Genomic DNA, 115,343 nt, shown 5'->3' with positions numbered 1-115,343 from the left:
GGGCCGGGTGGTCCGCGGCGACGATCATCAGTCGGCCCGAGTCGTTGACGAGGGGGCGCCGGGGGCGGCGTGCGGCGGCTTCGGCGATGGCCTCGGGGTGGTGGGTGCGGGTGTGGACTAGGTGGGGGATGTCCACGTTCCGCGCGCTCATCGGACCGCTCCCGTCATGAGCGCGTGCTCGACCTCTTCGGGGGTCGGCATCGCGGAGGAGCACTCCAGGCGGGACGCGACGATGGCGCCTGCGGCGTTCGCGTGGCGCATGATGCGCTCCAGGTCCCAGTCGGCGAGCAGGCCGTGGCACAGGGAGCCGCCGAAGGCGTCGCCGGCGCCGAGGCCGTTGAGGACGTTCACCGGGAGGGGCGGGACCTCGGCGGAGGCGCCGTCGCGGTGGACGGCGAGGACGCCCTTGGGACCCTGCTTGACCACGGCGAGTTCCACGCCCGCGTCCAGCAGGGCGCGGGCGGCGGTGTGCGGTTCGCGCTCCCCCGTAACGATCTCGACCTCGTCGATATTGCCGACGGCGACGGTGGCGTGACGCAGCGCCTCGGCATAGAACGGGCGGGCAGCGGCTGGGTCCTTCCAGGCCGTGTCTTTCCAGAGCGTGGGCCGCCAGTCGAGGTCGAAGACCGTCGTACCGGACTTGGCGCGGTGGGCCAGCGCCGCGAGGGTCGCCGTGCGGCTGGGCTCCTCGCTCAGGCCCGTACCCGTCACCCAGAAGACGCGGGCCTCGCGGATGGCGTCCAGGTCGAGTTCGCGCGCGTCGATCTCCAGGTCGGGGGCCTTGGGCTGCCGGTAGAAATAGAGCGGGAAGTCGTCCGGCGGGAAGATTTCGCAGAAGGTGACGGGCGTCGGCAGGCCGGGGACCGGCGTGACCCAGCGGTCGTCGACGCCGAAGCCGCGCAGCGCCTCGTGAAGATACTCGCCGAAGGGGTCGTCACCCGTCCGTGTGATCACCGCCGTACGCCGTCCAAGCCGGGCCGCGGCCACCGCGACGTTCGTCGCCGAACCGCCGAGGTACTTCCCGAAGGACGTCACCCGCGCCAGCGGGACCCCTGTCTGCAACGGATACAGGTCCACACCGATCCGCCCCATGGTGATCAGGTCGTACGCCATCGAGTTCCCTTCGCCATCGGCTGCCCCCAGGTGTAGTCCCGCGCGGGAGCCCTGTCAACGTTTTGTCCAGACATTCGGACCAGGCCCTTGACACCCCTCCGGGGCCGCCGGAAGCTGACGCGCATGACGTCGTTGCCACCTCAGTCATCGCCCGGGCCGTCGCCGCAGCCGACGCCTCCTTCCTCACTGTCCCGCATCCGGATCGGATCGGCTCCCGACTCCTGGGGCGTGTGGTTCCCCGACGATCCCCAGCAGGTCCCGTGGCAGCGCTTCCTCGACGAGGTCTCCGCGTCGGGGTACGAGTGGATCGAGCTGGGCCCGTACGGCTATCTGCCCACCGACCCGGCCGTCCTCAAGGAGGAGACCGAGCGGCGCGGGCTGACGGTCTCGGCCGGCACGGTCTTCACCGGGCTGCACCGGGGCCCCGAGGTGTGGGAGTCCACCTGGGCGCATGTCTCGGACATCGCGGCACTCACCCAGGCGATGGGCGCCGAGCACCTCGTCGTCATCCCGGCCTTCTGGCGGGACGACAAGACGGGCGCGGTACTGGAGGACAGCACGCTGACGCCGGCGCAGTGGCGCCAGCTGACCACCCAGACCGAGCGGCTCGCCCATGAGGTGCGCGAGCGGTACGGGCTGAGCATCGTCGTCCACCCGCACGCCGACACGCACATCGACAGCGAGGAGAACGTCACGCGCTTCCTCGACGCGACCGACTCCTCGCTCGTGTCGCTGTGCCTGGACACCGGCCACTACGCGTACTGCGGCGGCGACAGCGTCAAGCTCATCGAGACGTACGGCGAACGCATCGGCTATCTCCACCTCAAGCAGGTGGACCCGCTGGTCCTGGCCGAAGTGCGCGCGAACGAGGTGCCGTTCGGGCCGGCGGTGGCGCGCGGGGTGATGTGCGAACCGCCGTCCGGCGTACCGGCCCTCGAGCCCGTACTCGCTGCCGCGCAGCGGCTCGGCGTCGATCTCTTCGCCATCGTCGAGCAGGACATGTATCCCTGCCCGCCGGACAAGCCACTGCCGATCGCGCAACGGACACGGGCGTTCCTGCGGTCCTGCGGGGCGTAGTCGCAGCGGTCGTGGGCCCGCCTCATGCGGCACCCTGCGGTAGTGGTGTCGCTTGGCCGGCGATGCGTCACTCGTGTCACAAAAATCGCCTTCCTGTCACACATGTCGCGTGTACGCGGGTCTTGGGTCACACCCGGTCGACAGGCGCTGCCGTGTGCTCACTCTGTGTCGTTCACCGGGCACAGGCTTTGTGATCGCCAGCGCAGCGCTCGGCTCCCCCGACGGCCGCCCCCGGCCGCCGCCGCGGTGCGCGCAGGGAGGTGCAGCTCATGACCGACCGAAGGCTCTGGTCGTACAAGGAGATCGCTGCGCACATCAAGGTGCAGCCGGACACCGTCCGGTCGTACCGGAAGCACGGGCTGCTTCCTCCGCCCGACCATGTGGAGGCCGGAAAGCCCTACTGGTACGCGGACACCGTCCGGGCCTGGGTCGCCTCCCGGCCGGGGAACCGGAGCCGCCGGGACGACTGACCCGCTCCCTGTTCTCGCCCCCTCCGCCCCTACCCGTCCCGTACCTGGGGGGCTCCGCCCCCCAGCCCCCCGGATCGCGCTTCGCGCTCGCTGAGGCCGAACCGGTCGTGGAAGCGGCGCAGCGGCCCCGGTGCCCACCAGGTGGCCCGGTGGCGAGTTCCTCGCGGAACCGGCGGACGCCTCGCGTCCCCCGGCAGGAGGCGCGAGGCCGACGTCACGCGCCGCGCGGGTCTGTCTGGGCATCTACAAGGCCGGCCTGAGCTGGTCCTCTCCCACGAGGGAGCCGAGCGCGAGGCGTACGTCCAGGAGCTGAAGAACGTCCTGTTCCGCTACCTCGGACCCGTGATCGACGCCGGCACGGTCATCCCGGGCCGTTGATCGACGCCGGCACACGGTCACCCCGGGCCGGTGATCCACGCCGACACAGCCGTCAACCCGGCGGACCTCCCACACCGCCGACCGCCCCGGACTCCGGCGAGCGGCGCCGCTGACCCACGATCAGCGAGCCCAGTCCGCGACATAGCGCTCAGATAACTTAAAGTTCGGACAAAACGCCCGATACTCAGGCTGGCGTTATACCCCCTAGGGGTATAAGGTGGTGAGCGGCAAGGGGAAACCTGGGACCCCAGGACTCCCTCCCGCATCCGTACGTCACGCCGCACCTGCCTCGACGAGGAGAAACGCCATGACCGCCCAGACCGAAGCCCCGGGTTCCGTCACCGCCGTCTACAAGGTGAGCGGCATGAGCTGCGGGCACTGCGAAGGCTCGGTCAGCAGCGAGATCGCCGAGATCGCCGGCGTCAGCTCGGTGAAGGCCGTCGCCTCGACGGGCGAGGTCACCGTCGTCTCCGCCGTTCCGCTCGACCAGGACGCGGTGCGCGCCGCGGTCGACGAGGCGGGTTTCGAGCTCGTCGGCCAGGCCTGAAGCGCGGCTCTCCGCAAGCCCTGGACCACCGCTCTCCACAAACCTGGAGCACAGCCCCGCACCCCGCAGCTCACCTCACCGGGCCGTACCGACCAGCTGATACTGGCTCCGTACGGCCCGGTCCGTTCCCTGGAGTACGGACGTGACCAGCACCACCGCTGAGACAGCCCCCGCCGAAGCGCCCATAGCCGCGCTCTCGGAAGTCGAACTCACGATCGGCGGAATGACCTGCGCCTCCTGCGCGGCCCGCGTCGAGAAGAAGCTCAACCGCCTGGACGGCGTCACCGCCACGGTCAACTTCGCCACGGAGAAGGCGAAGGTCGCCTACCCCTTGGGGGTTCAGGTCTCCGATCTGATCGCCACCGTGGTGAAGACGGGATACACGGCCGAGGAACCTCCGCCGCCCACACCTCCCCAGGAGGAACCGCCCACCGAGAGCTCCGCCGAAGGCCCCGCTGAGGACCCCGAGCTGGTGTCTCTGCGGCAGCGGCTGACCGTCTCCGTCCTCCTCGCCGTCCCCGTGATCCTGCTGTCGATGATCCCGGCCCTCCAGTTCGACAACTGGCAGTGGCTCGCGCTGACGCTCGCCGCCCCCGTCGTCGTCTGGGGCGGGCTGCCCTTCCACAGGGCCGCGCTGACGAACGCGCGGCACGGCGCCGCCACCATGGACACGCTGGTCTCGGTCGGCACGCTCTCGGCGTTCGGCTGGTCCCTGTGGGCGCTGTTCTGGGGGGACGCCGGGATGCCCGGCATGCGCGACGAATTCAGGCTCACCGTCGAGCGCATGGACGGCGCGTCGACGATCTACCTCGAAGTCGCCGCCGGCGTCATCGCGTTCATCCTGCTCGGCCGCTATCTGGAGGCCCGCTCCAAGCGGCGCGCGGGTGCGGCGCTGCGGGCGCTGATGGAACTGGGCGCCAAGGACGTGACCGTACTGCGGGACGGCGGTGAGGTCCGCATCCCCGTCGCGCGTCTCGCGGTCGGCGACCGTTTCGTCGTACGGCCCGGCGAGAAGATCGCCACCGACGGGACGGTGCTGGAAGGTTCCTCCGCCGTCGACGCCTCCATGCTGACGGGCGAGTCGGTGCCGGTGGATGTCACGGCGGGCTCCTCGGTCACCGGCGCGACCGTGAACGCCGGGGGGCGGCTCGTCGTCGAGGCGACCCGGGTCGGCGCCGACACCCAACTCGCGCGGATGGCGCGGCTCGTCGAGGACGCGCAGAACGGCAAGGCCGAGGTGCAGCGCCTGGCCGACCGGATCTCCGGGATCTTCGTGCCCATCGTCCTGCTGATCGCGCTCGGCACGTTCGCGGTCTGGCTCGCGGTCGCCGGCGGCTCCGCCGCCGCCTTCACCGCGGCCGTCGCGGTGCTGATCATCGCCTGCCCGTGCGCGCTGGGCCTGGCCACACCGACCGCCCTGATGGTCGGCACGGGGCGCGGCGCCCAGCTCGGCATCCTCATCAAGGGCCCGGAGGTCCTGGAGTCCACACGCCGCGTCGACACCGTCGTCCTGGACAAGACCGGCACGGTCACGACGGGACGGATGAAACTTCAAGAGGTGTACGTCGCCGACGGCGCCGCCGAGAAGGACGTCCTGCGGCTCGCCGGCGCCCTGGAACACGCCTCCGAGCATCCGATTGCCCAGGCGATCGCGGCAGGCGCTCAGGAACGCGCCGGGGCGCTTTGGGAAGTGGAAGACTTCGAGAACGTTCCGGGGCTCGGCGTACGCGGCCGCGTGGCGGGCCACGACGTCACCGTGGGGCGGCTTCTTCATGGCGCCCTTCCGGACGAGCTGGCCCGCGCCAAGGACGAGGCCGAGGGGCGTACGGCCGTCGTGGTCACCCGGGACGGTGTGGCACTCGGTGTCGTGACCGTCGCCGACGCGATCAAGGAGACCAGCGCCGAGGCCGTACGCGCGCTGCGCGCCCTGGGGCTCACCCCGGTCCTGCTCACCGGCGACAACCGGGCGGTCGCCCAGGCCGTGGCGCGGGCCGTCGGCATCGACTCCGGGAATGTGGTCGCGGAGGTGCTGCCCGAGGACAAGGTGGCCGTCGTCAAGCGGCTGCAGGGCGAGGGCCGGACCGTCGCGATGGTCGGGGACGGGGTCAATGACGCGGCGGCCCTGGCAACCGCCGACCTGGGCCTGGCGATGGGTACGGGCACGGACGCGGCGATCGAGGCGAGCGATCTGACGCTGGTACGGGGGGATCTGCGGGTCGCCGCGGACGCGATCCGGCTGTCGCGGCGGACGCTCACGACCATCAAGGGCAACCTGGTGTGGGCGTTCGGATACAACGTGGCGGCGCTGCCGCTCGCCGCCGCCGGGCTCCTCAACCCCATGATCGCGGGCGCCGCGATGGCCTTCTCGTCGGTGTTCGTGGTGACGAACAGCCTTCGGCTCAGGACATTCTCATGACGCTGGGGCAGGAGTCCCCCTAGAGTCCAACGGCGGGCTCACATAAGCTCTTCACAAGGCTCGCGCATCTCCCTTACGCCAGGGCCCCCTTTGCCGTATCGGGGCTCTTGCGCATCTTCGGGACATATGCAAGAGACGCAGATCACAGTGATGTGAACGTAACCATCGAAGGGGTTCGTCGGTCTAAGTTGGCGATGTCAGAAGCGTCTTGGGGGGCGTGACTGACATCTGGGGATGTCTTGGGGGACGTTCCCGGAAATTGCGGTGCCGGGGCACGTACACCGGGGAGCTTTGAGCGGCCCTCCCGTCGTGCGCGTCCCGGCAGAGCGCAGTGCAGCAGTGCAGAGAGTTTTGCTCGTTCAGCTCACCGCTGGCCTGCGGCCAGCTCGCAGCGATTCAGGCGCTGTCCTCAGACGCCCGGCCGGATCCCGTGGGGGGAATCCGCACCGGGACAAGGAAAGCGCCCTGACTGTCGGCCCGTGGGGGGACCGGTGGCAGGGCGCTTTCCGTATTTTTGTGCTGGTGTACGGGGCTCGTTACTTTTGTGCTGGTGTACGGGGCTCGTTCTGTGCCGGCGTACGGGGCTCGCCAAGCCTCAGGTACGAAGCTCAGCGGGCCTTGCGTACGGGGCTCAGCGCGACTCGACCGGGACGAAGTCGCGCAGGACCTCACCCGTGTAGATCTGGCGCGGGCGGCCGATGCGGGAGCCGGGCTCCTTGATCATCTCGTGCCACTGGGCGATCCAGCCCGGGAGGCGGCCGAGGGCGAAGAGGACCGTGAACATCTCGGTCGGGAAGCCCATGGCGCGGTAGATCAGGCCGGTGTAGAAGTCGACGTTCGGGTACAGGCTGCGCGAGACGAAGTAGTCGTCGGAGAGCGCGTGCTCCTCCAGCTTGAGCGCGATGTCCAGCAGCTCGTCGGACTTGCCGAGCGCGGAGAGGACGTCGTGCGCGGCCGCCTTGATGATCTTCGCCCGGGGGTCGAAGTTCTTGTAGACGCGGTGGCCGAAGCCCATCAGGCGGACGCCGTCCTCCTTGTTCTTCACCTTGCGGATGAAGGAGTCGACGTCGCCGCCGGAGGCCTGGATGCCCTCCAGCATCTCCAGGACGGACTGGTTGGCGCCGCCGTGCAGCGGGCCCCAGAGGGCGGAGATACCGGCGGAGATCGAGGCGAACATGTTCGCCTGCGAGGAGCCGACCAGGCGGACCGTCGAGGTCGAACAGTTCTGCTCGTGGTCCGCGTGCAGGATCAGGAGCTTGTCGAGCGCGGCGACGACGACCGGGTCCAGCTCGTACTCCTGGGCGGGGACCGAGAAGGTCATGCGCAGGAAGTTCTCGACGTACCCGAGGTCGTTGCGCGGGTAGACGAAGGGGTGGCCGATCGACTTCTTGTAGGCGTACGCCGCGATCGTCGGAAGCTTGGCGAGAAGGCGGATCGTGGAGAGGTGACGCTGCTTCTCGTCGAACGGGTTGTGGCTGTCCTGGTAGAACGTCGACAGGGCGCTGACCACCGACGACAGCATCGCCATCGGGTGGGCGTCGCGGGGGAAGCCCTGGAAGAAGCGCTTGACGTCCTCGTGCAGCAGGGTGTGCTGCGTGATCTCGCCCTTGAAGGCGGAGAGCTCGTCGACGTTCGGCAGTTCGCCGTTGATCAGGAGGTACGCCACCTCAAGGAAGGTGGAGCGCTCGGCCAGCTGCTCGATCGGGTAGCCGCGGTACCGGAGGATGCCCTGCTCACCGTCGAGGTAGGTGATAGCGGATTTATAGGCGGCAGTGTTGCCGTACCCGCTGTCCAGAGTCACCAGCCCGGTCTGGGCGCGCAGCTTCCCGATGTCGAAGCCCTTGTCGCCTACGGTGCTGTCGATCACCGGGTAGGTGTACTCGCCATCGCCGTACCGCAGTACTACAGAGTTGTCGCTCACGTCATCCCTCACCGACGTTGTGCCTCTTCTTTGAGGTGCCCTGACTGTCTCTACCATCCCCCATTTGGCCCTGGAGAGTGCACTCGGGGTCGACCATTGGGCCCGTTGGCGGCACTGAGTGCCGCCAGGCTGCTCATCCTGCCCCCCTTCGCCCTGGATCCGGAAGTGCTGTGTGACCTTTGCGACTCATTTGATCGATCATTTTTTGTGATGCCGGGGGTCGGGCCCCCTGGCCCAGGCGACTTGGCGGCGCCGGGGCGGGGCGGCGGCGCCACGTGAACCACCCGATCGTGGCCGCCGATCGAGCCGGCCGACGGCCGTTCCGTCAGGCAGACCGGGCCGGGGTGTCGGCAGTGGTCTCCGCCGTCGGGCGGGAGCCGGAGAGGCGGAAGTCCAGGGCCGTGCACCGCCTGCCCGCCGACACCGTGCGCACCGCCTGGCCGATGGCCTTGCGGGAGCCCACGAGGACGACCAGCTTCTTGGCGCGGGTGACGGCCGTATAGAGCAGATTGCGCTGGAGCATCATCCACGCGCCCGTGGTGACGGGGATCACCACCGCCGAGTATTCGCTGCCCTGGGAGCGGTGGATGGTCACCGCGTACGCGTGGGCCAGCTCGTCGAGTTCGTCGAAGTCGTACGGCACCTCCTCGTCCTCGTCCGTCAGGACCGTCAGGCGCTGTTCGACGGGATCGAGCGAGGTGACGACGCCCACGGTGCCGTTGAAGACGCCGTTCTCGCCCTTCTCGTAATTGTTGCGAATCTGGGTGACCTTGTCGCCGACGCGGAAGACGCGGCCGCCGAAGCGCTTCTCGGCGAGGTCCGGGCGGCCGGGCGTGATCGCCTGCTGGAGCAGGCCGTTGAGGTTGCCGGCGCCTGCCGGGCCCCGGTGCATGGGTGCCAGGACCTGGACGTCCCGGCGCGGGTCGAGCCCGAACTTGGCCGGGATCCGCCGCGCCGCCACGTCCACCGTGAGCCGTCCCGCCTCCTCGGTGTCGTCCTCGACGAAGAGGAAGAAGTCCTTCATGCCGTCGGTGACGGGGTGCTGCCCGGAGTTGATCCGGTGCGCGTTCGTCACCACCCCCGACTGCTGGGCCTGGCGGAAGACCTGGGTCAGGCGGACGGAGGGGATGGGGCCCCCGTCGGCGAGCAGGTCTCTGAGGACCTCGCCCGCGCCGACGCTGGGGAGCTGGTCGACGTCTCCCACGAAGAGGAGGTGGGCGCCCGGGGGCACCGCCTTCACCAGCTTGTTGGCGAGGAGGAGGTCGAGCATGGAGGCCTCGTCCACGACCACCAGGTCGGCGTCCAGCGGACGGTCCTTGTCGTACGCCGCGTCGCCGCCCGGCTTGAGCTCCAGGAGCCGGTGCACGGTGGAGGCCTCGGCGCCGGTCAGCTCGGCGAGGCGCTTGGCCGCGCGGCCCGTGGGGGCGGCCAGGACGACCTTCGCCCGCTTCGCGCGCGCCAGTTCCACGATCGAGCGGACCGTGAACGACTTGCCGCAGCCGGGGCCGCCGGTGAGCACGGCGACCTTCTGGGTGAGCGCGAGCCGGACGGCCTCCTCCTGCGCCGCCGCCAGCTCCGCGCCCGTACGCCCCTTCAGCCACGCCAGCGCCTTGTCCCAGGCCACGTCGCGGAAGCCGGGCATCCGGTCCTCGCCGGTGCGCAGGAGACGCAACAGCTGGGCGGATAGGGAGAGTTCGGCGCGGTGGAAGGGGACGAGGTAGATCGCGGTCACGGGGGCAGCGCCACCGTCGGGGCCGGGCACCTTCTCCCGGACGACACCGGGCTCGGAGCCGTCCTCGCCGGGCTCCGCCAGCTCCGCGAGGCACTCGATGACCAGACCGGTGTCAACCTGCAGCAGCTTCACCGCGTCCGCGATCAGCCGCTCCTCCGGGAGAAAGCAGTGGCCCTGGTCGGCCGACTGCGAAAGGGCGTACTGAAGACCGGCCTTGACGCGCTCCGGGCTGTCGTGCGGGATGCCGACGGACTGGGCGATCTTGTCGGCGGTGAGGAAGCCGATGCCCCAGACGTCGGCCGCGAGGCGGTAGGGCTGGTTCTTGACCACGGAGATCGAAGCGTCGCCGTACTTCTTGTAGATGCGGACCGCGATGGACGTCGACACCTCGACCGTCTGGAGGAAGAGCATGACCTCCTTGATCGCCTTCTGCTCCTCCCAGGCGTCGGCGATCTTCTTGGTGCGCTTGGGGCCGAGGCCCGGGACCTCGATGAGCCGCTTGGGCTCCTCCTCGATGATCTGCAGGGTGTCCAGGCCGAAGTGCTGGGTGATGCGGTCGGCGAAGACCGGGCCGATGCCCTTGACCAGGCCGGAGCCGAGATAGCGGCGGATGCCCTGGACGGTGGCCGGCAGGACGGTCGTGTAGTTCTCGACGGTGAACTGCTTGCCGTACTGCGGGTGGGAGCCCCAGCGGCCCTCCATGCGCAGGGACTCGCCGACCTGGGCGCCGAGCAGCGCACCCACGACCGTGAGCAGGTCACCGCCTCCTCGTCCGGTGTCGACGCGGGCGACCGTGTAGCCGTTCTCCTCGTTGGCGTACGTGATCCGCTCCAGGACCCCTTCCACCACCGCCAGGTTCACCTGCCGGTTGCCTGCCTGATTGGACATGATCCGACGCTACAGGCCAGGTCCGACATCGCGGCCGGCCGGTGGACAACCTCGTCACGCCACCGAGCGGGCAGGGCCGTGACCCGCGTGCGAAAATGGGCGCTGGATCACACTTCGGTGTCCGAGGCCCGCCCATAACAGCATGGGGGAGCGGCCGTGGCGCCCGGCGTCCCCTCCCGCTGATCCCCTCGACACGCTGGGAGGCTCTCCGTGAGCGAACGTCTGCATACATGGCCGGCGCTGGTCTACAAGGACCTGGCGCCCATGATCGACTACGTGAACCGCGTGGTTCAGGTCGCGGGCAAGTACACCCTCGACGAGCCCTTCGAAGTCGGCTGGGGAAACATCGTCCTCGAAGTCACCCCCCGGGGGCTCAGTACGCCGACATTCCGGCAGGGAGGCGTGACCTTCGTGGTCCACTACCGCCTGCTCGACGGTGACGTGGTCATCGAGTCCGACAGCGGTTCGCGGACCCTGCCCTTGTCCAAGGGGTCGGTCGCCGCGTTCTTCGCGTCGTTCTGCGCCGCGGCGGCCGAGCTCGGCGTACACCGGCCGCACAGCTCGTTGATCTGCGAGATTCCGGATGCCCCGCCGACCTTCAGGGACGATCAGGTCGAACGTACGTGGGACGGCGATGCGGCCCGGCTGATGTGGACCGCGCTGGACCTCGCCGCCGACGGGCTAGAGGCGTGGCAGGCACCCTTCCTGGGACACCGTCCCCGGGTCGGTGTGATGTGGGGCGGGTTCGACCTGTCCGCGACGCGGTGGCGGGCGCAGCCCACCACGCCGCCGCCCCACGCTCCGCCGTTCCAGCAGAACGCCCAGCTCGACGCGTATGTGTCGGTGGGATTCTCCTTCGGGGACGCCAAGGCTCCGAACGCCGGCATGTACGCCTACATCTGGCCCCAGCCGGACGGACTCGAGGGCCGGTCCTGGGGTGTCGAGGGCGCGGCCTGGCATCCCGACGCCGGTCTGGTTCAGCTGCCGTGGGACAAACTCAGGGAGACACCGGACCCGCACCAGGCGATCGTCGCGTTCGGTGACGCCGTCTACGAAGCCGCTGTCGAGACGGCGGGCTGGCCGTCCGATCTCGTCGGGCCCCGTGTCGACGGCTGGTACATGAGCAGGACACCGCCCGAGCTCGTCGAGCACTAGCAACCAGCACGAACACCGTTGATCCACAAGGTTGATGCCGCGGGCGTGAGGCGCGGCCACCGCCGCCCCTCTCGCTCTCTCCGGATTCCCTTCCCGTTCCTTCCTCACCCGCTCCCTACGATGTTCCGTGGGCCAGAAGAAGCCATGCGGTACGCGGTGGGGGCGTGTGAGCATGCTCGTCACCTTCTCGGTCGTGAACGGCCGGGCTTGTGTACTCGGTCGTTCACACCTTGTCGCGCTCCCGACTGCCCCCTACGACGGGGCGGTCACGGGTCGCATCTCCCGCCGTCGGCTATGCCAGGAGCGGGACGGGCATGGTGACGGATGCCCACGCCGAGCGCGCGCGGTCGCGCACGTTGACCCCGGCGACGTGGTCGGCGGGCCCAGAGAGGCCGCATCGACGACAGGAAAAATGGTCCCGATCGGGCCGGTTGGCCTTCTCGGTGTGCCCGCAGCGCGGACAGCGCTGCGAGGTGTAAGCCGCATCCACCTCCAGAAACGGCACCCCGGCCTGTCTGGCTTTATAGGCGAGGTGCTGCCCGAGCTGGTGGAAGGGCCAGGAGGAGAGGGTGCCCCGCTGGTCGCGTCGAAGCCGTACCCGCTCACGGATACCGTCCAGCTGCCCGACGGCGATCCCGCGACCGGTGCGTTGCGCAACGGACACAATCTCCTTGCTGATCCGGTGGTTCACATGCGTGGCATGGCGCTGTTCCTTCTTCGCGCGGCGGGCCGCGCGGCGGGTGGCCGAGCGGGTCTGTTTCTTCTGCAGCTCCGCGCGCTTGCGAGCACACCAGTGCGCCAGCAGCGCTGCGGGCACTCTGCGCCAGGCCCACGAAGGACGCGTGCGGCGGCAGCCGGCGGTGACACGCTTCGAGGGGGCCCGGTCCGTCGACCAGGCCCCCTCGGGTTCCCCCCTCCACCGTCAGAACCCCCGCGATCCCCCCAGATCCCCCTCCAGAAGTTCTGACACCCAGTACGACCCACCGCCCGCCGAAAGGGTTGCACGGTCCCCCGGGACTTTTTCCGGGACCACTTCCTCATCCCGTCACGGGAGCACCTGTGCGCATCCCCTCACGGGATCACGTGTGCGATGAAACGCTCCGCGGTCTCCGCCAGGACCTCCCGGCCGTCCCGGGCCCACAGCCCGTCGTTGAACAGCTCGACCTCGATGGGACCGGTGTACCCGGCGGCCTCGACGTACCCCTTCCACTCCCGCAGGTCGAGCGCGCCGTCCCCGATCTGCCCGCGCCCGTTGAGGACACCCTCCGGCAACGGGGTGACCCAGTCGGCGAGTTGGAAGGCGTGGATACGGCCGCCGGAGCCCGCGCGGGCGATCTGCTCCGGTGCGGTGTCGTCCCACCAGATGTGGTACGTGTCCACCGTGACGCCGACCTGATGCGCGGGGAAGCGTTCCGCGAGGTCGAGGGCCTGGGCGAGGGTGGAGACCACACAGCGGTCGGCCGCGTACATGGGGTGCAGCGGCTCGATGGCCAGGCGTACGCCGCGGGATTCCGCGTACGGGCCCAACTCCCCCAGCGCGTCGGCTATCCGCTCCCGCGCGCCGCGCAGGTCCCTGGAGCCCGCCGGGAGGCCGCCCGACACCAGCACCAACGTGTCCGTGCCCAGCGTCGCCGCCTCGTCGACCGCCCGGCGGTTGTCGGCGAGGGCCTTGGCGCGCGCGGCCGGGTCGATCGCCGTGAAGAAGCCGCCGCGGCACAGCGTCGTCACCGTCAGGCCCGCGGCGCGGACCAGCTTGGCCGTCGCCTCCACGCCGTACGCCTGGACCGGCTCGCGCCACAGGCCCACGTTGCCGATGCTCAACGCGCCGCAGGTCTCTGCGAGTTCGGGCAGCGACAACTGCCTGACCGTCATCTGGTTGATGGAGAAGCGGGACAGTGAAGCGTTCACTGGCCCACCCCGTACATCGCGAGCAGGTTCTTCATCCGTTCCTCCGCGAGTTCGGGATCCGGGAACAGGCCCAGGCCGTCGGCCAGTTCGTAGGCGCGGGCGAAGTGCGGGAGCGAGCGGGCCGACTGCAGGCCGCCCACCATCGTGAAGTGTGTCTGGTGGCCCGCGAGCCAGGCCAGGAAGACGACGCCCGTCTTGTAGAAGCGGGTGGGGGTCTGGAAGAGGTGGCGGGACAACTCGACCGTGGGGTCGAGGAGTTCGCGGAAGCCCTTCGCATCGCCCGTGTCCAGGACCCGTACCGCCTCCGCCGCCAGCGGGCCCAGCGGGTCGAAGACGCCGAGCAGCGCGTGGCTGAAGCCCTGCTCGTCACCCGCGATCAGCTCGGGGTAGTGGAAGTCGTCGCCCGTGTAGCAGCGGACGCCGTCTGTGAGGCGGCGGCGGATGCCGGTCTCGCGCCGGGCGTCCAGCAGCGACACCTTGATGCCGTCCACTTTGCCGGGGTGGGCGGCGATGACCTCCAGGAAGGTGTCCGTCGCCGCGTCCAGGTCGCTCGACCCCCAGTAGCCCTCCAGCGCCGGGTCGAACATCGGGCCGAGCCAGTGCAGGATCACGGGCTCGGCGGACTGCCGGAGCAGATGGCCGTACACCTCCAGGTAGTCCTGGGGGCGCCTGGCGGCCGCGGCCAGCGCGCGCGAGGCCATCAGGATCGCCTGGGCACCCGACTCCTCGACGACGGCCAGCTGCTCCTCGTACGCCGTGCGGATCTCCTCCAGGCGGGCCGGGCCGGCGAGCTGGTCCGTGCCGACGCCGCAGGCGATACGGCCGCCGACCGCCTCGGCCTCCGCCGCGGACCGGCGGATCAGCTCCGCCGCGCCCGCCCAGTCCAGACCCATGCCCCGCTGGGCGGTGTCCATCGCCTCGGCGACACCCAGCCCGTGCGACCACAGGTGGCGGCGGAAGGCGAGGGTCGCGTCCCAGTCGACGGCGGCGGGCGCGTCGGGGGACACGTCCGCGTACGGGTCGGCGACCACGTGCGCGGCCGCGAAGACCGTACGGGAGGTGAAGGGGGCGCCGGCTGCGAAGGCGAGGGGCTCGGTGCGCGGCTCGTAGGACCGCACACGGCCGCGCGCGTCCGGGAGTTGGAGGGTCACAGCGCGATCTCCGGTAGGTCGAGACGGCGGCCCTGCGCCGCGGACTTCAGGCCCAGTTCGGCGAGCTGGACGCCGCGGGCGCCGGCCAGCAGGTCCCAGTGGTAGGGCGCGCCGGCGTAGACGTGCCGCAGGAACAGCTCCCACTGGGCCTTGAAGGCGTTGCCGAAGTCCGCGTTGTCCGGGACCTCCTGCCACTGGTCGCGGAAGGAGTACGCCGCCGGGAAGTCCGGGTCCCAGACCGGCTTCGGGGTCGCGGACCGGTGCTGGACGCGGCAGGTGCGCAGGCCGGCCACGGCCGAGCCCTCCGTGCCGTCCACCTGGAACTCCACCAGCTCGTCGCGGTTCACGCGCACCGCCCACGACGAGTTGATCTGGGCGATCGCGCCCCCTGCGAGCTCGAAGACGCCGTACGCGGCGTCGTCGGCCGTGGCGTCGTACGGCTTGCCCCGCTCGTCCCAGCGCTGCGGGATGTGGGTGGCGGTGAGCGCCTGGACGGAGGTGACGCGGCCGAACAGTTCGTGCAGGACGTACTCCCAGTGCGGGAACATGTCGAGGACGATGCCGCCGCCGTCCTCGGCGCGGTAGTTCCAGGAGGGGCGCTGGGCCGGCTGCCAGTCGCCCTCGAAGACCCAGTAGCCGAACTCCCCGCGGATGGACAGGATCCGGCCGAAGAAGCCGCCGTCGACGAGGCGCTTGAGCTTGCGCAGGCCGGGGAGGAAGAGCTTGTCCTGGACGACGCCGTGCCGCACCCCCTTCTCGGCCGCCAGGCGGGCCAGTTCCAGGGCGCCGTCCAGGCTCGTCGCCGTCGGCTTCTCGGTGTAGATGTGCTTGCCCGCCGCGATGGCCTTCTTGATCGCCTCCTCGCGGGCCGAGGTGACCTGCGCGTCGAAGTAGATGCCGACGGCCGGGTCGGCCAGGACGGCGTCCAGGTCGGTCGACCAGTGCTCCAGGCCGTGCTGCTCGGCGAGCGCCCTCAGGGCGTGTCCGCGGCGGCCGACGAGCACGGGTTCGGGCCACAGCACGGTGCCGTCGCCCAGGTCGAGGCCGCCCTCGTCGCGCAGGGCGAGGATCGAGCGGACGAGGTGCGGGCGGTGGCCCATGCGTCCCGTCACGCCGTTCATGGCGATACGCACCGTCTCGCGTGTCACGTCATTCCCTCCGTACGCGGGGTGCGCGCCGCGTGTGCTCCACCGGGCTCTGGCTCCACTGGCGAGCGTGACGGCAAGCGCTTTCTATGCGCAAGAAACTAGCCTCTGATCAGCTGTCGGACAAGACCGTGACGATGACGAGTTGTTCGAGGGGGCGAACAACGGGGGCTGATGGCCGTATGGTCTGCACGGGCGTGGCGCGGGCCTGCGGGGGCGGGGCCCCTGGGGAGATGGTCCGTGCGAGGTACGACGAGGTGCGACGAGATGCGTGACCGTGACCGGAGGACGACGAGATGACCGTGACCCTGGCGGACGTGGCGGCGCGTGCCCAGGTCTCGCCCGCGACGGTGTCGCGCGTGCTGAACGGGAACTACCCCGTGGCCGCCTCCACCCGTGAGCGGGTGCTGCGGGCCGTGGACGAGTTGGACTACGTCCTGAACGGCCCGGCGAGCTCACTTGCCGCGGCGACGTCCGACCTAGTCGGCATCCTCGTCAACGACATCGCCGACCCGTTCTTCGGAATCATGGCGGCCGCGATCCAGTCGGAGATCGGCGGCCCCGGGGGCCGCGCGGGCGGGGAACGGCTCGGAGTCGTGTGCAACACCGGCGGCTCCCCGGAGCGCGAACTCACCTACCTCACGCTCCTCCAGCGCCAGCGCGCCGCCGCGGTCGTCCTCACCGGAGGCGCCGTCGAGGACAACGCGCACGCCTCTGCCGTCGCCGCGAAGCTGCGCAAGCTGGCCGAGGCGGGGACCCGGGTCGTCCTGTGCGGGCGCCCGCCCGCGCCCGAGGCCGCCGAGGCGATCGCGCTCACCTTCGACAACCGCGGCGGCGGACGGCAGCTCACCGAGCACCTGATCGGGCTCGGGCACCGGCGGCTCGGTTACATCGCGGGGCCCGAGGAGCGGACGACGACGCGGCACCGTCTGGAAGGCCACCGCGCCGCACTGGCCGCGCACGGGATCGACGACGATCCGCGGTGGACGGTGCACGGCCGCTACGACCGCCGTTCCGGCTACGAGACCACGCTCGAACTCCTGCGCCGCGACCCGTCGTTGACGGCCGTCGTCGCCGCGAACGACACGGTGGCACTCGGCGCGTGCGCCGCCCTGCGGGACTCCGGGCTGCGCATCCCCGACGACGTGTCCGTAGCCGGGTTCGACGACCTGCCCTTCAGCATCGACGCGGTGCCTGCCCTCACCACCGTGCGGCTCCCTCTCTCCGAGGCAGGCGCCCGCGCCGGGCGGATCGCCATGGGTCGCGAAGAGCCGCCGCCGGGTGGGATCGCCACGGTGCGGGGGGAGTTGATGGTGCGGGGGTCCACGGGGGCGCCGCGGGTGTGAACCCGCCGTCGCCCGAACGGCAACCGGCCGGCGGCGTCGGTGCGGGGGCCGCCCTTCACGGCGCCGGTGTGCCGCGCACGTTCGAGCCCGCCTCCGCGACCCCCGCCACCCCCCTCGCCGTTGCCCCGCCCCCGTCGCCCCCGCCGCCGCGGGCGGGCAGGGGTGCGTCCACCGGTCAGCCACGAGGGATAGGCGGGGCGCGAAGGTCCGCTCTATCCTCGGAGGAGCGATATCTCTGACTGCGTCAACCATCCGGGGCCATCATGACCGTCCAGGACATCCGCTCCTTCAACCGCTTCTATACGAACATGATCGGCGCGCTCGACTACGGCCGGCACCTCTACGCCCCCTACACCCTCACCGAGTCCCGCGTGCTCTATGAGCTCGCGCACTCCCCGCGTACGGACGCGGTGGACCTGCGCACCGAACTCTCCCTGGACTCGGGGTACTTGAGCCGCATCCTCAACAAGTTCGAGCAGGACGGTCTGGTCGAGCGGGGCCCGTCCGAGAAGGACCCGCGCCGCCGCCGGATCACGCTCACCGCGCGGGGCCGGGACGCCGCCGACCTGCTCGACGAGCGTGCGCGGGACACCGTGGGTTCGCTGCTCGCCTCCGTGGCCCCCGCCGAGCGGAAGCGGCTCGCGGAGGCGATGCACACGGTGCGGACGATCCTCAGTGAGCGCCGGTCCCCGCGCCCCGAGGACGTCGTGCTGCGCGAGCCCGGCCCCGGTGACCTCGGCTGGATCGTGCAGCGCAACGCCGCGCTGTACGCGGCCGAGTACGGGTGGAACACCGACTACGAGGGCCTGGTCGCGAGGATCGTCGCCGACTTCGCCGAGGATCACGATCCGCATCTGGAGCGGGTGTGGATCGCCGAGCTCGACGGGCGGCCCGTGGGATCCGTGATGTGCGTACGGGACGATGTCCCCGGCACCGCCCGGCTCCGTCTGCTCCTCGTCGAGCCGGACGCGCGCGGGCTGGGCATCGGCGACCGGCTGGTCGCCTCCGTCGTCGACTTCGCGCGCGGCGTCGGCTATCGGGAACTCGTCCTGTGGACCAACGACGTCCTGACCGCCGCCCGCCGCATCTACCAGCGCCATGGCTTCGTCCTCGTCTCCGAGAAACCGCACCGCTCGTTCGGCGCGGACCTCGTCGGCCAGGACTGGCGCGTGGACCTGCACGGCGCACGGGAGGACTGACGAAGCCGGCCTTCACGGCCGTGCGGACGGGCTCGGAGACCCGTCGCTCGCCGACGTGCGCGGCCAACTGCGGGTCTCCGCCACCGAGTTGATCAGGCGGCCAGCCGGGCCGCGTCGGCGCGGTTACGGGCGCGGAGCGGGCCCAGGCCCCAGAGCAGGACGAACCAGGCCAGCGCGGCGCCCCCGCCGACGACGGCCGCGAAGGCGCCGAGCGCCAGTTCCAGGATCAGCATGAGCGCCGAGCTGATGGCCAGCGCCAGGAAGGTCAGGCCCGCGACCAGACAGCGGTGGGCGGAGGTGACGAGTTCGCCCTTCAGGCGGTGCCCACACATGAAGCGGTGCAGGGCGGCGGGCGCCAGCAGCGTGCCGGCCGCCCCGATCGAGCAGGCGAGCGACACACAGTAGACGCACCGCTCGAGGAACGTGCTCCCGGTGAACGCCGGAGTCACCCCGAGGTAGAGCAGCGACGCGAAGAGGATCTGGATCCCGCACTGGGCGATGCGCACCTCCTGGAGGATCTCCGCGTACGCCCGGTCGAGCCGCTGCACCCGGGACTCCTGGTGCGCGGGCAGGGCCGGGACGTCGAGCAGAGGGCGGTGCTGGGTGTTCTCCATGGGGTTCTCGATGGGGTTCACGACGGTGTTCGCCATGGGATTCGCCATGGGGTTCGCCTCCTGACGGATCGAATACACAGGGGAAGGGAACAGGGGGAAGTACACGAGGGAGGAAGGGAGCTGAGGGGAGGGGAGGAGAGGAGAGGTGGGGGGAGGGGAGGGGAGTTGGGGGTACCGGGTCAACGTACTGAGGCGGTCACTGCCCGGCGCTGGTCAGCCGCACAGCGTGCGGGGCCATCGGTTGTGCAGGGGGCGTTCCCTTTTCGTTCGTCTGGAATTCACCTTCACCCAGTGACCCGAGGCACAGCCGCTCCGTCAGACGCGTCACGTCGGTTTCACGGCGTTCACGCATTCGACATGCTTCGCTACCCTCCGGGCCTATGCCCGCCGATTCCCAGGCCGTGCTCACGGCCGCAGCCAGGCGCGTACTCGACCAACTCCCCGAACTCACCCGGCGGATCGTCGGACTGATCGTGGCCCGGGAGGCCATGTACCAGTCCGCGGGCGCCGTACCGCAGGACGTGCTCAGCCAGTCCGTGGGGAACAACGCCCGGCAGATCCTCGAAGCGCTGGCCGGCACCAAGCGGCCGGCGGACGAGGAACTGGCGGTCGCCCGCACCACGGGCCGCCGCCGGGCACAGCAGGGCGTCCCGCTCGAAGCCGTCCTGCGCGCCTACCGGCTGGCGACCCAGCCGATCCTGAACGCCCTGCTGGCCGAGATCCGCGGCACACCGTACGAGGGGCTGGCCGCCTTCCTCGAAGTGACCAGCGCCGTCATGAAGGTGATGGACCGTCACTCGGAGGCCGTCGTGGCCGGCTACCGGCAGACGGAGGCCGAACTGCGGGCGCGCGACGCACAGCGCCAACAGGCCACGTTCGACGCACTGCTGGAGGGGCGGGGCGGTGACCCCGAGACCGCCGCCGAGGCACTGTCCGTGCTCGGCCTGCCGTCCCCGGGGCCGTACGCGTTCGTCGTCGCGCCCTTCGACATCGCCGCCCACCACACCTTCAGCGCCGCCCAGGACGCGTGCGCGGCCTACTCGTACAGCGCGGCCTGGCGCATCCGGGGGGACCGTGAGATCGGCCTGCTGGCCCTGGGCAACGCTCCGGTGTCCCGGCTGATCGCCGCGCTGCGCCGCAACCCGGTCGGCCGGGTCGGCGTCTCGGGCCCCTTCGAGGCGCTGCACGAGGTGCCGGAGGCCCACCGCATGGCGGAGATCGCGCTGCGGACCCTGCCGCGGCAGAGCGCCGAGGTGGCGTGGATCGAGGAGCGGCTCCCGGAGGCGCTGGTCATCTCCAGTCCGGGGCTGGCGACCCGGCTGGCCCGGCAGGCGCTCGGACCGCTGCTCGACCTCCCGGCGGAGGAACGGGACGTCCTGCTGCAGACGCTGGCCGTCTGGTACCACAACGGCCGCTCCGCGGCGCGCTCCGCGGAGCTGCTGTTCTGCCACCGGAACACCATCCTCAACCGCCTTCGGCGCATCGAGAGCCTGAGCGGGCGGTCCCTGGAGGACCACAGGTTCCTGCTCACCTGCTATCTCGGGCTGCTCACCCTCCAGCACCTGCCCGAGGCGCGGCCGGAGTGGGCCGCTCTGATCAACCGCGTGCCAACTCCGTGATTCTCGCTGGGAGTTGGTACAACCGATGTCGCCGGACCCTGTGCGCCTGCCCAGCGCGCACCCCGTACGCTCCGCCTACCTTCCGAACACACCCCTCGAAACCCCCCTGTGAATCCCCGGGAATCCCCGCAATTCTCGCAATTCCCGGAATCCACCAGGCCTCGTACGGCCCCCGGAAGGTGAACATGAACATGAGCGTGCTGTCCGCGTCCCGACGAACCGAAGGCGGGAGCCGGGCCCTGGTGATCGGCGCCGGGGTCAGCGGGCTGACCACGGCACTGTGTCTGCGGCGCAGGGGCCTCGCGGTCACCGTCGTCGCCGACAAACTCTCCCCCGACATCGTCTCCGCCGTCGCCGGCGCCCTGTGGGAGTGGCCGCCGGCCGTGTGCGGACACCACCAGGACACGATCTCCCTGAAGCGCTCCAAGGAGTGGTGCATGGTCTCCTACCGCGCCTTCACGGAGCTGAGCGGGGACCCGGCCACCGGAGTACGCCTCCGCCCCGCCGTCTCCTATTTCCGCCGCCCCGTGGCCGAAGTCCCGCGCGAACTGGCCAAGATGCGGGAGCTGAGCCACCTGCCGGGCTTCCGCCACGACGCCGCCCTGATCACCGAGAACCGCCTGGGGGAGGGCGCGAAGGCAGTCGACGCCTACACCCATCTCGCACCGGTGATCGACACCGAGGCGTACATGGACTGGCTGCTGGCCCGGGTGCTCACCGCCGGGGCCACCCTCGTCCAGGGCATGATCGACTCCGGGTTGGTGACACACGAACAGGACCTGCTGCGCCGGTACGACGCCGACGTCATCGTCAACTGCGCCGGCCTGGGGGCGATGTTCCTGTCCCCCGACGCCTCGATGTACCCACTGCGCGGCGCCCTCTTCCACGTACGCAACGACGACCGCATGTTCCCCCGCATCACCACCGCGCACCTGATGGCCCACGACGACGCGCACCCCGGCCAGAACATGGTCTTCGTCGTCCCGCGCAACGACACCACGCTCGTGCTCGGCGGACTCGTCGAGGAGGGCGAGTGGTCCATCGACCTGGCCTACCGCCACGAGCCGGTACGGGCGATGGTCCGCCGCTGCTCGGAGTTCCTCCCGATGCTCCGCGACGCCATCCCTCTCCCCGACCCGGTACGCGTCGGAGTCCGCCCGGCACGCAAGGGGAACGTCCGCCTGGAGACCGAGTTCGGCACCCGGATCGTGCACAACTACGGCCACGGCGGCTCCGGTTTCACCCTCTCCTGGGGCTGCGCCGAGGAGGCCGCGGAACTCGCGGCCCGGATCGCCTGACCCGGTACCCACCACTGACACGAGGAGGACGCTGTGCTGAGCACCATGCAGGACGTACCCCTGCTGATCTCGAGGATCCTGACCCACGGGTCGACGGTCCACGGCACATCGCAGGTGACCACCTGGACGGGCGAGGGCCGGCCGCGGCATCGCTCGTACGCGGAGATCGGCGACCGCGCGGGCCAGTTGGCGCATTCGCTGCGCGACGATCTGGGGGTGACGGGCGACGAGCGGGTCGCGACGCTGATGTGGAACAACGCCGAGCATGTCGAGGCGTACTACGCGATCCCGTCCATGGGCGCGGTCCTGCACACCCTCAACCTCCGTCTGCCCTCGGAGCAGTTGACCTTCATCGTCAACCATGCCGCCGATCGTGTGGTCGTCGTCAACGGTTCGCTGCTTCCGCTGCTGGCGCCGCTCCTGCCCCATCTGCCGACCGTCGAGCATGTGGTCGTGTCGGGGCCCGGTGACCGTTCGCTGCTCGACGGCACGTCCGTGCGGGTGCACGAGTACGAGGAGCTGCTCGCCGGGAAGCCGACGACGTACGACTGGCCGGAGCTCGACGAGCGGCAGGCCGCGGCCATGTGCTACACCTCCGGGACGACCGGCGACCCCAAGGGCGTGGTGTACAGCCACCGCTCCGTCTACCTGCACTCCATGCAGGAGAACATGGCCCAGTCCATGGGGCTCACCGACATGGACACGTCCCTCGTCGTGGTGCCGCAGTTCCACGTCAACGCCTGGGGGCTGCCCTACGCCGGGTTCATGACCGGCGCCGGTCTGCTCATGCCGGACCGTTTTCTGCAGCCCGCGCCGATCGCCGAGATGATCGAGAGCGAGCGGCCCACGCACGCCGCCGCGGTCCCCACCATCTGGCAGGGCCTGCTCGCCGAGCTGCACGCCAAGCCCCGTGACGTCTCCTCCCTCACCCAGGTCACCATCGGCGGCTCGGCCTGCCCGCCCTCACTCATGGCCGCCTTCGACGAGCTGGGCATGCGGGTCTGCCACGCCTGGGGCATGACCGAGACCTCACCGCTCGGCACCATCGCCCGGCCGCCGGCCCACGCGGTGGGCACGGACGAGGAGTTCGCCTACCGGCTCACCCAGGGCCGCTTCCCCGCCGGCGTCGAGGCCCGCCTCACCGGCCCCAGCGGCGAACGCCTCCCCTGGGACGGCAAATCCGCCGGCGAACTGGAGGTCCGCGGCCCCTGGATCGCCGGCGCCTACTACGGCGGCCAGGGCACCGAACCACTGCGCCCCGCCGACAAGTTCAGTGAAGACGGCTGGCTCAAGACCGGTGACGTCGGCACCATCAGCCCCGACGGCTTCCTCACCCTCACCGACCGCGCCAAGGACGTCATCAAGTCGGGCGGCGAATGGATCTCCTCCGTCGACCTGGAGAACGCCCTCATGTCCCACCCCGACGTCGCCGAAGCCGCCGTCGTCGCCGTCCCCGACGACAAGTGGGGCGAACGCCCCCTGGCCACCGTCGTCCTCAAACAGGGCGCCACCGCCGACTTCGCCACCCTGCGCACCTTCCTCGCCGAAGAAGGCCGGATCGCCAAGTGGCAGCTCCCCGAACGCTGGACGATCATCCACTCCGTCCCCAAGACCAGCGTCGGCAAGTTCGACAAGAAGGAACTCCGCAGGCAGTACGCCGAAGGCGCACTGGACGTCACCCTGTTCTGACGCGCTCTCGGTCATGCCCTCCTCATGCCGGCTCACTGACCTGTTCCCTCGATGGAACGCCCGCCTTGTCGGCCTTCTTCGACGGCGCCAGTGACGTCAGCGCCACCCCTCCCACCAGCAGGGCTGCCGCTCCCCAGCGCAGAGGGCTGATCGGCTCGCATCCAACCCCATCCGGCACCCCCGCCCCAACTTCCGGATCCGGGGAACCCGGCCCCCTCCCCCTTCGTCCAATCCGCAAGCTGCCGGATGAGTCTCCGCAGTGCGGTGTCGGCCTCGCTGCTGGCTGCGATCGCTGACCACCCTCTCCGCCGCCTGCGGCCGGCAGCATGCCGTCACCGGCGCGCCCCCCTCCAACTGCGCCGGTGACGGCCCCGACCCGGGTTACTGTGCACACCCTTGACTGGAAGAAACTTCCTGGATATTCGTGACTCCTCGGAAGTTTCCTTCACCAGGGAAGGAGCGCACGTGCGCGACTCCAGCACGGGAAACACAGGAAACACCGCCAGACCGGACAGACCGGCGACACCGACATCACCGGTGACTTCGCCGACTCCGTCCCGGCGTACGGTTCTCGCCGCCACCGCGGGCGTCACCGCCGCACTCGCCACCGGCACCTCCGCGTACGCCGAAGGCACCCGTCCCCACGACGACAACAAACTCCGCGCCCTCATCTCCCGTATGACGCTGGAGGAGAAGGTCGGCCAGCTCTTCGTGATGCGCGTGTACGGCCACTCCGCCACCGCGCCCGACCAGGCCGACATCGACGCCAACCTCAAGGAGATCGGCGTCCGCACGGCCGCCGAGCTGATCGCCAAGTACCGGGTCGGCGGGATCATCTACTTCGCCTGGGCGCACAACACCCGGAACCCCCATCAGACAGCGGATCTCTCCAACGGGATCCAGAAGGCGTCCCTCGACCAGCCGCGCGGGCTGCCCGTTCTCGTCTCCACCGACCAGGAGCACGGGATAGTGGCACGCGTGGGCAAGCCCGCGACGCTGTTCCCGGGCGCGATGGCCATCGGCGCGGGCGGTTCGCGGTCCGACGCCCGCACCCTCGGCCGTATCGCCGGTGCCGAACTGCGCGCCATCGGCATCCGCCAGGACTACTCCCCCGTCGCCGACGTGAACGTCAACCCGGCCAACCCGGTCATCGGCGTACGCTCCTTCGGCGCCGACCCGGACGCGGTGGCCGGTCTGGTCGCGGCCGAGGTGAAGGGGTATCAGGGATCCGGCGTCGCGGCCACCGCCAAGCACTTCCCCGGCCACGGCGACACCGCCGTCGACAGCCACTACGGCTTCCCCGTCATCACCCACAGCCGCGAACTGTGGTCGGAGCTCGACGCCACGCCCTTCCGGGCCGCCATCCGCGCCGGCATCGACTCGATCATGACCGCGCACATCATGGTCCCGGCACTCGACCCGGCCGGCGACCCGGCCACCCTCTCGCGCCCGATCCTCACCGGCATCCTGCGCGAGGAACTCGGTTACGACGGTGTCGTGGTGACGGACTCGCTCGGTATGGAGGGCGTACGGACGAAGTACGGCGACGACCGCGTCCCCGTCCTCGCGCTCAAGGCAGGTGTCGACCAGCTCCTCAACCCGCCCTCCCTGGACATCGCGTGGAACGCGGTCCTGAACGCCGTACGCGGCGGTGAGCTGACCGAGGCCCGCCTCGACGAGTCGATCCTGCGTGTCCTGCGCCTCAAGTCCAAGCTCGGGCTGCTGACCGACCCGTACGTCACCGACGACGGCGTCGACCGCGCGGTCGGCACCCCGGCGCACCTCCGGGCGGCCGACCGGATCGCGGAGGGCACGACGACCCTGCTGGTCAACAAGGAGGGCCTGCTTCCGCTGTCCCGCCGGCGCACCCCGAAGCTGCTGGTCGTGGGCGCCGACCCCGCCTCCCCCTCACTCTCCGACGGGCCGCCCACCACCGTCCTCGCCGCCGCCCTCACCGAACTCGGCTTCACCGCCACCGCCCTGTCCACCGGCATCACGCCCTCGGCGGCGACGATCGCCAAGGCGGTCGCGGCGGCTGAGGACGCGGACGCCGTCGTCGTCGGGACGTACAACGTGTCGGCGACCAGTTCCCAGAAGACCCTCGTCGAGCAACTCGTCGCCACCGGCGTCCCGGTGGTCGCGATCGCCATCAGGAACCCGTACGACGTCGCCCGGTTCCCCGGCGTGGGTGCCTACGTGGCCTCGTACTCCTGGACGGACGTGGAACTGCGCGCCGCCGCCCGGGTGATCGCCGGCCGGGTGAACCCGCGCGGCACACTGCCGGTGCCGGTGCAACGGGCGGACGACCCGGCGCAGGTGCTGTATCCGATCGGGTACGGCTTGACGTACTAGACGTACGCCATCGGAGACGGACTGACGTACGAGACGTACGTCGCACACCTCGCGCACCGCCCCCAATCGGCGCAAAGGACCCCACATGTCTGGCGTGTGCCCGCTGCGGCGGGTCACGCTGGGCGGGGGTATCGGGGGGAGCCATGCGAGGCAGTGCGTTGTGTGGGCGTTCCGTTGGGGCGGTGTGCGTGCTGGTGCTGGCCCTGGCCGTGCTCTGCGGATGCCAGCGCTGGTCCGGATCCGACTCCGGCGACGACGCGGCCGGCCCGACGCCGTCCTCGACGCGGCCCTCCGGATACGGGGCGGTGTTCCTCGCCGTCGAGGAGTGCAGCTCCTTCGGGACGACCAGCTTCACGGAGGTGTCCTGCTCCAGTGAACGGGCGGCGGCGCGGGTGATCGCCCGCTACGACGGCAAGGTGGCGGACGGCCCGTCCTGCCCCGCGACCACGGACTTCGTCCTGCACATCAGCCAGACCGCGCCCGCCTCCGACGAGGACGGCGACGGCGCGGTCCCCCAGGGCTACGCCTGTATGCGGGGGCTCCAGGCCCCGCACCCCGGCGACCCGGGCGGCGGCGGGGGCCCGCGCACCATCGTCGGCGACTGCGTCTACAGCGCGGGCGGCGGCCAGGTCCGCGAGACGGCCTGCGACGGCGAGGGCAGGAAACCCCCGGAGTACCGCGTGACGTCGGCCGTGACCGACCGCGCCAAGTGCCCGGCGGTCACGGCTCTTTACGTCCAGCTGGGCGGAAGCAAGCCGGTGGGCTGCGCCCGCCCGGTGTAGCCGGGGGCGGACGCAGCCGGTGCGTTGTTACGGGCGCAGCGTCATCTCGCGCTGCACGTCGTGCCGGTCGAGCTTGGCGTCGTAGCGAGCCAGCGGCTTCGCGGCCGACGGATCGGACTGGACCGCCGCCGACGCGACGCCCGCCCACTCCAGGATGCGGGCGGTGGCGAGGGCCTTCTCGTCGGCGACGAGACCGGCGACGTTGGCGCCGTGGTTCAGGCCCGGTGCCGTGAAGACATACGAGTCACGCGCACCCGCCCCGAGGCGGAAGGGCTCGGCCCCCCACGGGTCGTTCTCGCCGTAGACGTAGAGCATGTGGTTGGCGTGGTGGCGCACCCAGGTGTCCACGTCGCGCATCGCCCACGGCTGGAACTCCATCGGGATGGAGCGCGGCACGAAGTTCCGGGGCGGCTGGTAGCTGTACCGGATGTACATCTTCTCGATGTGCGGGAAGTGGATCGTCGGCGCGCCGAGCTGCGTACCCGCCTGGTAGTAGTACGGCGTGTACGTCGTCAGGCCCTGGTCGGTGTAGGCCGAGAAACCGGAGATGCCGTCCACCGACGCCCAGATCTCGTCGTCGGTCGCGTGCGCCGCGTCCGCCGGGATCGCGTCGCAGTCCGACAGCAGGCTGTACTGCCAGAAGCCCCAGACGTAGTCCAGCACGACCGCCTCGTACGCCTTGTCCAGGCTGCCGATCGTGTCGAATGTGAAGCCGTTCTCGGCGGCGAACGCCTCGTACTTCTTCTCCAGCGGCTCCCGGCGCACCAGCGCCTCGCGCTGTACGGCGTTCAGCTTGTCGCGGCACTCCTTGGTGCCGACCTTCGCGAAGAAGCGGTCGTAGGCCGAGTCCTCCTTGTTCACCACGTCGTTGGGGGCGACGTACGCGACGACGCCGTCCATGTCACGCGGGTAGAAACGCTCGTAGTACGTGGCGGTCATGCCGCCCTTGGAGCCGCCCGTGGAGATCCACTTCTTGCCGTAGATCTGCTTGAGGGCCTTGAAGATGCGGTGCTGGTCGCTGGCCGCCTGCCAGATGTCGAGGTTGGACCAGTCGGCCGGGTCGGGCCGGGACGGAGTGAAGAAGCGGTACTCCATCGAGACCTGGTTGCCGTCCACGATCTGGGTCGGCTCGCGGCGGCTGGGGTTCACGGAGACGTTGTAGCCGCCGGTGTAGAAGACCGTCGGGCGTGCGGTGTCCTTGTGCAGCACGGTGATCCGCTGCTGGAACGTGCCCTTCGACGGGTGCCGGTGGTCGACCGGCTGGGTGTAGTTGAGGACGAAGAACCGGTAGCCGGTGTACGGCTTCTCCTCGATCAGGCTCATGCCCGGTATCGCCAGGAGCCGGTCCTTGATGTCCTCGGTGGTCGTTCCGTTGGTGTCGGTGGCCTCCGGCTGGGCGGCGGTGGCCGCCCCGGCCGTGCTCATCGTGCCTATGAGCACGGTGAGCGCCAGCAGCCATCTGAGCGCCTTGCGCATGCACCCTCCCCTGGGAATACGCAGATGTCCGCCGGAAGCTATCGGAGCAACTCACAGGTACACCAGGGGAGATGGGCTGTTTTTACCCGGGGGAGACTCCCGGACCCCCGTCCCGTGCGAAAGCGGTGACTCAGCAGAGGATCCAGCCGGAGTCCACCGAGCCCGATCCGACCGAACCCTTGACGCGGACGCAGCGGCGGCCCGCGTGCACGGTCACCGGGCCCGCGTGATGCTCGAAGTTCCCCCGGTCGACCACCGGCCGGCTGCCGCGCGCCTGCACGCTCACCGACATCGGCTTGCGGGACCCCTGCCGCTTGGGGAAGGTGACGGCGCAGACGTAACCGCCGCGCTTGTAGACCTGCACGGACCCGGTCGAGAAGGGCAGCGTACGGACCTTGCGTCCCGAACAGTACGAGGTGGCCGCCTCCGCGCTGCCGGGGCTCACGAGCGCGAGCAGCCCGGACGCGGTCAGCACGGCCACGCCGAGCGCCAGCCGTCGGCGTATCGCACCACTGTTCACTGTCGTCCCTCCCGCAGCAATCAGCGTACGCGTGTACGGACGCGGGACGTACGGCGGATGGTTGCTCTCGCCGCCGATCCGCCTACTGGCGTCAGGAAGTGGAGCCCGCGGGCGTCAGGCAGTGGAGCCGACCGGCTCCTCCGGCTCCGGCGCCCCCACGAACGTCCGCCACAACTCGGCGTACTGGCCGTCGAGTCGCAGGAGCTCGTCGTGCGTGCCGTCCTCCGCCACCCGCCCGTTGGCCATGACCACGACGCGGTCCGCGCGGGCGGCCGTCGTCAGCCGGTGGGCGACGATCAAGGTGGTGCGCGCGTAAGCGCTCGTTGAGGGGTGGTGGTCGGGCGACGGGCGGGCCGTACGCCGTCCGGCGAGGCGGTCCGTCGCCTGGTTGACCAGCGCCTCCGTGGCCAGGTCGAGGGCAGCCGTGGCCTCGTCGAGGAGCAGGACGTCCGGGTCGACGAGTTCCGCGCGGGCGAGGGCGATCAGCTGGCGCTGGCCCGCGGAGAGGTTGCGGCCGCGCTCGGCGACCTCGTGGAGGTAGCCGCCGTCGAGCGTGGCGATCATGTCGTGCGCGCCGACCGCGCGGGCCGCGGCCTCCACCTCGGCGTCGGTGGCGTCGGGGCGGCCGTAGGCGATGGCGTCACGGACCGTGCCCTGGAAGAGGTATGCCTCCTGGGGGACGACGCCGAGCCGGTGCCGGTACGAGGTCAGCTCCAGCGACCGCAGATCCGCTCCGTCGGCCGTGACGCGCCCGCCGGTCGGGTCGTAGAACCGGGCCACCAGCTTCACCAGGGTCGACTTGCCCGCGCCGGTCTCGCCGACGAAGGCGACGGTCTGCCCGGCGGGTATGCGCAACGACACGCCGCTGAGGGCCTCTTCCGCCTCGTCCGAGGAGCCGTACGCGAAGTCGACGTCCTCGAAGGCGATCTCGCCCCGCAACGACAGGACCTTCAGCGGTTCGTCGGCCGCCTTCGTCGACGTCGGCTCCCGGAGCAGCTCCTGGATGCGGCCCAGCGAGACCGTCGCCTGCTGGTACCCGTCGAAGACCTGCGAGAGCTGCTGCACGGGCGCGAAGAACAGGTCGATGTAGAGGAGGTAGGCGACGAGCGCGCCGGCCGTCAGCGTCCCGGCCTCGATCCGGTGGGCCCCGACCATCAGGACGGCCGCCGCCGCGACCGACGCCAGCAGCTGTACGAACGGGAAGTACACCGATATCAGCCACTGCCCGTGAATACGCGCCTTGCGGTAGCTGTCGCTGCCCTCCGCGAACCGCCGCCCGCCCGAGCGCTCGCGCCGGAAGGCCTGCAGGATCCGCAGCCCGGAGACCGACTCCTGGAGGTCGGCGTTGACCACCGACACCCGCTCACGGGCGAGTTCGTACGCCTTCACGCTCGCCCGGCGGAAGAAGAACGTTCCGATGATCAGCGGCGGCAGCGACACGAAGACGACCAGCGCCAGCTGTATGTCGATCACCAGCAGCGCGGCCATGATGCCGAAGAAGGTGACGACGGAGACGAAGGCGGTGACCAGACCCGTCTGGAGGAAGGTCGAGAGCGCGTCGACGTCGGTCGTCATCCGGGTCATGATCCGGCCCGTCAACTCCCGCTCGTAGTAGTCGAGTCCGAGGCGCTGCAACTGCGCGAAGATCTTCAGCCGCAGCGAGTACAGGACCCGCTCCCCCGTGCGTCCCGTCATCCGCGTCTCGCCGATCTGCGCCGCCCACTGGACGAGCACCGTGATCAGCGCGAGCGCTGCCGCGGCCCACACCGCGCCGAGCGCGAGCCGGGTGACGCCGCTGTCGATGCCGTGCCGGATCAGCACGGGCAGCAGCAGGCTCATGCCCGCGTCGACGGCGACGAGCCCCAGGCTGACCAGGAGGGGCAGCCCGAAACCGTGCAGCAGCCGCCGCAGTCCGTACGATTCCTCGGGCGTGACGGCGCGTCCCTCGTCGATGGCGGGGGTGTCGGTGGCCGCGGGCAACGCCTTGACCTGGGCGAGGAGTTCGGGGGTGGCCGGCATGCCGTCGAGCGCGTTGCCCTTCGGCTCGCGGTCGCCGGTCCACAGGCGGGGAGTGACCCCGCGCTCGGCGTCGAACTCGGCGTCCAGCTCCGCCCGTACGGAGGTGTCCTCCCGCGGCGCGGCGGGCTGGGCGTGTCCCGGGGAGACGCCGCCCAGCTCGTCCGGGTCGGTGAGCAGCCGGCGGTAGAGCGGGGATCGCTCCTGGAGTTCCTCGTGGGTGCCGATGTCGGCGAGCCGGCCGCCGTCGAGGACGGCGATGCGGTCGGCGAGGTTGAGGGTGGAGCGCCGGTGGGCGATGAGGAGGGTCGTGCGGCCCTCCATGACCTCGGCGAGGGCCTCGTGGATCTCGTGCTCGACGCGGGCGTCGACGGCGGAGGTGGCGTCGTCGAGGACGAGCAGACGCGGGTCGGTGAGGATCGCGCGGGCGAGCGCGACGCGCTGCCGCTGGCCGCCGGAGAGGGTGAGGCCGTGCTCGCCGACCTTGGTGGCGTAGCCGTCGGGCATCTCGGCGATGAACCGGTCGGCCTGGGCGGCGCGGGCGGCGGTCTCGATCTGCTCGTCGGTCGCGTCCGGGCGGCCGTACGCGATGTTGGCGCGCACGGTGTCGGAGAAGAGGAAGGAGTCCTCGGGGACCAGCCCGATCGCGGCGCGCAGCGACTCCTGCGTCAGCTCGCGGACGTCGTGGCCGCCGATGAGGACGGCGCCGTGCGTGACGTCGTAGAAGCGCGGGAGGAGGAGGGAGACGGTGGACTTGCCGGACCCGGAGGAACCGACGACGGCGAGGGTCTCGCCGGACCGGATCTCGAAGCTCAGTCCGTCGAGCACCGGCCGCCCGTCCTCGTATGCGAACGACACGTCGTCGAACTCGACCGTGGCGGGCGCGTCGGCGGGCAGCGTCTTCGTCCCGTCCTGGATGGACGGCTCGGTGTCGATGAGTTCGAGGACGCGCTCGGCACCGGCGCGGGCCTGCTGCGCGACCGTGAGCACGACGGCGAGCATGCGTACGGGCCCGACGAGCTGGGCGAGGTACGCGGAGAACGCGACGAACGTACCGAGCGTGATCTGCCCGCGCACGGCCAGCCAGCCGCCCAGCGCGAGCATCGCGACCTGGCCGAGGGCGGGCACGGCCTGGAGGGCCGGGGTGTACGTGGCGTTGAGGCGGACGGAGCGCATCCGCCCGGCGAAGAGCCGCCGCCCGACCTCGCGCAGCTTCCCGGTCTCCTGCTCCTCCTGCCCGAAGCCCTTCACCACGCGTACGCCGCTCACGGCGCCGTCGACGACGCCCGCGACGGCGGCGGCTTGCGCCTGCGCGTACCAGGTGGCGGGGTGCAGCTTGGTGCGGCTGCGCTTGGCGATGAACCAGAGGGCGGGGGCGACCGCGAGCGCGACCAGGGTGAGCGGCAGGGACAGCGAGGCCATGATCCCGAGGGAGATCAGGAAGAGGAGCACGTTCCCGATGGTCATCGGGAGCATGAAGAGCAGGCCCTGGATCAGCTGGAGGTCACTGGTGGCCCGCCCGACGACCTGCCCGGTGGACAGCTCGTCCTGGCGCCGACCGTCGAGCCGGGTGATCGTCTCGTACATCTCGGTCCGCAGATCGTGCTGGACGTCGAGGGCGAGGCGGCCGCCGTAGTAGCGGCGGATGTAGGTGAGGGCGTAGACGACGACAGCCGCGCCTATGAGCATGCCCGCCCAGGGGGCCATGGGGCGGCTGTGGTCATCGATGACGTCGTCGATGATCACCTTTGTGACCAGCGGGACCAGCGCCAGGACGGCCATGCCGGCCAGCGAGGAGCCGAGTGCCAGGACGACGTCCTTCGGATACCGCCACGCGTACCCGGCGAGCCGCCGTGCCCAGCCGGGCTTCTCCCCCTGTTGCGCTGCCACGCCGGTGCCTTCCTTAGATCCTTGTCCGCCGGAACACACCAACGCTCAACGAACCGGATTTCATCCCTCCGCAACAAAGGGGGCACCCACGGTCGCCGTGCGTCACGCACGGGGTCAGACCACGAGGTCCTTGTGGATGGCCCTGGCCACGCCCTGGATGGTGGCGATGCCGTAGTCCATGGTGCTGTTCCCATGCGTGAGCACGGAGATCATGTAGTCGTGGCCGCCGCCGTTGAACGTGCCGACGCTGTGCACGCGCCAGCCGTATGTGGACCGCGAGAGCCAGCCGTTCTTGACGTGCACGGCCACGGACGAGGGCGCCCCCGCCGGCGTACCCCAGCGCTGCGAGGAGACGACCTTGCCCATCAGCTTGAGGGTGTACGCGCGGGAGTTGTCGCTCAGGACGGAGTTCCTGGCCGTGACGAGGGCAAGCAGCTTCTGCTCGTCCTGGACGGTGATCCGGGTGAGCCCCCAGTAGCCGTTGGCGCCCGGCACGGTCTGGGTCATCCCGGCGGCGGTGAGGAAGCCCTTGATCTTCGTCACGCCCAGCTGCTTCCACAGCGTGCTGGTGGAGGCGTTGTCCGACTTGGTGATCATGGCGGTGGCGAGTTCGGCCTCGCGCGCCGTCAAGTAGCGGTTGTGCTTCTTGGCGTCCCACAGCAGCGTGGCGAGCACCGTCACCTTCACGACGCTGGCCGAGTCGAAGGCGGTGCTGCTCCGCAGGGTGCATCGGGTGTTGGTGCTGCGGTCGTAGAGGCCGACCGCGATCGTGCCCTTGCGGTTCGCGAGCGCCGCGGTGATGTCCTTCTGCAGCTTGGTGGCCAGGCCCGCCTGGTTCGACGTACAGCTGACCGTCGGCGTGGTGGCCGCGGCGGCGGGCGCCGCGGCCACGACGATCGGCACGATCACTCCAGCACCGAGGCTCGCTGCGAGCACACGGGTACCCCGGGCTATCCGGTGAGTCATAGAGGCTTCCCATCCCCTGGAACCGATGTGAACACGCCACGCAGGCGCGTTCGCACCGGTTGACTCGCGGAACTGGCCGAAAGTTGTACGGGTGCCGTTCCCGTGCCACCGCTCCCCACGCTCCACACGCCTCAACGCGCGCCCACAGCAGGCGACTTGCCGGTTTCCGACACGGGATGGACATGCCGCGTTCATTCCCAGAAACGCATGTGCATGCCACGCTCCCGAATGTCCCGCTCATTCAATCCGCGTAGATCGGACACCTCCATGCCCGCGACGCTGACACGCCGCCGCTGGAAGCCCCTGGCGCTCGCCACGTCGGCTGTCCTGGTCGGCCTCACTCTCCCCGCGCTGACCGCGACCCCGGCCGGCGCCACGACCACGGCGTACGACGACACGTACTACGCCGACGCGATCGGCAAGACCGGCCCGAGCCTCAAGTCCTCGCTGCACACGATCATCAGCGACCAGACGACGATCTCGTACTCGGCCGTCTGGACCGCGCTGAAGGTGACGGACCAGGACCCGAACAACAGCAACAACGTGAAGCTGCTGTACTCGGGCATCTCCCGCAGCAAGTCGCTGAACGGCGGCGCCACCGGCAACTGGAACCGCGAGCACGTGTGGGCCCAGTCCCACGGCGACTTCGGCACCTCGGCCGGCCCCGGCACGGACCTCCACCACCTGCGCCCCGAGGACGTCCAGGTCAACAGCATCCGCGGCAACAAGGACTTCGACAACGGCGGCAGCTCGTTCACCAACAGCGGCGGCAGCCTCACCGACTCGAACTCCTTCGAGCCGCGCGACGCCGTCAAGGGCGACGTGGCCCGCATGATCCTCTACATGGCCGTGCGCTACGAGGGCGGCGACAGCTGGCCCGACCTGGAGCCGAACGACGCGGTCACCAACGGCAGCGTCCCCTACCACGGCCGCCTCTCGGTCCTGAAGCAGTGGAACGACGAGGACCCGCCGGACGCCTTCGAGGAGAACCGCAACCAGGTCATCTACGACACCTACCAGCACAACCGCAACCCGTTCATCGACCACCCGGAGTGGGTCGAGTCGATCTGGTAACCGGTGCCGCGAGCTGAACACCCCCTGTTCTACGGGGTGTTCAGCTCAATCCCGCGAGTTCAGCCCTCCCGCAACGCGAACCACAGCTCCATCCGCACGTCAGGGTCGTCGAGGTCCATCCCCAGCAACGCCGCGCACCGCGCGATGCGTTGGCGGACGGTGTTGCGGTGGACGGACAGGGCCACCGCCGTGCGGTCCCAGCTGCCGTGCAGGGAGAGCCACGTGCGGAGGGTCTCGGTGAGGGCGGGGGTGGCGGAGACCGGGGCGAGGAGCGCGTGGGCGTGGGCCTCGGCGTCGGCCGGGGGGACGAGGTCCGCGAGGGCGGGGCGCTCGCCGTGGCGGACGAGTGCGGTGCGGGTCGCGCGGGCGCGGGCCAGGGCGCGGGCCGCCTGTGTGTCGGCCGCCGCCCACTCGTGCGGGCCGACGGGCGCGCTGACCCCGCAGGTCCAGCCCGGCTGCGCGGCGGGCTCGCGGTCGCCGGGGACGAGGACGCGTACGACGTCGTCGCCCGCGTCGACCAGCGCGGACCCCAGCGCCGCCCCCAGCGCGGACGCGGAGACGGCGTCCGGCGCGGGGCCGTCCCCGGCGGGCCGCGCGTGCACGACGACCCACCGTTCCCCGCCCAGCAACGGCGCGACCGACTCCGGCTCGGCTCCCAGCAGCAACCGCACCAGGGCCGCCGACCGCGCCGCCCCGCTCACGCTCTGGTGCTCCCCGGTGAGGAGGGAGAGCAGTACAGCGGCGACGGAGGCGATGGTGTGATCCCCGGGTTCCCGACGCGGCGCCGCGACCCCGAGGACGAAGCCCTGCCCGGCGCCCAGCGCGTACGCCGCGAGGTACACCCCACCCACGGTGTCGGTCGCGGAGGAGGGCACGGCCCCCTTCCCCTCCCCGGGCCGCACAACAGCGGCCAGCTCGGCGAGGGACTGCGTGACCGGGAGCGCGCTGTCGGCCCCTGACACCCTCCCCGCCCCCGCCAGCTCCACCCCGTCCGGTCCGTACAGCACCGCCCAGCCCCCCACCCGCTGGGCCAGCTGTCGCAGCACGGCCGGTACCGGGTCAGGGCGCGCCGCCGCGGCCGCCAGGCTCTGCTGGGCCTCCGTCACCCGTCGCAGTTCGGCCAGCCGGGCCTGCGCCATCAGCTGCCAGACCGCCCGCGCGATGCCCGAGAACGTGGTCTGGGGCGGGACCTCCAGCAGCGGAAGGCCGTACGCGTCGCACGCCGCCACCAGCGCCCGGGGAACCGTGTCGTGCACCGGGGCAAGGCCGAAGCCGAGCGCCGCGCCGCCCGCCGCCACGATCCGGGAGACGTAGTCGTCGAAGTAGGTACCGGAGCCGGCGGCCTCCGGGATGTGGACCCCGGCCGTCAGCAGCAGCTCGCCGCCGAGCAGATACGGGTACGGGTCCGCCATCTCCGACGTGTGCACCCAGAAGATCACCGTCGCCTCGTCCACCGGGCCCGCGATCTGGCGCAGGGCCAGGTCATCGCGGGCCAGGAGCGCCGACAGCGGCACCGCGGGCGTGGGGGGTACGGCAGGTGCAGAAGGTGGCTGTGCGTCCGACATGGTGGACGGTTCCTCCATCCGGTCAAGCGGCAGTGGATGAAACGTACACTTCAGTGTCGCTTGCCGGCCACCTAGTGTCATGACCGCCGGCAGCCGCGGGTACGGGCGGATGTCCCCGCGATCAGCCACCGGCCAGTCCCCCACCACTCCCCATAGACCTGCACGACACGCCACCGAGCGCGCGGAGGAGATCCATGGCCGTCGACTACATAGTGATCGTCGTCTATTTGGCCGGCATGCTGGTCATGGGCTGGTGGGGCATGCGCCGCGCCAGGTCCAAGAGTGAGTTCCTCGTGGCTGGGCGGCGGCTCGGGCCCTCCATGTACTCCGGGACGATGGCGGCGATCGTCCTCGGCGGCGCGTCCACCATCGGCGGCGTCGGGCTCGGGTACCAGTACGGGCTGTCCGGGGCCTGGATGGTCTTCACCATCGGCCTCGGCCTCCTCGCCCTCTCCATCTTCTTCTCCGCCCGCATCGCCCGCCTGAAGGTCTACACCGTCTCCGAGATGCTGGACCTGCGGTACGGCGGGCGGGCGGGCGTCATCTCCGGCGTGGTCATGTGGGCGTACACCCTCATGCTCGCGGTCACCTCGACCATCGCCTACGCCACGATCTTCGACGTCCTCTTCGACATGAACCGGACGCTCGCGATCGTCCTCGGCGGCTCGATCGTCGTCGCCTACTCGACGCTCGGCGGCATGTGGTCGATCACCATCACCGACATGGTGCAGTTCGTCGTGAAGACCATCGGCGTGCTCCTTCTCCTTCTCCCCATCGCCGTCGTCAAGGCCGGCGGGTTCAGCGAGATGAAGGCCAAGCTGCCCACCGAGTACTTCGACCCGCTGGGCATCGGCGGCGAGACGATCTTCACGTACGTGCTGATCTATACGTTCGGCATGCTCATCGGGCAGGACATCTGGCAGCGCGTCTTCACCGCGCGCAGCGACAAGACCGCCAAGTGGGGCGGCACCGTCGCGGGCACCTACTGCCTGGTGTACGCCCTCGCGGGCGCCGTCATCGGTACCGCGGCCAAGGTCCTCTACCCGAAGCTGCCCAGTGCGGACGCTGCCTTCGCGACCATCGTCAAGGACGAACTCCCGGTCGGCGTACGGGGACTGGTGCTCGCCGCGGCCCTGGCGGCCGTCATGTCCACCTCCTCCGGCGCACTCATCGCCTGCGCCACCGTCGCGAACAACGACATCTGGTCGCGGTTGCGCGGAGTCGTGAAGCGCGACGGCGAGGAGCATGACGAGGTCAAGGGCAACCGCACCTTCATCCTCATCATGGGCATCGCGGTGATCGGTACGGCGATCGCGCTCAACGACGTCGTCCAGGCGCTGACCGTCGCGTACAACCTGCTCGTCGGCGGCCTGCTCGTGCCGATCCTCGGCGGACTGCTGTGGAAGCGCGGCACGGGGCAGGGCGCGCTCGCCTCCGTCGTCGTCGGCGGTGTCGCGGTCATCGGCCTGATGGCGACGTACGGCATCCTCGCCAACGAGCCCATCTACTACGGCCTGTTGTCCTCCCTGGTCACCTATGTCGTCGTCTCCCTGGCGACCAAGCCGACCGACGCGGCCGTACTCGCCGCCTGGCGCGATCGTCTCGCCGGACGGACTCCCGAACTCGCGTCCGAACCGGTCCCGGCTCACCAGTAGAGTCGGAGCGCGAGCAGTACATACGCGACGAAGCGCAGGAAAGAAGGCAAGGAAAGAAATGAGCAGCAACGAGATGCCCCGCGGGCCCGTCGACTCCTCCCGGATTCCGCGGTACGCAGGTCCCGCGACCTTCGCCCGGCTGCCGCGCCTCGACGAGGTCGGCACCGCCGATGTCGCCGTGGTCGGCGTGCCGTTCGACTCCGGCGTCTCGTACCGGCCGGGCGCCCGCTTCGGCGGCAACGCGATCCGCGAGGCGTCCCGGCTGCTGCGCCCCTACAACCCGGCGCAGGACGCCTCCCCGTTCGCCCTCGCGCAGGTCGCGGACGCCGGTGACATAGCGGCGAACCCGTTCAACATCAACGAGGCCGTGGAGACGGTGGAGGCCGCCGCGGACGAGCTGCTGGGGACGGGCGCCCGGCTGATGACGCTGGGCGGCGACCACACCATCGCCCTCCCGCTTCTGCGCTCCGTCGCGAAGAAGCACGGGCCGGTGGCCCTCCTCCACTTCGACGCGCACCTCGACACCTGGGACACGTACTTCGGCGCGGAGTACACGCACGGCACGCCGTTCCGCCGGGCGGTCGAGGAGGGAATCCTGGACACGGAGGCCCTCTCGCACGTCGGCACCCGCGGCCCGCTGTACGGCAAGCAGGACCTCACCGACGACGAGAAGATGGGCTTCGGCATCGTCACGTCCGCCGACATCTACCGTCGCGGCGCGGACGAGGTCGCCGACCAGCTGCGCCAGCGCATCGGCGACCGCCCGCTGTACATCTCCATCGACATCGACTGCCTCGACCCGGCGCACGCGCCCGGCACCGGCACCCCCGAGGCGGGCGGCATGACCTCCCGCGAACTCCTGGAGATCCTGCGGGGGCTGGCGTCCTGCAACCTGGTCTCGGCCGACGTCGTGGAGGTCGCCCCGGCCTACGACCACGCCGAGATCACGGCGGTGGCGGCGTCCCACACGGCTTACGAGCTGACGACCATCATGTCCCGCCAGATTGCAGAGGCCCGCGCGAAGTGACGCACGACCACGACCTGGTACTCCGTCCGTCCGCCGCGCAGACGGAGGCCGCGCTGAACCCTCCCCCCGGCCGCAACGGCGGAGACCTGGTCGTGGAGACCCTCTCCGGTCTCGGTGCGACGACCGTCTTCGGCCTGCCGGGCCAGCACGCGCTGGGCATGTTCGACGCCCTGCGCCGGTCTTCGCTCCGGTACATCGGCCTGCGCGTCGAGAACAACGCCGGGTTCGCGGCGGACGCTTACGGCCGGATCACCGGTGAGGCGGCTCCGCTGCTGCTGTCGACGGGGCCGGGCGCGCTGACGTCGCTGGCGGCGTTGCAGGAGGCGGCATCGGCCTCCGCGCCCGTCCTGGCGATCAGCAGCCAGATCCCGACGGCGGGTCTGGGCGGCGGCCGGCATGGCTACCTGCACGAACTCCCGGACCAGTCGGCCTCGTTCAGGGGCGTGGTGAAGTCGGTTCACACGGTCCGTACGCAGTCGCAGATCCCCTCGGCGATCGCCGAGGCGTGGAAGTCGGCGCTGACGGCTCCGCACGGCCCGGTGTGGGTGGAGATCCCGCAGGACGTCCTCCTCGCCGCAACGCACCTGCCGGTGGTCACGGCGATGGACGCGACGCCGGAGGACGTGGTCCCGCGCCCCGAACTGACGGCGGTGGCCGCAGACTTGCTGTCCCACGCCGAGCGCCCGGCGATCATCGCGGGCGGAGGCGTCGTACGAGCGGACGCGTCGGGCAAGCTGCGGCAGCTCGCGGAGAAGCTTCAGGCACCGGTCGTGACGACCTTCGGCGGCAAGGGCGCGTTCCCGTGGACGCACCCCCTCTCCCTCCAGTCCTGGCTGGAGGACCGCCACACCACGGACTTCCTGGAGGACGCGGACGTACTCCTGGTCGTCGGCTCGGGCCTCGGCGAACTCTCCTCGAACTACCACACGTTCAAGCCCCGCGGCCGTGTGATCCAGATCGAGGCCGACCTCGGCAAGCTGGAGTCCAACCACCCGGCACTCGGCATCCACGCGGACGCGCGCCTGGCCCTGCAGGCGCTGCTGGAGACGGTGTCGGAGCGGGCGGACGACACGGCACCGGACCGCGTACGAACGCTGCTCGCGAAGGTCGCCGATTGCATCGCTTCTCAGGAACTCGCCCTGGAACAGGACGTGTTGGCGTCGGTACGCCGGGCGCTCCCGTCCTCGTCCCCGTCCTTCTGGGATATGACGATCCTCGCCTACTGGGCGTGGTCCGCCTTCGACCCACGCGGGGCGAACACCATGCACTCGGCCCAGGGCGCGGGCGGCCTCGGCTACGGCTTCCCGGCGGCGCTGGGCGCGGCGGCGGCCGACCCGACGCGACCGGTGCTGGCGGTCTCGGGCGACGGAGGAGCCCTGTACTCCATCGCCGAACTGGCGACGGCCAGGCAGTACGGCCTGAACGTCACCTGGCTCATCGTCGACGACGGCGGCTACGGCATCCTCCGCGAGTACATGACGGACGCCTTCGGCCAGTCGACGGCGACGGAACTGTCCCGCCCGGACTACGTGGCCCTGGCCGAGTCCTTCGGCGTCCCGGGCATCCACACGTCTCCCGAGACCTTGGAGGAGGACCTCGCCAGGGCCCTGGCCACGCCCGGCCCCTCGGTGGTCGTACTCCCCGCCGTCCTGCGGATGTTCGCGCCGACGCATCTGGGCTGAGGGGAAAGCCGCGGACGCCCCGCCGACTTGGGGCCGTCCGCGGCGCGCGGCGGTCACGGGGAACCCGGAGGCCACTCGGGCAACGTAACTCCGAGTGACGCGTATCCCAGCGCTCGGGACATCGGCCCGGCTTGCGCGGCGCACCGGCACAATGGGAGGCATGCCGATACCCGGGACTCCCAGCCGCGCCGAGCTTGTCGACCATCTCGTACGGACCCGTATCGCGGGCGATGTCGCCACGCCCCGCGAGAACAACCTCTCCCACTACCGCAAGCTCGCGAACGGCGACCGCCACTTCTGGCTCGGCCTGGAGCTCGGTGACCGCTGGACCGACGAGCAGGACGTCCTCGCGGTGATGGCGGAGCGGTGCGGTGTGAGCGACGACCCGGAGTACCGGTACGGGCAGGACACCATCGACCCGGAACTGACCGTGGACGCCCTGGACCGGGCCGCGGCGCGGCTGCGCAAGGCGGCGGCCGGGAAGCAGCGGGTGCTGTTCGCGACCGGTCACCCCGGTGGGCTGCTCGACGTGCATCGCGCCACGGCGGCCGCCCTGCGTGCCGCCGGCTGCGAGATCGTCGTCATCCCGGACGGGCTGCAGACCGACGAGGGGTACGTCATGCAGTTCGCCGACGTCGCCGTGCTGGAGCATGGTGCCACCCTCTGGCACACCCATTCGGGTGAGCCGATGCGTGCGATCCTCGCCGGCCTCGAGCGTGAGGGGCGCCCGCTTCCCGACCTGGTCTTCGCCGACCACGGGTGGGCAGGGCGCGCCGGCCAGCAGGGCATCGACTCCATCGGGTATGCCGACTGCAACGACCCCGCCCTGTTCCTCGCCGAGGCCGACGGCACCGTCCAGGTGACCATTCCGCTCGACGACCACGTCACGAGCCCGCGGTTCTACGACCCGATGACGGCCTATCTGCTGTCCGCGGCGGACCTGGCCTAGGGTGCGGCCGTCGATCCCGGGGCCGGCTCCGCGCGGGCGGCCCCCGGATCACCCACCGGGTCTCACGGCCACGGGTTCAGCCCTTCCTGCCGCCGTTGCGCATACCCCGGCGTCGGGTCCAGGTACACCCGGGTCACCGCCGGGTACGCGGCCCGCAGCCGCTGTTCGGCCTGTTCGCAGGCCCACTCGACCTGCGCCGCGGTCGACACGTCCCTGAAGTCGATCTTCGCCGCGACCAGCGCCTTGTGCGGGCCCTGCACCAGCGTCGTCAGCTGCAGTACGGCCTCCACGTGCTCCACGGCCAGCAGTTCGGCCCGGATCCCGTCCCGCGTGGGCTTGGGGAGGGGACGGCCGATGAGCAGGTCCGCGTTGGCGCGGCCGAGGACCCAGGCGACGTACAGGAGCAGGAGGCCGATGCACAGCGCGGCGATGCCGTCCCAGACGCCCGAGCCGGTGAGCTGGCCGGCCAGCAGGCCGCCCGCGGCGAGCAGCAGGCCCACCAGCGCGGCCGAGTCCTCCATGACGACGGCCTTGAGCGCGGTGTCGGGGGTGCGGCGGAGATAGCGCTCGAGAGGTGCACCGGTGCGCTTCGCTTCCTCTCGCGCCTGGCGCATGCCGGTCCTCAGGGAGTAGCCCTCCAGGACGAAGGCGACGGCGAGCACGATGTACGAGATGAGGGGGTTGCCGAGTTCCTCGCCCATGACCAGGGTGTGGATACCGTCGTACAGGGAGAACACCGCGCCGCCCACGAACGTCGCCACCGCCGCCAGCATCGCCCAGATGTAGCGTTCCGGGCCGTAGCCCAGCGGATGGTCCTCGTCCGCCGGTTTGTCGCTGCGCTTGAGCGCGGTGAGCAGCAGTACCTCGGTGACGGTGTCGGCGACGGAGTGCGCGGCCTCGGACAGCATCGCGCTGGACCCGCTGATGACGCCGGCGACCGCCTTGGCGACCGCGATGCCGAGATTGGCGACGGCGGCGACGATCACCGTGAAGATGCTCCCGCCGCCGCCGTCCTGCGCGTTTTCGGTCATGCCTCAGTCTTACCGAGGGGCGCGGACCACGCCTTCCTGGATCACCGAGATGGCGAGCCGTCCGTCCTGCGTGTAGATGCGGGCCTGGCCGAGGCCGCGGCCGCCGTACGCGGACGGCGACTCCTGGTCGTACAGCAGCCATTCGTCGGCCCGGAACGGGCGGTGGAACCACATCGCGTGGTCCAGGGAGGCCCCGACGACGTCGCCGACGGCCCAGCCGCCGCGGCCGTGCGCGAGCAGGACGGAGTCGAGGAGCGTCATGTCGGAGACGTAGGTGGCGAGCACGACGTGCAGGAGGGGGTCGTCGGAGAGTTTGCCGTTGGTGCGGAACCACACCTGGGAGTGCGGTTCGCGCGGCTCGCCGAACCTGCCGTACGGCGGCTCGTCGACGTACCGCAGGTCGACGGCCTCGCGGGCCTCCAGGAACTTGTCCACGACGTGGTGGTCGAGGTGGTCGTACCCGCTCAACCGCTCCTCGGACGTGGGCAGCGTGGCCGGGTCCGGGGAGGCCGGCATCGGGACCTGGTGGTCGAAGCCTTCCTCGTACTTCTGGAAGGACGCGGACAGGGCGAAGATCGGCTGCCCGTGCTGGACCGCGACGACGCGGCGGGTGGTGAAGGAACGGCCGTCGTTCATGCGGTCGACGGTGTAGACGATGGGCGCGCCGGGGTCGCCGATGCGCAGGAAGTACGCGTGGAGGGAATGGGCGAGACGGTCCTCGGGAACCGTCCGCCCAGCGGCGACGAGCGCCTGGGCCGCGACCTGTCCGCCGAAGACGCGTGGGACGACGGCGGACCGGGACTGGCCGCGGAAGATGTTCTCCTCGATCTGCTCAAGGTCGAGCAGATCGAGGAGACCTTGAAGTGCCTTACTCATGGGATGAGTCTCCCAGCCTCGTGTTACGCCAGGCCGCCGAATGTTACCCACGAGTAGACATCTGGTTGAAAATCACACGACGGGGCGACGTCGTCCGACGTCCTACAGGCCCATGTCCTTGGCGATGATCGACTTCATGATCTCGCTGGTGCCGCCGTAGATGCGGTTGACGCGGTTGTCCGCGTACAGGCGGGCGATCGGGTACTCGTTCATGAAGCCGTAGCCGCCGTGCAGCTGGAGGCAGCGGTCGATGACGCGGTGCGCGACCTCGGTGCAGAACAGCTTGGCGCTGGCGGCCTCGGCGGGCGTCAGCTCGCCCTTGTCCAGGGCCTCCAGGGCGCGGTCGGCGACGGCCTGCGCGGCGTCCACCTCGGCCTGGCAGGCGGCCAGCTCGAACTTGGTGTTCTGGAAGTGGGCGACCGGCTTGCCGAAGACGGTGCGCTCCTGCACGTACTCCTTGGCGAACCGGACGGCCGCCGCGGCCTGCGCGTACGCGCCGAAGGCGATGCCCCAGCGCTCGGAGGCCAGGTTGTGGCCGAGGTAGGAGAAGCCCTTGTTCTCCTCGCCGAGGAGGTCCTCGACCGGGACCTTGACGTCGACGAACGCCAGCTCGGCGGTGTCGGAGGTCTTCAGGCCGAGCTTGTCCAGCTTGCGGCCGACGGAGTAGCCCTCGGACCTGGTGTCCACGGCGAAGAGGGAGATGCCGAAGCGGCGGTCCTCGGCGGTGGGCGCGGAGGTGCGGGCGCAGACGATCACGCGGTCGGCGTGGACGCCACCCGTGATGAAGGTCTTGGCGCCGTTGAGGACATAGTGCGTGCCGTCCTCGGAGAGCTTGGCGGTGGTCTTCATGCCCGCGAGGTCGGAGCCGGTGCCCGGCTCGGTCATCGCGAGGGCCCACATCTCCTCACCGGAGACGAACTTCGGCAGGAACCGCTTCTTCTGCTCGTCGCTGGCGAGCATCTTGATGTACGGCAGGCCGAGCAGCACGTGCACGCCGGAGCCGCCGAAGTGGACGCCCGCGCGGGCGGTCTCCTCGTACATCACGGCTTCGAACTTGTACGAGTCGATGCCGGCGCCGCCGAACTCCTCGTCGACGCGGATGCCGAAGACACCGAGCTCGGCGAGCTTGTAGTAGAAGTCGCGCGGCGCTTGGCCGGCGGCGAACCACTCGTCGTAGACGGGAACGACCTCGGCCTCGATGAAGGCCCGCAGGGTCTCCCGGAACGCCTCGTGGTCCTCGTTGAACACAGTACGGCGCACTACCGCCACCGCCCCTTCCCTGCGGCTGATCCGCCGCCGCTCTCGCGTACCTGGTTGCTCGCCGCCCGGGTTCCTCAATTGATGGTTGCGGACCCATGGCTAAGCGCTTGCTCAGGTATCACGTTACCGGCCGGTCACTACGGCCGTCCAGAGGCATCAGGCCGGCGAGACGCTCATCACTCCCCAGCCGCCGCGAAAGCCCCCCGCGCCATCCGGTGCAGGAGCGCGGCGGTCCCCGCACGCCCCGGCAGCGAGCCCGGCCGCCCCAGGTGCGGCGTCGAGTTCAGCAGCCCGAAGACCGAGTGCACGGCGGAGCGGGCGGTGGGCTCCGCCAGCCCCGGATACACCTCGCGCACGACCTCCACCCACAGCTCGACGTACTGCCGCTGGAGCTGCCGTACGAGCTTGCGGTCACTGTCCCGGAGGCGGTCCAGCTCGCGGTCGTGCAGGGTGATCAGGGGGCGGTCGTCGAGTGCGAAGTCGATGTGCCCCTCGATGAGCGAGTCGAGGAGCGTCTCGGGGTTCCCGTCGGCCTCCGCCACCCGGCGCTTGCCGCCCGTGAGCAGTTGCCCGCTGATCCCCACCAGTAGCTCGGCGAGCATCGCGTCCTTGCCGGCGAAGTGCCGGTAGAGACCGGGGCCGCTGATGCCGACGGCCGCTCCTATCTCATCCACTCCAACGCCGTGGAAGCCGCGCTCGGCGAAGAGCCGGGCGGCTTCCTTGAGGATCTGCTCGCGACGGGTGGGGGCGTCGGTTCTCGTGGCCATGGAAGCAATTCTAGACAGGGAGGTTAGCGGTCGTTAACCTGAAGGAAATGCGTTAACGCTCATTAACTGGTGGACCACTGGGTGAGGGGACCGCAGGATGCACGAGGCACCGGAGCTGACGAGCGCGGCAGACCCCGCGTCGGAGGCCTGGCGGGCCAACGAGGCGGCGCACCGCGCGCTGGGCGAGGAGCTGCGCCGCAAGCTGGCCACGGCCCGGCTCGGCGGCGGCGAGAAGGCCCGCGCCCGGCACACCGCGCGCGGCAAGCTGCTGCCGAGGGACCGTGTGGACACGCTCCTCGATCCCGGCTCGCCCTTCCTGGAGCTGGCGCCCCTCGCGGCCGACGGGATGTACGACGGGCAGGCACCGGCCGCCGGAGTGATCGCCGGGATCGGGCGGGTCAGCGGCCGCGAGTGCGTGATCGTCGCCAATGACGCCACCGTCAAGGGCGGCACGTACTACCCGATGACGGTGAAGAAGCACCTGCGCGCCCAGGAAGTGGCCCTCGAGAACCGCCTCCCCTGTGTGTACCTGGTCGACTCGGGCGGGGCCTTCCTGCCCATGCAGGACGAGGTCTTCCCCGACCGCGAGCACTTCGGGCGGATCTTCTACAACCAGGCGCGGATGTCGGGCGCCGGCATCCCGCAGATCGCGGCCGTGCTCGGTTCCTGCACGGCGGGCGGCGCGTATGTCCCGGCGATGAGCGACGAGGCCGTGATCGTGCGCAATCAGGGCACGATCTTCCTCGGCGGGCCGCCGCTGGTGAAGGCCGCCACAGGTGAGGTCGTGACCGCCGAGGAGCTGGGCGGCGGCGAGGTCCACGCGCGCGTGTCGGGCGTCACCGACCACCTCGCGGAGGACGACGCGCACGCGCTGCGGATCGTCCGGAACATCGCGGCCACGCTCCCCGCGCGCGGCCCGCTCCCCTGGTCCATGGAGCCGTCCGCCGAGCCGAAGGTGGACCCGTACGGGCTGTACGGCGCGGTGCCGGTCGACTCCCGCACCCCCTATGACGTACGCGAGGTCATCGCGCGCGTGGTCGACGGTTCGCGGTTCGCCGAGTTCAAGGCGGAGTTCGGGCAGACGCTGGTGACGGGCTTCGCCCGGATCCACGGCCACCCGGTCGGGATCGTCGCCAACAACGGCATCCTGTTCTCCGAATCGGCCCAGAAGGGCGCCCACTTCATCGAGCTGTGCGACCAGCGCGGCATCCCGCTGCTGTTCCTGCAGAACATCTCGGGGTTCATGGTGGGCCGCCAGTACGAGGCCGGGGGCATCGCCAAGCACGGCGCCAAGATGGTGACAGCGGTCGCCTGCACGAGGGTCCCGAAGCTGACGGTCGTGATCGGCGGCTCGTACGGCGCGGGCAACTACTCGATGTGCGGCCGGGCGTACGGACCGCGCTTCCTGTGGATGTGGCCCAACGCCAAGATCTCCGTGATGGGCGGCGAGCAGGCCGCGTCGGTCCTCGCGACCGTCAAGCGCGACCAGTTGGAGGCGCGCGGGGAATCCTGGCCCGCCGAGGACGAGGAAGCCTTCAAGGACCCGATCCGTGCGCAGTACGAGCGCCAGGGGAACGCCTACTACGCGACGGCCCGGCTCTGGGACGACGGTGTGATCGACCCGATGGAGACCCGGCAGGTGCTGGGACTCGCCTTGACCGCGTGCGCCAACGCCCCGCTGGGTGACCCCCAGTTCGGCGTCTTCCGGATGTGAGGGTGGGAATGTTCGAGACAGTCCTTGTGGCCAACCGGGGCGAGATCGCCGTACGGGTCATCCGCACCCTGCGGTCGCTCGGCGTGCGCTCGGTGGCCGTCTTCTCCGACGCGGACGCCGACGCCCGGCACGTCCGCGAGGCGGACACGGCGGTACGGATCGGTCCGGCGCCGGCGGCCGAGAGCTATCTGTCCGTGGAGCGGCTCCTTGAGGCGGCGGCGCGGACGGGCGCGCAGGCCGTGCACCCCGGGTACGGCTTCCTCGCGGAGAACGCGTCCTTCGCGCGCGCGTGCGCCGACGCGGGGCTGGTCTTCATCGGACCGCCCGCGGAGGCGATCGACCTCATGGGCGACAAGATCCGCGCCAAGGAGACGGTGAAGGCGGCCGGGGTGCCGGTCGTTCCCGGCTCGTCCGGCAGCGGCCTGACGGACGCGGAGCTGGCCGACGCCGCCCGCGAGATCGGCATGCCGGTGCTGCTGAAGCCCAGCGCGGGCGGCGGCGGCAAGGGCATGCGACTGGTGCGGGACGCCTCGATACTGGCCGACGAGATCGCCGCCGCCCGCCGCGAGGCCCGCGCCTCCTTCGGCGACGACACCCTGCTCGTCGAGTGCTGGATCGACCGCCCCCGCCACATCGAGATCCAGGTCCTGGCGGACGGCCACGGCACGGTCGTGCACCTGGGCGAACGCGAGTGCTCCCTCCAGCGCCGCCACCAGAAGATCATCGAGGAGGCGCCGAGCGTGCTCCTCGACGCCGGCACCCGCGCCGCGATGGGCGAGGCGGCGGTCCAGGCGGCCCGCTCCTGCGGCTACGAGGGCGCGGGCACGGTGGAGTTCATCGTGCCGGGCGGTGACCCGTCGTCGTACTACTTCATGGAGATGAACACCCGCCTCCAGGTCGAGCACCCGGTCACCGAGCTGATCACGGGTCTCGACCTGGTGGAGTGGCAGCTGCGGGTGGCGGCGGGCGAGCATCTGCCGTACGAGCAGCGGGACATCACGCTCACCGGGCACGCGGTGGAGGCGCGCATCTGCGCGGAGACCGTGTCCATTAAAGCGGGCGCGCGCGGGTTCCTCCCGTCCGGCGGGACGGTGCTCGCACTGCACGAGCCCCAGGGCGACGGCGTCCGCACCGACTCGGGGCTGAGCGAGGGCACGGAGGTCGGTTCGCTGTACGACCCGATGCTGTCCAAGGTCATCGCGTACGGGCCCGACCGCGCGACCGCGCTGCGCAAGCTCCGGGCGGCCCTCGCGGAGACGGTGACGCTGGGGGTGCCCACGAACGCGGGGTTCCTGCGGCGGCTGCTGGCCCATCCGGCCGTGGAGGCGGGGGACTTGGACACGGGACTGGTGGAGCGGGAGGCCGACGCGCTGGTCCCGGACGGCGTACCGGACGAGGTGTACGCGGCGGCAGCGATGCTGCGCCACGCCGCCCTCCGCCCGAAGGGCTCCTCCATCTGGGTCGATCCGTTCTCCGTACCGGACGGCTGGCGCCTGGGCGGCGAACCCGCCTGGACACCCCACCACCTGCAGGTGCCGGGGCACGATCCGGTGACCGTCCGCGTGCGCGGCACGGCGGGCGGCGGCGTCGAGCTGCTGCGTGACGGCCAGGAGACTCCGCTCCAGGGGGCAGCGGGCCCGGACGCCGGAGCGAAGACCCGGTTCACGTTCCGGCTCGACGGTGTCGCCCACACCTTCGCCGCCCTGCCGGCAGGCACATGGCTGGGCCGCGACGGCGACGCCTGGCACGTGCGCGACCACGACCCCGTGGCCGCGTCCCTCGGCGGCGCCGCCCATGCCGGGGCCGACTCGCTCACCGCACCCATGCCCGGCACGGTGACCGTCGTGAAGGTCGCCGTGGGCGACGACGTGACCGCCGGGCAGAGCCTGCTGGTGGTCGAGGCGATGAAGATGGAGCACGTCATCTCCGCGCCGCACGCCGGGACCGTCAGCGAGCTGGATGTCACGCCGGGCACGACGGTCGCCATGGACCAGGTGCTGGCCGTGATCGCACCGCACGAGGAGGCGGAATGACCGTTCAGGGACTGCCCATGGTCGTACCGGCCTCGGATCTGCCCCAGCGGGTGAGGATCTACGAGGTCGGCGCGCGCGACGGGCTGCAGAACGAGAAGGCGACCGTGCCGACCGAGGTCAAGGCGGAGTTCATCCGGCGCCTGGCCGACGCGGGCCTGACCACCGTCGAGGCCACCAGCTTCGTCCGCCCGGAGTGGGTGCCCCAACTGGCGGACGCGGAGGACCTGTTCCCGCGCGTACGGGACCTGAAGGGCGTGCATCTGCCCGTGCTCGTACCGAACGGGCGGGGTCTCGACCGCGCGCTCGCCCTCGGCGCCACGCACATCGCCGTCTTCGCCAGCGCGACCGAGTCCTTCGCCAAGGCCAACCTCAACCGGACGGTGGACGAGTCGCTGGCCGTGTTCGAGCCCGTCGTGGCCCGCGCCAAGGACAAGGGCCAGCAGGTGCGCGGCTACGTCTCCATGGCCTTCGGCGACCCCTGGGAGGGCGACGTCCCCATCCACCAGGTCGTCCGCGTCTGCACGGCGCTGCGGGACATGGGCTGCGACGAGCTGAGCCTCGGCGACACCATCGGGGTGGCCACCCCGGGCCATGTGCTCGAACTCCTCTCCATGCTCAATGAGGAGGGCGTGCCGACGAACGTCATCGGTGTGCACTTCCACGACACCTACGGCCAGGCGCTCGCCAACACCTACGCGGCGCTGGAACACGGCGTCACGACCATCGACGCCTCCGCCGGCGGCCTCGGCGGCTGCCCGTACGCGAAGTCCGCGACCGGCAACCTCGCCACCGAGGACCTCGTCTGGATGCTCCAGGGCCTCGGTATCGACACCGGGGTCGACCTCGGCCGTCTCACCGCCACCAGCGTGTGGATGGCCGAACAACTGGGCCGGCCCAGCCCGTCCCGCACCGTCCGAGCCCTCTCCCACAAGGAGCAGTGATCAACGATGGACCACCGTCTGTCCCCCGAGCTGGAAGAACTCCGCCGTACCGTCGAGGAGTTCGCGCACGACGTCGTGGCGCCGAAGATCGGCGACTTCTACGAGCGGCACGAGTTCCCGTACGAGATCGTGCGGGAGATGGGCCGCATGGGCCTGTTCGGCCTGCCGTTCCCGGAGGAGTACGGCGGCATGGGCGGCGACTATCTGGCGCTGGGCATCGCACTGGAGGAGCTGGCCCGGGTCGACTCGTCGGTGGCGATCACCCTGGAGGCCGGCGTCTCCCTGGGGGCGATGCCGATCCACCTCTTCGGCACGGAGGCCCAGAGGCGGGAGTGGCTCCCCCGCCTGTGCTCCGGCGAGATCCTGGGCGCCTTCGGCCTGACCGAGCCGGACGGCGGCTCGGACGCGGGCGCGACCCGTACGACGGCCCGGCTGGACGCGTCGACGAACGAATGGGTGATCAACGGCACCAAGTGCTTCATCACCAACTCGGGCACGGACATCACGGAACTGGTGACGGTCACGGCGGTCACGGGCCGGGCGGCCGACGGCAAGCCGCAGATCTCCTCGATCATCGTCCCCTCGGGCACACCGGGCTTCACGGTCGCCGCCCCGTACTCGAAGGTCGGCTGGAACGCGTCGGACACCCGTGAGCTGTCCTTCTCCGACGTGCGCGTACCCGCCACGAACCTGCTCGGCGAGGAGGGTCGCGGCTATGCGCAGTTCCTGCGCATCCTGGACGAGGGCCGCATCGCCATCGCGGCGCTCGCGACGGGCCTGGCGCAGGGCTGCGTGGACGAGTCGGTGAAGTACGCGAAGGAGCGGCACGCCTTCGGCCGCCCGATCGGCGCGAACCAGGCCATCCAGTTCAAGATCGCCGACATGGAGATGAAGGCCCACACGGCCCGCCTCGCCTGGCGCGACGCGGCCTCCCGCCTGGTCACCGGCGAACCCTTCAAGAAGGAAGCGGCCCTGGCGAAGCTCTACTCGTCGACGATCGCGGTCGACAACGCCCGCGACGCCACCCAGGTCCACGGCGGCTACGGCTTCATGAACGAGTACCCGGTGGCCCGCATGTGGCGCGACTCCAAGATCCTGGAGATCGGGGAGGGCACGAGCGAGGTGCAGCGGATGCTGATCGCCCGGGAGTTGGGGCTGACGGGCTGACGAGCCGGACGCCGACCGAGGCCTCCACCCGGACCGCCGTGGTGACCTCCACCCCGACCGCCGTGGTGGAGGCCTCGGTGAGGCAGTACACGGCCTGACCGGCTCAAGCGGTCAGCCACGCGCAAGTGAAGGCGTGAAGGCGAAATAGAGAGACATAGTCACCTGGTCCGGCGCCGGCAGGAGCCTGGTGCGACGACCGGGGGTTCCTATGGTCGTCTAGGGTGTTCACATGTTGCTACGACGCATCTCCATATCCGTCGGGCCCAGCAGACTCAACGGCCTGTCGACGAAGGCCGCTGAGCTTCCGCATGCCGGCGGAGGGTGCCGGTGAACAGGCCGCTGAGGGCCGCAGCGATCTTCTGTGGGCTCCTGATGCTCGCCCTGCTGCTGCGTGCGAACTGGCTGCAGTTCGTCAAGGCCCCGGAACTCGCGACGGATCAGGAGAACCGACGGGTTCAGATCGAGCAGTTCGCCACGCCCCGTGGGGACATCATCGTCGGTGGCCGGGCCGTCACCGGATCCACCGAAACGTCGGGCACGGACCTCAAGTTCAAGCGCACCTACCTCAACGGGCCCATGTACGCGCCCGTCACGGGATACGCGTCGCAGGCGCAGGGCATGACGCTGCTGGAGCGGACGTACGACGGGATCCTGACGGGACAGGACGACCGGCTGGCCTTCCAGCGGTTCGCCGACGTCGTCACCGGCGACGGCCGGCGCGCCGGTTCGGTGGTCACGACCATCGAACCGAAGGCGCAGAAGGCCGCCTACGACGGGCTGACCGATCTGAAGGGCGCGCGGGGGGCCGTGGTCGCCCTGGACCCGCAGACCGGGAAGGTGCTGGCCTTGGTGTCGGCGCCCTCCTACAACCCGTCGGTATTCGCGGGCAGTACGTTCAAGGAGTCCGACAAGTTCGTCGCGCTCGGCAAGGACAAGAGCAAGCCGCTGGCCAACCGCGCCCTGCGGGAGACCTACCCTCCCGGCTCCACGTTCAAGATCCTCACCGCGGCGGCGTCGCTGGAGCACGGCGTCGTCACCGACGTCGACGCCCGCTCGGACGCCGTCTCCCCCTACCCCCTGCCGCAGTCCACGAACAAGATCGGCAGCCAGGCGGGCGACGCCGTGTGCAACAAGGCGTCGATGAAGACCGCGATGCAGTACTCGTGCAACAACGTCTTCCTCGACGCCGCGGCCAAACTGGGCCAGGACAAGCTGCGCGAGACGGCCGAGAAGTTCGGCTTCAACAAGGACGTCTACTCCGAGGAGTTCGGCGACCTGCTCGCCACCAAGAGCCTCTACCCGGAGAACCTCGACAAGCCGGGTACCGCGCTCACCGGTATGGGACAGGGCAGCCTCACCAGTACACCGATGCAGATGGCCATGGTCACCGCGGCCCTGGCCAACGACGGCAAGCTGATGCAGCCGTACATCGTCGACGAGGTCCGCGGCCCGGACCTCGGCACCCTGGAGAAGACCCAGCCCGCGGTGATGAGCCAGGCGGTCTCCCCCGAAACCGCTCAAAAGGTCCAGCAGATGATGGAGTTCACCGCCAAGGAGGGCAGCGCCCAGCGCGCGCAGATCGACGGCATCACGGTCGGCGGCAAGACCGGCACCGCCCAGCGTGGTGCCAACGTGGCCGACGAGGTGCCGTACGGCTGGTTCGTCTCCTACGGAAAGAACCCGGACGGCGCCTCCGTCGCGGTGGCCGTCTTCATCGACCCGACCGACATGGACATCTCCCGGGAGGACATCTCCGGAGGCCGTCTCGGAGCACCCATCGCACGCAGCGTCATGCAGGCGGTCCTGCAACGCTGAAGCACGCAACACCCGCGGGACACCATGCCGCCGGCCCAGCGTCTTTGGGCCGGCGGCATGACTGTGCGGCGCGCGAGAGAGGAGACGGGCCCCACCGGACCCAGCCCTCGAAGCGGGCGGCGCGCGGGGCACCCTCTGGACATCAGCTGAGGTTAGGCTAACCTACCTTCGAACATTGTCCGGCGGGCGCTCCGCCCCGTTCGAAAGCAGCCCTCTCATGCCCAACGCCCGTGCCACCCACCCCACCCGCCGCGGCATCCTCGCCGCGGGCGGCGCCCTCGGCCTCGGAGCCGTGCTCGCGGCCTGCGGCGGCGAAGACAAGAACAGCGGTGGCTCGGACGCGACGAACGCCGCCGCGAAGTCCGGCCCCTGGACCTTCAAGGACGACCGCGGTACGACGGTGAAGACGGACAAGGTCCCGGCGAACATCGTCGCGTTCAGCGGTGCCGCCGCCGCGCTCTACGACTACGGCATCGAGGTCAAGGGCGTCTTCGGCCCGACCGAGACCAAGGACGGCAAGGCCGATGTCCAGGCCGGCGACATGGACATCAGCAAGGTGACGATCCTCGGCAACGAGTGGGGCCAGTTCAACATCGAGAAGTACGCGGGCCTCGCCCCCGACGTGCTGATCTCGACGATGTACGACGACGCGGGCACCCTCTGGTACGTCCCCGAGGAGTCCAAGGCCAAGATCCTGAAGCTCGCCCCGAGCGTCGGCATCTCCGTCTACGACGTGCAGATGCCCAAGTCGCTGGAGCGCATGCTGGCGCTCGCCGAGTCGCTCGGCGCCGATGTGAAGTCCGCGAAGACCGTCGAGGCGAAGAAGAATTTCGAGGCTGCCGCCGGGCGGCTGCGCAAGGCCGCCAAGGCCCGCCCCGAGATCAAGGTCCTCGCCGGTTCGGCGAGCCAGGACATCTTCTACGTCTCCGGCTCGAACCTCTCCATCGACCTGGAGTACTTCAAGGCGCTCGGCGTGAACATCGTCGAGCCGTCGGCCAAGGCCCTCAAGGCCAGCGGCGGCTGGTTCGAGAACCTGAGCTGGGAGAACGTCGACCAGTACCCGGCGGACATCATCATCATGGACGACCGCACCTCGACCATCCAGCCGGCCGACATCACCGAGGCCACCTGGAAGAAGCTGCCCGCCGTCAAGGCCGGCCAGGTCATCGCGCGCACGCCCGAGCCGATCCTGTCCTACGACAAGTGCACCCCGATCCTCGACAACCTCGCCGAGGCCATCGAGAACGCCAAGAAGGTCGCCTGACACCCCCTGCCGTGATCCCCTGACGATGACTCAGGAGCACTTATGACGACGGCCGTAGCCGCCCCGTTCCGTTTCTTCTCCCTCCAGGTCGTACGGACGAGGCGGCTCGGCCCGTCTCTGGCCCGGGTGACCTTCGCCGGGCCCGACCTGAGCGCGTTCCACTCCGACGGACGCGACCAGAGCCTCTCCCTGTTCCTGCCGCACCCGGGCCAGAGGGAGCCGGCCGTCCCTATCGAACTGGGCGACGGCTGGTGGCAGGCCTGGCGCGAACTCCCGGACGATGTACGGGCGGTGATGCGCTCGTACACCCTGCGTGCGCTGCGGCGGAACGCCCAGGGCCTGACCGACGAGATCGACATCGACTTCGTGCTGCACGGCGTCGAGCCGGGCGCCGCGACGCCCGCGGGCCCCGCGTCCCTGTGGGCGTCCCGGGCGACCCCGGGCGACCGTGTCGTCCTGCTCGGCCCGGCGGTCGAGGACAACCGGGCGATCCGTTTCCGTCCGCCCGAGGACACCGACCTCATCGTGATCTGGGGCGACGACACCGCCGTACCCGCCGCCTCCGCCATCCTCGAATCGCTGCCCGTGAACGTCCGCGTCCGCGCCTGGCTCGAGGTCCATCACGCCGGTGACATCCAGGACTTGGCGACCCCGGCCGACGCCGAGATCACCTGGCTCGTACGGGACGAGGGGTCCCCCATGGCCCTCGATGCCGTACGGGCCGCCCAACTCCCGCCCGCCGAAGCGCCGTACGCCTGGATCGCGGGCGAGTCCGGCCAGGTGAAGGAGTTGCGCCGGCATCTCGTGCGCGAGCGCGGGATCGACCGCAGGAGGGTCACCTTCGTGGGCTACTGGCGGCGCGGGCTGACGGAGGAACAACTGCGCGAGCAGGGCGAATAGTTCGAGTGATTCGAAGGCCAGGAGCGCCTCCGCATCGATCCGACAGAGGCGTAGGTCACTGAAGACACACGCTGGGCGAGGTCGAGATCAAACTTAGGCTAGGCTAACCTAAGTCACACATCGCGACTCCGCCCTCTCTCGTCCCGCTCGGACTCTCCCGCACGGAGGACCCCCACATGCGCTCGCACCTGCTCAATGACACGACCGCGGAGCGGTACCGCCGCTTCGTGACCGAAGGAGTCGAGCGGGTGGCGGCCAAACTCGCCACCACCAAGGGCCCGTTCACGGGTGTCACGGTCGACGCCCTCACTCCCCGCATCGAGCAGATCGACCTGGACCGCCCGCTGCACGACACGACCGCGGTCCTCGACGAACTGGAGGAGGTCTACCTCCGGGACGCGGTCTACTTCCACCATCCGCGCTACCTCGCCCACCTCAACTGCCCGGTCGTCATCCCGGCCGTGCTCGGCGAGGCCGTCCTCTCGGCCGTCAACTCCTCCCTGGACACCTGGGACCAGTCGGCGGGCGGCACCCTCATCGAGCGCAAGCTCATCGACTGGACGAACGAGCGCGTCGGCCTCGGCCCGACCGCCGACGGCGTGTTCACCAGCGGCGGCAGCCAGTCCAACCTCCAGGCGCTGCTCCTTGCCCGCGAGGAGGCCAAGCCGGGGCGGGCAGACTGGGAGACCACCGCGCGGGACACCGGGGACAGCCTCGCCAGACTGCGTATCTTCGCCTCCGAGGTCAGCCACTTCAGCGTCAAGAAGTCGGCCAAACTCCTCGGCCTGAGCGCGGACTCCGTCGTCTCGGTCCCCGTCGACCACGACCAGCGCATCCAGACGGTCACGCTCGCCCACGAGCTGGAACGCTGCCGCCGCGACGGCCTCGTCCCCATGGCCGTCGTCGCCACCGCGGGCACCACCGACTTCGGCTCCATCGACCCGCTGCCCGAAATCGCCGAGCTGTGTGCCCAGTACGACACCTGGATGCACGTCGACGCGGCCTACGGCTGCGGACTCCTCGCCTCCCTCAAGTACCGCGACCGCATCGACGGCATCGAGCGCGCCGACTCCGTCACCGTCGACTACCACAAGTCCTTCTTCCAGCCGGTGAGTTCGTCCGCCGTGCTGGTCCGCGACGCCTCCACCCTGCGCCACGCCACCTACCACGCGGAGTACCTCAACCCGCGCCGCATGGTGCAGGAACGCATCCCCAACCAGGTCGACAAGTCCCTGCAGACCACCCGCCGCTTCGACGCCCTCAAGCTGTGGATGACGCTGCGCACGATGGGCGCCGACGGAATCGGCGAACTCTTCGACGCGGTCTGCGAGCTGGCGGAGGCAGGCTGGCAGCGCCTCGCGGCCGACCCGCGCTTCGACGTCGTCGTACGGCCCTCGCTGTCCACCCTCGTCTTCCGCTACATCCCGGCCGCCGTCACCGACCCGGCCGAGATCGACCGCGCCAACCTGTACGCCCGCAAGGCTCTGTTCGCCTCCGGTGACGCCGTAGTGGCGGGCACCAAGGCCGGCGGCAGGCACTACCTGAAGTTCACCCTGCTCAACCCCGAGACCACGGTGGACGACATCACCGCCGTACTCGATCTGATCGCCGGCCATGCCGAGCAGTACCTGGGAGACTCCCTTGACCGCGCTTCCTGAAGCCATGGATAAGACGTACGACTTCGTAGGGATCGGTCTCGGCCCCTTCAACCTCGGCCTCGCCTGCCTCACCGAGCCGATCGCCGAACTGGACGGCGTCTTCCTGGACTCGAAGCCCCACTTCGCGTGGCACGCGGGGATGTTCCTCGACGGCGCCCACCTCCAGACCCCGTTCATGTCGGACCTGGTCACCTTCGCCGACCCCACGTCCCCGTACTCCTTCCTCAACTACCTCAAGGACCAGGGGCGGTTGTACTCGTTCTACATCCGCGAGAACTTCTATCCGCTGCGCGTCGAGTACGACGACTACTGCCGCTGGGCCGCGGACAAGCTGAGCAACGTCCGCTTCAGCACGACGGTGACGGACGTGACGTACGAGGACGACGTGTACGTCGTACGGACCGGGGCCGGCGAGAGCTTCCGAGCCCGTCACCTGGTCCTCGGCACGGGCACCCCGCCCTACATCCCCGAGGCCTGCTCGGGCCTGGGCGGCGACTTCATCCACAACTCCCGTTACCTGCAGCACAAAGAGGAGCTGCGGAAGAAGGAGTCGATCACGCTGGTCGGCAGCGGCCAGTCCGCCGCCGAGATCTACTACGACCTGCTCAGCGAGATCGACGTCAACGGCTACCAGCTGAACTGGGTCACGCGCTCCCCGCGGTTCTTCCCCCTCGAGTACACCAAGCTCACGCTGGAGATGACCTCCCCGGAGTACATCGACTACTTCCACGCGCTGCCGGAGAAGACCCGCCACCGCCTCACGGCCGAGCAGAAGGGCCTGTTCAAGGGCATCGACGGCGACCTGATCAACGAGATCTTCGACCTGCTGTACCAGAAGAACCTCGGCGGCCCGGTCCCCACCCGGCTCCTCACCAACTCCTCGCTGAACAGCGCGCGGTACGACAACGGCACGTACACCCTGTCCTTCCGGCAGGAGGAGCAGGAGAAGGACTACGAGGTCGAGTCGCAAGGCCTGATCCTGGCCACCGGCTACAAGTACGCCGAGCCGGAGTTCCTGAAGCCCGTACGCGACCGGCTGCGCTACGACTCCCACGGCAGCTTCGACGTCGCCCGCAACTACGCGATCGACGTCACCGGGCGGGGCGTCTTCCTGCAGAACGCCGGCGTCCACACGCACAGCATCACCAGCCCCGACCTGGGCATGGGCGCGTACCGCAACAGCTACATCATCCGTGAGCTGCTCGGCACCGAGTACTACCCGGTCGAGAAGACGATCGCGTTCCAGGAGTTCGCCGTTTGACATTTCCCCGCCCCTCAGGGTGCGGGGACTCCCATGGCTCGCACCATGGACTTTCCTGCTTCATCGCCCGCTGCCCATCCGGAGGGTCTCCGTTGAGGACTTACGCGGCCTCCACAGGCCGACACCGCCTGCCCGGCGGCCACACTGTTCTGTGCGGCGTTGTGGTCCCGGTCATGCTGGGTGCCGCAGCCCTCACATGTCCACATTCGGATTCCGAGGGGCAGCGCGTCGCGAAGCAGGCCACACGCCGAGCACGTCTTGCTGGTCGGAAGGAATCGGTCAACAACCACCAATTCGCGCCCGTACCACGCGCACTTGTACTCCATCCGCGCAAGGAGCCACCCATGACCACCGGCCCACAGGTGGGCACCTTCACCTTCCGCCCCCTCGACCCGCTGAAGGACGCCGAGCTGCTGCACGCCTGGGTCACCCACCCCAAGGCCGCCTTCTGGATGATGCAGGACGCCAAGCTCGAGGACGTCGAGCGCGCCTATATGGAGATCGCCGCCGCCGAGCACCACCACGCCCTCCTCGGACTGCACGACGGCGAGCCCGCCTTCCTCATGGAGAAGTACGACCCGGCCCAGCGCGAACTGGTCGGCCTGTACGAGCCCCGGCCGGGCGATGTCGGCATGCACTTCCTGGTCGCGCCGGCCGACACCCCCGTGCACGGCTTTACCCGGGCCGTGATCACCGCCGTGATGGCCCACCTCTTCGAGGACCCCGCCACCGCACGCGTCGTCGTCGAACCGGACGTCGGCAACAAGGCGGTGCACGCCCTGAACGAAGCCGTCGGGTTCGTGCCCGAGCGGGAGATACAGAAGCCGGAGAAGACGGCGTTGCTGAGTTTCTGCACGCGGGAGCAGTTCCGGAAGGCGGTGGCGGCATGAGTCTCGCCGACTCCGTCGCCCACCTCTCCCCCGAGCGCTGGGCCCACGCCAACCGCCTCCTCGTCCGCAAGGCACTCGCCGAGTTCGCCCACGAGCGGCTGATCACGCCGGAGCGTCTCCCGGACAGCCGTTACGAGGTACGCAGTGACGACGGGCTGACCCGCTACCGGTTCACCGCCACCCTTCGTGCCCTCGACCACTGGCAGATCGACGCCGAGTCGGTCACCCGGCACCGCGACGGCGGTGAACTCCCGGTCGCCGCCCTCGACTTCTTCATCGAACTGAAGGAATCGCTCGGCCTGAGCGGCGACATCCTGCCGGTCTATCTGGAGGAGATCTCCTCCACCCTCTCGGGCACCTGCTTCAAGCTCACCAAGCCGCAGATCCCGTCCGCCGAACTCGCGAAGAGTGGCTTCCAGGCGATCGAGACCGGCATGACCGAGGGCCACCCCTGCTTCGTCGCCAACAACGGGCGGCTGGGCTTCGGGGTGCACGAGTACCTCGCGTACGCCCCCGAGACCGCGAGCCCGGTCCGGCTGGTGTGGCTGGCCGCGCACCGCTCGCGGGCGGCGTTCACGGCGGGCGTCGGCATCGAGTACGAGGCCTTCCTGCGGGACGAGCTGGGCGATGAGACAGTGAACCGTTTCTCTGTCATCCTGCGCGAGCAGGACCTCGACCCGGACGACTATCTCCTCATCCCCGTCCACCCCTGGCAGTGGTGGAACAAGCTGTCCGTGACCTTCGCGGCCGAGGTCGCCCAGCGGCACCTGGTCTGCCTGGGCGAGGGCGACGACGAGTATCTGGCCCAGCAGTCCATCCGGACCTTCTTCAACCGGTCGAACCCCGGGAAGCACTATGTGAAGACGGCCCTGTCCGTCCTCAACATGGGTTTCATGCGGGGGCTTTCGGCCGCGTACATGGAGGCGACCCCGGCGATCAACGACTGGCTGGCCCAGCTCATCGACAACGACCCGGTGCTGAGGTCGACCGGTCTGTCGATCATCCGTGAGCGGGCGGCGGTCGGCTACCGGCACCTGGAGTACGAGGCGGCGACGGACCGCTACTCGCCGTACCGCAAGATGCTCGCCGCGCTGTGGCGCGAGAGCCCGGTGCCGTCGCTCCTGGAGGGCGAGTCGCTCGCGACCATGGCCTCCCTCGTCCATGTCGACCACGAGGGCGCGTCCTTCGCGGGCGCGCTGATCGAACAGTCGGGCCTCGCCCCGAAGGAGTGGCTGCGCTACTACCTGCGGGCGTACTTCACCCCGCTGCTGCACAGCTTCTACGCCTACGACCTGGTCTTCATGCCGCACGGCGAGAACGTGATCCTCATCCTCAAGGACGGCGTCGTACAGCGCGCGATCTACAAGGACATAGCCGAGGAGATCGCGGTCATGGACCCGGACGCGGTGCTGCCGCCGGCGGTCGAACGGCTGCGCGTGGACGTGCCGGAGGACACGAAGCTTCTGTCGGTCTTCACGGACGTCTTCGACTGCTTCTTCCGCTTCCTGGCCGCGAACCTCGCCGCCGAGGGCGTCCTGGAGGAGGACGACTTCTGGCGGACGGTCGCCGATGTCGTACGCGAGTACCAGGCGGCCACGCCCGAACTCGCGGACAAGTTCAAGCAGTACGACATGTTCGCCCCCGAGTTCGCGCTGTCCTGCCTCAACCGGCTCCAGTTGCGCAACAACAAGCAGATGGTGGACCTCGCCGACCCGGCCGGGGCCCTCCAATTGGTCGGCAACCTGAAGAACCCCATCGCGGGTCTCTGAACCGGGCGGGGCTCAGGAGACGGTCCTCCTGAGCCCCGCCTCTGTCCCTACGCGGTCGGCCAGGGCACCTGCGGCGACCGGTAGTACCCGATCCCCAGCGCGTCCCACCGCGGCCCTTGCGCCGCGAGCCGCACCTTGTACGTGTCCCAGTCGTGCGTCGAGGCCGGCGACCAGCCCAGCTCGGCGACGCCCGGCAGCCTCGGGAAGGCCATGTACTCGATGTCGGCGGAGGTCACGATGGTCTCCGTCCACAGAGGGGCTTCCACGCCCCGGACGGCCGAACCCGGGGCGCCGGGGAGGTAGTTGCCGGGATCCCAGTCGTACGACCGCTTCACTTCCACCAGCCCCGCCCAGTCGAGGCCCAGCGGGGTGTCGGCCGTGTACTTCATGTCGAGGTAGATCCGGTCGGCGGGCGACAGTACCAGCCCCGTCCCGTTCTGCGCGGCCTTCGCGACCCGCGCCTTCTCCTCGGCGCTCGTGCCGTCGAGCCCCCAGTACTGCGCGAGGGCGCCCTTCGCCGGGGTCGCACTGGTCAGCTGATGCCAACCGATCACCGTCTTCCCGTACTTGGCGACGACCGGCTGGACCCGGTCCATGAACGCCACGTAGTCGGCGTGGCTGGTGGAGTGGGCCTCATCTCCGCCGATGTGGAGGTAGCGGCCCGGGGTGAGCGCGGCCAGTTCCCGGATCACATCGTCCACGAAGTCGTACGTGATGTCCTTGGAGACGCACAGCGAGCTGAACCCGACGTTCGTGCCGGTGTAGAGCGGCGGCGCCACCCCGTCGCAGTTCAGTTCGGCGTACGAGGCGAGGGCCGCGTTGGTGTGCCCCGGCATGTCGATCTCGGGGACGACCTCCAGATAGCGCGAGGCGGCGTACCGGACGATCTCCTGGTAGTCCGCCTTGGTGTAGTAGCCGCCGTCGCCGCCGCCCACCTGCGTGGAGCCGCCGTACGTCGCCAGCCGCGGCCAGGAGTCGATGGCGATGCGCCAGCCCTGGTCGTCGCTGAGGTGCAGATGCAGCTTGTTGACCTTGTAGAGGACCAACTCGTCTATATAGCGCTTGACTTGGCCGACGGTGAAGAAGTGCCGGGAGACGTCGAGCATCGCGCCGCGGTAGCCGTAGCGCGGGGTGTCCTTGATGGTGCCGCCCGCGACGAGCCAGGGTCCGGGCTGTACGGAGTCCTTCTCGACGGCGGCGGGCAGCAGCTGGCGGAAGGTCTGGACGCCGTGGAAGAGCCCGGCGGGCTTGCCGGCCGTGATGGTGACACCGTCCCGGCCGCTGTCCAGACGGTAACCCTCGTCGCCCAACCCCTTCGCGCCGAGGCGGAGTTGGATGGATCCCGGACCGCCCTGGGTGCCGACCGGGAGCCGGTAGCCGGTGGAGGGCCGCAGGATGTCCGCGAGGTACTCGCCCACCCGGCGGGCCTCGCGCGAGTCGTCGACACGTATGCGGGTGTCACCGGTGACGCGGTACGCGGAGCCGCTCGCGTGGACCGAGGCCGGGGCCGGGACCACCTGCCCCAGAGGGGTCGCGGTCCGGTCGGCCGCGGAGGGTGCCGCGCCGACGACAGAGATACCGGCAGCCGCCACAAGCAGCAGCGTACCGAGAAGGCGGGGCGTTCTGTGCTGTCTCACATGCGCTCCCTTCGAATGGGTATAGACCACTCTCCCGCACACCCGGTGAAACAATCCCCCTCATGGCGGAAATCATCCAGCGGGACGGCACGTGGACCTTCGACGGCGACGCACTGCGGCTGACACCGGGACGCGACAAGAACGTCGGCCTTCTCCGCAGAAGCCTGGGTGAACTCACCGTCCCGCTGGCCGCGTTGGCGGGCGTCTCCTTCGAGCAGGGCAAGAAGACCGGGCGGCTCAGGCTGCGGCTGCGCGACGGCGCCGACCCGCTGCTCCAGGCGACCGGCGGCAAGCTCGCCGAGCCGCACGACCCGTACCAGCTCACCGTCGAGTCCGACCGCTACGGCGTCGCCGAGTACTTCGTGGACGAGGTCCGCAACGCCCTGCTGCTCGACCAGGTGCCCTCCGACCCGGTCGACGCCTACCTCCTGCCCGGCCCCTCCGTGCCGCTGTCCGCCTCCGCCGGTGACGGCACGGCAAGCTTCGACGGCGAGCACGTACGCCTGGAGTGGAACTGGAAGACGGAGGAAGCGAAGGCCGCCGCGGGCGCCCGCTCACTCGCCCTGACCGACATCACGGCCGTCGAATGGCATCCCGCGGTCGGCCTGGAGAACGGCTGCCTGCGCTTCACCGTGCGCGGCGCGGCGACCAAGGCCCCGCCGATGTACGACCCCAACTCCGTTGACCTGTGGGGCTTCAAGAAGGACCCGCTGATGGCGCTGGTCGCGGCGGCGGTACAGGCGCGGCTGCCGCATCCGACGGCGCCGCCCGCCGTGACGGACGTACCGGCGAAGGAACTGCCGGGGGTCCCGCGGCCCTCCGCCGAGGCCGACCACGACGCCCTGCTGCGCCGCCTGCGCGAGCTCGGCGAGCTGCACAAGGACGGCGTCCTGACGGACGAGGAGTTCACCCTGGCCAAGCAGGCGGTCCTCAAGCGCATGTGAGACGGCCCGAAGGCGTACGCCAGGGCCTGCGGGACAGGGCTTTCACAGGAAGCTGCCCGATATCGGGCAGGATTCTTGCGAAACAGCCGCCGGTACCCCAGGATCTACCGGGTGCACGACGAACTCGTTGATCATCTCACGCGGTCCTCGCCGCTCAGCCGGGGCGAGGCGCTGCGGGTGATCCAGGACGTGCTCGCCTACTTCGACGAGACGACCGAGGACTACGTCCGTCGCCGCCATCGCGAGCTCCAGGCCCAGGGCCTGGTGAACGCGGCGATCTTCGAACGGATCGAGGCGGACCTGAAATACCGCGCGGTGGCGCCGCCGGAGCTCACGCTCAGGCAGCTGCGCCGCATCGTCTACGGCTAGGAATACCCCTATATGTGCGGAATCGTCGGTTACATCGGCAAGCGTGACGTGGCCCCGCTGCTGCTCGAAGGCCTGCAGCGCCTGGAGTACCGCGGATACGACTCGGCGGGCATCGTCGTCACGACCCCCAAGTCGGCCGGCCTGAAGATGGTCAAGGCCAAGGGCCGGGTCCGTGACCTGGAGGCCAAGGTCCCCGCGCGCTTCAAGGGCACCACCGGCATCGCCCACACCCGCTGGGCCACCCACGGCGCCCCCTCCGATGTGAACGCCCACCCGCACATGTCGGCCGACAACACGGTCGCGGTCGTCCACAACGGCATCATCGACAACGCCGCCGAGCTGCGGAAGAAGCTCGAGGCCGACGGCGTCGAGTTCCTCTCCGAGACCGACACCGAGGTCCTCACCCACCTCATCGCCCGCTCGCAGCAGGAGAAGCTCGAGGACAAGGTCCGCGACGCGCTCCGTGTGATCGAGGGCACGTACGGCATCGCGGTCCTGCACGCCGACTTCCCCGACCGCATCGTGGTGGCCCGCAACGGCTCCCCGGTCGTCCTCGGCATCGGCGAGAAGGAGATGTTCGTCGCCTCGGACATCGCCGCCCTGGTCACCCACACCCGGCAGATAGTGACCCTCGACGACGGCGAGATGGCCACCCTCAAGGCCGATGACTTCCGTACGTACACCACCGAGGGCACCCGGACGACGGCCGAGCCGACCACCGTGGAGTGGGAGGCCGCCTCGTACGACATGGGCGGCCACGACACCTATATGCACAAGGAGATCCACGAGCAGGCCGACGCCGTGGACCGCGTGCTGCGCGGCCGCATCGACGACCGCTTCTCCACCGTGCACCTCGGCGGCCTCAACCTGGACGCCCGCGAGGCGCGCAAGATCCGCCGCGTGAAGATCCTCGGCTGCGGCACCTCCTACCACGCGGGCATGATCGGCGCCCAGATGATCGAGGAGCTGGCCCGCATCCCCGCGGACGCCGAGCCGGCTTCGGAGTTCCGCTACCGCAACGCGGTCGTCGACCCCGACACCCTCTACGTCGCGGTCTCCCAGTCGGGCGAGACGTACGACGTCCTGGCCGCCGTGCAGGAGCTCAAGCGCAAGGGCGCTCGGGTCCTCGGCGTCGTCAACGTCGTCGGCTCGGCGATCGCCCGCGAGGCGGACGGCGGCATGTACGTGCACGCGGGCCCCGAGGTCTGCGTGGTGTCCACCAAGTGCTTCACCAACACGACCGTCGCCTTCGCGCTGCTCGCCCTGCACCTCGGCCGCACCCGCGACCTGTCCGTGCGGGACGGCAAGCGGATGATCGAGGGCCTGCGCAAGCTGCCCGGCCAGATCTCCGAGATCCTGGAGCAGGAGGACGAGATCAAGAAGCTGGCCGCGGAGTACGCCGAGGCCCGCTCGATGCTCTTCATCGGCCGCGTACGGGGCTACCCGGTGGCCCGTGAGGCCTCGCTGAAGCTCAAGGAGGTCTCGTACATCCACGCCGAGGCCTACCCCGCCTCCGAGCTCAAGCACGGCCCGCTGGCGCTCATCGAGCCCGCCCTGCCGACGGTCGCGATCGTCCCCGACGACGACCTCCTGGAGAAGAACCGCGCCGCCCTGGAGGAGATCAAGGCCCGCAGCGGCAAGATCCTCGCGGTCGCCCACCAGGAGCAGGAGAAGGCCGACCAGACGATCGTCGTCCCGAAGAACGAGGACGAGCTCGACCCGATCCTCATGGGCATCCCGCTCCAACTCCTCGCCTACCACACGGCGCTGGCCCTGGGCCGGGACATCGACAAGCCGCGGAACCTGGCGAAGTCGGTCACGGTGGAATAGAAGAGCGGCGGCGGTTTAGCCGCAGAGAACAGACCCCCTGTGTGTGCCACCTTCACACAGGGGGTCGTTCTTTCCAGGGCCAGGGCCGCCCAATGCCCCGGCCCGCGCCTGCTTCAGCCGGTGGCCGTCACCCCCCGGCCGGCGGCGCGTCCGGGCAGTGCGGTGGGCCAGTTGGCGAGCGCCGCCGTGGCCCCGTACCAGGCCAGCAGCCCACTGGCCGCGGCGAACCAGCCCGCGACCTTGCCGAGACCGCTGGAATCGCCGAACTGCCCGATGGCCAGTAGGAGAAGGCCCACGAAGAGCAGCGCGTACGTGCCCCTCGTGAGCAGGGGCGCACCGCTCGCCCCGGCGGTCAGGCTGAGCGCGAAGAGGGCGAACAGGAGCAGGAAGAGGCCGGCGGCGTTGGCGGACATCTGCGTGTCGGAGCCGACACCCCAGGTGAACCAGAACGCGCCGAGTCCGGAGAAGGCCGTACCGGTGAAGGCGTCACGCTCGCGGAAGGCGAACAGACCGGCGACGAAGAGCGCGATGCCACCGATGTAGGTGGCGAGCGAGACGGAGTCGGCTGCCGTGACGCCGTCGATCACCTCGGTGTGTCCGAGCCCGAAGGCCAGCAGGGTGAGTCCGAGCGCGAGGTGGCCGAGGGTCGTGGTGGTGCTTCCCGCAGAGACGTCGTTGTCCACGGCGGGCTCCCTTCTTGCATGTTCGGTTGTGCTGCGTGGTACCGGCCGTGCGGTTGGTCCGGCGACCGGTATGTACCCTTCACAAGGGCACAAACCACCTCTACGCGTGAGTAGATTTGCGCTGCGCCACACGGGAGTTGACGACGCCGAGGACTCATCTCACCTGGGGCAACTTCGAGTTGCGACTCGGCAACGACAGGGTTTACGGAATGACGACCACGGGGCGCTGCGCCCGCTTGGCGAGACGCCCGGCGACGGAGCCGAAGATCCGCCCGACGAGGCCGTGCGTGGAGCCGACGACGATCGCGTCCGCCTCGTACTCCCGCCCCACCTCTTCGAGTTCGTGACAGATGTCACCGCCGCGCTCGACGAGGATCCACGGCACCTCGGCCAGATACTCGGCGCAGGCGAGCTCGAGCCCGAGCACCTCGGTGCGGTGGTCCGGCACGTCGACGAAGACCGGTGGCTCACAGCCCGCCCACACCGTGGTGGGCAGCCGGTTGGCCACATGCACGATGATCAGGCCCGAGCCGGAGCGGTGGGCCATGCCGATCGCGTAGGCGAGGGCACGCTCGCTGGACGTCGAGCCGTCGAAACCGACGACGACGCCGTGCTTGAAGGCGGGATCGCAGGACTGGCGGGGTTCTTCCGCCGCCAAGGGCTCGGCCGCCGTGGGATCGGCGAGCGGGCGCTTGCGGTCCGCGGGATCGAAGAATTCGTGACCGGCCATGGGTATCTCGGCGTTTGGATCCTCGTGGTGGGGACGACAACGATCGGCAGAGCTGTGTCCGGGAATCATCTTCCCAACCGCATACCCCCAAGGGTACGGCGGCACGCCTCCTCTGCCCAGATCCCGCGCGCGCTACGCGGCGTTCCCCGGAGCATGCATGAGAGGCCGCCCGTAACGCAATGGTTGCTGCCCCGTACAGGCGGTTTGTACAGCGTTCACCCAAGGTCAGGGCCGTCCTCGCGCCGCATACCGGCGCCGTACACCGGCGGCCAGACAGTGACCGGCCGGTCGAACACGCGTTGAACCGGTGAGCCACCGCCATGGAGAGCATGGAGAGCACTGGAGTACTAGGGAGCAGACCGTGCCCGGACCCGAGACCGCGCCCGACGCCTCCTCCAGCGCGCCCCCGCCCGCCGGCGCGCGCCCGCCCTCCGGAGCCTGCGGAGCGCACTCCGCGTCGCCGCCCCCCGTACCGGACACCGCGAGCACTGTGGTGCGATGGGCGGTCTTCAGCTGTGTCCTGGTTCCGCTGGTGCTCGTCTGGTACGGCACCTCGCTTGCCGGTGCTGCCGGTACGGCCCTGGGCCTGGCGGCCGTCACCGGGGCCTGCCGGGTGCTGCTGAGGCAGTCCGAGCGGGGCGCGGCGCGGCTGCGCGCCGCGGAGCTCGCCCCGCACCGCGGCCGGCACGGCAGGGGTGGCGCGGGTGTACCGGCCGCGCGCGGCCGGGGTGGCGCGGGCGCGCCGGCCGTGCGCGGCAGGGGTGGTCCGGGGGCTCACAGAGGCGGTCGGCACGGCGGGGGGAGCAAGCCAGCCGACTGACCGGTTTGCGCGCACGCCCCCGTTGGTTTTCAGCCAACTTATGCGCCGCGTGCATCCGTTGGTCGAACGACCCCCCAACCCCCGTTCGACCTGCACCGAAAGGCCCACGCAGGCCTCACGCACCCTATGTGGATTGGCCACGGCCACGAGGCGCACTTCCCTGCGCGGCCCGCGAGTGCAACGCTTCGTGATCGAATGCTTCACGCCAAGTTGCCATGTCGACATTCTGTCGAGTGCCGAACTGGTCACCTTGGCGCTACGGGACACAGTAGATTCGATCTTGTCTTACGGCGGGGGACTCGTGCAGGACCGAGGGGAAACGTGCAGGAGCGACACAACCGAGGAGCCGCGACCACCGAGGGGGGCTTAGCAGGATGAGCCACGACTCCGCTGCCGCGCCGGAAGCCGTGGCCCGGAAGCTTTCCGGGCGACGCCGCAAGGAGATCGTCGCGGTGCTGCTGTTCAGCGGCGGCCCCATTTTCGAGAGTTCCATACCGCTGTCGGTGTTCGGGATTGACCGCCAGGACGCCGGCGTGCCGCGCTACCGGTTGCTGGTGTGCGCGGGCGAGGAAGGCCCACTGCGGACCACAGGAGGCCTGGAACTCACGGCGCCCCATGGCCTGGAGGCGATCTCCCGGGCAGGCACGGTTGTCGTGCCCGCCTGGCGGTCGATCACCTCGCCGCCACCGGAGGAGGCGCTCGACGCGCTGCGCCGGGCGCACGAGGAGGGTGCCCGCATCGTCGGGCTCTGCACCGGTGCCTTCGTGCTGGCGGCCGCGGGTTTACTGGACGGCCGGCCGGCCACGACCCACTGGATGTACGCACCGACACTGGCCAAGCGCTATCCGTCCGTACACGTCGACCCACGAGAACTCTTCGTCGACGACGGAGACGTCCTGACGTCGGCGGGAACGGCGGCCGGAATCGACCTCTGTCTCCATATCGTGCGGATGGATCACGGCAATGAGGCGGCAGGGGCCCTGGCCCGCCGGCTCGTGGTCCCGCCCCGCCGGAGCGGCGGCCAGGAGCGCTATCTGGACCGGTCGCTGCCCGAGGAGATCGGCGCCGACCCGCTCGCCGAGGTCGTCGCCTGGGCGCTGGAGCACCTCCACGAGCAGTTCGACGTCGAGACGCTGGCGGCCCGCGCGTACATGAGCCGCCGCACCTTCGACCGCCGGTTCCGCTCGCTCACCGGGAGCGCTCCCCTGCAGTGGCTGATCACTCAGCGCGTCCTGCAGGCGCAGCGCCTGCTGGAGACCTCCGACTACTCGGTCGACGAGGTCGCGGGCCGCTGCGGCTTCCGCTCGCCGGTCGCGCTGCGGGGCCACTTCCGGCGCCAGCTGGGCTCGTCCCCGGCCGCGTACCGGGCGGCGTACCGCGCGCGCCGGCCGCAGTCCGAGCGGGCCTCGGAGGCGGACGGCGCGATGGGACAGGCCGGACCACCACCGTCCCTGAACCACGAGGGGCCCAGCCCGGTCCCGATGCAGACCCGCCGCACCGCGGCCGCCGGTGCCCTGGGCGCGGCCGCGTCGCTCTCCACGGACCCGGGCAAGCCCGGCCCGGAGCTGTACGTGGCGGGACGGCCGAGCCTGCCGGGGCAGCGCAGCGCGCCGTAGTAGGGCCGTAGCCACGACCGTCGTACGCCTGTCGTACGTGCCTGGCGGGGGCCCGCGCCGTTGTGTGCGGGCCCGCGCCGGGCGCATGGGCGGGTACGGGCGGGTCCGCCTGGCCGGAGCGCGCCGTAGGGTGAGTGTCATGAACGATCGCATGGTGTGGATCGACTGCGAGATGACCGGGCTCTCGCTGTCGGAGGACGCGCTCATCGAGGTGGCCGCGCTGGTCACCGACTCGGAACTGAACGTGCTCGGCGAGGGCGTGGACATCGTGATCCGCCCGCCGGACGCGGCGCTGGAGACGATGCCGGACGTGGTGCGCCAGATGCACACGGCCTCCGGCCTCCTCGACGAGCTGGCCGCGGGCACGACCTTGGCGGACGCCGAGGCGCACGTCCTGTCCTACGTACGTGAGCACGTCAAGGAGCCGGGCAAGGCCCCGCTCTGCGGAAACTCGGTGGGCACGGACAGGGGCTTCCTCCTGCGGGACATGCCCACGCTCGAGGACTACCTCCACTACCGCATCGTGGACGTCTCCTCCATCAAGGAGCTGGCCCGCCGCTGGTACCCGCGGGCGTACTTCAACAGTCCGCAGAAGAACGGCAACCATCGCGCCCTGGCCGACATCCGCGAGTCCATCGCCGAGCTCCGCTACTACCGCGAGGCGATCTTCGTCCCGCAGCCGGGCCCGGACTCGGAGACCGCCCGCACGATCGCGGCAAAGCACGTGCTGCCGGCGGAAGAGTCCGCAGAACAACCCGCGTCGTAGGCCTTTGACGGGGCCCTGACGGGCCCCCGCAAAAGTCGTGCGCGAGCACCCCTTCGGACCCTGTACACTTTTTCTCGGCCGGTCAGGGAAACCAAGACCGGTCGTGGTGGGTGTAGCTCAGCTGGTAGAGCACCTGGTTGTGGTCCAGGAAGTCGCGGGTTCAAGTCCCGTCACTCACCCTTGATGATCAGCCGGTGACCGTCCTGAACGGTCACCGGCTGATCGCGTTCCGGAGGCCGCGCGGCGCTCGCCGCCGCCGAGGAGCGGGCCTCGAAGCCGAGGAGCGGTGGCGTGCCTGCTGCCCGCCGGTCTGCTGCGTGAGGGCGACGGCATCACGGACCCGTCTGGCCGGGTGCTCCGCAGCGACGGCGGTGACGGGTACCGGTAGGCGGGCAGGTCAGGAGGACGACCGCACCACCAGCTCCGCCGGCAACAGCAACTGCCGCGTCTCCAGCCCCCGCGACGCCACGGGGCGCCGGTCCGCGATCTCGCCCAGCAGCAGGTCGGTCATCGCCCGGCCCATCTCCTCGATCGGCTGGCGGACGCTGGTCAGGGGCGGGTCCATGTGGCGGGCGATGGCGGAGTCGTCGTAGCCGACGAGCGCCACGTCGTCGGGGATGCGGCGGCCTTCCTCGCGCAGGACCTGGCGGGCCCCGGCCGCCATGACGTCCGAGCCCGCGAACACCGCGTCCAGCGAAGGACAGCGGGCCAGCAGCTCGGTCATCGCGCGGCGGCCGCCCTCCTCCGTGAAATCGCCGGGGACGATCAGCCGTTCGTCCACCGGGCGGCCCGCGTCGAGCAGCGCGTCGCGGTAGCCGTCGACGCGGCGCTGGGCGCCGAAGACGTCGAGGCGGCCGGCGAGGTGGACGATGGTGCGGCGTCCCTGGGCCATCAGGTGCTCGACGGCCGCGCGGCCCCCTCCGTAGTTGTCGGAGTCCACGGACGGCAGCGTCTCGTCGGCCGAGCGGCGGCCGCTGATCACCGCCGGGATCTCCAGCTGGGAGAGCAGGTCGGGCAGCGGGTCGTCCGCGTGGACCGAGACGAGGAGGACGCCGTCCACCCGGTGGGCCGCCAGGTACTGGGCCAGCCTGCGCCGCTCTTTGTCGCTGCCCGCGAAGATCAGCAGCAACTGCATCTCGGTGTCGGAGAGTTCCGCGCCGACACCGCGGAGCATGTCCGAGAAGTACGGTTCCGCGAAGAAGCGGGTCTCCGGCTCGGGGACGACGAGGGCGATGGCGTCCGTGCGGTTGGCGGCGAGGGCGCGGGCCGCCGTGTTGGGGACGTAACCGAGTTCCGCGACGGCCGCCTCGACGGCGGCGCGGGTCGCGTCGCTGACGCGCGGGGAGCCGTTGATCACCCGGGACACCGTGCCCCGGCCGACTCCGGCCCGCGCGGCGACCTCCTCCAGGGTCGGCCGCCCCCCACTCCGGCCCCGCGCTCCGTGGCCTGCCATGGTCCGCCTCCCGTCACACCGCATTGGCGTGGAATCTAACAGTCGTGTCCTGCGGCTTCGCCTGTCACCGGGTCCGGGGGCGGCCGCCGCGGGCCTCCTTCACCCGCGCCGCCCACCGGACCGGGGCGCGGGCCCCGATGGCAGGGGCCCACACCTCGTATCTCCGGACGGGCCCAAATCCCTTTACCTAACGGGCAGATAACTGAACGCACAACTCCGCGCCCACTCCCTTGACACCCCCGCCCGGACCGACGACTCTTCAACACATCACCTGTGGGAGCGCTCCCACAGTACCTGACACATAAACATCCCGCACGTTCCCCGCCCGAGCCGCAGCGAGAACCAACGGGCCCAACAGTGCAGTTGGCCGGGGGGTCGGCACGTCAGGCAACAGGAGGACGCAATGCGCACGAGTACCCGCCGGTCCCGCAGGCTGTCGGCCCTCGCGGTCGCCGCCGCGCTGACTACGGGCCTGCTGGCCGGCTGCGCCGAGGACTCGGACGACCCGTCGGGCTCGAACGAGGGCGGCGGCAACGCCAACGGCAAGACCACGCTGACCGTCGGCACGTTCGGCGTCTTCGGCTACAAGCAGGCCGGTCTGTACGACGAGTACATGAAGCTCCACCCCGACATCACCATCAAGGAGAACGTCACCACCCGGACCGACGTCTACTGGCCGAAGACGCTGACCCGGCTGCAGGCCGGCTCCGGTACCGACGACATCCAGGCGATCGAGGTCGGCAACGTCACCGAGGCCGTGCAGACGCAGGGCGACAAGTTCGTCGATCTGGGCAAGGACGTCGACAAATCGCAGTGGCTGGACTGGAAGAACGCGCAGGCCACCACCGCGGACGGCAAGCTGATCGGGCTCGGCACCGACATCGGCCCGATGGCGATCTGCTACCGCAAGGACCTCTTCCAGAAGGCCGGCCTGGAGACCGACCGCACCAAGCTCGCCGAGCAGTGGAAGGGCGACTGGGGCAAGTACGTCGACCTCGGCAAGCAGTACATGGAGAAGGCGCCGAAGGGCACCAAGTTCGTGGACTCCGCCTCCTCCGTCTACAACGCGGTCCTCAACGGTGAGAGCGAACGGTACTACGACAAGGACGGCAACGTCGTCTGGGACAAGTCCGCGGGCGTGAAGAAGGCCTGGAACGTCTCCATGGAGGTGGCGACCAGTGACATGTCGGCGAAGCTGAAGCAGTTCGACAAGCCGTGGGACCAGGGCTACGCCAACGGCACCTTCGCGACGGTGGCCTGCCCGGCCTGGATGATCGGCTACATCCAGGAGAAGTCCGGTGACTCCGGCAAGGGCAAGTGGGACGTGGCGGCGGCCCCGACCGCGTCCAACTGGGGCGGCTCGTTCATCGGCGTACCGACGGCGAGCAAGCACCAGAAGGAGGCCGTCGAGCTGGCGAAGTGGCTGACCGCGCCCGAGCAGCAGGCGAAGGTCTTCGCCAAGCAGGCCAGCTTCCCGTCGACCCCGTCGGCGTACTCGGGCCTGAAGCCGGCGACCGAGACCCAGGCGTTCTTCTCCGACGCGCCGATCACGGAGATCTTCTCGGCCTCCGCCGAGACCATCCCGACGCAGATCTTCGGCGTCAAGGACCAGCCGATCAACACCGCGATCAACGACATCGGCATCCTCCAGGTCGAGCAGAAGGGCGCCTCGCCCGACGAGGGCTGGGACGCGGCGTCCGAGGAGATCAAGGACGTGCTCGGCCAGTGACCAGCTCCAAGCAGGCTCTCGCGCATCCCGCGTCGAGCGCCGAGGCCGCGTCCGGCGATGAGCCGGGCGCGGCCGGGGGCGCTCACGGTCGCGGCACGCCGCCCCCGGGCACGACTTCCTGGCGGAGCCGGCTGTACCGCTGGGACATGAAGGCGTCGCCGTACGCGTTCATCGCCCCCTTCTTCATCGTCTTCGGGGCCTTCTCGCTCGTTCCGCTGCTCTACACGGCCTGGTACTCGCTGCACAACGTGCAGCTGTCGGACCTGGACAACCAGAAGTGGGCGGGCCTGGACAACTACCAGAACCTGCTGTCCTCGGACTTCTTCTGGAACGCCCTGGGGAACACCTTCACCATCGGCGTGATCTCGACCGTGCCGCAGCTGATGATGGCGATCGGGCTCGCGCACCTGCTCAACTACCGGCTGCGCGGCTCGACCGTATGGCGGGTCGTGATGCTCACCCCGTACGCCACCTCGGTGGCGGCGGCGACGCTGGTGTTCGTGCTGCTCTACTCCTGGGACGGCGGCGCGATCAACTGGGCGCTCGGGGGCATCGGCATCGACCCGGTCAACTGGCGTGAGTCGGACTGGGGTTCGCAGTTCGCCGTGTCGTCGATCGTGATCTGGCGGTGGACCGGCTACAACGCGCTGATCTACCTCGCGGCGATGCAGGCGATCCCGTCCGACCTGTACGAGTCGGCGTCCATCGACGGCGCCAACCGCTGGCAGCAGTTCATCCACGTGACGATCCCGCAGCTGCGCCCGACAATCCTGTTCACCGTGGTCGTCTCCACGATCGGCGCGACCCAGCTCTTCGGTGAGCCCCTGCTGTTCGGCGGCGTCAGCGGCTCCAAGGGCGGCTCAGACCACCAGTACCAGACGCTCGGCCTGTACATGTACGACCAGGGCTGGATCATCGGCAACCTCGGAAAGGCGTCCGCGATCGCCTGGTCGATGTTCCTGATCCTCGTGATCGTCGCCGTGATCAATCTGGTGTTCACCCGACGCCTGAGGAAGTCCCAATGATCACAAGTGAACTGACGCCTCCTCAGCCAGAGAAGCCACGGGAGTCCCGGCGCCCCCGGATCATGGGCGCGGGCAAGCAGCTGCACGCCGGCCCGCTCACGTACGCCGTCCTGGCCCTCTTCGCGCTGGTCTCGCTGGCCCCATTGGTGTGGACCGCGATCGCCGCCTCACGCACCGACCGGCGGCTCGCGGAGACTCCGCCGCCGCTGTGGTTCGGCGGGAACCTGTTCAAGAACATGGAGACCGCGTGGGAGGAGGCGGGTCTCGGCACGGCGATGTTCAACACGACGTTCGTCGCGGGCACGATCACCGTCTCCACGGTGCTGTTCTCCACGCTCGCCGGGTTCGCCTTCGCCAAGCTGCGGTTCAAGTTCTCGGGTGTGCTGCTCCTGCTGACCATCGGCACGATGATGATCCCGCCGCAACTGGCCGTCGTACCGCTGTATCTGTGGATGGCCGACCTCGGCTGGTCGAACCAGCTGCAGACCGTCATCCTGCCCACCTTGTGCACCGCCTTCGGCACGTTCTTCATGCGGCAGTACCTGGTGCAGGCACTTCCGACCGAGCTGATCGAGGCCGCGCGGGTGGACGGGGCGAGCAGTCTGCGGGTGGTGTGGCACGTGGTCTTCCCTGCGGCGCGGCCCGCGATGGCCGTACTCGGCCTGCTGACCTTCGTGTTCGCCTGGAACGACTTCCTGTGGCCGATCATCGCCCTCAACCAGGAGAACCCGACCGTGCAGGTCGCCCTCAACTCCCTCGGTACCGGCTATGTCCCCGACCAGGCGGTGATCATGGCGGGCGCGCTGCTCGGCACTTTGCCGCTGCTGATCGCCTTCCTGCTGTTCGGCAAGCAGATCGTGGGCGGGATCATGCAGGGCGCGATCAAGGGGTGACGTCACTGACGCGACGGGCGTCCGTACGCCGTCTGTGCGCGCGTCCGTACGCCGTCCGGGCGCCTCCGCGCCTTCCGGGGGCCGAGTCACCGCCGCCTCGGCCCCTTCGACTCCCCTCCTTTCTCCCTCCCTGCCCCTCCGACCCGTCGGTCTTCACGACCCCCAATGGGAGCGCTTCCATGCCTGAGCCCGTTACCCCCGTGACCTTTCCTCCCGCCTTCCTCTGGGGCGCGGCGACCTCCGCGTACCAGATCGAGGGGGCGGTGCGGGAGGACGGCCGCACGCCCTCGATCTGGGACACCTTCAGCCATACGCCGGGGAATACGGCGGGCGGCGACACCGGTGACATCGCTGTCGACCACTACCACCGATACCGCGACGACGTTGCCCTGATGGCGGACCTCGGCCTGACCGCGTACCGCTTCTCGGTCTCCTGGCCGCGCGTGCAGCCGACGGGCCGCGGCCCGGCCGTCCAGGTCGGCCTGGACTTCTACCGCCGCCTCGTCGACGAACTCCTCGCACACGGCATCAAGCCGGCGCTCACCCTCTACCACTGGGACCTGCCGCAGGAGCTGGAGGACGCGGGCGGCTGGCCCGAGCGCGACACCGCGCTCCGCTTCGCCGAGTACGCGCACATCGTCGGCGACGCGCTCGGCGACCGCGTCGAGCAGTGGATCACGCTCAACGAGCCGTGGTGCAGCGCGTTCCTCGGGTACGGGTCCGGGGTGCACGCGCCGGGCCGTACGGACCCGGCGGCCTCGCTCCGGGCGGCCCATCACCTGAACCTGGCCCACGGCCTCGGGACGTCGGCCCTCCGCGCCGCGATGCCCGCCCGCAACACGGTCGCGGTGAGCCTCAACTCCTCGGTGGTCAGGCCGCTTTCGCAGGACCCCGACGACCTCGCGGCGGCCCGGCGCGTCGACGACCTCGCCAACGGGGTCTTCCACGGCCCGATGCTGCACGGCGCGTACCCGGAGACACTGCTGGCGGCGACGTCGTCGGTCACGGACTGGTCGTACGTCCTCGACGGCGATCTCGCCGCCATCAAACAGCCGTTGGACGCGCTGGGCCTCAACTACTACACCCCGGCCCTGGTTTCGGGGGCGTCGCACGCGCTCGACGGCCCGCGCGCGGACGGCCACGGCGCGAGCGCGTTCTCCCCCTGGCCCGGCGCGGACGACGTCGTCTTCCACCAAACGCCCGGCGAGCGCACCGAGATGGGCTGGACGATCGACCCGACGGGCCTGTACGACCTGCTCATGCGCTACGCGCGGGAGGCGCCGGGCCTTCCACTGTACGTCACGGAGAACGGCGCGGCGTACGACGACAAGCCGGACCCCGAGGGCCGCGTGCACGACCCCGAGCGGATCGCGTACCTGCACGGCCACTTGTCGGCGGTACGCCGGGCGGTCACCGACGGCGCGGACGTGCGCGGCTACTACCTCTGGTCCCTGATGGACAACTTCGAGTGGGCGTACGGCTACGGCAAGCGCTTCGGCGCGGTGTACGTGGACTACGCGACGCAGGCCCGTACGCCGAAGTCGAGCGCCCGGTGGTACGGACAGGCGGCGCGCACGGGGACGTTGCCGCCGCTGACGGCGGCCGAGTAGGCCATCGGTTCCGGGGGACGGGGCGCGGCACCGGAGGGGGGTGCCGCGCCCCGCTTTTGTGTCCCTCGGCTTTTTTGTCCCTCGGCTTTCGTGTCCCTCGGCCGCGGACGTTCACCCCTGCCGGGTGAGGCCCGCGACGATGGTCGTGAGGGTGCGTTCGACGACCGTGTCGCGCTGGTCGGCGGGGAGCAGCGCCAGGGGGCCGTCGAGGATGAGCAGGGAGAGGCCGTGGACGGCTGACCAGGCGGCGATCTCGGCCGCGGGCCGGTTCTCCGGCCGCATCCGGCCCGTGGCCACCAGCGTGTCGAGCGCGTCCGACAGCTCCCTGAACGCCACGAACTCCGGCGCGCCGTCGGGGGCTTCGAGGCCGGTGAAGTCGCGTTCCTCCGCCGCGCTCGTACGGCAGAAAGCGGTGCGGTAGAGCCCCGGGTGCTCGATCGCGAAGCGGACGTATCCGCGCCCGATCGCCTCGGTCCTGCGGACGGCTTCCTCGCCCGGGTCGTCGAGCCCCGGGAGGACGCGTACGGCCTCGGTCATCGAGGCGGCGAGCGCCTGCTGTCCGCGGGTCTTCACGGCCTCGAGGAGTTCGCCCTGGCCGTCGAAGTGGCGGTACGCGGCGGTGGGTGACACCCCGACGCTGCGGGCCGCCTCCCGCAGGACGACGCGTTCGGGGCCGCCTTCGGCCGCGAGTTCGACGGCGGCCTCGATCAGCGCGTTGCGGAGGTCGCCGTGGTGGTAGCGGGACTTGCCGCTCGTGATCGATGCCATGGCTCCATCCTGCCCGAATCCCGTACGCGTCTCCGACCTCATCCTGCCCAAAAGTTGATGCCGTTAACATTCAAAGTTGACGCTGTTAACTTGACTGTGGCACCTTGGAAGTTAACGGCGTAAACATCCTATCGCCTGGAGGCGATCACCGTGTTCGACCGCATCGCAGGGCTGGCCCTCCACCGGAGCCGGCTCGTACTGACCCTCACCGTGGTGGCCGTGGTCGCCATGGGAGCCCTCGGATTAGGGGCGTTCGGCAAGCTCCTCGGCGGCGGCTTCGAGGACCCGAGCGCACCCTCCGCCCGCGCGCAGCAGCTCATCGACGAGAAGTTCGGCGGCGAGAGCAACCTGGTCCTGCTGGTACGGGCGGACGACGGCGGCGACGTCGGCTCCCCCGCCGCCGAGCGCGCGGGGCGCGCCCTCACCTCCGAGCTCAAGGGCGAGCCCACGGTGTCCAACGTGATCTCGTACTGGGACACCGGCAGCTCCACGCTGACCTCCCGGGACGGGGACGCGGCTCTGGTGCTGGCCCACGTCAAGGGCGACGACACCGAGCGGGGCGACAACGCCTCGGCGATCATGGACGAGTACACCGGCGACCGGAACGGGCTGACCGTGCGGGCCGGCGGAGAAGCCTCGGTCGGCGACGAGGTGCCCACCCAGGTCGCCAAGGACCTCGCGCTGGCCGAGACGATCGCCGTGCCGCTGATCCTCATCCTGCTGGTGATCGCCTTCGGCAGTCTGGTCGCGGCGCTCCTGCCCCTGGCCATCGGGCTGATCGCGATCGTCGGCACCTTCGCGGAGCTCTACGTCCTCGGCAGCCTGACCAACGTGTCGGTGTTCTCGATCAACCTCACCACCGCCCTCGGCCTCGGCCTCGGCATCGACTACGCCCTGCTCATGATCAGCCGCTTCCGCGAGCACCTCGCCGAGGGCGCCGAGGTTCCCGACGCGCTCCGGCAGACGGTACGGACGGCCGGGCGGACCATCACCTTCTCCGCGGCGACCGTCGCCGCCGCGCTCGCCGCGCTGCTGGTCTTCCCGCAGTTCTTCCTGCGCTCCTTCGCCTACGCGGGCATCGGCGTGGTGGCCATCGCCGCAGTCAGCGCCCTGCTCGTCATCCCGGCGCTGCTCGCCGTACTGGGCCACCGGGTCAACAGCGGCCGCCTGCCGTGGGCGCAGACGGTACGGAGCACCGAGGCGCCGCTGTGGGGACGGATGGCCCGTACGGCCATGCGCAGGCCCGCCCTGACCGCGGTGCCGGTCCTGGCCGTCCTGCTCCTGGCCGCCAGTCCGCTGCTCGGCGTCACCTTCGGAACGCCGGACGAGCGGGTGCTGCCCGAGAGCGCCCAGAGCCGACAGGTCGCCACCGTGGTGCAGCGCGACTTCACCGGCAGCGACGAGTCGGCGGTGCAGATCGTCACGACGGGGCCTGTGGCGTCCGACGACGTGCGCGCGTACGCGACCGAGCTCTCGCGGCTGGACGGCGCGGCACGGGTTGAGACCTCCGCCGGCACCTTCGTGGAGGGCCGCTCCACGCCACCCGGCCCGGCATCCGCCGCGCTCGGCCGACCCGACGCTCAGCGGATTACGGTCGTCACCGGCCTGACCCCAAAGTCGGACGAGGCGCAGGACCTGGTCAAGGCTGTACGGGCGGTGGATTTGCCGAGCGGTACGGAGACACTGGTCGGCGGCACGGACGCACGGCTGGTCGACTCCAAGGAGTCGATCTCGGACCGCCTCCCGGCGGCTGTCGGCCTGGTGGCGGGCACCACGTTCATCCTCCTCTTCCTCTTCACGGGAAGCGTGGTGCAGCCCCTGCGGGCGCTGGTGCTCAACGCCATCAGCCTCGCCGCGGCCATCGGCGTCATGGTGTGGATCTTCCAGGACGGCCACCTGGCGTCCGTACTCGGCTTCACGCCGCAGCCCATGGACACGTCCATGACGGTGCTCATGTTCTGCATCGCCTTCGGCCTCTCCATGGACTACGAGGTCTTCGTGACCAGCCGGATCAAGGAACTGCACGACGCGGGCGCCGACACGGAGACCGCCGTCGCCAGCGGGCTCTCCCACACGGGGCGGATCGTGTCGATGGCGGCCGGCCTGCTCGCGGTCAGCTTCTTCGCCTTCGGCACCGCCAATGTCAGCTTCATCCAGCTGTTCGGCCTCGGCAGCGGCCTGGCCATCCTGATCGACGCGGTGGCCGTACGCGGGGTCCTCGTACCGGCGGCCATGCGCCTACTGGGCCGCACGGCCTGGTACGCCCCGAAGCCACTGCGCAGGGTCCACGACCGCCTTGGCCTCACGGAGGGCACGGGGACGAGCACGAGCACCGAGCCGGGGCGAACACCGGCCAAGGTCTGAGGGGCTTGACCGCTGGGGGGCTTGCCGGGGGCCCGGCTTCTCACGGGTCAGCACCGGGGGCCGGGAGACCCAACGGTGGTGCGGTGAAGGCCTGTTGATGGAGTGGCTGTCGGGGCCGGAGGTACGGCAGTTGGGGAGACCGGGGGCTTCGTCATGGCCGAGCACGCGGAGGCGGCGTGGGTCGGCCCATCCAGCGTAGAGGGTGACAGGGGTCGTACAGTCCTTGCGCGCACGGCCCTCGAACTGGACACCGTCTACCTGGAACATCCGACGAACTCCCTCTTCCTGCGGGATGTGGACCAACTCGACGAGTACGCCAAAATGTTCGATCGGCTGTCGGAGCCGGCACTGGCGCCGGTCGAACCCGAGTCGGCACCGGAGTCGCACGAGTCACGTGACTCACTGAGCTTGATCCAGCACGTCCTGTACGCCCTGCGAACGGAATCCGCCATGCCCCAACTCACCTGGCAGAAGGCCTCGTTCAGCACGGGCGGCGAAGGCAACTGCGTAGAGCTGGCGGCCCCAAGCCAAATCCACCTCCGCGAAGGCGACCACCCCCACGACATCGCCACGGCCACCCCCCGGGCCCTCGCCGGCCTCCTCCACACCCTCAAGTCCGGCCTCGACAGCGGCAGCTGACCGGCGTCACCGCGGCGCCCCGGCCGGATGGGGGGTGAGTCCCGGCCGGGGCGCACAACCCCCGTTTGGTGATGGCTACTTGTAGGCGCTCAGCGCCTTCGAGAAGGCGAAGTCGTCCTGGGCGATCGAGCTGCACGTCGCGTCGGCTTGGTTCTTCGGACCGCCCGCGCACTGCTTGTCACGGGTGGCGGACCACATCGACAGCCAGCCGAGGCCCTTCTCCTTGGCGAAGGTCACCAGCTGCGAGGCGTCGTCGACCTTGAAGATCTCGGAGGTCACGTCGTTGACGCCGATCATCGGGGTGACGGCGACCGTCTTCCAGGCCGCGCTGTCGGAGAGGCCGAGGACACTCTTGACCTGCGCCTGCGTGGCCGTCGCGGCCTGCTCGGCGTACGTGCCCATGTCACCGCTGTACGCGGGGCCGTAGTCCATCGCCATGATGTTGACGGTGTTGATCTTCACGCCGTTCGACTTGGCATTGGACAGGAGGTTCACGCCGTCCTGGGTGAGGCCCTCGGGCATGACCGGGAGGGTGAAGGACACGTCCAGGCCGGGGTGTTGCTGCTGGAGCTTCGCGATGGCCTTTGCGCGGGTCGTATTCGCCGTCGCGTTCGGCAGCGCGCCGCCCTCCACGTCGAAGTCGACCTTCGTGAGGTCGTACGCGTCCACGACCTTCCCGTACGCCGTCGCCAGCGCGTCCGCCGAGGAGCACGCCGTCGCCAGCTCCGAACCGGCGGCCCCGCCGAAGGAGACCCGGACGTCGCCACCCTTCGCGCGCAGGGCGCCGATCTGCGAAGCCACTCCGTCACTGGCGAGGTCGGTCACCCCGCCCCACTTGGGCGTGCAGCCACCACCGTCCGTGATGAAGGCCAGGTTGTAGTCCTTCACGCCGGTGGCGTCGGCCGACTTCAACAGGTCGAAGGCGGGGTAGAGGGAGGTGTCGACGTAGGGCGCGAACCCGGCGGTCGTGGTGGTGCCGCCGCCGGTGGTTTCCGAAGCGGTGGGGGTGGGCGTCGCGGTCGCGGTGGGCGTCTCCGTCGCGGTGGGAGTCGGCGTCGCGGTGGGCGTCGACGTCGCCGACTCCGTCGGGCGGCCGCTCGGCTCGGGTGTCGCGCCCTCATCCACCGAGCACTTGGTGCCGCCGACGAGACAGCCCGTCGGGTCGCCGGTGCCGTTCACCACGAAGCCCACGGTGACCGACTCGCCGGCCGCCAACCCGTCCTTGTCCCAGGCCGGCGGCTTCACGGTGACGTGCTGCCCGCTCACACTGGACTCGGCGTTCCAGAGCGAGCTGAGCTTCGACCCCGAGGGCAGGTCGAACTCCAGCGTCCAGTCGCTCTCCGCCTGGCCGCTGTTGTTCATGACGACGTACTGCGCGGTGTAACCCGTCGACCAGTCACTGGTCTTGGTGTACGCCGCACCGACGCCGGCCGCCTGCGCGGTCCCGGTGAACAGGAAGGCGCCGCCGCCGACCACGGCCGCGGCGACGATGCCGCCTATCGCCTTGTTTCTGCCACTGACCTTGCGCCGGTGCGTACTGCTCATCGCGTGCCTGCCTTCGCGGTTTCACGGGGGCCACAGGGGAGTTCCCGGGAGAGCCGGGAACTCCCGAGGGAGGGGTGGGTGCGGCAGCACGCTAGCGATCCGGAATCGGGCAAACCGGCTCATCCGGACGGGGGTTGAGGATCTTAGGGTGCGCTTAAGGAAGGCATCGGGGGTGGTTAAAGGTCGAGACCAGTTGGGGGTGCGGGCAGTCGCCCGCCGCAGTCCGCGAAGGCCGTGACCAGCGCGGAGGATCCGACCGCCGGATCGCACCCTCGGCCGCGAGGAACGTACGGATCACGCCGAGAACGTACGGATCACGCCAGGAACGGGCGGACCACGCCGGGAGCGCCCGACCGTCAGCGCACTCCCACGCCGCGCCTACGACGCCGTACGGACCCCCTGTGCCCGCGCCGGACCGGCGCCCGCCCATCGAGCTGAATCCAGATCCGCACCTCCGTCCCCCCAAGCACCGAGGAGCCGATCCGCACATCCCCGCCCGTTGACTCCGCGAGCCTTCGCACGATGTCGAGCCCGAGCCCGGTCGATCCGTCGCTTCCGGAGCCCCGGCCCCGCGCCATCGCCGCCTCCGGGTCCACGATCCCCGGACCGGCGTCGGACACCAGCACGATCACCGCGTCCTCGCCGTTGTGCACGTCGACCGCGAAGGCCGTGCCCTCCGGGGTGTGCCGGAAGACATTGCCGAGGAGCGCGTCGAGCGCGGCCGCGAGGTCAGCGCGGGCGACGGGTATGCGCACCGGCCGGTCGACCCCGGCCACACGCACCTTGCGGCCCTCGTCCTCCGCGAGCGCCGACCAGAAGTCCATCCGCTCGCGCACGACTTCGGACGCGTCACACCCGGCGCCCACACCTATGGCCGCGGTCTGCGGCTTGGCCTCCCGGGCGGTCCGGATGATCGTGTCAACCTCGCGCTCCAACTGCGCGACGGCGGCCCGGGTCTGCTCGGCGGCGGGCCCGTCGCCGAGCGAGGCCGTGTTGAGGCGCAGCACAGTCAGCGGCGTACGCAGGCGATGGGAGAGATCCGCCGCCAGCTCCCGTTCGTTTGCCAGGAGCTGTACGACCTGATCGGCCATGGAGTTGAAGGCGACGGCGGCGAGCCGCAGCTCGGTCGGCCCCTCCTCGGGCACCCGCGCGCCCAGCTTTCCCTCCCCCAGCTCATGCGCGCTTTCCACCAGCCGCTGCGCGGGCTGCACCATCCGTACGCCCAGCCGGTCGGCGACCGCGACCGAGCCGATGATGAGCGCGACGCCGACCGCGCCGAGGACCGCCCAGGCCGTACTGACGCCGTTGCTGACCTCGGACTCGGGGACGTACACCTCGACGACCGCGATCTCGCCGGAGCTCAGCGCGACGGGCTGGAGCAGGGTGGAGCCGCCGGGGACCTCCGTGGTGGAGGCGCGGCCCAGCTTCCGGGTCGTGGTGATGTCCTTGGCGACGGCACGCTGCTTGCCGAGCTCGACCGCGGCCGCGCCGTCGGCGGCGGGTATGTGCACGGCCATCCCCGCGTCGGAGCCGGCGGAGGCGACGACCCGCTCCAACTGGTCCCGATCGGTGGTGATGGAGAGCGCGGGCGCGATGGCGGCGGCCTCGCGCTCGGCGTTCGAGAACGCCCGGTCGCGCGCCATCTCCTGGATCACCAGACCGAGGGGAACCGCGAAGGCGACCACGACCATCGTGGTCACCGCCACACACACCTTGACCAGCGCCCACCTCATGACGCCCACCTCTCGCCCGGCGCGCACCTCATAGCGACGGCTCCGCCCTAGGCGGTTCGAGCTTCACGCCGACGCCCCGCAGGGTGTGCAGATAGCGCGGCCGCGCCGCCGTTTCACCCAACTTCCGCCGCAGCCACGACAGATGGACGTCTATGGTCTGATCGTCCCCGTATGCCTGCTGCCACACTTCGGCCAGCAGCTCCCTGCGCGGTACGACGACACCGGGACGCCCGGCAAGGAAGGCGAGCAGGTCGAACTCGCGGCGCGTCAGATCCAGTCGTACGCCATCCAGCTCGGCCTGGCGCCGCAGCGGGTCAATGGCGAGCCCGCCGACCCGGATCACCGTCGACACAGGCGCGTCTGCCGCAGTCGCCCGCGCGCGGCGCAGCACGGCCGCCATCCGCGCCGACAGGTGCTCGACCGAGAACGGCTTGGTCAGATAGTCGTCCGCGCCGTCGTTCAACAACCGGACGATTTCCGTCTCGTCGTCCCGCGCGGTGGCGATGATCACCGGGACGTCGGTGATTCCGCGCAGCATCTTCAGCGCCTCGGACCCGTCCAGATCGGGCAGACCGAGGTCCAGGATCACGACGTCGAAGGAGAAATGGGCAACCTCGCGCAGCGCCTCAAGGGCGGTGCCGACACTGCGCACGGTGTGCGCGGCATCGGTCAGATGCCGGATGAGGGCTGAACGTACGAACTGGTCGTCCTCGACCACGAGCACACGGGCCATGAGCGGCACCGTACGCCATCCGCACGAGCCGGTCCGGGGCCTGTGGATAACTCGGAACACGGCATGGGGACAACCCGGACTGTTGCGCAGTCGGGCGACACCCGTGGGGCTCGTGGTGCAGTATGGCCCGCGATGCGCAAAGGACTCGTCCACGTACTCGCTTGGTCGCTCGCCACGGGCGCGGCGGTCACGCTGTCGTGGTGGGGTGTCCACACGGTCATGACGGGAACGGCGTACGACCCGCCGCGCGCCCTGCCCATCACGGCGGCCGACGCGACGCAGAGGTCGAAGCCGCTCGCCTCCTCGACCCAGCGGACCGAGCCCTCGAAGCCCCCGTCGAGCAAGGCACCCGAGCCCCGAAACCCAAGCCCGGCCCCGTCGCCTTCCAGGACAACAAGCCCCAGCCTCAGCCCTTCCCCCTCCGCCTCCGCCTCCGGCCAGATCAAGAGCTACGACACCGAAGGCGGCCGCGCGGTCTTCGACCTAGGCACAACCTCCGCGACGCTGGTGTCAGCAACGCCGGCCGCCAGTTGGTCGATGCAGGTATGGAAGACGGAGTCGTGGATCCGCGTGGAATTCTCGTCAGCCGCGGACCGAGTCTCGGTGTTCTGCACCTGGCACGACGGCCCACCGCGGGTAGAAATCGGAACGTACTAAGCGGCTCCGGGGAAGTGCGGGTGCGTTCCCGCGTCGTTCGGTGCGTGCTCTCGGCGTGCCGGACGAAGGCCCTCGTAGCGGAGCTACTTGGGTCTTCGTCCGGTGCGGCGAGAGGGCGTGCCGGGCGGCGTGGGGGCGTGCCTGAACTTCCCCGGGGTCGCTTAGCCGCACCCACCGACCAACAGCCGCACCCACCCACCGATATGTGCCCGCACGCCCGCCCCCACCGGCAGTCAGCCGCCCGACAACGGAAGGGGCCGTGCCGGTACATCAAATGCCCGTCGCATACCTGGTCACACCCAACCGCTACCCACCCCAAGTGCCCGAGAGGCGACAGGCGGATGTACCGGCACGGCCCCGACCCACCCACCGGACGGCAGGCGACAGATCACCGGACGGCAGGCGACCGACCCGCAGGCGACGGATCACCGGAAGACCGACGGGCCTACCGGAAGACCGACGGCGGCGGCGCCGGTGAAGCCACAGCCGCCGCATCCGTCACCGGCGCCGCACCTCCGCTGAAATCAGTGAGCTGCCTGCCATGTTCGACACGCCCCGGATGCGGATCAGAGGCCGCACGACGGGTCAGTTCCGCAACAGGGAGCGGCTGGCCAGAGGCCACGAGGACCGCGTTCCCGAAGCGCTTCCCCCGCAGCACCGTCGGGTCGGCGACAAGGGCGAGTTCGGGAAAGGCGGCGGCCACGGTGGCTATCTGGCCACGGAGGTGGGCGAGCGGAGGCCCGTCGGCGAGATTCGCGGCGTAGACGCCACCCGAGTTCACCACCCTGCGGACCTCCGCGACGAACTCGACGGACGTCAGATGTGCCGGCGTACGCGCCCCGCTGAACACATCCGCGATCACCAGGTCCGCCCAGTCGTCAGGCACCTTGGCGAGCCCTTCACGGGCGTCCGTGGAACGGACCCTGATGCGCGCGTTCGGATCGAGCGGCAGCTCGCGGCGGACCAGCTGGACGAGGGCCGCATCGCGCTCGACGACCTGCTGGGTGGAACGGGGCCGGGTCGCGGCCGTGTAACGGGCGAGGGTGAGGGCGCCACCGCCGAGGTGCACGGCGTGCACGGGCTTGCCGGGCGGAGCGACGAGGTCTATGACATGGCCGAGGCGGCGCTGGTACTCGAAGCTCAGGTAGGCGGGGTCGTCGAGGTCGACGTACGACTGCGGGGCGCCGTCGATCAGCAGGGTCCAGGCGCGCGCCCGTTCCCGGTCGGGCAGAAGCTCGGCGAGCCCGCCGTCGACGGGCTCGACGACGGCTTCGGCGGCCGCCTGCCCGCGCCGCGCACCCCGCCCCGCCGGACGCCCGTCGTCCGACCGCTTGTTCCTCGCCCTTGCCATCCCGCCATTATCGGCGCGTACGGACGGGTCGGCGCAGCGGCGCCTTTCAGCAGGCCGAAGGCAGCCGGGCGGGCTCCCCCGCACTGCCCGCACCGCCGGCCGGCAGCGTCCCGCCACCCCCGCACAGCCGACCGCCGGGCACCCGCCTCCCCAGGCCCTTCGGGCGGTTCACCGGCAGGGGCGGTACCCGTCCCGCAGCTCACTGGCAGTTGTCCGCGGCCTCGATCAGCCGGGCCGCCTCGCCCAGCGCGGCCCGTAGTACGGCCGGGTCGGTCGCGAGGTCGCCCTCGTCGGGCGGGAGCAGCCAGTCCGAGCCCTCGACCGGGGGCTCGGGGGCCGGACTGAGGCCGCGGCCGTTGGTCTGCGTACAGGTGCTGCCCGGCACGTCCCAGGCGTCCGCGGTGCCGGGCGGCACCAGGAAGCCGAGGGTGTCGCAGCCGTCGTCGTGGAGTACGGGTCCGACGGCGTCGCAGGAGCCGCGACGGAGGATGTCGACCGCCTCCAGACCCTGCCGCGCGGGAACGGTCACCAGGTCGCACTCGGCGACCGGCTCGACCGGCTGTGGTAGGGCGCTGCACTCCGGGGACGGCCTGTGCTGCGCGGTCGACAGCGACGTATGGAACTCGGTGCTCTGCCTGGTCTCCATCCCGGCCTCCAACGGAACCCCTCCTCATGACGAGTGGGTCGGGAGTTCGGGCGGCTCCCGGTCCGCAGGGTTCAACGCGCCAGGACGTCAACGGCTACGGCGGAACAACGCGCCAAAGGATGGCAGTTCATGGCAGATCGTGGATGAGATATCCGGTTTGTAGCCAAACCCAGCGTGGCGACCTCATCACAGCAGGTACGTTCTTGCCGCGCCGGAAGCAGGGCACCTACAGGGCACAACCCTGACAACTCACCCTGAATCCGGCATGGTTCGACGGTTCGCAGAGAGGGCCCGGCCATGGCGTCGTCAATGGTGACCTCGTCCCAGTCCCCCCGGCCACCGCGGCCGAATCTCGCCTTCCGGCGGCTGCGCGGGCAGCGCTCGCCGGGCGAGTTCGCCGCGGCGGTGCGGCGGGCCGCGCGCGAGATCGGCGAGCGGGTCAGCTGCGACGCGCGCTACATCGGGCGCGTCGAGGCGGGCGAGATCCGCTGTCCCAACTACGCGTACGAGCGGGTGTTCCTGCACATGTTCCCCGGCCGCACGCTCACGGACCTGGGTTTCGCGCCCCGCTCATCGGTACGCGGGCGCGGGGCGCGCGGCATGGACGAGGCGCCCCCTCCGCACACCACGAGCCTCTCGTACGCCCCGCATGAGACGGAAGGGGCGCATGAGACGTATGAAACGCCGGACCAGCACCACCCGCAGTTCCCGCACGACCTGCTTCAAACCCAGATCCCGCACCACCCGCACCAAACCCAGATCCCGTACACCCCGTACACGCCGTACGACCCGTACGAGGACCACGATCAGAACCACGAGGAGAGCGACGTGCAGCGTCGCGCATTCATGACCGGAGGCACCGCCACCGTGGCGGCGGCCTCACTGGTGCCCTTCGCGGTCGCGTTCGGCTCCACCGCCGCCGCGACGGAACGGCGCGTCCACCGGGCGGGTACGTCCGAGGCGGGCGCCCTCGAAGAGGCCGTACGCAAGATCCGGCTGCTCGACGACCGGCACGGGGCCGACGGCCTCTACCGGCGCGCGGCGGCCCCGCTGCGGGCGGCGTACGCGCTGCTCGACGCGGGCACCACCCGGCAGTCGACCACCGACCGGCTGTACGCGGGCGCGGGCGAACTGGCCATCTCGGTGGGCTGGCTGGCCCACGACTCGGGGCGCTTCGACGACGCGCGCTCGCACTACGCGGAGGCGCTCGCCACCGCCCGGATGTCTGGCGACCCGGGCCTGGAGGCTCACGCCTTCTGCAACACCGCGTTCCTCGCGCGCGACGCGGGGCGCCCGCGTGAGGCCGTGCGCGCGGCGCAGGCGGCGCAGCGCGCCGCGCGCCCCCTGGGCTCCCCTCGCCTGCTCTCCCTGCTCGCGCTGCGCGAGGCGGGCGGCTGGGCGGGGCTCGCCGACCGCACGGGGTGCGCGCAGGCGCTGGCCTGCGCACAGGCGTTCTACGAGCGGGGGCCTTCGGAGACGGACCCCGAGTGGATGACCTTCTACGGAGAGGCCGAACTGGAGGGTCTCGAGGCGCAGTGCTGGTCGGCGCTGGGCGACTGGCCCCGGGCGGCCCGCCACGCGCGCCGCGCCGCCGAGCTCCAGGACCCGCACTTCACCCGCAACATGGCCCTCTACACCGCCGAACTCGCCGACGACCTCGCGCGCGGTGGCCGCCCCGACGAGGCCGCCCTCGCCGGCCTGCGCGTCCTGGACCTCCTGGGCGAGGTCCAGTCCTCCCGCATCCAGACCATGCTGGCGGGAACGGCCCGCGTGCTGCTCCCGCACCGCAGGGCGTCGGGCGTGTCGGCCTTCCTGGACCGCCACGCGAGCCTGCCGCGCCCTGTGTGAGGACGTCCGCCGGCCGAACCCGCCGGGGGCTTACGCGGTCAGGTGTCCGCAGTCGTTCCACGACTCGATCGCGGGCTCTCCGTAGGCCCACCCGAGCTCCGACAGCGAGGTCGGGCTGAGACGGATACGGGCCGCGAAGTCGAGAGGGAGACCGAGCCAGCGGGCGCCGATGGAGCGCAGGATGTGGCCGTGGGCGAAGACCAGAAGGTCACGGTCCTCGGCGCGGGCGTGGGCCACAACCTCGTCCGCGCGCGCGGAGACCTGCTCCAGGGTCTCCCCTTCGGGGACACCGTCGCGCCAGATGAACCACCCGGGGCGCACCGCCTGGATCTCGGCCGGGGTCATGCCCTCGTAAGCGCCGTAGTCCCACTCCATGAGCGTGTCCCAGGTGGTCGCGCGCTCTGCGAACCCGGCGAGTTCGCAGGTCTCACGCGCGCGTGCCAGCGGGCTGGTGCGCACCTCGACCCCGGGGAGGCCGTCGAAGGGGGCCCGGTGCAGCCGCTCGCCCAGCAGCTTGGCGCCGCGCCGGCCCTCTTCCAGGAGCGGGATGTCGGTCCTGCCGGTGTGCTTGCCGGACAGCGACCATTCCGTCTGTCCGTGCCGGGCCAGCAGGATGCGCGGTGCCATGAAGAGGAGCCTTTCCGGGACGAGCGATACGCGTGTGACGCGCGTGAGGAGTCGGTCCCTCCATCATCGCTCACCGCCGCACGGGGCAACCCGCCGGTCGATCTCTGCGTCTTTGACGACCGAGGGGGCCCGCTGAGGGCATTCATATAGACCGTAAATCCGGCGTGGCCACGCATCGTCGTCACGGGGCGGGCAGACTGTCGGGTCTGCCGGGGCGCCGCCGCAGATGGGGGAGGGCGATCGGATGCCGCAGACCGATGCACCGCGCACCGAGGCGGCACCTCGCGCCCGGTTTCGCCAGTGGACCGACCTGCGCGCCTCCACGGCTCCGCACGCCCGGCTGCGCTGGTGGTCCGAGCTGCCCCTGATCCTGCTGGTGTATGCGTCGTACTCGGCGGGCCGGCTGCTCGCCCGGGGCGACACCTCCAGCGCCGTCGACCACGGCCTGGAGATCCTGCGCATCGAGAAGGCCCTCCGCCTCAACGCCGAGCACCCGCTGAACCGGCTGTTCACCCGCGAGGCCTGGCTGGGCGTGCCCGCCGACTTCTGCTACGCGTCGCTGCACTACCTGGTGACACCCGCACTCCTGGTCTGGCTCTTCCGCTCCCGGGCCGTGCGCTACCGCGCGGCCCGCACCTGGCTGATGACCTCCACGTTCATCGGCCTCATCGGCTTCACGCTGCTCCCCACCTGCCCGCCCCGGCTGCTCGACCCCGGCCACGGCTTCGTCGACACGATGGCCCAGTACAGCTCGTACGGCTGGTGGGCAGGCGACGCGAGTGCGCCGCGGGGCCTGGGCAGCATGACGAACCAGTACGCGGCGATGCCGAGCCTGCACGTGGGCTGGGCGCTGTGGTGCGGCGTGATCCTGTGGAAGTACGGCCGCACGCGCACGGCCAAGGTCGCGGGCGTCGCGTATCCGCTGCTCACCACGATCATCGTGATGGGCACGGCGAACCACTACTTCCTCGACGCGGTCGCCGGTGCCGCCGTGATGGGGGCCGGGCTGCTGCTGACCCCGTTCGTGATGCGGCTCACGGACCGGGGCAGGACGCTGCCGGCCGCTCGTTTCCGGTGGGTCGCGGGGGTCTCGCGGGGCGCGGGTTCCTCGATTGTCAGTGCCAGGTGCCAGACTTCCCCGGGTGAGCGAATTCCCCGACAGCGCGAGTCCCGAACCGGGCCGGGAGCCGAGCCGGGTGCCTCCCCCACGGACGCGGGGGACGGCGCTCCGGCTTGGGGTCTCCCCTGCTCGAGCGAAGCCGAGAGTTTGGGGAAGGCTCGCTGAGCTGCGCGGTCCGGCCGTACCGCCCAAGGCCCTCGACGCGCGCGCCCTCGCGGCGCTCGCCGCGAACCCCGGGTGCGAGCGGCGTGCCCTCCTCGATGGCGCGGGCGTCGACAAGGCGAAGCTGGCCGGCGCGCTCGGTTCCCCGTCCGCGTTCGGGCAGTCGCAGTTCGCCTTCATGCGGGGCAACGCGTTCGAGGCGCGGGTCAAGGCCGACGGCGGCGCGGAGCTGCTGCGGCTCGTGCACGAGAAGCTGGACCCCGGCGCCGAGCCGCCCACGGCCGGTGCCGTCCCCGACCTGACCGCCGTCGGCCCCGAGGGGCGCACGGCGCGTACGGCGCTGGCGCTGCGCGAGGCCACCGCGGCCGGCGGCTGGACCCTGCTCGACCACCCCATGCTCGCCCTCGACGTCGCGGGCTCCCCCGCCTTCCTGGAGCCGGACGCCGTGGTCGTGCACCCCGACGGCAGCTGGACGGTCGTCGAGATCAAGTCCTTCCCGATGCTGGACGGTTCGGCGGACCCCGCGAAGGTGGGCGCGGCCGCGCGGCAGTCCGCGGTGTACGTCCTCGCCCTTGAGGAGGTCGCCGCGCACCTCGGCGGGCCGGAGGGACGCGCCCAGGACGGCGTCCCCGCCCCCGAGGTCCGCCACCGGGTCCTTCTGGTCTGCCCCAAGGACTTCTCCAACCTCCCGACCGCGTCCGCCGTCGACATCCGCAAGCAGCGCGCGGTCACCCGCCGCCAGCTCGCGCGCCTCACCCGCGTCGAGGACATCGCCGCCGCCCTCCCCGAGGGCACCTGCTTCTCCCTCGACCTGCCCGCCGCCGACCTGACGACCGCCGTCGAATCCGTCCCGGCGACCTACGCCCCCGAGTGCCTCTCCGCCTGCGAACTGGCCTTCCACTGCCGGGACCGTTCGCGCGCGCAGGGCGCGGTGACGTCCCTGGGGCGCTCCTTGCGCGCGGAACTGGGCGACCTGACGACGGTGACGGACGTGCTGGCGGCGGCCCACGGGCAGGCCGGGGATCCGGACGACCCGGCGGTCGCGGCGCTACGGAGAGCGGCGACGCTCCGGGCGGAGGCGCTGGGGACGCGGGAGGGGGATGTATGTCGTTGATCGCCACCCTCGCTCGGCTGGAAGCCGTGGAGAGCGGGCGGGCCCAGGCTGTCGCCACCGTGCGGCACCGGCATCTCACCGAGCGGCCCCTGGTGTTCGTACCGCTGGTCACCGCGGGTGAGGCCGGGGCCCCGCTCGGGGCGCTCGTCGGGACCGAGCGGGACGCGCCCAGGCTGCTCGTCGTGCCGCAGCCCCGGGACCGGGATCTGCGGTTCGCATTCCTCGCCGAGCTGGCGGACGTCGTCCTTCCGTACATCGACGCGTACGCCGACGTGGTCGAGGCGGCCGAGCGCAGCGAGACCGATCCGGAGACCGGGAAGCGGGTCAAGGTCGAGGTCGAACTGTGCGCGGACGCCCCGCAGTTGATCGTGCCGAGCCGTGCGGGCATCGAGTTCGTACGGCTGCTCGGGCGCTCCATGCGGTTCCGGCGCACCGCCGAGCAGGATCCCGAGACGCCCCATCCGGCGCCGCCCCGGGTGCCGCTGCTCGGGCGGTGGCTGACGCACTACGGGGAGCGGGCCCGGGTGCCCGGCTCGTCCCTCCTGCTCGCCCTCACCGACGTACTGTCACGGCACTGGGCCACCGGACAGAGCAGCCTGGAGGACCAGCACCTGGGCGCGCTGCTCGCCTGGATCGACCCGCCGGAAGGCGAGTCGGGCGCGCAGGGCGCGCTGCGGGCCGGGCTTCGGCGGGACTCCCGGGGCCAACTCGTCTGCCCGCCCGCCGGACCCGCCACCGACCCCGCCTTCGACAACATGCTGCTGGCCCCCGCCATCGAGCGCTACGACCGCGCGCGTACGGCGTTCGCCGCCGCCGAGGACGGCATCGAGGCGGACGACCGGCTCGGCGCGCTCACCGCCGCCGAGCGGGAGATCCGCGCGCTCGTCGAGAGCGTCACCCGGCCCACCTGGGACGCGGTGTGGCACGGGCTCGACCTGCTGCGCGCGCTCCCCGAGGGCGCGCACGCCGCCGACCGGTGGACCCGCGACCGCTGGTCGTTCACCAGCCACCGCGACCGGATCACCGCGGGCGAACCCCCGCAGCCGCGCCGCGACGACGCGGTCACCGCGGCGAACAAACTCGCCACCCGCGAGCGGGAACAGGCCCGGCTGGAAGCCCAGGAGGCCCTCGACGACCCGCTCGTCATGGCCGGGCGGCGGCTCGCCGGGGAGGCGTTCGCGGGCGAGGTCACGGATGTCGTGATGGCGTACAGCGAGGGCAAGCGGCCCAGCCCGCGCCCGCTGGTGACCGTCCGCACGGAGGACCAGCCGCATCTCGGTGAGCGTACGAAGGTGTACCGGTCGTTGGGCGGGAAGCCGCAGGCCGCCGAGTTCGTGGGGTACGAGGGGGCAACCGAGGACGGGGGCGACGGGGGCGCCCTCGTGGTCCTGCGCGTCGTCGACAAGATGGGGCGCGGCAAGGAGCCCGAGGCCGGGTCCGTGCCGGAGAAGGGGGACCTGGTCTGCTTCACGCTCTTCGAGCACGAGCAGCGGGGCGGCGCGAAACTGCCCGACCCGGAGGAGACACCGTGGACGCACGGCGGGCCGCCGGGCGAACCCGAGGCCGTACCCCTGCCGGACCCGGTGACGGACGAGGACGTCCTATGAACCTCCGTGACCTGGGAGGGCGTCCTGTGGAACCCCGTGACGGAAGACGTCCTTTGGACCGCGTGACCGCGGAAGACGGACTTGTGGACCGCGTGACCGGGGAAGACGGTCCCGTGAACCCCGTGACCGAGGAGAGCGTTCGTTGAACGGCCTGCCCACCGCGGCCTTCGAGCCCGGTGCCGAAGCCACCCGCGCCACCGACGCGATCCTGCGCGACACCTTGCACGGCACCCACCGGGGAGTGGTCGTCGACTCCCCGCCCGGTGCCGGGAAGTCGACCCTCGTCGTGCGCGCCGCGCTCGAACTGGCCGCCGCAGGGCGCCCGTTGATGGTCATCGCGCAGACCAACGCGCAGGTCGACGACCTGGTGCTGCGGCTCGCCGAGAAGGACCCCGGGCTGCCCGTCGGACGGCTGCACAGCAGCGACCCCGACCCGTACGACAAGGCGCTCGACGGCCTGGAGAACGTACGCAAGTCCGCCAAGGCGGCCGACCTTGCGGGCCTCGACGTCGTCATCTCGACCGCCGCCAAGTGGGCCCACGTCAAGGGCGTCGAGCCGTGGCGGCACGCGATCGTCGACGAGGCGTACCAGATGCGCTCGGACGCGCTGCTCGCCGTTGCCGGGCTCTTCGAGCGGGCGCTGTTCGTGGGCGACCCGGGGCAGTTGGACCCCTTCGCGATCGTGGGGTCCGAGCAGTGGGCCGGGCTGTCGTACGACCCGTCGGCGTCGGCGGTGACGACGCTGCTCGCCCACAATCCGGAGCTGCCGCAGCACCGGCTGCCGGTGTCCTGGCGGCTGCCCGCCTCCGCGGCACCGCTGGTCTCGGACGCCTTCTATCCGTATACGCCGTTCCGCAGCGGTACGGGGCATGGCGACCGGCGGCTGAACTTCGCCGTCCCGTCGGACGGTTCGGGGCCCGACCGGGTCATCGACGAGGCGGCGGAGGCAGGTTGGGGGCTGCTGGAGCTGCCGGCCCGGCACACGCCTCGTACGGATCCCGAGGCGGTACGGGCCGTCGCCCAGGTCGTACGCCGGCTGCTGGACCGGGGTGGCGCGGCCACGTCGGAGCGGGCGGACGATCCGGTGCCGCTGACGGCCGACCGGATCGCCGTCGGCACGGCGCACCGGGACCAGGCCGCGGCCGTACGGGCGGCGCTGGCGGACCTCGGCGTCGCGGACGTCACCGTCGACACGGCGAACCGGCTTCAGGGCCGGGAGTTCGATGTGACCGTGGTGCTCCATCCGCTGTCGGGGCGGCCGGACGCGACCGCGTTCCACCTGGAGACGGGGCGGTTGTGCGTGCTGGCGTCCCGGCATCGGCACGCGTGCATCGTGGTGTGCCGGGCGGGGGTGACGGAGCTGCTGGACGACCATCCGTCGACGGAGCCGGTGCAGCTGGGGGTCACGGTGAAGTTCCCGGATGGGTGGGAGGCCAATCACGCGGTGCTGTCGCATCTGGCGGAGCACCGGGTGGCTTGGCGACCTTGACCGACACGCCGGCACCTCCGGGGCTGGCGCCAAGCACCCCGCCGCCCGTCCGCCAGACGGAGTCCGGCACGCCGCCGGAGGCGGCCAATGGAAACAGCCCGGATGGCTGGGAGGCCAATCACGCGGTGCTGTCGCATCCGGCAGAGCACCAGGTGGCTTGGCGACCTTGACCGACACGCCGGCACCTCCGGGGCTGGCGCCGGGCGCCCCGCCGCCCATCCGCCGGACGGCACCTCTATCGCTCCGGCACTGCCACGGCCGGCGCCGAGCCCCTCCGCTGTGGGTACCCCGCCGGGGGGATGGAGCCTGGCCTCTCCGGCCCACTTGCGCGGGCGAGAGACAATAGACGGTGGCCCACTGACGAGGCGGGTCCCTGAACCGTACGAGGAGGAGAAGACATGGCGGAGCCCACGCCGCGTCGGAACGAACCGCGGCTACGCCCCGCGCCCCTGCTCTTCGAGCCCGCGGAAGCCGCCGGGGATCCGGAGCATTTCTTCGGTCTGGAGTCGATCGACGATCCGCGTGCGCTGCTGGACCGGGCCACGGAGCTGACGCAGGCGTTTCGGGCTGCCGCGGATCGGGCGGTCGAGTTCCAGGCGATCGCCGCGGCGCAGCTTGCCGATCCCCGGCGGTTTGACCGGCTCACTCCGGCCGCGATCGCCGACCAGGCCGAGTGGACCGAGGACTACGCGAAGCGGATGGTCGAGTTCGGTCAGGATCTGCTTCGGGGGGTTGAGGGGAACCATGGGGTGGGCGATCACCTGTGAGTCGTGGGGGTGCGCGTAGGGTTTTCGCCCCCGCCGCCCCTGCCCATTCCCGTACCTGGGGCCCGCGGCGGAGCCGCTGATGGATACAGCGCCCCCAGACCCCCGTATCGCGCTTCGCGCTCGTCCTCGAACGCCGGACGGGCTGAAAAGCAGCTGAAGAGCAGATACTCCTCCCCGCCCCCTCCCGTCCCGATTTCCGGCAACCCTCCGAGACCGGACGCCTACCACCGGTACATCTGGCGGCATGAGCTTCGACATCGCAGGAGTCGCCTCCGAGGGCGCCGCCTGGCTCGCCTCCGCAGGAACGTATCCGCGCAGCACGCTCGCCCTGTGGGCGGAACGGCCCGACGCCCCGGTCGTCCTGCCCTGCGGCAGTGCCTTCGACATCGTCAACGCTCCGGCGATCTTCGGGCGGCGGATGCTCGACCGATTATGGGACGACGGACCGGGCTCGGGCCCGGTGGCGGCGTACCGCGGCCGCATGCTGCTGTTCGCCGCGCCCGGTACGGCTCAGCGGCTGCCGTCGCTCCTGGAGTGGGAGGAGGCCGCCGGGCGCGCGGGGCGGTGCGGTGCGGTTGCGCCCCTGCTCTGTCACGGCACGGGAGACGCGGTCACCGTGCCCGCACTGAGCGTCGGCGGCACCGGGCCCAGCCCCGCCGCCCGCCTGGAATCCCGCTGGCTCGTCGCGCCCGACACCCGGCATCCCTGGCTTCCGGGGGCCGAGATCCTGCTCTGGGCGGCCGTCCGGGCGGCCCGAGCGACGGCCTCGGAGGCGGTGCGGATATCGATTTTTCCTCCCACCGATCAGGATGCTAAGGTCTACGACGTCAGCAGGCGCCGCTAGCTCAGTTGGTTAGAGCAGCTGACTCTTAATCAGCGGGTCCGGGGTTCGAGTCCCTGGCGGCGCACGCTAGCGATGGCGAGGCGTGTTCGCGGAAAGCGCGAACCGTCTCGCCATCGTCATTTCTGCGCGGCTTCGCCGCGGTCTGTGGGGGCTCCGCCACCCACACCCCCTGAGGCCGGCCCAGTGACCGGAGTCGCGAAGGCTCAGCCCGTCGTGATCGTCACCGTCCACGCCCCCGAAGCCGTCCGGTCCTCCACCTCGACCCGGACCTTCTCGCCCGGGACCGTGTAGCTCTCCCCCAGCGCCACCGGCGCGTCCGCGAGGGCCGGGTAGACCGAGCCTTCCCAGCAGGCCTCGGAGTGGGGGTGTGCGTCGAGGACCTCGACCGGGCCGTCGCCCGACGCGGCCTCGCTACGGACGCGGTAGACGAGGACGCCCTGCGTGCACGTCGCGCCGTCGTTGCCCCCCGAGGCGCGCACCTCGAAGGCGAGCACGCTGTCGAGACCCGTACGGACCACCGCCAGCTTGGTTCCCTGGCCGGAACCGAAGAGCCGCGCACCCGACACGCCCGGCGCGCCTCCCGAACCAGCCGAACCAGCCGAACCGGCCGAACCAGCCGAGCCGGCCGGCCACGCACGAGGACCAGCCGCTCCCGCCGCCGAGGGACTCGAGGACCCCACCGCCTCCATCGTCAACCGCGTACCCCCCGTCCCCCGCACGCACGCCACCTGCTCCTCGTCCAGCCAGCCGAGCTTCCACTTGTGCCAGCCGAACAGGTCGGGGGCGAGTCCGAACTGGCTGCCCATGAGGTCCCAGTCGCCGACGTAGGTGTCCCAGTCGATCTTGCCGTCGGTGGGGCGGTGGTACAGGTCGGGCAGGTCGAAGACGTGGCCGGTCTCGTGGGCGAGGACGAGGCGGTCCGGCGGGTGTTTCTCGAAGACCGTGACCACGCGGCGGATGTCCCTGCCGTCGGCGCTCAAGGGCGTGTCGAGGTTGACGACCTTCGTGGCGTCGGAGTCGACGCCCGGCGCATCCGGGTCGGCCACGAGGTAGACGATCTCGTAGCGCGAGAAGTCGACCTGCCGGTCGGCCGCGGTGATCGCGTCGCGCAGGTAGGCGGCGCGCTGCCCGGCGTTCCAGTCACGCCGTATGGCGTACGACGTGGAGGGGTGCGGCATCCGGATCCAGTCGCGCTGGGCATGCGGCCGCACGGTGAACTTGCCGTAGGAGGCGCGCTCGAAGAAGAGTCTGGTGGCCGGGAAGTGGTCGGCGGCCAGTTCGGCGGGCGTGACGCGCGGCCGCGAGTCGGGGAAGGACAGGAAGACCATCACCGCGTCGAGGGGGTGGTCGGGCCGCACATACGCGGAGTTCCAGGTGTCGACGCCCTCCGAGTGGTGGGCGTCGGTCCGCTCCAGGGCGCATACCGCCGACTGGGATTCGGCGAGCGCGGGGCCCGGCAGCAGGGAGGTCGCGGCGAGCGCGGTCATCGAGGTGAACACGGCCGCGGGGCTGCGCCAACGTGGCGCCCCGTCACGGGTGAGGCCCCGTAGGGTCTCACGAGTGAAATCCCGCAAGGCCTCAAGGGTGAGACCCCTCAGGGGGCGCGGACGCGGCACAGCGACCTCCGGATGCGGAATTCGGGATACCGCACCCAGCCTGGGGGAGTTCGTATGATTTCGCCCTGTTTGTCTGCACCAGAAGAGTGAGGGGACCCGCGAGACCGACACCCCGAGCACTCACGGAACGTCACATGCGATCCGCGGTGGAAGGATCCCGTCCAGATGCGAGCAGAAACGATCTGCCGGAAGAGGCCGTTGTTCGGGGACACTGGACAGTGGCTGCAAGTCCCCGAGGCATGCCTCTATGATCGGCACACTTTCCTGCACGGACACGGCTTGTGCGGCCGTCCAGCACCGGCCGACCACCCCGAGAGACCATACGAAGAACGAGTGCACTGCGGGAGCGAGCGGTGAGCGGAACGTCCGAAGGGCCGGCGCCCGCGGCAGACCTCGTCCGGCCGGCCGTCACAGAGCGTCATATCGGCACATCTCCTCGTCTGTCCGCAGGGGCGCCTCCCGGCGCATCCCTCACCCCTGGGTCACCTTCCGGCGCATGCGTCGCCCCCGGTTCACCTCCTGACCCGTACGCCCCTGCCGAGACACGCTCCGACGCGCCCGCGTACGCCCCCGTACCCGACGGACCGTCACCCCGCACCTTCCGGGCCGCCTTTGGCACCGCGCCCCTCGCGATGGCCGTCGTCGACCGCGAGGGGCTCATCGTCACCGCCAACGAGTCGCTGGGCACGCTGCTCGGCACCCGGGTGGACGCGCTCGTCGGGCGGATCGCCGCCGATCTCGTGGACCTGACGTCCGACGCCCGCACCTGGCACGCGTACCGCGAGGTGCTGCGCGGCCGGCAGGCCCGGCTGCGCTGCACGCGCCGCCTCAAGCACCCCGACGGGCACTCCCTCTGGGTCCAGGTGACCGTCGCGCCGCTGCCCCCGCAGGAGCAGGCCGTGCTGCTGTCCGTCGCCGACATCAGCGCCCGGCGTGAACTCCAGGCGCGGCTGCGCCACTTGCAGATGCACGATCCGGTGACCCGGCTGCCCAACCGCACGCTGTTCTTCGAGCGCCTGTCGGCCGCTCTGGAGGCGGAGGTGTACGAGGAGGGCGGCACCGGCCGGATCGGGCTCTGCTATCTGGACCTCGACGGTTTCAAGGCGGTCAACGACACGCTCGGCCACCGCGTCGGCGACCGGCTGCTCGCGGCCGTCGCCGAACGCCTCACGCGCTGCGCCGACGAGGCGGGTTACGCGCGGGCGGCCACTCCGCTGGTGGCCAGACTCGGCGGAGACGAGTTCGCACTCCTCGTCGAGGACTCCACGGGCACGGACCAGTTGGCGGACCTCGCCGACTCCGTACTGAAGGCCCTTCAGGCGCCCTTCGACCTCTCCGGTCAGCGGCTGTCCCTCTCCGCGTCGATCGGGGTCGTCGAGCGGCGCGCGGCCGGGACGTCCGCGACCGGTCTGATGCAGGCCGCGGACACGACGCTGTACTGGGCGAAGGCGGACGGCAAGGGCCGCTGGACCCTCTTCGACCCGGAGCGCAACGCCCACCGCATGACCCGCCAGGCGCTGTCCTCCACCCTGCGCGCGGCCGTCGACCGCGGTGAATTCGCCCTGGAGTACCAGCCGTTGGTGGGCATGGCGGACGGCGGCGTACGCGGAGTCGAGGCCCTCGTACGGTGGAATCACCCGCAGTTCGGAACGCTGACGCCGAATCGGTTCATCGGACTGGCCGAGGAAGACGGTTCGATCGTCCAGCTCGGCCGCTGGGTGCTCGCCACCGCCTGCAGCCAGGCCCGCCGCTGGCAGCTGGACCATCCCGACGCGCCGCCGATCTTCGTCAGCGTCAATGTCGCCGTACGCCAGGTGTGGGACTCCGACCTCGTCGCGGACGTGGCGGAGATCCTCGCGGAGACCGGACTCGCCCCGCATCTCCTCCAGTTGGAGCTGACGGAGTCGGCGGTGATGGGTTCGGCGGGCCGCCCGCTGCAAGCCCTCCAGGCCCTCAGCGAGATGGGCGTCCGCATCGCCATCGACGACTTCGGCACCGGCTACTCGAACCTCGCCTACCTCAGCCGCCTGCCGGTCTCCGTCCTGAAGCTGGACGGCTCCTTCGTACGGGGCTTCCAGTACGAGAACGCCGACGGCACGTCCGCCCACCCCAACCCCGCCGACGAGGTCATCGTCGAGGCCCTCATCCAACTCGCCCACCGGCTCGGCCTGACGGTCACCGCCGAGTGCGTGGAGACCGCCTCCCAGGCCTCCCGCCTGCGCGGCATCGGCTGCGACACCGGGCAGGGGTGGCTGTACTCCCGCCCGGTGGCGCCGGATCGTATCTCCGCGCTGCTGGCCGCGGCCCGCGCTCAGGCCTGAGTGGCTGCCCGGGCGTCCCGGGCCGCGTCCGGCAACCCGTAGGCGTCCGCGATCAGTTCGTACGAGCGCAGGCGCAGGTCGCCGTCGTGGGCGTGGGACGTGAGCATCAACTCGTCGGCGCCCGTGCGCTTCTGGAGGTCGTCGAGGCCCGAGCGGACTTCGTCGGCCGTGCCGTGGATGACGTTGGAGTTCCAGCTGTCGATGAACTCCCGCTCCATGGGGCTGAATTCGTACGCCTCCGCCTCCTCCGGGGTCGGGACGAGTCCCGGGCGGCCGGTGCGCAGGCGGACCATGTTCAGGGCGGCGGCCATGACCTGGCGGCGGGCCTCCTTCTCGTCGTCCGTGGCGAGAGCGGAGACGCCGATGAGGGCGTACGGGGCGTCGAGTACGGCGCTCGGCTGGAACGACTCGCGGTAGAGGTCCAGCGCGGGGATCGTGTTCTGGGCCGAGAAGTGGTGGGCGAACGCGAAGGGCAGGCCCAGGATTCCGGCGAGGCGGGCGCTGAAGCCGGAGGAGCCAAGGAGCCAGACCGGAGGGCGATGCCGGGACTGTACGCCGCCGGGGGAGGTCGACTGGATGGGGCCGGGGACCGCGTGGATGCGGGCGTAGGGGTGGCGGTCCGGGAAGTCGTCGTCCAGGAAGCGGGTGAGCTCCGCGAGTTGCTCGGGGAAGTCGTCGGCGCCTTCGTTGAGGCCGTCCGTGCGGCGCAGGGCCGCGGCCGTCGCGCCGTCCGTGCCGGGGGCGCGGCCGAGGCCCAGGTCGATACGGCCCGGGGCCATCGCCTCCAGCGTGCCGAACTGCTCCGCGATGACCAGCGGGGCGTGGTTGGGGAGCATGACTCCGCCCGAGCCCAGGCGGATGCGGGTCGTGTGGGCGGCCAGGTGGGCGAGGATCACCGCCGGCGAGGAGGACGCGACGCCTGGCATCGAGTGGTGCTCGGCCACCCAGTAGCGGTGGAAGCCGCGGGATTCCGCGAGGCGGGAGATCTTGACGCTGGTCCGCAGGGCGTCGGTGGCTGTGCGGCCTGCGCCTACCGTGACCAGGTCCAGTACGGACAGGGGTACGGGGGCGGTGCCCTGCGCCTTGCCTCGGATCTCGTCCGTGTCTTCCACCGGGGTCTCCTCCTGGTTTCGTGCGCGATGCGGTTCCGCGGTGCGGTTCTTCGGGGTGCGAACAGGAGGTGGGCTCCGGTTATTCCCGGGTGGCCCGGGGGCGCGTGCCCCGGCGTTGGGGCTGGGGTGGATTTTTCGCCCCCTCCGCCCCTACCCGTCCCGTACCTGAGCCCGCGGCGGAGCCGCTGATCGATGCAGCGCCCCGGACCCCGCTCCTCAAACGCCGGAGGGGCTGGATCTTGCGCCGGAGGGGCTGGGATTGGCTCCCCAGTGGCAGCCCGCTTTCTCCGGGGACACGATGAATCTCACGTTTAGGAGGTTTTTGGTGTCTGTACAACAACCGCCAACTGTCAAGGCCGCGCCCTCTGTCATGCCGGAGCGCGGGCCCGGGCCCGTCAAGGTGACCTTGAAGGTCAACGGCGCCGAGCGGTCCATGGAGATCGAGCCCCGGGTCAGTCTGCTCGACGCGCTTCGTGAGCACCTGCATCTCACGGGTGCGAAGAAAGGGTGTGACCAGGGAACCTGTGGCGCGTGCACGCTCTGGGTCGATGACCGGCGGGTTCTGGGATGCCTGACCCTCGCGATCGCCACCGAGGGACGCGAGGTGACGACGGTCGAGGGCCTGGCGGAGCACGAGGAGCTCGACGCGATGCAGAAGGCGTTCATCGCCGAGGACGCGTTCCAGTGCGGATTCTGCACGCCCGGCCAGATCATGTCGGCGGCCGCGCTCCTCAAGGAGGGGCATGCGGGCGACGACGCCGAGATCCGTGAGTGGATGAGCGGCAACCTCTGCCGCTGTGCCGCCTACCAGCACATCCGCGCGGCCATCCGCGCGGTCCGCGACGGAGCCTAGGGAGACCGGAGTTGCGGCCCATCAGTTATTCACGTGCACATGACGTCGCGGGCGCGATCGCCACGGTGACCGCCGACCCCACCAGCGACTTCCTGGCCGGCGGCACGACCGAGGTCGATCTGCTCCGCCAGAACGTCCTGCTTCCGCGCCGGCTCGTCGACATCAACGACCTTCCGCTCACCCAGATCGAGGACCGCCCGGACGGCGGCGTGTACATCGGCGCCGTAGCGCGGATGAGCGATGTCGCCGAGGCGCCGAGTGTGCGGGAGCGGTTCCCCTTGATGGCCGAGGCGCTCCTGCTCGGTGCGTCGGCGCAGCTGCGGAACATGGCCACCATGGGCGGCAACTTGATGCAGGGCGTCCGCTGCGGCTACTTCCGCGACGCCGTCTCCCCCTGCAACAAACGCGACCCGGGCAGCGGCTGCAGCGCCATCGACGGCTTCAGTCGCAACTTCGCCGTCCTCGGCACGAGTGACTCGTGCATCGCCACGAACCCCTCCGACGTCGCCGTCGCGCTGACGGCCCTCGACGCCCGTATCCACACCGAAGGCTCCGAGGGCAGGCGCGTCTATGACATCGACGACTTCTTCCTGCTGCCCGGTGACACGCCCCACCTCGAACACCCGCTGGCGCACGGCGAGCTCATCGTCGGCATCGAGGTGCCATACACGCCCGTGGCCGAGAACTCGCTGTACCTGAAGGTGCGCGACCGTGAGTCGTACGAGTTCGCCCTCGCGTCCGTGGCCGCGGGTGTGACCACCGATGACGGTGTCATCACCGAGGTGCGCCTCGCACTGGGCGGAGTGGCCACCAAGCCGTGGCGGGCACGGCGTGCGGAAGAGGTCCTGCGTGGAGCGCGCGCGGACCGGGACACCTTCGCACGCGCCGCCCGCGAGGAGCTCGCCTCCGCCCGCACCACGCCGCTCAACGCGTTCAAGGTAGAGCTCGCCCAGCGGACGATGGTCCGCGCACTGGAGACCCTCACGAGCCCGGAGCGTCAGTCATGACCATGGCACCTCCCCTGGCCATCGGACAGCCCACCGACCGCGTCGACGGCCGCAGCAAGGTCTCGGGGACCGCGCACTACACGGCGGACCACACCTTCGACAACATGTCGTACGCCTTCCTGGTCGGAGCGCGTGTGGCGAGCGGCCGGGTCACCTCGATCGATGCCTCCGAGGCGCTGGCCTCCGAGGGCGTCCTGGCCGTCCTGACCCACGAGAACCTGCCCAGGATCGCCACCCAGCCCCCGCTGATCCCCTCGCTGGCCGGAATGCCCGCGCCCGGCCAGACCTTCTTCCCCCTCCAGGACGACGTGGTGCACTACGAGGGCCAGCCCGTGGCCATCGTCGTCGCCGACACGCTGGAGCGGGCGCAGTGGGCGGCCGCGCTCGTGCGCGTCACCTACGACGAAACGCCGTTCGTCGTGACGATCGACCAGGGCCGCGACCAGGCATACGAGCCCGAGGCGATCTTCGCGGGCTTCATCCCCGGCCGTAACCAGCGCGGCGACATCAACGCCGGACTCGCCCAGGCCGACGTACGGATCGACGCCGAGTACACCTACGCCGCCAACAACCACAACCCGATCGAACCGTCGGCCACCACGGCGGTGTGGGACGGGGACGAGCTCACCCTCCATGACGCGACACAGGGGGTGGCGGCCACCCAGCTCACCGTCGCCGCCCTGCTGGGCCTCACTCCGTCGAAGATCCGGGTCATCTCCCACTTCGTCGGCGGCAGCTTCGGCTGCAAGGCCATGATCTGGGCGCACCCCGCGCTCAGCGCGATGGCCGCACGCTACGTCGAACGACCGGTCAAGCTCGCCCTGACGCGCGCGGACATGTTCACCTCGGTCGGCTTCCGCGAGGAGCAGGTGCAGCACATCACCCTCGGCGCGACCGAGGAGGGCCGCCTCACGGCCCTGCGGCACCACAAACTGTCGCCGACCTCCCACTTCGACAACTGGGCCGAACCCTCCCTCGGCGTCGCGTCCCAGATGTACGCCTGCCCCAATTACGAGGGCGTCTACGAGCTGTTCCGCGCCAACACCATGACGCCGACCTTCATGCGCGCCCCGGGTGAGGCGTCCGGCATGTTCGCCCTGGAAAGCACGATGGACGAACTCGCCCACCGCATCGGCGTCGACCCGGTCGAGCTGCGGCTGCGCAACCACACCGACGTCGACCCCAACACGGGCAACCCCTGGTCGAGCGAGGGGCTCGCCGAATGCCTGCGGCGCGGTGCCGAGCGCTTCGGCTGGCAGCGCCGCGCCCCCGAACCCCGTTCGCACCGCGACGGGAACTGGCTGATCGGCTACGGCATGGCCACGGCCGGCTATCCCGTGTACGGGCCGAACAACCCGCAGCGGGCCCGCGCCCGGATCTACGCCGACGGAAGCGCCGTCGTCCAGGCGGCGACGCCCGACTTCGGCACGGGGGTCTCCACGGTGATGACCCAGGTCGCGGCCGACGCGCTCGGCATCCCGTTCGAGCGCTGCCGGTTCGAGGGCGGCGACACGGTGCTGCCCACCATCGCCGCCGCTGTCGGCTCGTCAGGTTCCGGCATGATCAGCGCCGCCGTCCACACCGCGGCCACCAACCTGCGCGACCAGCTGATCCGTCTGGCCATCTCCGACGCGGAGTCCCCGCTGCACGGCGCCGACCCCGGCGCGATCACCGTACAGAGCGGCCGCATGAGGCTGCGCGAACGGCCCGACACCGGGGAGACCTACAGCGAGTTGATGCACCGCAACTTCCTGCCCGACACCGACGCGACGGGCGCCTGGTCTCCCTCGTCCCAGACCACCCAGTACGGAATGATGACCTTCGGCGCCCAGTTCGCCGAGGTCGCCGTCGACGTCGATCTCGGCGTGGTCCGTGTCCGCCGCATGGTCGGCGCCTTCGCTCCCGGACGGGTCCTCAACCCCAAGACGGCCCGCAGCCAGCTGATGGGCGGCATGATCTGGGGCCTGGGCCAGGCACTCCTCGAAGCGAACTACATGGACCCGCGCCGTGGCCGCTGGGTCGCCGACAGCCTGGGCGACTACCTGATCCCGGTCAACGCCGACGCCCCCGACGTCGACGTGGAACTCGTCGAGGTCGAAGATAAGATCGTCAACCCGCTGGGCGTCAAGGGCGTCGGTGAGGTAGGCCAGGTCGGCGTGGCCGCGGCCATCGCCAACGCGATCCATCACGCCACCGGCCGACGGGTGCGGAAACTGCCCATCACCATCGAGGACCTGCTCTGAGAACCCGTAGGCGCTGAACCATCGGCGAGAACCCGCAGGCGCTGAACCCGTTGGCGAGAACCCGCAGGCGCTGAACCCGTTGGCGCTGCGGACCGCCCGCACCCGGACGGTGACCGTCTACACCTGGACGATCGGTTCCTTCGTGAACAGCGTGCCGAGGGCCGGAGCGTTCACGCGACGGCCCGCCAGGCGCAGGGCCTCCCAGACCGTGACCTGGTTGGCGGTGAGGACCGGCTTGGACAGGGCCTTCTCCAGGGCCGGGATGTGGGAGGCCGTGTGGAGGGCGGTGTCCGGGAGGAGGACGGTGTCCGCGTCGGGGTGGTCGGCCTCGCGCGCCAGGGCCAGGACCTCGTCGGGGCCCCACGTGGCCACCTCCGCCGCCGTGATGATCCCCGAGCCCCGGACCGCCACCACCTCCAGCCCCGCGTCCTTGAGGAACGCGGCGAAGAGCGCGGCCACGTCATCCGGATACGTCGCCCCGATCGCCACCCGGCCCGCCCCGATCTCCCGCACCGCGTGCGCGAAGCCGAAGGACGTGGAGGAGGCGGGCAGCCCTGCCGTACGGGCGAGGGTGCGGATCTGGTCGTGGGCGCCCTGCCAGCCGTACACGAAGCTGCCGCTGGTGCAGGCCCACACCACCGCTTCGGCGCCCGAGAGGCGCAGTTCCTCGACGCCCGCCGCGAGCCGTTCCGCCGAGCCCATCTCGAGGAGCGCGTCCACCCGGTGCGCGTCCTCGCCGATGTCCGTGTGGACGAGGGGAAGGCGGATGTCGCTGCCGAGCAGTTGCTCGATGCGCGGGTAGTCGTCCTCGGCCGAGTGGCCGGGGTAGAGGAATCCGAGTGCGGTCATGCCCAACCTTCCTGTTCTTCCGGCAGTACGGGCCTTTCCGGCAGCACAGACCCTTCCGGCAGGACGGACCCGTCCCGCAGCACAGACCCTTCCCGCAGTCCGGGTCCCCGGCGGGCGGACTCGTCCAGCAGAGCCTGATAGGGCCCCACCGCCCGGGTACCCAGCTGACGCAGCGCCGCCCACATCGTCACCTGGTTGGCCGAGATCACCGGGATCCGCAGTTCGGCCTCCAGCTGGGGGATGACGTCGTATGTCGGAAGGTTGGTGCAGCTGACGAAGAGGGCGTCCGCGGCGCCCCGCACCGCCCCGCGGGCCATGTCCACCACATCCCGGTACGGGACCTTCCAGATGTGCCTGGTCAGGCCCAACGAGGCCCGTCCGGTGACCGTGATGCCCGCCTCGGCGAGGTACTCCTCCAGGGACTGGGTGACCGAGACCGTGTACGGGGTCACGAGGGCGATGCGGTGTGCGTCCAGCTCCAGCAAGGCGTCGAGGAGGGCGCCGGAGGTGGTGAGCGACGGGACGGCGCCCGCCCGGGTCATCACCTCGCACATCGCCCGCTCCCCGGCCACCCCGCCGACGAAGCTGCCCGATGTGCAGGCGTACGCCACGACCTCGGGCTCGACCGCGTTCAGGGCGCGCACCGCGTCGCCGAGCGTCTCGTGCTCGGAGACCAGGCGGGCCAGGTCAAGACTGACCTCGACCGGCACGAACGGGGTGCGGGTGAGGTGCAGGGAGACGTCGTCGGGCACCCATCGCCACAGTTCGCGGTCGAGGGCGAAGTCGAAGGGGGCGACGACGCCGATGCCGCGCTGCGGTCGGGGGCCGCCGAGAAAGGAGACGTCCATGGCGGGCACCGGCCTCACGAACGGAAACGGGCGGGCAACGGACCATACGCGGGCCCGTGTTGACGAAGGTAGGTTCCGGTGCGAGCGTGGTCAATCCGCGCATCTCAGACGGCCCCCGACCGCCTTTCTTCTCATCATTCGCAGAATCCCCATATTCCCCCATACCGCCCCATACTCCCCAGAAGAGCGGATCCGCCGTGCGAAACGGTTGCCCCCGATGACCACCCTCCTCGTCCTGGACGCCGATCCCCTCCCCCGCCTCGGCAGGCTCACCGGCCGGGTGCGGATCGAGCACGCCGACGCGTCCACGCTGGCCGAGCGGCTGCCGTACGCGGACGTCCTGCTCGTGTGGGACTTCACCTCGCACGCCGTGCGCCGCGCCTGGCCCGGCGAGGGCCCGCGGCCGCGCTGGGTGCACACGGCGAGCGCGGGTGTGGACCATCTGATGTGCCCGGAGCTCGCCGCGTCCGACACGGTGGTGACCAACGCGCGCGGGATCTTCGACCAGCCGATCGCGGAGTACGTCGCCGCGCTGGTCCTCGCGCTGGCCAAGGATCTGCCGAGGACGTGGGATCTGCAGCGGCGGCGGGAGTGGCGGCACCGGGAGTCGCGGCGGCTGGCGGGCACGCGCGCGTGCGTGGTGGGTTCCGGGCCGATCGGGCGGGCGATCGCTGAGAAACTCAAGGCCCTGGGCGTCATGACGGCGCTGGTGGGGCGGACTCCGCGCGCCGGCGTCCATGGCCCGGAGGACCTTGACCGGCTGATGGCGCGTGCCGACTGGGTGGTGTCCGCGGCGCCGCTCACCGAGGCCACGCGCGGCATGTTCGACGCGCGGCGCTTCGGGACGATGCAGCCGTCGGCGTGCTTTGTCAACGTCGGGCGCGGGCAGCTCGTGGTCGAGGACGCGCTCGCCGAGGCGCTGTCGAAGCGGTGGATCGCGGGGGCGGCCCTGGATGTCTTCGAGCACGAACCGCTCGGTCCGGACAGCCCGTTGTGGGAGGTGCCCGGTCTGATCGTGTCGCCGCACATGAGCGGGGACACGGTCGGCTGGCGGGACGAACTGGGCGCGCAGTTCGTGGAGTTGTACGAGCGCTGGGAGGCGGGAAAGCCGCTCCTGAACGTCGTCGACAAGAAGCGTGGGTACGTGCCCGGACACTGAACTCCCCTGCCCGGGCAGTCAACACCCTTTGGAGGGGCCGATGCCGGAACTCACCGAGCTGACCGCGGTACGACTCGTCGAGGGCTACCGCAAGGGCGAATTCAGCCCCGTGGACGCGACCCGCGAGGCCCTGGAGCGGGCCGAGCGCGTCCAGCCCGCCGTGAACGCGTTCGTGCGGCTGGACGCGGACGAAGCCCTCGCCCAGGCCGGGGAGTCGGCGGACCGGTGGCAGCGCGGCGAGCCGGCGGGCCTGCTCGACGGCGTCCCCGTCACGGTCAAGGACATCCTTCTGCTGCGCGGGCACCCCACGCTGCGTGGCTCCAGGACCACGGATCCGCACGGCCGTTGGGCCGAGGACGCGCCGTCCGTGGCCCGGCTGCGCGAGCACGGCGCCGTCTTCCTCGGCAAGACGACGACACCCGAGTTCGGCTGGAAGGGCGTCACGGACTCGCCGCTGTCGGGGGTGACCCGTAATCCGCATGACGTCTCGCGCACGGCGGGCGGCTCCAGCGGCGGGAGCGCGGCGGCCGTGGCCCTCGGCGCGGGCCCGCTGTCCCTGGGCACGGACGGCGGCGGCAGTGTCCGTATCCCGGCCGCCTTCTGCGGGATCTTCGGGCTGAAGCCGACGTACGGCAGGGTGCCGCTGTATCCGTCGAGCGCCTTCGGGACGCTCGCGCACGTCGGGCCGATGACCCGGGACGCCGCCGACGCCGCACTGATGATGGACGTGATCAGCGGCCCCGACGCGCGGGACTGGTCCGCGCTCGGGCCGGTCGCCGGCTCGTTCGTGGAAGCGCTCGAAGGTGGCGTACGGGGGCTGCGGGTCGCGTACTCGCCCTCGCTGGGCGGGCAGGTCGCGGTCCGTCCCGCCGTGGCGGCGGCCGTACGGCGCGCGGTGGAGAGGCTCGCGGGACTCGGCGCGTATGTCACCGAGGACGACCCCGACTTCACCGACCCGGTGGACGCCTTCCACACCCTGTGGTTCAGCGGGGCGGCCCGCGTGACCCAGCGCTTCGGGCCCCACCAGCGGGAGTTGCTCGACCCGGGCCTGCGTGAGATCAGCGGCCTCGGCGCCCGCCTCGGCGCGCTGGACTATCTCGCCGCGGTGGACGTCCGCATGGAGCTCGGGCGGCGCATGGGGCGCTTCCACGAGACGTACGACGTCCTGGTCACGCCCACCCTGCCGCTGACGGCCTTCGAGGCGGGCGCCGAGGTCCCGGCGGTCCCCCACCCTCGACTTCGCTCGGGCGGGGGCGCCCTCATCGGCCACCGTCGCTGGACGGGCTGGACCCCGTTCACGTACCCCTTCAACATGACCCAGCAGCCCGCGGCGACGGTCCCCGTCGGGGTGGACGCGGACGGTCTCCCGGTGGGCCTGCAGATCGTGGCCGCCCGGCACCGCGACGACCTCGTGCTGCGGACGGCGCACGCGCTCTACGAGGCCGGGGCCGCCGGAACCCCCGTCAGGCCCGGCGGAAACTGAGCGTCTCCCCCAGCGCACCCGACCGCCACAGGTCGTTGCAGGCCTCGGCCATCGCGTCGAGGCCCTCGACCACCTGCCCCCAGACGATGCCCGGCACCCAGCCCACATCCCCGTTGAGGAGCAGGTTGTTGCGCTCGTAGAAGAGGGCGAGGTCGACGACGGTGGTTCCGGGGCGTACGCCGCTGTCGTAGCCGTATGCCTTGGTGCCCAGTTCCGTGCCGGCGAAGGAGAAATAGCAGAGGTCGCCGGGAATGGGGGTGACCGTCGGGTTCTCCAACGGCGGCTCCCTGTCCGCGAACGGCGGGAAAAGGGCATAGATCTCATTGCGCGCATACTTCGCGTGGTAGACGTCGCCGCCGAGCGGCAGCGCGTCCCATACGGCCGCGCATGTGATCGGGGCGCGGTCGTCCAGTAGGTGTGCCGTGCAGTGGATTCCCCGCTTGACCAGCGAGACTTCTACGAACCGTTCGGCCATGCATCCCATGGTGCATACATCGCGTGCTCTCGGGTAGCCGCGCGGCCATGGCTCCACCAGATGCGAACGACAGACACATACCCGGCACCACCCGCCGATCGCTGCTCGCGGGAGTCGCGGCGCTCGGTGCGCTGGGCGCCGCCGGGTGTAGCCGGGTCGCCACCGCGGCCGGCACGGACGGCGGTGATCTCCTCGAACGGCTGAGGGCGCAGGGTGTCGTACGCCTCGGCATCGCGGGTGAGATCCCCTTCGGCTACATCGACAAGAACGGCGAACTGACCGGGGAGGCGCCGGAACTCGCGAAGGTCGTCTTCAAACGGCTGGGGGTCGACAGCGTCCAGCCGGTCCCGACCGAGTTCGGCTCGCTCATTCCCGGGCTCAACTCGCAGCAGTTCGACGTGGTGTCGGCCGGGATGTACATCAACCCGGAGCGCTGCGAGCAGGTGATCTTCTCGGACCCGGACTACCAGATGCTCGACGCGTTCATTGTGCGCAAGGGCAATCCCAAAGGGCTGCACAACTACCAGGACGTCGTCGCGAAGAAGGCCAAGTTCGCGACGGGCACGGGCTATGCGGAGATCCAGTACGCGGTCGAGGCCGGCTACAAGGAGAGCGAGATCCTGATCGTGCCGGATCAGGTGGCCGGGCTGAACGCCGTCGAGGCGGGGCGCGCCGACGTCTTCGCGGGGACCGCGCTGACCACGCGCGAAGTCGTCAGGAAGTCCCGCAAGGCGGAGAGTACGAAGCCCTTCTCGCCCCTGGTCGAGGGCAAGCCGCACGTCGACGGAGGCGGCTTCGCGTTCCGCTCGCCCGAGACGAAGCTGCGGGACGCCTTCAACGGGGAACTCCGGAAGCTGAAGGAGAGCGGTGAGCTGTTCCGCATTCTCGAGCCGTTCGGGTTCACCCGGGCCGAGATGACCGACATGACCGCGAAGGAGCTGTGCCGCGGATGACCTCGGGACTCTGGGAACTCGTACTCAAAGGGCTCTGGACCACGATCCAGCTGCTGGTCTTCAGCGGTCTGCTGGCGACGGCCGTCTCCTTCGCCGTCGGTATCGCGCGCACGCACCGGCTGTGGATCGTCCGCTTCCTCGCGGGCTTCTACACCGAGGTGTTCCGCGGCACCTCCGCGCTGATCATGATCTTCTGGGTGTACTTCGTGCTGCCGCTGGCCTTCGGCTGGCAGCTCGTCCCGATGTGGGCGGGCACGCTGGCGCTGGGGCTGACGTACGGGGCGTACGGCGCCGAGATCGTGCGCGGCGCGCTGAACGCGGTCGACCCCGCGCAGCGCGAGGGCGGTATCGCGCTCAGCTTCACGCCCTGGCAGCGGATGCGGCTGATCCTGCTGCCGCAGGCGGTGCCCGAGATGATCCCCTCGTTCTGCAACCTGCTGATCGAGCTGCTCAAGGGCACGGCCCTGGTCTCCGTGATGGGACTGGGCGATCTGGCGTTCAGCGGCAATCTCGTGCGGCTCGCGCTGCAGGAGAGCGCGGAGATCTACTCGTACGTGCTGCTCATCTACTTCGTGATCGCCTTCCTGCTCACGCGGCTGATGCGGGGGCTGGAGAAGCGGCTGAAGGCCGGGGTCGGCAAGGACCCCGGGACGGAGAAGACGGCGCGTGAACTCAAGCGCGCGCAGACGACCGGCGTGGGCGCCGCGAGCGGAGGTGCCGCATGAACTGGGACTGGAGCGCGGTCGGTGACTTCATGCCGCACTTCTGGGACGGTCTGCTCGTCACCCTGCAGGCGCTGGCCCTCGGCTCGCTGATCTCGTTCGCCCTCGGACTGGTGTGGGCGCTGCTGATTGCGACGCCGACACTCCCCCACGCTCGAACAGACTCGCGCGGGTGGTACCCCCTGGTGCGCTGGCCGGTCGAGGTCGTCACCGAGTTCATCAGGAACACCCCGCTCCTGGTGCAGCTGTTCTTCCTCTTCTACGTGCTGCCCGAGTGGAACATCACGTTCTCCGCGCTGACCACCGGTGTCGTCGCGATCGGCCTGCACTACTCGACGTACACGATGCAGGTCTACCGGGCCGGCATCGAGGCCGTGCCCGCCGGCCAGTGGGAGGCGGCCACGGCGCTGAGCCTGCCCGTGGGGCGAACCTGGACGGCGGTGATCCTGCCGCAGGCGATCCGCCGTGTGGTGCCCGCGCTGGGCAACTACGTGATCTCGATGCTCAAGGACACCCCGATGCTGATGGTGATCACCGTGCTGGACATGCTCGGTGAGGCGCGGCTGTTCTCTCAGCAGCACTTCCAGTTCACCGAGCCGCTCACGGTCATCGGCGTGGCCTTCATCCTCATTTCCTACCCGGCTTCCCTTCTTCTGCGAGCCCTGGAGCGACGTCTTGTCCGCTGACACCCCTTTGATGAAGGACCCCGACGCACACGCCAACCCCCCGGTGGACGGCGCCGAGCTGATCCGTTTCGACAAGGTCACCAAGCGCTTCGGGGACAACACGGTCCTCGACGAGCTGGACTTCCGCGTCGACTCCGGCAAGCACGTCACGCTGATCGGCCCGTCCGGGTCGGGCAAGACGACGATCCTGCGGCTGCTGATGACGCTGGCCAAGCCGGACGAGGGCACGATCACGGTCGCCGGCGACCGGCTCTTCCCGGCGGACGAGAAGCAGGTCCGCGAGGTCCGCAAGAAGATCGGGATGGTGTTCCAGCAGTTCAACCTGTTCCCGAACATGAGCGTGCTCAGGAACGTCACCGAGGCGCCCGTCACCGTCCTCGGCATGTCCAAGGACGAGGCGGAGGCGCGGGCCCGTGAGCTGCTCGACCTGGTGGGCCTCGCGGACAAGTGCGACGAGCGTCCGAGCCGGCTGTCCGGCGGCCAGCAGCAGCGCGTCGCGATCGCGCGGGCGCTGGCGATGCGGCCGCAGGTGCTGCTCCTGGACGAGGTCACGTCCGCGCTCGACCCCGAGCTGGTCGCGGGCGTCCTCGACGTGCTGCGGGACATCGCCCACACCACCGACATCACGATGCTCTGTGTGACCCACGAGATGAATTTCGCCCGGGACATCTCGGACCAGGTCCTGATGTTCGATTCCGGCCGTGTCATCGAGGCGGGTCCGCCGGAGAAAATCTTCAGCGATCCGGAGCAGGACAGGACCCGGGAATTCCTCAGCGCGGTCCTCTGATGACGGGGAGTGAAGGGGCGCGCCCGCGGCAAGGTGCGAGGTCCGACCCTTGGGGCATGCCCCAGATGTCGTGACTCTGGCATATGCCAGAGTGGCGCGCCCCTGCTGGGAGGGGTGGAAGGCGCGATGAATCTCGTCAACACACGCCCACTGCAAGGCCTTTGGTGGCTATCGTGGAGGGTGTCCGACTGTCCGGGCTGTGTCTTGTTTGAGCCGGGTCCATGAAGCGCAGGGGGTAACCGTGGCGCTGATGCACGAGCCGACCGCGCCGTACCACTCGGCCCAGGACGCCCTCCGCGTCCTGGAGACCGTGGCGCGGCACTCCACCGGTGTCACCGACGCCGAAATCGCCCGCCAGACCCGCCTCGGCACCGAGCGCCTGACCGCACTGCTGCGGATGCTGCGCCGCGAGGGGTACGTCGAGCAGATCACCGACGGCGCGTACGTCTCCGGGGTCGCCCTCAGCCGGCTCAGCTCCGCCCACGGCCGCGACCGGGCTCTGCGCGAGCAGCTGCAGCAGACCATCGACCGGCTGCGCGACTCGGTGGGCGCCGCGATCTACATCAGCCGGTACGTCGACGGTGAGATCCACGTCACTCAGTGCGCGACGAGCCCGGCGACCCCGGCGGTCAACGAATGGGTCGACTTCCGCTCCTCCGCCCATGCCAGCGCCATCGGCAAGAGCCTGCTCGGCCAGCTCGACCACAAGGGCCGCCGCGACCACCTCGCCCGGCACCGGATGGCCCGCCTGACCTCGCGCACCATCACCAGCGAGCGGCTGCTGCTGTCCCGCCTGGACGCCCAGCCGCCCACCATGCCCGTCCTGGACCTCCAGGAGTACGCGGTCGGCACGGTCTGCGCGGCTGTCCCCATCACGGCGGGCTCCTCCGTGGGCTGCCTCGCCCTGTCCCTGCCGGTCGAGCACGCGCACCGGCTCCGGCAGGCGGCGGACACGCTGAACCGGGGAGCGGCCCCGGTCCTCCTCTCCCTCACGATCTAGGGTCTGTCCGGCTGGTCAGGAGCACCCCCGCGGACCAGGTAGTATTTCTTTTGTCGCCGACCGCGCGAGCGGGAAGCGAGAGTCATGCGCCGCTAGCTCAGTTGGTTAGAGCAGCTGACTCTTAATCAGCGGGTCCGGGGTTCG

General features: G+C 70.5%; 95 protein-coding genes, 3 tRNA genes and 1 pseudogene (2 of these 99 cut by a window edge). 63 read left to right on the top strand and 36 right to left on the bottom strand.

From position 1 onward, the window contains the following. Nucleotides 1-151 carry the 5' end (the start) of a Cgl0159 family (beta/alpha)8-fold protein gene (locus C4B68_RS25960; RefSeq protein ID WP_099499392.1) on the bottom strand. The gene continues 740 nt to the left of window position 1, outside the view, so only the first 151 of its 891 coding nucleotides appear in the window; its start codon is at nt 149-151; its stop codon lies beyond the left edge, outside the window. Beyond that, entirely contained in the window at nt 148-1,113 is a 966-nt protein-coding gene (iolC, locus tag C4B68_RS25955) for a 5-dehydro-2-deoxygluconokinase (RefSeq protein ID WP_099499393.1), read from the bottom strand. The genes C4B68_RS25960 and iolC overlap by 4 nt, the downstream gene beginning before the upstream one ends. A 123-nt stretch (nt 1,114-1,236) precedes the next feature. Between iolC and C4B68_RS25950 the strand changes: the two genes are divergently transcribed. The 5 genes from C4B68_RS25950 (at nt 1,237) to C4B68_RS25930 (ending at nt 6,001) form a co-directional block, all read left to right on the top strand. Further along, nucleotides 1,237-2,190: a sugar phosphate isomerase/epimerase family protein gene (locus C4B68_RS25950; protein WP_099499394.1), complete on the top strand. Its 954-nt coding sequence runs from the start codon at nt 1,237-1,239 to the stop codon at nt 2,188-2,190. A gap of 269 nt (nt 2,191-2,459) precedes the next feature. Then, nucleotides 2,460-2,660, top strand: coding sequence for a helix-turn-helix transcriptional regulator (locus C4B68_RS25945; protein ID WP_099499395.1), 201 nt, complete (start codon nt 2,460-2,462; stop codon nt 2,658-2,660). 141 nt (nt 2,661-2,801) lie between these two features. Further along, on the top strand, nt 2,802-3,038 hold the full coding sequence (locus tag C4B68_RS25940) for a hypothetical protein (protein ID WP_373682179.1): 237 nt from the start codon (nt 2,802-2,804) through the stop codon (nt 3,036-3,038). A gap of 307 nt (nt 3,039-3,345) precedes the next feature. Beyond that, nucleotides 3,346-3,585 carry a heavy-metal-associated domain-containing protein gene (locus C4B68_RS25935; protein WP_099499396.1) on the top strand — a complete coding sequence of 80 codons (240 nt, stop codon included), beginning with the start codon at nt 3,346-3,348 and terminating at the stop codon, nt 3,583-3,585. Between the two features lie 142 nt (nt 3,586-3,727). Continuing rightward, a complete protein-coding gene (locus C4B68_RS25930) occupies nt 3,728-6,001 on the top strand; it encodes a heavy metal translocating P-type ATPase (RefSeq protein ID WP_099499397.1) in 2,274 nt (757 codons plus the stop codon). 631 nt (nt 6,002-6,632) lie between these two features. On the opposite strand, the gene C4B68_RS25925 is transcribed toward C4B68_RS25930, so the two are convergent. Then, nucleotides 6,633-7,922 carry a citrate synthase gene (locus C4B68_RS25925; protein WP_099499398.1) on the bottom strand — a complete coding sequence of 430 codons (1,290 nt, stop codon included), beginning with the start codon at nt 7,920-7,922 and terminating at the stop codon, nt 6,633-6,635. Nucleotides 7,923-8,247: 325 nt separating this feature from the next. After that, nucleotides 8,248-10,542: an SF1B family DNA helicase RecD2 gene (recD2, locus tag C4B68_RS25920; protein WP_099499399.1), complete on the bottom strand. Its 2,295-nt coding sequence runs from the start codon at nt 10,540-10,542 to the stop codon at nt 8,248-8,250. Between the two features lie 210 nt (nt 10,543-10,752). On the opposite strand from recD2, the gene C4B68_RS25915 reads away from it, so the two are divergent. Beyond that, nucleotides 10,753-11,697 carry a DUF5996 family protein gene (locus tag C4B68_RS25915; RefSeq protein ID WP_099499400.1) on the top strand — a complete coding sequence of 315 codons (945 nt, stop codon included), beginning with the start codon at nt 10,753-10,755 and terminating at the stop codon, nt 11,695-11,697. A 292-nt stretch (nt 11,698-11,989) separates the two neighbouring features. Here the strand turns inward: C4B68_RS25915 and C4B68_RS25910 are convergent, their stop codons facing one another. The 4 genes from C4B68_RS25910 to C4B68_RS25895 form a co-directional block, all read right to left on the bottom strand. Further along, a complete protein-coding gene (locus C4B68_RS25910; protein WP_240634469.1) occupies nt 11,990-12,514 on the bottom strand; it encodes an RNA-guided endonuclease TnpB family protein in 525 nt (174 codons plus the stop codon). A 254-nt stretch (nt 12,515-12,768) separates the two neighbouring features. Further along, on the bottom strand, nt 12,769-13,569 hold the full coding sequence (locus tag C4B68_RS25905; protein WP_099499526.1) for a sugar phosphate isomerase/epimerase family protein: 801 nt from the start codon (nt 13,567-13,569) through the stop codon (nt 12,769-12,771). Between the two features lie 32 nt (nt 13,570-13,601). After that, nucleotides 13,602-14,756, bottom strand: a complete 1,155-nt coding sequence (locus C4B68_RS25900) for a dihydrodipicolinate synthase family protein (protein WP_099499401.1) — start codon at nt 14,754-14,756, stop codon at nt 13,602-13,604. Then, a complete protein-coding gene (locus C4B68_RS25895; RefSeq protein ID WP_099499402.1) occupies nt 14,753-15,904 on the bottom strand; it encodes a Gfo/Idh/MocA family protein in 1,152 nt (383 codons plus the stop codon). The genes C4B68_RS25900 and C4B68_RS25895 overlap by 4 nt, the downstream gene beginning before the upstream one ends. A gap of 293 nt (nt 15,905-16,197) precedes the next feature. Between C4B68_RS25895 and C4B68_RS25890 the strand changes: the two genes are divergently transcribed. Further along, on the top strand, nt 16,198-17,247 hold the full coding sequence (locus tag C4B68_RS25890) for a LacI family DNA-binding transcriptional regulator (protein WP_099499403.1): 1,050 nt from the start codon (nt 16,198-16,200) through the stop codon (nt 17,245-17,247). Between the two features lie 263 nt (nt 17,248-17,510). Beyond that, a complete protein-coding gene (locus C4B68_RS25885) occupies nt 17,511-18,446 on the top strand; it encodes a bifunctional helix-turn-helix transcriptional regulator/GNAT family N-acetyltransferase (RefSeq protein WP_099499404.1) in 936 nt (311 codons plus the stop codon). Between the two features lie 92 nt (nt 18,447-18,538). On the opposite strand, the gene C4B68_RS25880 is transcribed toward C4B68_RS25885, so the two are convergent. After that, nucleotides 18,539-19,108 carry a DUF6328 family protein gene (locus C4B68_RS25880; protein WP_099499405.1) on the bottom strand — a complete coding sequence of 190 codons (570 nt, stop codon included), beginning with the start codon at nt 19,106-19,108 and terminating at the stop codon, nt 18,539-18,541. A 332-nt stretch (nt 19,109-19,440) separates the two neighbouring features. Between C4B68_RS25880 and C4B68_RS25875 the strand changes: the two genes are divergently transcribed. The 3 genes from C4B68_RS25875 (at nt 19,441) to C4B68_RS25865 (ending at nt 23,666) form a co-directional block, all read left to right on the top strand. Continuing rightward, entirely contained in the window at nt 19,441-20,679 is a 1,239-nt protein-coding gene (locus tag C4B68_RS25875; RefSeq protein ID WP_099499406.1) for a PucR family transcriptional regulator, read from the top strand. 191 nt (nt 20,680-20,870) lie between these two features. After that, on the top strand, nt 20,871-21,977 hold the full coding sequence (locus tag C4B68_RS25870; protein WP_099499527.1) for an FAD-dependent oxidoreductase: 1,107 nt from the start codon (nt 20,871-20,873) through the stop codon (nt 21,975-21,977). A gap of 45 nt (nt 21,978-22,022) precedes the next feature. Further along, on the top strand, nt 22,023-23,666 hold the full coding sequence (locus tag C4B68_RS25865) for a long-chain fatty acid--CoA ligase (RefSeq protein WP_099499528.1): 1,644 nt from the start codon (nt 22,023-22,025) through the stop codon (nt 23,664-23,666). 22 nt (nt 23,667-23,688) lie between these two features. Here C4B68_RS25865 and C4B68_RS44820 read toward each other — a convergent pair. Beyond that, nucleotides 23,689-23,823, bottom strand: a pseudogene (locus C4B68_RS44820) (EamA family transporter); the annotation flags it as partial. Between the two features lie 308 nt (nt 23,824-24,131). Between C4B68_RS44820 and C4B68_RS25855 the strand changes: the two are divergent. Both C4B68_RS25855 and C4B68_RS25850 read left to right on the top strand, forming a co-directional pair. Next, the gene (locus C4B68_RS25855; RefSeq protein WP_099499407.1) at nt 24,132-26,018 is read left to right on the top strand and encodes a glycoside hydrolase family 3 protein; all 1,887 of its coding nucleotides are present in this window, start codon (nt 24,132-24,134) and stop codon (nt 26,016-26,018) included. 143 nt (nt 26,019-26,161) lie between these two features. Continuing rightward, complete coding sequence (locus tag C4B68_RS25850) at nt 26,162-26,800, top strand: hypothetical protein (RefSeq protein ID WP_099499408.1); 639 nt, start codon at nt 26,162-26,164, stop codon at nt 26,798-26,800. Nucleotides 26,801-26,827: 27 nt separating this feature from the next. Here C4B68_RS25850 and C4B68_RS25845 read toward each other — a convergent pair whose 3' ends face one another. The 4 genes from C4B68_RS25845 to C4B68_RS25830 all read right to left on the bottom strand — a co-directional run bounded on the left by C4B68_RS25845 (nt 26,828) and on the right by C4B68_RS25830 (nt 33,668). After that, on the bottom strand, nt 26,828-28,276 hold the full coding sequence (locus tag C4B68_RS25845; RefSeq protein ID WP_099499409.1) for a S28 family serine protease: 1,449 nt from the start codon (nt 28,274-28,276) through the stop codon (nt 26,828-26,830). A gap of 130 nt (nt 28,277-28,406) precedes the next feature. Continuing rightward, nucleotides 28,407-28,796, bottom strand: a complete 390-nt coding sequence (locus tag C4B68_RS25840) for a hypothetical protein (RefSeq protein ID WP_099499410.1) — start codon at nt 28,794-28,796, stop codon at nt 28,407-28,409. A gap of 114 nt (nt 28,797-28,910) precedes the next feature. Further along, nucleotides 28,911-32,702: an ABC transporter ATP-binding protein gene (locus tag C4B68_RS25835; RefSeq protein WP_099499411.1), complete on the bottom strand. Its 3,792-nt coding sequence runs from the start codon at nt 32,700-32,702 to the stop codon at nt 28,911-28,913. Between the two features lie 114 nt (nt 32,703-32,816). Continuing rightward, nucleotides 32,817-33,668, bottom strand: coding sequence for a serine hydrolase (locus tag C4B68_RS25830; protein WP_099499412.1), 852 nt, complete (start codon nt 33,666-33,668; stop codon nt 32,817-32,819). 267 nt (nt 33,669-33,935) lie between these two features. On the opposite strand from C4B68_RS25830, the gene C4B68_RS25825 reads away from it, so the two are divergent. After that, nucleotides 33,936-34,742, top strand: a complete 807-nt coding sequence (locus tag C4B68_RS25825; protein WP_099499413.1) for an endonuclease I family protein — start codon at nt 33,936-33,938, stop codon at nt 34,740-34,742. Between the two features lie 59 nt (nt 34,743-34,801). Here C4B68_RS25825 and C4B68_RS25820 read toward each other — a convergent pair whose 3' ends face one another. Further along, nucleotides 34,802-36,325 (bottom strand): PucR family transcriptional regulator, encoded by a 1,524-nt coding sequence (locus C4B68_RS25820; protein ID WP_180289166.1) that lies wholly within the window; start codon nt 36,323-36,325, stop codon nt 34,802-34,804. A gap of 176 nt (nt 36,326-36,501) precedes the next feature. On the opposite strand from C4B68_RS25820, the gene C4B68_RS25815 reads away from it, so the two are divergent. The 4 genes from C4B68_RS25815 (at nt 36,502) to C4B68_RS25800 (ending at nt 41,620) form a co-directional block, all read left to right on the top strand. Then, nucleotides 36,502-37,962: a sodium:solute symporter family protein gene (locus tag C4B68_RS25815; RefSeq protein WP_099499414.1), complete on the top strand. Its 1,461-nt coding sequence runs from the start codon at nt 36,502-36,504 to the stop codon at nt 37,960-37,962. A 58-nt stretch (nt 37,963-38,020) separates the two neighbouring features. Continuing rightward, the gene (speB, locus tag C4B68_RS25810; RefSeq protein WP_099499415.1) at nt 38,021-38,989 is read left to right on the top strand and encodes an agmatinase; all 969 of its coding nucleotides are present in this window, start codon (nt 38,021-38,023) and stop codon (nt 38,987-38,989) included. Continuing rightward, the gene (locus C4B68_RS25805) at nt 38,986-40,671 is read left to right on the top strand and encodes a thiamine pyrophosphate-binding protein (protein WP_099499416.1); all 1,686 of its coding nucleotides are present in this window, start codon (nt 38,986-38,988) and stop codon (nt 40,669-40,671) included. Before speB ends, C4B68_RS25805 begins: the two co-directional genes overlap by 4 nt. Before the next feature lie 160 nt (nt 40,672-40,831). After that, the gene (locus tag C4B68_RS25800) at nt 40,832-41,620 is read left to right on the top strand and encodes a phosphatase (protein WP_099499417.1); all 789 of its coding nucleotides are present in this window, start codon (nt 40,832-40,834) and stop codon (nt 41,618-41,620) included. Between the two features lie 62 nt (nt 41,621-41,682). Here C4B68_RS25800 and C4B68_RS25795 read toward each other — a convergent pair whose 3' ends face one another. From C4B68_RS25795 to C4B68_RS25780, 4 genes are all read right to left on the bottom strand, one after another. After that, entirely contained in the window at nt 41,683-42,651 is a 969-nt protein-coding gene (locus C4B68_RS25795) for a cation diffusion facilitator family transporter (RefSeq protein ID WP_099499418.1), read from the bottom strand. 9 nt (nt 42,652-42,660) lie between these two features. Continuing rightward, nucleotides 42,661-43,527 carry an acyl-CoA thioesterase gene (locus C4B68_RS25790; protein WP_099499419.1) on the bottom strand — a complete coding sequence of 289 codons (867 nt, stop codon included), beginning with the start codon at nt 43,525-43,527 and terminating at the stop codon, nt 42,661-42,663. A gap of 102 nt (nt 43,528-43,629) precedes the next feature. Continuing rightward, the gene (locus C4B68_RS25785) at nt 43,630-44,787 is read right to left on the bottom strand and encodes an acyl-CoA dehydrogenase family protein (protein WP_099499530.1); all 1,158 of its coding nucleotides are present in this window, start codon (nt 44,785-44,787) and stop codon (nt 43,630-43,632) included. 176 nt (nt 44,788-44,963) lie between these two features. Then, entirely contained in the window at nt 44,964-45,554 is a 591-nt protein-coding gene (locus C4B68_RS25780) for an SACE_7040 family transcriptional regulator (protein WP_099499420.1), read from the bottom strand. Between the two features lie 97 nt (nt 45,555-45,651). On the opposite strand from C4B68_RS25780, the gene C4B68_RS25775 reads away from it, so the two are divergent. From C4B68_RS25775 to C4B68_RS25735, 9 genes are all read left to right on the top strand, one after another. Beyond that, entirely contained in the window at nt 45,652-47,268 is a 1,617-nt protein-coding gene (locus tag C4B68_RS25775) for a carboxyl transferase domain-containing protein (protein WP_099499421.1), read from the top strand. Nucleotides 47,269-47,276: 8 nt separating this feature from the next. Further along, the gene (locus C4B68_RS25770) at nt 47,277-49,301 is read left to right on the top strand and encodes an ATP-binding protein (RefSeq protein WP_099499422.1); all 2,025 of its coding nucleotides are present in this window, start codon (nt 47,277-47,279) and stop codon (nt 49,299-49,301) included. Further along, nucleotides 49,298-50,242 (top strand): hydroxymethylglutaryl-CoA lyase, encoded by a 945-nt coding sequence (locus tag C4B68_RS25765; protein WP_099499423.1) that lies wholly within the window; start codon nt 49,298-49,300, stop codon nt 50,240-50,242. The genes C4B68_RS25770 and C4B68_RS25765 overlap by 4 nt, the downstream gene beginning before the upstream one ends. A gap of 6 nt (nt 50,243-50,248) precedes the next feature. Beyond that, nucleotides 50,249-51,409 carry an acyl-CoA dehydrogenase family protein gene (locus C4B68_RS25760; RefSeq protein ID WP_099499424.1) on the top strand — a complete coding sequence of 387 codons (1,161 nt, stop codon included), beginning with the start codon at nt 50,249-50,251 and terminating at the stop codon, nt 51,407-51,409. 327 nt (nt 51,410-51,736) lie between these two features. Continuing rightward, nucleotides 51,737-53,224 (top strand): peptidoglycan D,D-transpeptidase FtsI family protein, encoded by a 1,488-nt coding sequence (locus tag C4B68_RS25755; protein WP_099499425.1) that lies wholly within the window; start codon nt 51,737-51,739, stop codon nt 53,222-53,224. A gap of 217 nt (nt 53,225-53,441) precedes the next feature. Continuing rightward, nucleotides 53,442-54,488: an ABC transporter substrate-binding protein gene (locus tag C4B68_RS25750; protein WP_099499426.1), complete on the top strand. Its 1,047-nt coding sequence runs from the start codon at nt 53,442-53,444 to the stop codon at nt 54,486-54,488. A gap of 42 nt (nt 54,489-54,530) precedes the next feature. Next, on the top strand, nt 54,531-55,388 hold the full coding sequence (locus C4B68_RS25745; protein WP_099499427.1) for a siderophore-interacting protein: 858 nt from the start codon (nt 54,531-54,533) through the stop codon (nt 55,386-55,388). A gap of 176 nt (nt 55,389-55,564) precedes the next feature. Next, nucleotides 55,565-57,046: a lysine decarboxylase DesA gene (desA, locus tag C4B68_RS25740; RefSeq protein ID WP_099499428.1), complete on the top strand. Its 1,482-nt coding sequence runs from the start codon at nt 55,565-55,567 to the stop codon at nt 57,044-57,046. Next, nucleotides 57,030-58,307, top strand: coding sequence for a lysine N(6)-hydroxylase/L-ornithine N(5)-oxygenase family protein (locus tag C4B68_RS25735; RefSeq protein WP_373682174.1), 1,278 nt, complete (start codon nt 57,030-57,032; stop codon nt 58,305-58,307). The genes desA and C4B68_RS25735 overlap by 17 nt, the downstream gene beginning before the upstream one ends. 14 nt (nt 58,308-58,321) lie before the next feature. Here C4B68_RS25735 and C4B68_RS25730 read toward each other — a convergent pair whose 3' ends face one another. Continuing rightward, nucleotides 58,322-58,633 carry a zinc ribbon domain-containing protein gene (locus C4B68_RS25730; RefSeq protein ID WP_099499430.1) on the bottom strand — a complete coding sequence of 104 codons (312 nt, stop codon included), beginning with the start codon at nt 58,631-58,633 and terminating at the stop codon, nt 58,322-58,324. A gap of 18 nt (nt 58,634-58,651) precedes the next feature. Here C4B68_RS25730 and C4B68_RS25725 point away from each other — a divergent pair, with 18 nt between their 5' ends. Both C4B68_RS25725 and C4B68_RS25720 read left to right on the top strand, forming a co-directional pair. Continuing rightward, a complete protein-coding gene (locus tag C4B68_RS25725; RefSeq protein ID WP_099499431.1) occupies nt 58,652-59,197 on the top strand; it encodes a GNAT family N-acetyltransferase in 546 nt (181 codons plus the stop codon). Further along, the gene (locus C4B68_RS25720; protein WP_099499432.1) at nt 59,194-60,966 is read left to right on the top strand and encodes an IucA/IucC family protein; all 1,773 of its coding nucleotides are present in this window, start codon (nt 59,194-59,196) and stop codon (nt 60,964-60,966) included. The genes C4B68_RS25725 and C4B68_RS25720 overlap by 4 nt, the downstream gene beginning before the upstream one ends. A 47-nt stretch (nt 60,967-61,013) precedes the next feature. Here the strand turns inward: C4B68_RS25720 and C4B68_RS25715 are convergent, their stop codons facing one another. After that, nucleotides 61,014-62,603: a beta-N-acetylhexosaminidase gene (locus tag C4B68_RS25715; protein ID WP_099499433.1), complete on the bottom strand. Its 1,590-nt coding sequence runs from the start codon at nt 62,601-62,603 to the stop codon at nt 61,014-61,016. Between the two features lie 62 nt (nt 62,604-62,665). On the opposite strand from C4B68_RS25715, the gene C4B68_RS25710 reads away from it, so the two are divergent. The 3 genes from C4B68_RS25710 (at nt 62,666) to glmS (ending at nt 65,746) form a co-directional block, all read left to right on the top strand. Continuing rightward, entirely contained in the window at nt 62,666-63,547 is an 882-nt protein-coding gene (locus C4B68_RS25710; RefSeq protein WP_099499434.1) for a DUF4429 domain-containing protein, read from the top strand. Between the two features lie 111 nt (nt 63,548-63,658). Next, on the top strand, nt 63,659-63,916 hold the full coding sequence (locus C4B68_RS25705; protein WP_099499435.1) for a hypothetical protein: 258 nt from the start codon (nt 63,659-63,661) through the stop codon (nt 63,914-63,916). A gap of 12 nt (nt 63,917-63,928) precedes the next feature. Continuing rightward, nucleotides 63,929-65,746, top strand: coding sequence for a glutamine--fructose-6-phosphate transaminase (isomerizing) (gene glmS / locus C4B68_RS25700; RefSeq protein ID WP_099499436.1), 1,818 nt, complete (start codon nt 63,929-63,931; stop codon nt 65,744-65,746). 113 nt (nt 65,747-65,859) lie between these two features. On the opposite strand, the gene C4B68_RS25695 is transcribed toward glmS, so the two are convergent. Further along, a complete protein-coding gene (locus C4B68_RS25695) occupies nt 65,860-66,429 on the bottom strand; it encodes an acetate uptake transporter (RefSeq protein ID WP_099499437.1) in 570 nt (189 codons plus the stop codon). Between the two features lie 202 nt (nt 66,430-66,631). Continuing rightward, a complete protein-coding gene (locus C4B68_RS25690; protein ID WP_099499438.1) occupies nt 66,632-67,159 on the bottom strand; it encodes a universal stress protein in 528 nt (175 codons plus the stop codon). A gap of 361 nt (nt 67,160-67,520) precedes the next feature. Here C4B68_RS25690 and C4B68_RS25685 point away from each other — a divergent pair, with 361 nt between their 5' ends. The 4 genes from C4B68_RS25685 to C4B68_RS25670 all read left to right on the top strand — a co-directional run bounded on the left by C4B68_RS25685 (nt 67,521) and on the right by C4B68_RS25670 (nt 70,540). Next, nucleotides 67,521-67,979, top strand: coding sequence for a hypothetical protein (locus C4B68_RS25685; protein WP_373682175.1), 459 nt, complete (start codon nt 67,521-67,523; stop codon nt 67,977-67,979). A gap of 374 nt (nt 67,980-68,353) precedes the next feature. Continuing rightward, nucleotides 68,354-69,595 carry a helix-turn-helix domain-containing protein gene (locus tag C4B68_RS25680; RefSeq protein WP_099499440.1) on the top strand — a complete coding sequence of 414 codons (1,242 nt, stop codon included), beginning with the start codon at nt 68,354-68,356 and terminating at the stop codon, nt 69,593-69,595. 139 nt (nt 69,596-69,734) lie between these two features. Then, the gene (orn, locus tag C4B68_RS25675; protein ID WP_099499441.1) at nt 69,735-70,361 is read left to right on the top strand and encodes an oligoribonuclease; all 627 of its coding nucleotides are present in this window, start codon (nt 69,735-69,737) and stop codon (nt 70,359-70,361) included. A 106-nt stretch (nt 70,362-70,467) separates the two neighbouring features. After that, nucleotides 70,468-70,540: transfer RNA gene (locus tag C4B68_RS25670), tRNA-His, on the top strand. A gap of 218 nt (nt 70,541-70,758) precedes the next feature. Here C4B68_RS25670 and C4B68_RS25665 read toward each other — a convergent pair. After that, nucleotides 70,759-71,814, bottom strand: coding sequence for a LacI family DNA-binding transcriptional regulator (locus tag C4B68_RS25665; protein ID WP_099499442.1), 1,056 nt, complete (start codon nt 71,812-71,814; stop codon nt 70,759-70,761). A 403-nt stretch (nt 71,815-72,217) separates the two neighbouring features. On the opposite strand from C4B68_RS25665, the gene C4B68_RS25660 reads away from it, so the two are divergent. The 4 genes from C4B68_RS25660 (at nt 72,218) to C4B68_RS25645 (ending at nt 77,071) form a co-directional block, all read left to right on the top strand. Next, entirely contained in the window at nt 72,218-73,543 is a 1,326-nt protein-coding gene (locus tag C4B68_RS25660) for an ABC transporter substrate-binding protein (protein WP_099499443.1), read from the top strand. Then, a complete protein-coding gene (locus tag C4B68_RS25655; protein WP_099499444.1) occupies nt 73,540-74,568 on the top strand; it encodes a carbohydrate ABC transporter permease in 1,029 nt (342 codons plus the stop codon). The genes C4B68_RS25660 and C4B68_RS25655 overlap by 4 nt, the downstream gene beginning before the upstream one ends. Further along, nucleotides 74,565-75,461 carry a carbohydrate ABC transporter permease gene (locus tag C4B68_RS25650; protein ID WP_180289167.1) on the top strand — a complete coding sequence of 299 codons (897 nt, stop codon included), beginning with the start codon at nt 74,565-74,567 and terminating at the stop codon, nt 75,459-75,461. Before C4B68_RS25655 ends, C4B68_RS25650 begins: the two co-directional genes overlap by 4 nt. A gap of 179 nt (nt 75,462-75,640) precedes the next feature. Beyond that, entirely contained in the window at nt 75,641-77,071 is a 1,431-nt protein-coding gene (locus tag C4B68_RS25645) for a GH1 family beta-glucosidase (protein WP_099499446.1), read from the top strand. Nucleotides 77,072-77,182: 111 nt separating this feature from the next. On the opposite strand, the gene C4B68_RS25640 is transcribed toward C4B68_RS25645, so the two are convergent. After that, nucleotides 77,183-77,839 (bottom strand): TetR/AcrR family transcriptional regulator, encoded by a 657-nt coding sequence (locus C4B68_RS25640; RefSeq protein ID WP_099499447.1) that lies wholly within the window; start codon nt 77,837-77,839, stop codon nt 77,183-77,185. Between the two features lie 150 nt (nt 77,840-77,989). Here C4B68_RS25640 and C4B68_RS25635 point away from each other — a divergent pair, with 150 nt between their 5' ends. Beyond that, nucleotides 77,990-80,203 (top strand): MMPL family transporter, encoded by a 2,214-nt coding sequence (locus tag C4B68_RS25635; protein WP_099499448.1) that lies wholly within the window; start codon nt 77,990-77,992, stop codon nt 80,201-80,203. Nucleotides 80,204-80,356: 153 nt separating this feature from the next. Next, a complete protein-coding gene (locus C4B68_RS44440) occupies nt 80,357-80,842 on the top strand; it encodes a DUF397 domain-containing protein (RefSeq protein WP_306511021.1) in 486 nt (161 codons plus the stop codon). A 75-nt stretch (nt 80,843-80,917) separates the two neighbouring features. On the opposite strand, the gene C4B68_RS25620 is transcribed toward C4B68_RS44440, so the two are convergent. From C4B68_RS25620 to C4B68_RS25610, 3 genes are all read right to left on the bottom strand, one after another. Further along, entirely contained in the window at nt 80,918-82,387 is a 1,470-nt protein-coding gene (locus C4B68_RS25620; RefSeq protein ID WP_099499449.1) for a glycoside hydrolase family 18 protein, read from the bottom strand. Nucleotides 82,388-82,743: 356 nt separating this feature from the next. Next, on the bottom strand, nt 82,744-84,120 hold the full coding sequence (locus C4B68_RS25615) for a sensor histidine kinase (RefSeq protein ID WP_099499532.1): 1,377 nt from the start codon (nt 84,118-84,120) through the stop codon (nt 82,744-82,746). 28 nt (nt 84,121-84,148) lie between these two features. Next, the gene (locus C4B68_RS25610; protein WP_099499450.1) at nt 84,149-84,853 is read right to left on the bottom strand and encodes a response regulator transcription factor; all 705 of its coding nucleotides are present in this window, start codon (nt 84,851-84,853) and stop codon (nt 84,149-84,151) included. A gap of 132 nt (nt 84,854-84,985) precedes the next feature. On the opposite strand from C4B68_RS25610, the gene C4B68_RS25605 reads away from it, so the two are divergent. Continuing rightward, a complete protein-coding gene (locus C4B68_RS25605; protein ID WP_099499451.1) occupies nt 84,986-85,510 on the top strand; it encodes a hypothetical protein in 525 nt (174 codons plus the stop codon). Nucleotides 85,511-85,955: 445 nt separating this feature from the next. On the opposite strand, the gene C4B68_RS25595 is transcribed toward C4B68_RS25605, so the two are convergent. After that, nucleotides 85,956-86,861, bottom strand: a complete 906-nt coding sequence (locus C4B68_RS25595) for a spermidine synthase (RefSeq protein WP_099499452.1) — start codon at nt 86,859-86,861, stop codon at nt 85,956-85,958. Between the two features lie 199 nt (nt 86,862-87,060). After that, nucleotides 87,061-87,507 (bottom strand): hypothetical protein, encoded by a 447-nt coding sequence (locus tag C4B68_RS25590; RefSeq protein WP_240634468.1) that lies wholly within the window; start codon nt 87,505-87,507, stop codon nt 87,061-87,063. A gap of 297 nt (nt 87,508-87,804) precedes the next feature. Here C4B68_RS25590 and C4B68_RS25585 point away from each other — a divergent pair, with 297 nt between their 5' ends. Continuing rightward, nucleotides 87,805-89,355 (top strand): NsdA family TPR-like regulatory protein, encoded by a 1,551-nt coding sequence (locus tag C4B68_RS25585; protein WP_099499453.1) that lies wholly within the window; start codon nt 87,805-87,807, stop codon nt 89,353-89,355. A 30-nt stretch (nt 89,356-89,385) separates the two neighbouring features. Here the strand turns inward: C4B68_RS25585 and C4B68_RS25580 are convergent, their stop codons facing one another. Then, complete coding sequence (locus C4B68_RS25580; RefSeq protein ID WP_099499454.1) at nt 89,386-89,982, bottom strand: histidine phosphatase family protein; 597 nt, start codon at nt 89,980-89,982, stop codon at nt 89,386-89,388. 244 nt (nt 89,983-90,226) lie between these two features. On the opposite strand from C4B68_RS25580, the gene C4B68_RS25575 reads away from it, so the two are divergent. The 7 genes from C4B68_RS25575 (at nt 90,227) to C4B68_RS25545 (ending at nt 97,149) form a co-directional block, all read left to right on the top strand. Next, a complete protein-coding gene (locus C4B68_RS25575; RefSeq protein WP_099499455.1) occupies nt 90,227-91,267 on the top strand; it encodes a phosphatase PAP2 family protein in 1,041 nt (346 codons plus the stop codon). Further along, entirely contained in the window at nt 91,179-92,378 is a 1,200-nt protein-coding gene (locus C4B68_RS25570) for a hypothetical protein (RefSeq protein WP_373682176.1), read from the top strand. Before C4B68_RS25575 ends, C4B68_RS25570 begins: the two co-directional genes overlap by 89 nt. Then, nucleotides 92,369-93,985 (top strand): hypothetical protein, encoded by a 1,617-nt coding sequence (locus tag C4B68_RS25565; protein WP_099499456.1) that lies wholly within the window; start codon nt 92,369-92,371, stop codon nt 93,983-93,985. The genes C4B68_RS25570 and C4B68_RS25565 overlap by 10 nt, the downstream gene beginning before the upstream one ends. Before the next feature lie 142 nt (nt 93,986-94,127). Further along, the gene (locus tag C4B68_RS25560) at nt 94,128-95,474 is read left to right on the top strand and encodes an AAA domain-containing protein (protein ID WP_240634467.1); all 1,347 of its coding nucleotides are present in this window, start codon (nt 94,128-94,130) and stop codon (nt 95,472-95,474) included. 398 nt (nt 95,475-95,872) lie between these two features. Next, the gene (locus C4B68_RS25555) at nt 95,873-96,241 is read left to right on the top strand and encodes a hypothetical protein (RefSeq protein WP_099499457.1); all 369 of its coding nucleotides are present in this window, start codon (nt 95,873-95,875) and stop codon (nt 96,239-96,241) included. Between the two features lie 244 nt (nt 96,242-96,485). Continuing rightward, complete coding sequence (locus C4B68_RS25550; RefSeq protein ID WP_099499458.1) at nt 96,486-97,085, top strand: bifunctional DNA primase/polymerase; 600 nt, start codon at nt 96,486-96,488, stop codon at nt 97,083-97,085. Further along, a tRNA-Lys gene (locus C4B68_RS25545) sits at nt 97,076-97,149 on the top strand. The genes C4B68_RS25550 and C4B68_RS25545 overlap by 10 nt, the downstream gene beginning before the upstream one ends. 139 nt (nt 97,150-97,288) lie before the next feature. On the opposite strand, the gene C4B68_RS25540 is transcribed toward C4B68_RS25545, so the two are convergent. Next, a complete protein-coding gene (locus C4B68_RS25540) occupies nt 97,289-98,701 on the bottom strand; it encodes a M6 family metalloprotease domain-containing protein (RefSeq protein WP_373682177.1) in 1,413 nt (470 codons plus the stop codon). Between the two features lie 353 nt (nt 98,702-99,054). Here C4B68_RS25540 and C4B68_RS25535 point away from each other — a divergent pair, with 353 nt between their 5' ends. After that, nucleotides 99,055-101,022, top strand: coding sequence for a putative bifunctional diguanylate cyclase/phosphodiesterase (locus tag C4B68_RS25535; protein ID WP_099499459.1), 1,968 nt, complete (start codon nt 99,055-99,057; stop codon nt 101,020-101,022). Here C4B68_RS25535 and C4B68_RS25530 read toward each other — a convergent pair. After that, nucleotides 101,013-102,134 (bottom strand): LLM class flavin-dependent oxidoreductase, encoded by a 1,122-nt coding sequence (locus C4B68_RS25530; RefSeq protein WP_099499460.1) that lies wholly within the window; start codon nt 102,132-102,134, stop codon nt 101,013-101,015. The two genes, C4B68_RS25535 and C4B68_RS25530, sit on opposite strands and share 10 nt — an antisense overlap. A 370-nt stretch (nt 102,135-102,504) precedes the next feature. Between C4B68_RS25530 and C4B68_RS25525 the strand changes: the two genes are divergently transcribed. From C4B68_RS25525 to C4B68_RS25515, 3 genes are read left to right on the top strand one after another with little or no spacing between them, the layout of a single operon-like run. Beyond that, nucleotides 102,505-102,987 carry a (2Fe-2S)-binding protein gene (locus C4B68_RS25525; RefSeq protein WP_099499461.1) on the top strand — a complete coding sequence of 161 codons (483 nt, stop codon included), beginning with the start codon at nt 102,505-102,507 and terminating at the stop codon, nt 102,985-102,987. 11 nt (nt 102,988-102,998) lie between these two features. Beyond that, entirely contained in the window at nt 102,999-103,994 is a 996-nt protein-coding gene (locus C4B68_RS25520) for an FAD binding domain-containing protein (protein ID WP_099499462.1), read from the top strand. Beyond that, nucleotides 103,991-106,237 carry a xanthine dehydrogenase family protein molybdopterin-binding subunit gene (locus tag C4B68_RS25515; RefSeq protein WP_099499463.1) on the top strand — a complete coding sequence of 749 codons (2,247 nt, stop codon included), beginning with the start codon at nt 103,991-103,993 and terminating at the stop codon, nt 106,235-106,237. The genes C4B68_RS25520 and C4B68_RS25515 overlap by 4 nt, the downstream gene beginning before the upstream one ends. Before the next feature lie 117 nt (nt 106,238-106,354). Here the strand turns inward: C4B68_RS25515 and C4B68_RS25510 are convergent, their stop codons facing one another. Further along, on the bottom strand, nt 106,355-107,086 hold the full coding sequence (locus C4B68_RS25510) for a maleate cis-trans isomerase family protein (protein WP_099499464.1): 732 nt from the start codon (nt 107,084-107,086) through the stop codon (nt 106,355-106,357). After that, nucleotides 107,083-107,934: a maleate cis-trans isomerase family protein gene (locus C4B68_RS25505; protein WP_180289168.1), complete on the bottom strand. Its 852-nt coding sequence runs from the start codon at nt 107,932-107,934 to the stop codon at nt 107,083-107,085. The genes C4B68_RS25510 and C4B68_RS25505 overlap by 4 nt, the downstream gene beginning before the upstream one ends. Nucleotides 107,935-108,151: 217 nt before the next feature. On the opposite strand from C4B68_RS25505, the gene C4B68_RS25500 reads away from it, so the two are divergent. Continuing rightward, a complete protein-coding gene (locus C4B68_RS25500; protein WP_099499466.1) occupies nt 108,152-109,093 on the top strand; it encodes a D-2-hydroxyacid dehydrogenase in 942 nt (313 codons plus the stop codon). 40 nt (nt 109,094-109,133) lie between these two features. Then, the gene (locus C4B68_RS25495; RefSeq protein ID WP_099499467.1) at nt 109,134-110,576 is read left to right on the top strand and encodes an amidase; all 1,443 of its coding nucleotides are present in this window, start codon (nt 109,134-109,136) and stop codon (nt 110,574-110,576) included. On the opposite strand, the gene C4B68_RS25490 is transcribed toward C4B68_RS25495, so the two are convergent. Then, nucleotides 110,557-111,051, bottom strand: a complete 495-nt coding sequence (locus C4B68_RS25490) for a DUF3830 family protein (protein ID WP_167459165.1) — start codon at nt 111,049-111,051, stop codon at nt 110,557-110,559. The genes C4B68_RS25495 and C4B68_RS25490 overlap by 20 nt on opposite strands. Nucleotides 111,052-111,098: 47 nt before the next feature. On the opposite strand from C4B68_RS25490, the gene ehuB reads away from it, so the two are divergent. From ehuB to C4B68_RS25460, 6 genes are all read left to right on the top strand, one after another. Further along, on the top strand, nt 111,099-112,004 hold the full coding sequence (ehuB, locus tag C4B68_RS25485; protein WP_099499469.1) for an ectoine/hydroxyectoine ABC transporter substrate-binding protein EhuB: 906 nt from the start codon (nt 111,099-111,101) through the stop codon (nt 112,002-112,004). Further along, nucleotides 112,001-112,729 (top strand): ectoine/hydroxyectoine ABC transporter permease subunit EhuC, encoded by a 729-nt coding sequence (gene ehuC, locus C4B68_RS25480; protein WP_099499470.1) that lies wholly within the window; start codon nt 112,001-112,003, stop codon nt 112,727-112,729. Before ehuB ends, ehuC begins: the two co-directional genes overlap by 4 nt. Then, nucleotides 112,726-113,412, top strand: coding sequence for an ectoine/hydroxyectoine ABC transporter permease subunit EhuD (gene ehuD / locus C4B68_RS25475; protein ID WP_099499471.1), 687 nt, complete (start codon nt 112,726-112,728; stop codon nt 113,410-113,412). The genes ehuC and ehuD overlap by 4 nt, the downstream gene beginning before the upstream one ends. A gap of 10 nt (nt 113,413-113,422) precedes the next feature. Next, complete coding sequence (ehuA, locus tag C4B68_RS25470) at nt 113,423-114,199, top strand: ectoine/hydroxyectoine ABC transporter ATP-binding protein EhuA (RefSeq protein ID WP_099499472.1); 777 nt, start codon at nt 113,423-113,425, stop codon at nt 114,197-114,199. 241 nt (nt 114,200-114,440) lie between these two features. After that, nucleotides 114,441-115,199 carry an IclR family transcriptional regulator gene (locus tag C4B68_RS25465; protein WP_167459164.1) on the top strand — a complete coding sequence of 253 codons (759 nt, stop codon included), beginning with the start codon at nt 114,441-114,443 and terminating at the stop codon, nt 115,197-115,199. 86 nt (nt 115,200-115,285) lie between these two features. Beyond that, a tRNA-Lys gene (locus C4B68_RS25460) sits at nt 115,286-115,343 on the top strand; it runs 16 nt beyond the window's last position.

It is taken from the genome of Streptomyces dengpaensis (assembly GCF_002946835.1).
Taxonomy (GTDB): Bacteria; Actinomycetota; Actinomycetes; order Streptomycetales; family Streptomycetaceae; genus Streptomyces; species Streptomyces dengpaensis.
The sequence above is the reverse complement of the archived record's forward strand: the minus strand, read 5'-3'. Positions and strand labels throughout refer to the sequence as shown.

Coding starts and splice junctions, on each gene's coding strand:
- C4B68_RS25575 (WP_099499455.1), top strand. CDS start 90,227: ATGCCGCAGACCGATGCACCGCGCACCGAGGCGGCACCTCGCGCCCGG.
- C4B68_RS25555 (WP_099499457.1), top strand. CDS start 95,873: ATGGCGGAGCCCACGCCGCGTCGGAACGAACCGCGGCTACGCCCCGCG.
- C4B68_RS25935 (WP_099499396.1), top strand. CDS start 3,346: ATGACCGCCCAGACCGAAGCCCCGGGTTCCGTCACCGCCGTCTACAAG.
- C4B68_RS25680 (WP_099499440.1), top strand. CDS start 68,354: ATGAGCCACGACTCCGCTGCCGCGCCGGAAGCCGTGGCCCGGAAGCTT.
- C4B68_RS25845 (WP_099499409.1), bottom strand. CDS start 28,276: ATGCGCAAGGCGCTCAGATGGCTGCTGGCGCTCACCGTGCTCATAGGC.
- C4B68_RS25690 (WP_099499438.1), bottom strand. CDS start 67,159: ATGGCCGGTCACGAATTCTTCGATCCCGCGGACCGCAAGCGCCCGCTC.
- C4B68_RS25830 (WP_099499412.1), bottom strand. CDS start 33,668: ATGACTCACCGGATAGCCCGGGGTACCCGTGTGCTCGCAGCGAGCCTC.
- C4B68_RS25710 (WP_099499434.1), top strand. CDS start 62,666: ATGGCGGAAATCATCCAGCGGGACGGCACGTGGACCTTCGACGGCGAC.
- orn (WP_099499441.1), top strand. CDS start 69,735: ATGAACGATCGCATGGTGTGGATCGACTGCGAGATGACCGGGCTCTCG.
- C4B68_RS25850 (WP_099499408.1), top strand. CDS start 26,162: ATGCGAGGCAGTGCGTTGTGTGGGCGTTCCGTTGGGGCGGTGTGCGTG.
- C4B68_RS25820 (WP_180289166.1), bottom strand. CDS start 36,325: ATGGAGGAACCGTCCACCATGTCGGACGCACAGCCACCTTCTGCACCT.
- C4B68_RS25590 (WP_240634468.1), bottom strand. CDS start 87,507: ATGGAGACCAGGCAGAGCACCGAGTTCCATACGTCGCTGTCGACCGCG.
- C4B68_RS25650 (WP_180289167.1), top strand. CDS start 74,565: ATGATCACAAGTGAACTGACGCCTCCTCAGCCAGAGAAGCCACGGGAG.
- C4B68_RS25605 (WP_099499451.1), top strand. CDS start 84,986: ATGCGCAAAGGACTCGTCCACGTACTCGCTTGGTCGCTCGCCACGGGC.
- C4B68_RS25950 (WP_099499394.1), top strand. CDS start 1,237: ATGACGTCGTTGCCACCTCAGTCATCGCCCGGGCCGTCGCCGCAGCCG.
- C4B68_RS25945 (WP_099499395.1), top strand. CDS start 2,460: ATGACCGACCGAAGGCTCTGGTCGTACAAGGAGATCGCTGCGCACATC.
- C4B68_RS25580 (WP_099499454.1), bottom strand. CDS start 89,982: ATGGCACCGCGCATCCTGCTGGCCCGGCACGGACAGACGGAATGGTCG.
- C4B68_RS25825 (WP_099499413.1), top strand. CDS start 33,936: ATGCCCGCGACGCTGACACGCCGCCGCTGGAAGCCCCTGGCGCTCGCC.
- C4B68_RS25795 (WP_099499418.1), bottom strand. CDS start 42,651: ATGACCGAAAACGCGCAGGACGGCGGCGGCGGGAGCATCTTCACGGTG.
- ehuC (WP_099499470.1), top strand. CDS start 112,001: ATGACCTCGGGACTCTGGGAACTCGTACTCAAAGGGCTCTGGACCACG.
- C4B68_RS25615 (WP_099499532.1), bottom strand. CDS start 84,120: ATGAGGTGGGCGCTGGTCAAGGTGTGTGTGGCGGTGACCACGATGGTC.
- speB (WP_099499415.1), top strand. CDS start 38,021: ATGAGCAGCAACGAGATGCCCCGCGGGCCCGTCGACTCCTCCCGGATT.
- C4B68_RS25720 (WP_099499432.1), top strand. CDS start 59,194: ATGAGTCTCGCCGACTCCGTCGCCCACCTCTCCCCCGAGCGCTGGGCC.
- C4B68_RS25885 (WP_099499404.1), top strand. CDS start 17,511: ATGACCGTCCAGGACATCCGCTCCTTCAACCGCTTCTATACGAACATG.
- C4B68_RS25610 (WP_099499450.1), bottom strand. CDS start 84,853: ATGGCCCGTGTGCTCGTGGTCGAGGACGACCAGTTCGTACGTTCAGCC.
- C4B68_RS25875 (WP_099499406.1), top strand. CDS start 19,441: ATGCCCGCCGATTCCCAGGCCGTGCTCACGGCCGCAGCCAGGCGCGTA.
- C4B68_RS25870 (WP_099499527.1), top strand. CDS start 20,871: ATGAGCGTGCTGTCCGCGTCCCGACGAACCGAAGGCGGGAGCCGGGCC.
- C4B68_RS25905 (WP_099499526.1), bottom strand. CDS start 13,569: ATGACGGTCAGGCAGTTGTCGCTGCCCGAACTCGCAGAGACCTGCGGC.
- C4B68_RS25525 (WP_099499461.1), top strand. CDS start 102,505: ATGCCGGAGCGCGGGCCCGGGCCCGTCAAGGTGACCTTGAAGGTCAAC.
- C4B68_RS25660 (WP_099499443.1), top strand. CDS start 72,218: ATGCGCACGAGTACCCGCCGGTCCCGCAGGCTGTCGGCCCTCGCGGTC.
- ehuD (WP_099499471.1), top strand. CDS start 112,726: ATGAACTGGGACTGGAGCGCGGTCGGTGACTTCATGCCGCACTTCTGG.
- C4B68_RS25490 (WP_167459165.1), bottom strand. CDS start 111,051: ATGGCCGAACGGTTCGTAGAAGTCTCGCTGGTCAAGCGGGGAATCCAC.
- ehuB (WP_099499469.1), top strand. CDS start 111,099: ATGGCTCCACCAGATGCGAACGACAGACACATACCCGGCACCACCCGC.
- desA (WP_099499428.1), top strand. CDS start 55,565: ATGCGCTCGCACCTGCTCAATGACACGACCGCGGAGCGGTACCGCCGC.
- C4B68_RS25815 (WP_099499414.1), top strand. CDS start 36,502: ATGGCCGTCGACTACATAGTGATCGTCGTCTATTTGGCCGGCATGCTG.
- C4B68_RS25880 (WP_099499405.1), bottom strand. CDS start 19,108: ATGGCGAATCCCATGGCGAACACCGTCGTGAACCCCATCGAGAACCCC.
- C4B68_RS25725 (WP_099499431.1), top strand. CDS start 58,652: ATGACCACCGGCCCACAGGTGGGCACCTTCACCTTCCGCCCCCTCGAC.
- C4B68_RS25515 (WP_099499463.1), top strand. CDS start 103,991: ATGACCATGGCACCTCCCCTGGCCATCGGACAGCCCACCGACCGCGTC.
- iolC (WP_099499393.1), bottom strand. CDS start 1,113: ATGGCGTACGACCTGATCACCATGGGGCGGATCGGTGTGGACCTGTAT.
- C4B68_RS25770 (WP_099499422.1), top strand. CDS start 47,277: ATGTTCGAGACAGTCCTTGTGGCCAACCGGGGCGAGATCGCCGTACGG.
- C4B68_RS25645 (WP_099499446.1), top strand. CDS start 75,641: ATGCCTGAGCCCGTTACCCCCGTGACCTTTCCTCCCGCCTTCCTCTGG.
- C4B68_RS25640 (WP_099499447.1), bottom strand. CDS start 77,839: ATGGCATCGATCACGAGCGGCAAGTCCCGCTACCACCACGGCGACCTC.
- C4B68_RS25510 (WP_099499464.1), bottom strand. CDS start 107,086: ATGACCGCACTCGGATTCCTCTACCCCGGCCACTCGGCCGAGGACGAC.
- C4B68_RS25550 (WP_099499458.1), top strand. CDS start 96,486: ATGAGCTTCGACATCGCAGGAGTCGCCTCCGAGGGCGCCGCCTGGCTC.
- C4B68_RS25790 (WP_099499419.1), bottom strand. CDS start 43,527: ATGAGTAAGGCACTTCAAGGTCTCCTCGATCTGCTCGACCTTGAGCAG.
- C4B68_RS25505 (WP_180289168.1), bottom strand. CDS start 107,934: ATGGACGTCTCCTTTCTCGGCGGCCCCCGACCGCAGCGCGGCATCGGC.
- C4B68_RS25760 (WP_099499424.1), top strand. CDS start 50,249: ATGGACCACCGTCTGTCCCCCGAGCTGGAAGAACTCCGCCGTACCGTC.
- C4B68_RS25585 (WP_099499453.1), top strand. CDS start 87,805: ATGGCGTCGTCAATGGTGACCTCGTCCCAGTCCCCCCGGCCACCGCGG.
- C4B68_RS25730 (WP_099499430.1), bottom strand. CDS start 58,633: ATGGAGTACAAGTGCGCGTGGTACGGGCGCGAATTGGTGGTTGTTGAC.
- C4B68_RS25595 (WP_099499452.1), bottom strand. CDS start 86,861: ATGGCAAGGGCGAGGAACAAGCGGTCGGACGACGGGCGTCCGGCGGGG.
- C4B68_RS25765 (WP_099499423.1), top strand. CDS start 49,298: ATGACCGTTCAGGGACTGCCCATGGTCGTACCGGCCTCGGATCTGCCC.
- C4B68_RS25620 (WP_099499449.1), bottom strand. CDS start 82,387: ATGAGCAGTACGCACCGGCGCAAGGTCAGTGGCAGAAACAAGGCGATA.
- C4B68_RS25565 (WP_099499456.1), top strand. CDS start 92,369: ATGTCGTTGATCGCCACCCTCGCTCGGCTGGAAGCCGTGGAGAGCGGG.
- C4B68_RS25865 (WP_099499528.1), top strand. CDS start 22,023: ATGCAGGACGTACCCCTGCTGATCTCGAGGATCCTGACCCACGGGTCG.
- recD2 (WP_099499399.1), bottom strand. CDS start 10,542: ATGTCCAATCAGGCAGGCAACCGGCAGGTGAACCTGGCGGTGGTGGAA.
- C4B68_RS25780 (WP_099499420.1), bottom strand. CDS start 45,554: ATGGCCACGAGAACCGACGCCCCCACCCGTCGCGAGCAGATCCTCAAG.
- C4B68_RS25665 (WP_099499442.1), bottom strand. CDS start 71,814: ATGGCAGGCCACGGAGCGCGGGGCCGGAGTGGGGGGCGGCCGACCCTG.
- C4B68_RS25495 (WP_099499467.1), top strand. CDS start 109,134: ATGCCGGAACTCACCGAGCTGACCGCGGTACGACTCGTCGAGGGCTAC.
- C4B68_RS25750 (WP_099499426.1), top strand. CDS start 53,442: ATGCCCAACGCCCGTGCCACCCACCCCACCCGCCGCGGCATCCTCGCC.
- C4B68_RS25745 (WP_099499427.1), top strand. CDS start 54,531: ATGACGACGGCCGTAGCCGCCCCGTTCCGTTTCTTCTCCCTCCAGGTC.
- C4B68_RS25775 (WP_099499421.1), top strand. CDS start 45,652: ATGCACGAGGCACCGGAGCTGACGAGCGCGGCAGACCCCGCGTCGGAG.
- ehuA (WP_099499472.1), top strand. CDS start 113,423: ATGAAGGACCCCGACGCACACGCCAACCCCCCGGTGGACGGCGCCGAG.
- C4B68_RS25890 (WP_099499403.1), top strand. CDS start 16,198: ATGACCGTGACCCTGGCGGACGTGGCGGCGCGTGCCCAGGTCTCGCCC.
- C4B68_RS44440 (WP_306511021.1), top strand. CDS start 80,357: ATGGCCGAGCACGCGGAGGCGGCGTGGGTCGGCCCATCCAGCGTAGAG.
- C4B68_RS25800 (WP_099499417.1), top strand. CDS start 40,832: ATGCCGATACCCGGGACTCCCAGCCGCGCCGAGCTTGTCGACCATCTC.
- glmS (WP_099499436.1), top strand. CDS start 63,929: ATGTGCGGAATCGTCGGTTACATCGGCAAGCGTGACGTGGCCCCGCTG.
- C4B68_RS25500 (WP_099499466.1), top strand. CDS start 108,152: ATGACCACCCTCCTCGTCCTGGACGCCGATCCCCTCCCCCGCCTCGGC.